The organism is Amycolatopsis regifaucium, from assembly GCF_001613935.1.
GTDB lineage: Bacteria > Actinomycetota > Actinomycetes > Mycobacteriales > Pseudonocardiaceae > Amycolatopsis > Amycolatopsis regifaucium.
Window position 1 is genome coordinate 170390 of sequence record NZ_LQCI01000003.1, and the last position, 110653, is coordinate 281042.

Consider the following 110653-nt stretch of genomic DNA (forward strand, 5'->3'; position numbering starts at 1 on the left):
CAAGCCCTGTCCGGAGCCGGTGATCACGACGGCCTTGCCGCTCAAAAGACTCATGAAAACAGTCTGCCGTCACTCAGCCGGGTGAGATCGGCGTCTCTCCGTCGAACCCCTTGCCGGGGCAGATGAGGTTAGGCTAACCTCATCCATGTCCGCTTCGTGGTGGGAGCGGCAGTCAGTTCGGGAACGGACGAAGCCCCGCAGCCGGGTTACCCCCGGAGGCGGGGCTTCGTTCATGCCGGAGGTTCATGGTCGATGACCTCGCCGGTCTGGTCAAGGCCGTATCGGCACGCGGGCGAGTTCGATCCCGAACTCCTTCCGGTAGACGTCCAGGATCTCCGGATCACTCGAAAGCCTGGTCTCCTCGCGGACGCCGTGGGTCGTGACGATGAGCTTGTCGCCCGCCAGCGTGACCCGGCCGTGTTCGCCCGGCAGCGAACAGGTCGGTCCATCGGTGAAATGCGAATCAGGCGACGTCTCCTGCCAAAACGCCGTGGGGACGAACTCGTCCAGTGCGCGCGGCCGCTGTTCGATCCGGTACTGGGGCTTGCCGTCCCGGAGGACGTCGATGTCGCCGAACGGTGCGTCGAGGATCAGGAACTCGCCCTCCGGGTCGGCCTGCGCTTCGGTGGCGGTCAGCCGCAGCGGGAACCGGCTGAACCGGCCGAACCCGACGTCGGCCAGCCATGGTTCGTCCAGCTCGACGCTGATCGCCGCGTGGTCGAACGGCGGCCCCAGGGTGCCGTCCGGCCGGAACACCTTCGCCGACTTCAGGGCGACGTCGAAACCCAGTTCCCGCAGCAACGCGGCGAAGAGGCCGTTCAGCTCGTAACAGAAACCGCCGCGACGCCGCCGGACGATCTTGTCGAACAGCGCGTCGGTGTCCAGGACGATCGGCTCACCGAGGTGGATGCTCAGGTTCTCGAACGGCACCACCGCGAGGTGGCGTTCCTGCAGCATCCGCAGCGCGGCGACGTCCGCGGTGGCGGGACGGTCGAGACCGAGGCGATCGAGATATGCGGCGACGTCCATGTGGTCACCTTCGCACCTCGACTTCACTGGAGGTCAAGTTTCCGCCGAATGACGAAAAACGGGGCCCTCCCGGAAGGGAGAGCCCCGTTTTCGTGGTGCGTGCTCAGCCGAGCAGCAGGCCGTTGCCGCCGGCGACGGCGTTGTCGAACCGCTTGGAGATCTCAGCCCAGTTGAAGATGTTCCACAGTGCCTCGACGTACTTCGGCTTCACGTTCTTGTAGTCCAGGTAGAACGCGTGCTCCCAGACGTCGACCAGCAGGATCGGCGTGGTCGGCAGGACCAGGTTGTTGTGGTGGTCGCGCAGCTGCTGGGTGATCAGCGTCTTGCCGATCGGGTCCCAGGAGAGCGCGGCCCAGCCGTTGCCCTGGATCGTGGTGGCGACCGCGGTGAACTGCGCCTTGAACTTGTCGAAGGAGCCGAACGCCTCGTCGATCGCCGCCGCCAGCTCGCCGGTCGGCTTGTCGCCGCCTTCCGGGGACAGGATCTTCCACCACACGACGTGGTTGGCGTGTCCGGCGAGGTGGAAGGCCAGCGTGGTCTGCAGGCCGACGATGTCGCCGAAGTTACCGGCGTCACGGGCTTCGGCGATCTTGTCGAGCGTGTCGTTCGCGCCCTTGACGTAGGTCGCGTGGTGCTTGCTGTGGTGCAGCTCGTTGATCTCGCCCGAGATGTGCGGTGCGAGGGCCGCGTAGTCGTAGTCGAGTTCGGGCAGCTCGTAGCGGGCCATTGGCCCTCCTTCTGTCTTCGACCTGAGTTTCCACTGACGAACTTAGTCGTCTACACCCGTTTGCGGCGACCGGGGGCGCCGCGTTTCTCCCCAGGTGGAACGACTCGTCCTTAGCGGCTGTACCCGATAGGGCGGCCGCTTGAAACCCACCTTGCTAGCTCCAGTTAGGTGGAGGTCAATGAGGTGTGACGGCGATCATTGGAGGAGTGCCGAAGTTTTCTCGGTCAGGCCGCCCGATAAGCGTCCAGTTCGCTCGCCAGTTCGTCGAACACCGCGATGTTGCACTCGAAGGCCACGATCGCCTCCTCGATCAGCCGCGCGCGCTCGTCCTCGCTCCACGGCGCCGAATTCAGCTGTTCGCGGTAGTCGTCCCGGAACCTGGGGGCGCTGCCCAGCTGGTCGAAGTGGTAGAACAGCGAACCCGCCTCGGTCACCCCGTACTTGCGCTCCAGCAGCCGACGGATGATTTGGCCGCCCGCGATGTCGCCGAGGTAGCGGGTGTAGTGGTGGGCCACGAATCCGCCGGACCAGTGCGACGCCTCGGCCACGCGCCGCGCGTACCGCTCGGTCGAGGCCAGCGGGCGGACGGTCTCGCGCCAGTCCGGGCCGACGAGGTGTTCGAGGTCGCGTTCGAGGCTCGGCAGCCGCCGCAGTTCCTCGAAGACGAACTTGCCTGCCACCGGATCCTTCGCCAGCTTGTCGGCGGCCTGTTCGATGGCCTGGTAGATGAAGTAGTACTGGATCGCCAGCCGGGTGTACCCCTCGAGCGACAGTTCACCGCCGAGCAGCGCGTTCATGTACGCGGAGTGGTTGGCCCGCTCGTGGGCGGGCAAGGTGGAGGCGCGCAGGGTCGCGGAGAACGGCCCGGATTCGACGTCGGTGGTCACCGGCATGGACAGAGCCTCCAAGCATCGATCTGACATGCTGTCAGAAAGAGCGTAAGGCACAACTACGGGTTAGGCACCCTAATTTTCGGGTTTTTCCCGGTCATCCCGCATTCCCACCGCTCTGAGCACGAAGCGGACGGCTCCTTCGATGGCGTCGTCCAGCCGTTCGGGTGGTACGTCGACGACCTGACGGCTGCCCAGCGCGGCGGTGATCATCGGGATCAAGAGCTCGGGGTCCTCCTCCGGCACCCCCTCGGCGAGGATCTCCCGCAACTGGCCGGTGATGGGGTCGGCGTGCGCGCTGATCCGCCGGTACGCGGCAGGCGCCAGCGCCGAAGCGAGCGCCGTCCCCGGTGGCAGGTGGTACTCGGCCAGCACCCGTAGTTGCAGCCGGACGAACGTCGAGAGCTTCTCGACCGGGGTGTCGGCGGTCGCGACGGCCGCCTTCAGCCTTTCGACGTACCGTGTCGCCTCGTCCTCGACGAAGGCGACCAGCAGGCTTTCCTTGTCGGGGAAGTGGTTGTACATCGCCGTGCGGCCGAGGCCCGCTTCGGCGGCGACACCCGCGAGCGTGATCGCGTCGAACCCGCGCTCGTACAGCTGCCCGCGCAGGACGTCGAACACCCTGCTGCGGACCTCGCGCCGGTGTTCCTCCAGCGACCGGCCGATGATCTTGGGCAAGAGCCACCTCCCTGGGTGACCACCTTAGGCGCCGGTCAGGCCTCGAGCGACCAGGTGTGCACCGGCGTCTCGGTCGCCGACAGCTCCAGGTACCGGCCCAGCATCCGGTGCAGCGCGGTTTCCCGCTCGGCGCCGCGCTCCTCCGCGCGCAGGACGTACTCCCGCTGCCAGGCCGCGCCGGTCCGCCTGGTCAGGCACCGCTGCTCGATGACGCCCAGATAGCGCTCTCTTGCCTCGTCGGAGACATCCGAGCGGCGTAATCCCTCGTGTGCCAGCGGAAGCAGGACCCGCAGGACCAGCTCGTCCGGCGGGATCCAGCCGATACCCGGCCAGTACAGCTGCGCGTCGAAACCTCGGCGCGCCCCGGCGTACATGTTCTCCTCCGCCGCCTGGAACGACATCTGCGTCCACACTGGACGGTCGGCTTCGGCCAGTGCCCGCTGCGCGCCGTAGAAGAAGGCGGCGTTCGCGACCATGTCGATGACCGTCGGACCGGACGGCAGCACCCGGTTCTCCACCCGCAGATGCGGCAGGCCGTCGACGACGTCGTAGACCGGCCGGTTCCAGCGCCAGACGGTGCCGTTGTGCATCCGCAGTTCGGTGAGTTTCGGGGCCTGCCCGGAGTCGAGCGCTTCGACCGGGTCCTCGCTGTCGGTCTCGGGCAGCAAGCCGGGAAAGTACCGGACGTTCTCTTCGAACAGGTCGAAGATCGACGTGATCCACCGCTCGCCGAACCACACCCTCGGCCGCACGCCCTGGTTCTTCAGCTCCTCCGGCCGGGTGTCCGTCGCCTGCAGGAACAGCGGGATGCGTGTCTCGTGCCAGAGGGTCTTGCCGAGCAGGAACGGCGAGTTCGCGCCGACCGCGATCTGCACGCCCGCCAGCGCCTGCGCCGCGTTCCAATGCGCCGCGAACTCCTCCGGCGCGACCTGCAGATGCAGCTGGACCGAGGTGCAGGCGGCTTCGGGCAAGATCGACTCGGAGTAGCTGCGCAGGCGCTCCGGCTGCCTGCCGGGCAGCGGCGCCCCCTCCATCGAGAGCACGGTGCGCTCGCCGCGCGCGGCGAAGATCCGGTCGTTGAGCAGCGAATACCTGGCGTTGTTGGTGAGCCACTTCTGGTCGAAATGCTCATGCCGAAGGGTGGGGAGGATGCCGATCATCGCCAGCGAGGCGCCGGACTCCTCGGCCTTGCGCGCGGCGGCGCCCAGATACGCGCGGAGATCGTCCTCCAGCTGCAGCGCGGACTCGCCGGCCAGCGGCCGGGGCGGCACGTTGAGTTCCAGGTTGTGCTGGCCGAGTTCGGTGGTGAAGGAGGGGTCGTTCAGCGCTTCGAGCACCGTCGTGTTCGTCATCGACGGGCGCAGTTCGGCATCGACGAGATTGAGCTCCACTTCGAGCCCGATGTTCTTGCGCGGGAACGAAAAGCTCCCGTCGGTGAGCATGCGGGCGAGGGTGTCGAGGCAGCGCTGGACCTTCCGGCGGTACCGTCCGCGGTCCTGCGGCTTGAACGGGTCCGCCGAAAGATCCTTACCCATGTTCGTCGAGCTCCTCTTGGCCAAGATCCGCGGGGTTCCAGGCGGGACTGCCAGGCGGGCCAACGGTTTCACGGCTCGTAGTCGCCCGGCTAGCGGCCAAACTGGTGCTCTCTGTCACTAGGGGTTAACTTACAGCAAAAAGCAGCCGTTCGTACCAGCGAACGCCGGACGATCGGACCAGTTCGGCTCGCAGCCGGTGCGATGACACACTTTCCCGGTGGCTGACCTGATCACCATCGACGACCCCGGTGACCCCCGGCTCGACGATTTCCGCGACTTGTCCACAGCCGATCGGCGACCCGATAGGCCAGGTGGGCGTGGCTTCGTAATCGCCGAAGGCACCGTCGTGGTGGAGCGGCTGCTGAAATCCCGGTATCCGGTCCGGGCCTTGCTCGGCGTGGAGCGGCGGTTCCGGGAATTGGCCACCGAACTCGACGGTGTCGACGCCCCTGGCTACGTGACCTCGGCGGAGACGATGGCCGACGTCGTCGGCTTCCACCTGAACCGCGGGATCCTGGCCGTCGCGGACCGGCCCGTTCCACCGCCGACGGTCGAGGACGTCATCGACGGCGCCCGCGTGCTCGCGGTGCTGGAAGGCGTCGGTGACCACGAGAATCTGGGCTCGCTGTTCCGCAACGCGGCCGCGCTGGGCGTAGACGGGGTCCTGCTCGGGGCAGGCTGCTCGGACCCGCTGTACCGGCGCAGCGTCCGCGTTTCGATGGGGCACGTCCTGCGCGTCCCGTTCGCCACGTTCGGATCTTGGCCGGCTGACCTGGAGCTGCTGCGGGAACGCGGGTTCCGTATCGCGGCCCTCACTCCTCGTGTGGATTCCGTTTCGCTGCGCCAGTTACGGGACCAAACGCCGGAGAAGGTCGCGCTGATGCTGGGGGCGGAAGGCCCCGGGCTGACCGACGCGGCCATCGCCGCCGCCGACGTCGCGGTGCGGATCCCGATGCCGGAGGGCGTCGATTCGCTGAATGTCGCCACGGCGGGCGCGATCGCGTTCTACGAGACGCGTCCACCGCTATCGTGAGCACCCGAGCGAGCATAGGGAGAACCCATGGAATTGCGGATCCGTGAGGGACGCGCGGTGCTGGCCGGGCCGGGCGGCGAGAGCGCGCGTGAGGTGGACCCGCACTCCCTCGCGATCGGTTCGGACCTCGCTCAGGCACTGCACGAATGGGCGCGCGTCGCGTCCGCCGTCAGCACCACCGCCCACCCCGGCGATACCGGCGCCGAAGCCGCTTCCGTGGTCTCCCAGCGAGGCCGCCAGCTCGCACAGCGGCTCGCCGCCGCGATGGGCACCTCGGTCCGCTTCGTCGACCCCGTCTCCGGCGACGGTGTCGTCGTCGACCCACCCGCTCCCGCCCCTCGCAGCGAACTCGCGCGGCGGCTCTTCGGCACGCCGGACCCCGCCGGGGAACCGACACCGTGGCTGACCGGCCTGACCGTTTCCGCGTTCGTCGCGGCCGTGGTCGTGGTGGCGATGCTGGCGCTGGCGAACACCCTCGCGCGGGAGACCAACGGCTGGCTCGCGCTGATCGCCTCCGCCGTCGTGACCGGCGGGATCACGCCTTCGCTGTGGCTCGCGCGGCGGGTGCCGATCGTGCGGTGGGCGTCCTTCGGTGCCGCCGCGGGGATCGTGATCGCGTGGATCGGTGTGTTGATCGTCGTCTTCTAGAGGGCGCTGGTGAGGGGTGGGCTGGGTGGGTCGTGAGTGGCGATTCGGGTTCTAGCCGAGGGTGTTTAGGTGCCTACGGGTGAGTCCGTAGCGGCCGGTCCGTGAAGGCCTCCTTGGGGACTTGTATTTGGTCACCCGCTGGTGTGGGTTGCCGGTCGGCACGAGCTTGATCAACGGAAGATCAGGGACGTTGAGTGTCCCGGATGTTCCGTTGATCAAGGTGTGAGGGGCGGAGGGACTCAGAGTTCCTGCAGGAGTCCTCCACACCTTTCCCAGTACATGAAGGCCCCCTTCACTGCGCCTAGCGCAAGGAAGGGGGCCATCATGTACTTCACGCGAGCAAGACCGCAGGTGACGAGTAGGTACCTAAGAGAGGGCATGGTGAGGACCCGACGGCGGCGTGGCGGAGGGTGTTGCGCGCCCCGTTTCGCAGCGGTCCATGCCCAGTGATCAACGTGACCGGTGAGTGCGGACCGCTCAGATCATTCAGGCGGCTGTGTCTCGCGCTGCCGGAGACCTCCGAACGGCTCAGCCACGGCGAGCCGACATGGTTCCGTGCGCGGCAAGAAGACATTCGTCGTGTACGCCGACCGCCATCACGACGACAAGCCGGCCTTCTGGTGTCCGGCCCCGCCCGGGGCGCAGGAGGAACTGGTGGGCGCCGAGCCGGAGCGGTTCTTCCGGCCGCCGTACATCGCACAGGTCCCCGGACGCACGTAATGGCCCCTCCACCGGAAGGGGCCATTACGTGCGAAGTCAACCTCGTTGGGATCGGACGCCCAGTAAGACGTCTTCCCAGGATGGAACGATGGGATGGTTCTTCTTCCCCTTCGCCCGCGGAGCCGGTTCGGCCACTTCCTCCGGCTCGTCAGCCGGAAGTGGTGACTCGACGTCTTCCTCGGGCTCCGCGATGGGCGCGTCGATCACCTTCGCGACCGGCTCTTCGGGGGCCGAATCCAGGGTGGGCTGGATGATCGCGTCCCTGCCGGGATCCAGCGCCCGCACCGTGCGCGGGGCACGGTAGGCGTTGGGGTTGAGCAGGACTTCGGCGTTCTCGTCGAGCGCCTGCACGGTGCCGCCGTGCGCGCCGGGCGAGAATGACCAGTGCGCGCGGTTGTCCGAGCGGCCGGCCTTCCAGCTCAGCACGACGACCCACTTGCCGTCGTCGCCGCGCCAGGAGTCCCAGGTCGCCTGGCTGTAGTCGTGGCCGCGGAGACCGAACGAGTGCGCCATGACCTCGCCGAGCGTCTGCACGTCGGGGCCGTCTTCGCGGATCGGGTGCGCGCGCTGGGCCAGCTCCGCCGTCCGCGAGCGCTCGAGCAGGACCGGGTACGCGAACCGCTCCACGCGCTGCACGGAGACGCCGGCGCTGCTCGCGACCTGCTCCACGGACTCACCGGCCCGGATTCGTGCCTGGATCTCGCGTGGCCGCATTTGGCTCTCCAACTCGATCTCGATCTGGCCGAGGCGGGTGATGTCACCCCTCGCCGCCGCACGCAGCCTTTCGTCCGCGGGGAGCAGGAAACGCGTGCGGCTCGCCGGGTCCTCGCACACGATGGACTTACCGTCCTCGTGTAGCCCGACCACCCGTAGCGCTCGCATTCTCGCCTCCCCTGCTCTTCACCTTTGTGGGTGTCCACGGTAATCCGGCGCGTCGGCTTGACGTGTGAGGCGCGCCGATGTCATGTGTCCTGCTCACTATTTTGTTCATGGCAGCAAGTGCATTCTGCTGGAGCAAGCCGCGGTCCGCCGCGTGACGCGCTGGACACGCACAGTCACGATCGGGGGAATCTACGGCAGGCGCACCCGGACGACCAGCCCGCCGCCCCGGCCGCCGGGTTCCGCGCCCGCGGTTCCGCCGTGCGCCTGAGCGATGGACCGGACGATCGACAGCCCCAGCCCGGCGTTGCGCGAGTCGCCGGTCCGGTCGCCCGAAAGCCGCCGGAACGGTTCGAACAGCGCGGGCACGGCGTCCAGCGGCACCTGCGGACCGGTGTTGCGCACCACCAGCGCCGGGTCGCCGCCGAGGTCGACATGGACACAGCCGCCCTCGCGGTTGTAGGTGATGGCGTTGTGCGCGAGGTTCGTGACCAGCCGCTCCAGCAGTACGGGATCCCCGGACACCGTCCGCGGTCGCAGCCGCGACTCCATGGTGACGCCCGCCTCTTCGGCCATGTTCGAAGCCGAGCGGAGCACCGTCGCCACGATCTCGTCCAGCCGGACGGGGGCGCGCGTGGCCAGGCCGCGATCACTGCGCGCGAGGACGAGCAGGCCCTCGATCATCCGTTCGCTGCGTTCGTTGGTGTAGATGAGGTGCTCGCCCAGTTTCCGGAGTTCCGGGCTGACGTCGGGATCGGCCATCGCCACTTCGACCAGCGTGCGCTGCACCGCGAGCGGGGTGCGCAGTTCGTGGGAGGCGTTCGCGACGAAGCGTTTCTGGCTGTCGAACGACACGGCGAGCCGGTCGAGCATGCCGTCGAAGGTGTCGGCGAGTTCCTTGAGTTCGTCGTCGGGGCCGTCGAGGTCGATCCGCCGGTCGAGGTTCTCCGCCTCGAGTTTCCGCGCGGTCGACGTGATCGCGTGCAGCGGCCGCAGCACGCGGCTCGCCATCAGCCAGCCGAGCAACACCGCGAGCGCGCCCGCGATCGCCAGCGCCACCAATGATTGCCACAACAGTGTCGAAAGGACATCCGAGCGGTACTCGCCGAGTGAGGTCGCCACCAGTTGCGTGGCCTGGGCGCGCTCCACGGGAAGGATGGTCGTCGTGTCCAGGGGGTACGCGCGCTGGACCGCGATGCCCGCGGCGTCGGTCGCGAACGAGGCCGCGTCCGGCAGCGACGAGCTCACCAGCAGGTAGTTGACGATCAGCAGCGCGAGTCCGACGAGCAGGAAGGCGCCACCGTAGAGCGCCGTCAGCTTGGTGCGGACCGACAACCGGAGCGGTTTCACGACCCGAACCGGTAGCCGGCGCCGGGCACGGTCTCGATCAGCGGCGGCTCACCGAGTTTGCGCCGCAACGTCATCATCGCCACCCGGACGGCGTTCGTGAACGGATCCGCGTGCTCGTCCCACGCCTTCTCCAGCAGGTCCTCCGCGCTGACCACCGCGCCTTCGGCGCGCATGAGCACCTCCAGTACCGCGAATTCCTTGGGGGACAAGGGAAGGAACCGGCCATCGCGGGACGCTTGGTGGCGGGGCAGGTCGAGGACGACGCCGCCGCGTTCGAGCACCGGCGGCAGCGCCGGCCGCGCGCGTCGCGACAACGCCTGCACCCGCGCGACGAGTTCGGCGAACGCGAACGGTTTCGTCAGGTAGTCGTCGGCGCCGAGGCCCAGCCCGGCGACCCGATCGTTGACGTCGGCGGCGGCCGTCAGCATGAGGACCCGCGCCTCGCCGCCGGTTTCGAGCACCGCGGCGCAGACCTCGTCCCCGTGCACGACCGGCAGGTCTCGGTCGAGCACGACGACGTCGTAACCGTGCACCCCCACCCGGTCCAGGGCCTGTTCGCCGTCGTAGCAGACGTCGACGGCCATGGAGAACCGTCGCAGGCCCTCGGCGATCGTGTCCGCCAACAGCCGCTCGTCTTCCACCACCAGCACTCTCACCGGGCCAGTCTGCCCCGGGTGGGGGTAAGCGCGGCATAAGCGACTTCGCTTACCGCCCCGGAATCACCCTCTCCGTAGAAATCGGTGCGTCAAGACGACCGAAGGAGCAGCGATGCGGAAACGACCGATGGCGGCACTGATCGCCGGAGCGGTCCTCGCGCTGGTGGCAGGCTGCGGTGGCGGCGGGGACGGCGGCGACAAGGTCGCCTCGATCTCGTCGCCGCCCGCCGCCGGTGCCGGTGACGGGCAGCAGGCCGACAACGTGTCCGACGAGGACAAGAGGCGGAACTTCGCGAAGTGCATGCGTGAGCACGGGATCAACATGCCGGAGCCCAAGCGGGACGCCAACGGCCAGGACACGATCACCTTCGAGGCGGGCGACACCCCGCCCGACGAGAAGAAGATGAAGGCCGCGGACGAGGCATGCCGCAAGCTGCTGCCGAACGGCGGCGAGATCAAGCCGCCGACGCCGGAAGAGCTCGACAAGATGCGCAAGGAAGCGAAGTGCATGCGCGACCACGGCATCGACTTCCCGGATCCCGAACCGGCGGGCAAGGGCGGCGCGGCCATCGCGCTGGGCGACGCGTCCGGTGACCCCAAGAAGTTCGAAGAAGCGGCGAAGGCCTGCGGTCTCGGCATGACCATGAGGGCGGCCCCGGCGAAATGAGCGGACACGAAGGACCCGGCGGCGTGCGTCGTTCGCGGCGGGCGCGCTGGTACGTCATCACGGCGGCTCTCGTCGTCGTGGTCGGGACGGTCTCGGTGGTCGTGATGACCAGGGTGACGTCGGAAGCCGGGCAGGTCGCGAAGGCGCCGCCCCCGGTGGAGACCGCGAAGGTCGAAAAGACCGACCTGCGGGAGGAGGAAGAGGCGAACGGGACACTGGGCTACGGCGCGGAAGAGTCCCTCTCCGGCCGGAAACCGGGCACCATCACGTCTCTTCCGGCCGCGGGCACGGTGCTCTCGAGGGGCAAGGCGGTGTACGGCGTCGACGCGAAACCGGTGCCGTTGTTCTACGGCACCTTGCCGTTCTTCCGCGATCTCGCGGACGGCGCGACGGACGGCCCGGACGTCAGGCAGCTGGAAGAGAACCTGAAGGCGCTCGGGTTCGGCGGCTTCGGCACGCCCGACAAGAAGTTCACGTCGGCCACCGCCGCCGCGCTCAAGAAATGGCAGAAGTCGCTGGGCGTCGAGCAGACCGGCACCTTCGGCCAGGGTGACGCCGTCCTCGCGCCGGGCGAGATCCGGGTTTCGCAGGTCGCCGCGCAGCTCGGCGGCCCGAGCGGCGGCGAACTGCTGAAGTACACCGGCACGGAACGGGTCGTCGAGGTCAAGCTCGACGCCGCCAAACAGGCCATCGCCAAGGAAGGGGACAAGGTCGGGATCGACATCACCGGCGGCAAGTCCACGACCGGCGTGGTCACCGAGGTCGGCAAGGTCGCGGAGTCCGGAAAGGACGGTTCCGGTCAGGACGACGGCAAGCCGAAGATCAAGGTGAAGATCAAACTGGACGATCCGGCCGCGGCGGGGTCGCTCGATTCGACGCCGGTCTCGGTGCGGTTCACCAAGGAAGTCCACAGTGGAGTGTTGGCGGTCCCGGTCGGGGCGCTGCTCGCGCTCGCCGAGGGCGGATACGCCGTCGAGGTCGACGAAGGCGGCAAACGGCGGCTTGTCGCGGTGAAGACCGGGTTGTTCTCCGGCGGCCGCGTCGAGATCACCGGAACCGGTCTCGCCGCCGGGACGCGGGTGGTGACGACGTCATGACCCCGGTGCTGGCCGTGCGCAACGCCTCGCGCACCTATCCCGGTGAGGTGCGCGCGCTGCACGAGGTGACACTGTCCATCGAGGACAGGGAGATGGTCGCGATCGTCGGCCCGTCCGGTTCGGGCAAGTCGACGTTGCTGCAGCTGATGGGCACGCTCGACCGGCCGACCAGCGGTGTCATCGAACTCCGCGGGCACGACGTCGCGAAACTGCCCGACCGCAAGCTCTCGGCGTTGCGGTCGCGGTGGATCGGCTTCGTGTTCCAGCAGTTCTTCCTCAGCGAGGGAGTGAGCGCTGTCGACAACGTCGCGACGGGACTGCTGTACGCGGGGGTGCCGCGGCGGAAACGGCACGAGCGGGCGCTGGCGGCGCTCGACCGGGTCGGCCTCGCGCACCGGGCGGGCCATTTCCCGAACGAGCTCTCGGGCGGCGAGCGGCAACGGGTGGCGATCGCGCGGGCGGTGGTCAACTCGCCGTCGATCCTGCTGGCCGACGAGCCGACCGGGAACCTCGACACGGGCAACGGCGCGGCGATCCTCAACCTGCTCGCCACGTTGAGTTCACAGGGGACGACCGTCGTGATCATCACGCACGACCGGGAGATCGCGGCGGGTGTCCCGCGGCGGATCGAGTTGCGGGACGGCCGGATCCGGCTCGACACCGGAACGGGGGTGCCGGTGTGAGCGCACCCGTCCTCGACAAGACGCCGGATCCGGCCCGGCTCGGCCCGCGTGACGTGCTGGCCCTCGGCGCGCACGGGATGCGGACGCGGCCGATGCGCGCGGTGCTGTCCGCGCTCGGCATCGGGATCGGGATCGCCGCGATGGTGGCGGTGCTCGCGATCCCGGCGTCGGGCGCGAAGGCGTTGCAAGACCAGCTGGCCGCGCTCGGCACCAACCTGCTTTCGGCCGGGCCGGGCAAGACGATGTTCGGCGGCGACGCGACCTTGCCGGACAGCGCGGTGCCGATGGCGAAACGGATCGCTCCGGTGACGGCGGCGTCCGCGATCGGGACCACCGACGGGACAGTGCGGCGCACGGACAAGATCGCCAAGGACGAGACCTCCGGCCTCGGCGTCTACGCGGCGACACCGGATCTCCTCGACGTCGTCGGCGGAACGGTCCGCGCCGGGCAGTTCCTCCGGGACGCCACCCGCGACTATCCGGTCGTCGTACTCGGTTCGGTCGCCGCCGCCCGGCTCGGGATCGACCACCTCGACCAGGCGAAGCCGCCGCAGGTGTTCATCAACGGGCACTGGTTCACCGTCGGCGGGATCTTGGGCCCGCAACCGCTCGCGCCGGAGATCGAACGGTCGGCTCTGGTCGGCTGGGACGTCGCGAAGCGGCTCCTCGGCTTCAAGGGGCACCCGAGCACGGTGTACGTCCGCGCGAAGGACTCGCAGGTCGAGAACGTCCGCTCGGTGCTCGCGCAGACGATGAACCCGCAGGCGCCCAACGAGGTCGAGGTGCGTCGTCCGTCGGAGGCGCTGGAGGCGCGGAAGCTGACGGAGAACACCTACAGCGCGTTGTTCCTCGGCCTCGGCGGGGTGGCGCTGCTGGTCGGCGGCGTCGGGGTCGCCAACACGATGGTGATCTCGGTGCTGGAACGACGCCGGGAGATTGGCCTCCGCCGGGCGCTCGGGGCGACGAAACGGCAGGTCAGAGGGCAGTTCCTGGCCGAGTCGGTGCTGCTGTCCGGCTTCGGCGGGCTAGCCGGGGTGCTGGTCGGTGTGCTGGTGACGTCCGTGTACGCGCTGAGCCAAGGCTGGCCGGCGGTGCTGCCCGTCGGCGCCCTGCTCGGCGGGGTCGGGGTCTCGGCACTGGTCGGTGCGGTCGCCGGTGCCTATCCGGCGATGCGTGCGGCGCGGCTCCCGCCCACCCAAGCCCTCGCCTAGAACGCGTTTCGTCCTCTGGATGCGGTAGTTCGCGCTGCCGACTACCGCATCCAGAGGACTACTCGCGGGGAAGCGGTGGGTAATCTCGCCAGGTGCTGGTGGGATTGTCGGGGCGGAGACTCGTGGGGGCGCTGATCGCGCTCGAAGTCGTCGTGGTCGCCGTCCTGTTCACACTGAAGGTGTTCGACGGACAGGACCTCGAGGTCTACGTCGGCGGCGCCCGATCGCTCCTCGACGCCGGCGACCCGTACGGCACCTGGGTGCAGACCCACGGCGGCTGGCTGCCCTTCACCTACACGCCGTTCGCGGCAGCGGTGTTCCTACCCGGCACGCTGCTGTCCGCCGCGGTGGCGACGAGGCTGCTCGGGCTCGCGTCGATCATCGCGGGCGGGATCGTCGTGTACCTCTTCGTCGCGACGCTCAACGGCTCGCTCAAAGACCGCGCCGACGTCCGCGGCCGCGCCGTCGCCGTACTGGCGGCGATCGGGGCGCAGGCGGCGGGCGGGTTCATGGAGCCGGTCCGCTCGACGCTCGGTTTCGGCCAGATCAACACCTTGCTGATGCTGATGGTCGTGCTCGACGCCCTGCTGCCGGGACGCGCCCGCACCAAGGGACTCCTCATCGGTGTCGCCGCCGCGATCAAGCTGACCCCGGCCGTGTTCATCCTGTTCTTCTTGTTCCGCAAGGACTTCCGCTCGGCCGCGCGGGTCGTCGCCGGATTCGCCGGTGCCGGGCTGCTGATGTGGCTGATCGCGCCGAGGGCGTCGGTGAAGTTCTGGACGAACATCCTCTTCGACACCAGCCGCATCGGCGATCGCGGTTACGTCGGGAACCAGTCGCTGCGCGGAATGCTCGCGCGGTTCGGGCTCGGGTCGGCGGAGGACGTCGTCTGGGTACTGGCGGCGTTCGTGGTGGTCGCGCTGACCGCGTTCGTGATCGCTCGGGCCGCGGAACCGGTGTCCGCGCTGACCGCTTGCGCGATCGGCGGGCTGCTGGTGTCGCCGGTGACCTGGACGCACCACTGGGTCTGGTGCGTGCCGCTCCTCGTGCTGCTGGTCTGGACCCGATCGATCGTTTCGTACGCACTCGCGGTCGTGACGGTGGCGCTGTTCGTCGTCGCGCCGATGTGGCTCGCGCCGCGGCCGGCCGGGAGCTTCGGCTGGTGGCTGGCGACGGAATCCTACGTGCTGTACGGCCTTCTTCTGCTACTGGTGCTGAAATCCGTGAAGGCCTCCTTCCCTACCTTGAGAGTAGGGAAGGAGGCCTTCACGGACAGCTAGCTCAGCCCAGGCGCTCGACGACGTACTCGATGCTCTGGGTCAGCTTCGTGATGTCGTCGGGGTCGATGGCCGGGAACAGGCCGACGCGCAGCTGGTTGCGGCCCAGCTTCCGGTACGGCTCGGTGTCGACGATCCCGTTGGCGCGCAGCACCTTCGCCACCGCGGCGGCGTCCACCTCGTCGGTGAAGTCGATGGTGCCGACGACCTGCGAACGCAGCGACGGGTCGCTGACGAACGGCGTCGTGTAGCTGGTCTTCTCGGCCCATTCGTACAGCCGGGTCGACGAGTCGCGCGTGCGCGCGGTCGTCCACTCGAGACCGCCGTTCGAGTTCATCCACTCGATCTGGTCGGCCAGCAGGAACAGCGTCGACACCGCCGGGGTGTTGTACGTCTGGTCCTTGCGGGAGTTGTCGAGCGCGGTGGTCAGCGACAGGAACTCCGGGATCCAGCGGTCGCTCGCGCCGATCTCGCCGATGCGCTCGACCGCGGCGGGCGAGGCCAGCGCGATCCAGAGACCACCGTCGGAGGCGAAGGACTTCTGGGGCGCGAAGTAGTAGACGTCGAAGTCCTCGGCCTTGACCGGCAGGCCGCCCGCGCCGGAGGTGGCGTCGATCGCGACGAGCGCGCCTTCGCTGCCCTCAGGGCGGCGGACCGGCACCGCGACCCCCGTGGAGGTCTCGTTGTGGGCCCAGCCGACCAGGTCGGCACCGGCCTCGTAGGCGATCTCGGGCGCGCTGCCCGGGTCGGCCTTGACGACGATCGGGTCGGCGAGGAACGGGGCGCCCTTGGTCACCGTGGCGAACTTCGACGAGAACTCGCCGTAGGTGAAGTGCTGCGCACGCTCGCGCACGAGACCGAACGCCGCGGCGTCCCAGAATGCGGTCGTCCCGCCGTTGCCGAGGACCACTTCGTAGCCTTCGGGCAGGGAGAACAATTCGGACAGACCCGCACGCACGCGGCCGACGAGGGACTTCACCGGCTTCTGGCGGTGCGAGGTGCCGAGGTAGGTGGCACCGGATTTCGCCAGGTTGGCCAGCTGCTCGTCGCGGACCTTGGACGGTCCGCAGCCGAAGCGGCCATCGGCAGGCTTCAGGTCCGCGGGGAGGGTCAACTCAGGTGCGTCGGTCATGTGCCCAGTCTCTCAGGTCGGGACGGACCTGCTGACAGTTGGTGTCGCGTGTCCGGCATGTGGGAGCGACGAACTCGTTTCCGCCCCGTCCCGCCGCCGGGTAGCTTCTCGCCTCATGGCGACAGTGCATGAGCGTTTCCCCCTGCCTCCCGAAGCGTTGTGGCAGGCCCTTCCGAACGGGGTCACGGCGGTCAAGGGGAAGAACCCCTACTACGACGCGGCCGCCGGCTACGTCACCTTCTCCACCAGCATGGGCCTGTTCAGCTACGGGCAGACCGTCACGGTGAAGGTCGAGCGGACGTCCGAGGGCTCCGGGCTGGCGATCCAGACGAGCTTGAAGTTCGGTTTCGTCGACTGGGGTGAGGGCAAGCGCATCGCCCGCAAGTTCATCGCCGCCGTCGGAGCCGCCGTTGGGCACACTCCGGCCGTCTGATGCCCGATCCGTGGGGCCCGCGATGGGGCTTTCTGTTCCTGTACTTCCTCGCGTTCGCCGGTCACTGGATCTTCCGCGACTGGGACGACACGGCCACCATCGGCGCGATCGTCGGTTTCGTGGCGACGCTCGTGCTCGTCTTCGTCCCAGGCCTGCCGCACTGGGTGCACGGCGACCTCCCGGGCGAAACGTCCTCACCGAGGTTCCGCCAATGGTGGTCGGCGCTGCGGTTCACGATCCGGCGCCGTGAAGGCGTTCTCGACGTCGTGCTCGGCCCCTGGTCGTGGATCACCGCCACGCTGGAACCCGGCGCGGACACCGCTCGCGGCTGGGCCGTCCTCGACGGGCACCCGGCGAAGTTCGTCATCGAGAACTGCCCTGGCGAACTCGCCGAGTCGCTGCGCGAACACCGCCGGATGTGGGTCGTCGGCGACGCTCACTACGGCGATGTCCTGGTGTGTGGCGACGGCGGCCGTGAGTTCACGACCGCCGCCATCCGGTTTCGCTAGCGCCAGCCTTCGGGGTCGACGCCGCCCGGGATGGGCGCGGCCGGGTCGAACGGCGTGCGCGAGAAGATGAACGTCACGAGGTCGAGGTGGTTCGGCTTGCCGTCCGAATCCCGCCCGACCTTCAGCGTTTCGCCGGCGTAGTACCCGTCGAGGCCGATCCAGACGTCGTCACCGAGCGGGGTGAACCGCGACGCGCGGCCGGGGCCGTCGGTCGGCGCGAGCGAGAACAGGCCGTCCGGGAGCAGCCGCAGGTGGTACGGCGTCGGCCCCCAGTGCCACAGCCCGGTCAGCTCCAGCAGCTTCGGGTCCACAGTGGACGGCTGCCATTCCGCGGGCATCGCCGGTTCGTGCTGTTCGGTCAGCGTCATCAGGTCGAGGCACAGCTGCGTGATGCCGACACCGGCCGTCGAGTTCGTCAGCACCAGCGCGCCGATCCCGGCGTCGGCGTCGATCAACGAGCAGGCGAGGAAGCCCGGCATCGACCCGGTGTGCCCGGCCAGCCGCCTGCCCTGCGTGCGGACCAGCATGACGCCGAGGCCGAACCCGGTCGTCCAGGTGTCGGCGTCGTCCACGGTGACCATTTCGCGCATCTCCGCGACGGTCTCTTCGCTCAGCACACCGCCGGTATGGCCGCCGAGGAACGCCGTCCAGCGGGCGAGGTCGGTGACCGTAGACCACAGCTGGCCGGCGGGGGCCATCGCGCCCGCGTCCGGTGAGGGTTCCGGCATCAGGACGTCGGCGAAGGGGTGCACGGCGAACCCGCTCGCGTGCGCGCCTTCGGGGTGCGGAGCGGTCCGGTTCATGCCGAGCGGGCCGAGGATCTCGGCGCGGACGACGTCGAGCCACGACTTCCCGCGGTGCCGGGCCACCAGCTCGCCGAGCACGCCGTACCCGACGTTGCTGTAGTGGAACCGGCTGCCGGGACGGTGCCGCGTCGCGCCGTCTTCGAGGCTCGCGACCAGCGCGTTCCAGTCGGCGCCCACCGTGCGCTCCCACCAGGAACCGGGCGATTCCGCGGTCAGGCCCGAGGTGTGCGAGAGCAGCTGCGCGATGGTCGCCGCGCCGAACGCGGTACCGGGGAGGTGCTGTTCGAGCGGGTCGTTGAGGTCGAGCTTGCCTTCGTCTCGAAGGCGCATGACGGCCGTCGCGACGAGTGTCTTCGTGATCGACCCGAGCCGGTACTGCGTGTCGTTGTCCGGTGTCTCGCCGTCGACGCGGCCACGCGCTCCTGACCAGGCGATTTCACCGTCGCGGACGACGGCGGCGACGAGGGAAGGGGCGCGGCACGAGGATTGCTCGTGCGCGAGGCGGCGAAGCAGCGCCAGTTCGGTCGTGGCAAGCATGGGCTGCATTCTGCCTACCCGAGCAGGCCCAGCCGCATCGCGGTGGTCACGGCGGCCGTCCGGTCCGAAACGTCCAGTTTCCCGAACACCCGCAACAGGTGGGTCTTGACCGTCGCCTCGCTGATGTGGAGCGCCCGCCCGATGTCGGCGTTCGTGTCACCCTGCGCGACCAGCCGCAGGACCTCGATCTCACGCGCCGACAACGGCGACGACGTCGGATTGCGAACCCGGTTCACCAGCTTCCCGGCTACCGAAGGCGCCAGGACCGTCTCGCCGCGCGACGCCGCCCGGATCGCTCCGGCGAGCTCCGTGCGCGAGGCGTCTTTCAGCAGGTAGCCGGAGGCGCCCGCTTCGACCGCGCGCAGGATGTCCGCGTCCGTCTCGTACGTGGTGAGCACGACGACCCGCTGTTCCGGGCGGTCGGCGAGGATCTTCCGGGTCGCTCCGACGCCGTCGAGACCGGGCATGCGCAGGTCCATCAGGATCACGTCCGGCTGCTTGACCCGGCTCAGCGCCACGGCTTCGTCGCCGGAGCCCGCTTCGCCGATGACGCTCAGATCCGGTTCGGCCTCCAGCATGCCGCGCAGGCCTTCTCGCACCACCGGGTGATCGTCGACCAGCATGATCGTGATCACGCGGGCACCTCCAGTTCCAGCGTCGTCCCCGCCCCGGGGCCGCTCTCCACCTTCACCCTGCCACCGACCTGATTTGCCCTCGTCCGCATCCCCGCCAGACCGAAGCCGCCGGTGGGCTCGGCGGGGTCGAACCCAATGCCGTCGTCGGTCACCCCGAGCCGCACACCTCCGTCCATAGCGGACAGACGAAGCGAAACCCGGGTGGCGCGGGAATGCTTGCGGATATTGCTCAACGCCTCCTGCGCCCCTCGCAGCACGACGACCTCGGTGGCCATCGGCAGCGACGGCAACGGACCCTTGATCGCGATCGCCGCTTCGATCCCGGCCTCCTCGGTCAGCCGCTCGACCTGACGGCGCAAGGCTTCCTCCAGCGAAGCGGCGGCGAGTGCCGACGGCACCTGTGCCGCGACCATCGCCCGCGCCTCCGCCAGGTTCTCCCGCGCCGTCCGCGCGGCCAGTTCCAGATGGCGCCGGGCCGCCTTCGGATCGGTGTCCATTTCGGACTCGATGGCCTGGGTGAGCGTGACGATGCTGGTGAAGCCCTGCGCGAGCGTGTCGTGGATCTCGCGGGCCATCCGCTCGCGTTCGGCGGCCATGCCCGCCTCTCGCGAGAGCCGGGAAACCTCCGCCTGGCTGGCTTCCAGCTGTTCGATCAGCGCGGCGCGGGCCTTGCTCTGGTCGATGATCTGGCTCGTGTAGCGCCCGGCCAGCAGGCTGAAGACGATCAAGATCGCGGTCATCGGCAGCAGGATGCGCAAGGACGGCTGATCGAACCCGCCCCGGATGATCGAGGCCGCCGGGCCCATCAGCACCGCGGCCGTGGTGAGGATCGACGCCGTCTTCGTCGTCAGCGTCATGTACAGCACCGGGCAGATGAGGAACAGGATGAAACTCGAGGTGGTGCTGGCGAGGCTGGCGCCTGCCAGGAAGAGCATCATGACCCCGACGAACAGCCACGGCGTGTACTCGTAGTCCGGGCCTTTGATGAGGCGGCGTCCCCGGACCAGGTAGGTGACGCCGACCCCGGTCAGGCACAGGATCGCGACCGTTTTGTCCGTGGTCGTCCCGCCTTCCAGGAGCACCAAGGCCGTCGTGGCCGCGAAGGTGATCCCGAAAAGGACCTCCCAGAGCCAGAAGAACCGCTCCCAGGCGTTCATTTGCCTTCGTTCGACCAGCGGAACGTCAATTTCGCCAGCAGCAGTCCCGCCACACACCACGCCCCCAGTACCAGAGCCACCATCGGAAGTTCCCATGTTCCTGCCATTTCCTGTGTCGCCGCCTCGGCCGGCAGGAACACCGAGCGGAAGCCCTGGCAGATCCACTTCACCGGGAAGAACGAAGCGATGTCGACCATAACCTTCGGCAGATCGGTGATCGGCGTGACGAACACCCCGGAGATGAACTGCAGCGCGATGTAGATCAGGTTGGTCACCGCGACCGCGCCGCTGACCGATCTGGTCACCGAGCTGAGTGCGATGCCCAAGAGCGTGCAGCTGGTGATGCCGAGCAGGAAGACCCACAGCGCGGTCAGCAGCTTCGCCGGTTCGGTCGGCAGTTCCAGATCGAAGAGCAGGCTGCCGACGATCGACATCAGCACGACCTGCGCGACGCTCGAAACACCGACGAGGATGATCTTGCCGATGAAGTAGGACGCGGCGGGCATCGGCGTCCCGCGCAGCCGCTTGAGCGCTCCGGCTTCGCGGTCGGCGGCGAGCCCGATGCCGATACTGGTGAACGACGTCGAGACGATGCCCGAACCGATCATGCCCGCGGCCAGCACCTGGCCGGTGGTGATCGCCATGCCCGGCATCGAGGTGTTGAGCATCGAGCCGAGCAGGATCATCAACAGGGACGGGAAGGCGAAGGTGAAGATCACCTGTTCCCGGATGCGGAAGAACTGACGGAGTTCGGCGGCGCCCCGGATGAGGCCGAGCGAGACGGTGCCGGGGAGTTTGCCCGGGTGGGTCAGCGTGGTCATCGGGCTTCTCCGATCAGGTCGAGGTAGGTCTCTTCGAGTGTGGGCCGGTGGACGGTCAGCTCCGACGGCTCGCGGCCGTCGGCGGACAGCTCGCGGATGAGCTTGGCCGGGTAATGGGTGCGCTCCTGGTGACTGCCGCGTTCGTCGGCCCAGCGGACAGTGGCCTCCGCGGTCGAACGGCCGCCCAGCGTCTGCGGTGTCCCCTCGGCGACGATCCGGCCGCGCGCGATCACCGCGACGCGGTCGGCGAGTGCCTCGGCCTCGTCGAGGTAGTGGGTGGTGAGCAGGATCGTGGTGCCTTCGTAGGCGAGGCTCTGGATCAGGGCCCAGAACTGACGCCGGGCTTCGGGATCGAACCCGGTCGTGGGCTCGTCGAGGAACACCAGCTCGGGGCGCCCGATGATCCCCAGCGCGACGTCCACCCGGCGCCGCTGTCCGCCCGAAAGGTTCTTGACCCGGGCGCCCGCCTTCTCGGCGAGTCCGACCTTCTCGATGACTTCGTCGGCGTCGCGCGGATTCGGGTAGTAGCGGGCGAAGTGCCGGATGGTCTCGGCGACGGTGAGCTCGGCGGCGTCGTTGGCCGTCTGCAGCACGATCCCGAGCTTCGCGCGCCAAGCCCGGCCGGCCGTGCCGGGATCCTCGCCGAGGACGTCGACCTCGCCGGAGGTCCGCTTACGGTGTCCCTCGAGGATTTCGACCGTCGTCGTCTTGCCGGCGCCGTTGGGGCCGAGCAACGCGAACACCTCGCCCTGCTCGATGTCGAGATCGATGCCTTCGACGGCCAGGTGACCCGGGTACTCCTTGCGCAACCCGCGCACCTTCACTGCGGTTTTCATACGTTGATGGTGCTTCGGCGACCCCCTTCGCCGGGACGTCCGCAGGACTGAACCCGGCTGTCCACCGTTCGATGGACACCGGTGTCGTCCCCGACCCGCTGTCACCCCCGCATTTCGTCCTCTAAATGCGGTAGTTGCGTGTGCAAGTACCGCATTTAGAGGACGAAATGCGGGGTTGTGCACAGGGATGAGGCGTTGTGGACAGGTGCCGAGAAGATGATCTTGAAAGCCGGGTGGTGACGTCGACGGATGTCATCGTCGGTTCGTGTCAAGAAACCACTACGCGACGGCCTGCGAGTTCTCCGGCCCCTTTCGCGGCAGCCATGCCGTCAGCGAAGGAGACCTCACCCGTGCCCAGCTCCGTTCGGGGCCTTACAACCGGCTCTTCCAGGACGTCTATGTCCCGATAGGGATCCCTCCGGATCATGAGCTGCGGTGCAAGGGCGCGCTCCTCGTCGCGCCCGAAGGCGCGGTGCTGACCGGGTGCTCGGCCGCGACGGTGCGCGGATTCCCGTTCTCACTCGAAAGCGATCCCGTGGAGTTCGTCGTGCCCGAACAGAAAGGCTTCCACAGCCTGAGCGGAACGCGTCTCCGCCGGACCAGGCTTCTCGGCCAGGATTTCGAGCCGTGGCGAGACGGCCTGATCGCCACCCCGCTGCGCATGACGCTGGACATCCTCACCGACACGCGGCTCCGCCGGTCGTTTCCCCGCGTCGTCGGGTTGCTGGACGTCTTGCTCCACGCGGGATTCGTCGAGCGCGACGAGCTGGAGGCGTACCTGGCACCTCGTCGTGACAACGGCATCGTCCGGGCACGTGAGGCCTTGGCGTTCTCGGACGGGCGAGCGGAGTCCATCCCCGAGTCGGAGGTCAGAGTATGGCTGAGACGCAACGACATAGCGGCGGAGCCTCAGGTGGAGGTCTATCGCGGAACACAGTTCCTCGGCAGGCTCGATCTGGCGGTCCGTGAGGCCAAACTCGCCATCGAGTACGACGGTGCGTGGCATCTCGAAGGCGACCAGCCGCGTCTGGACGCGCACCGGCGGGCGTTGATCGAAGCGGAGGGCTGGGAGTTCGTCGTCATCGCCAAGGAGGAGCTCTACGCCGATCCGCGGGCGATGGTCCGCCGGGTGCGGGCGGCCCTTGACTACCGCATTTAGAGGACTAAATGCGGGAGTTAGCGGGGCTTAGGAGGGTGCGTATGGAGGTTTCGAGAGAGGGCAGGAGAGCGGCCGGATCGGCGGAGGTGAGCATCCGGTTCGCGAAGCCGTCCGACAGGGCCAGTACGGCGTCGGCCAGGTCGCTCGCCGGCAGATCATCGCGGACATCACCGGCCGCCTGAGCCGCCGAGAGGTACTGGGTCGTGATTTCCTGTAGTTCGTCGTAGCCGGTGCGGATGAATTCGGCCCACGACGGCAGGACGGCGCCGCGGGCGGTGAAGGTGTTGATCACGATCACCTCGGCCCGGCGCTGCTCGTCGAGGGGCATCGCCTCGGTCAGCAGCCGCAGCAACAGGTCCAGCAGATTCCCCGACTGATCGAGGGTCTTCCAGCGCTGTTCCAGGAATTCGCTCGTCAGGTCCAGGGCGAAGCGGAGCAGTTCTTCCTTGGTGGAGAAGTATTTCTGCACCGCACCCGCGGAGACGCCGGCTTCCGTGGCGACTGAGCGAACGCTGACGGCCTCGACGCCTTCGCGCGCGACGATGCGCAAGAGGGCACCGGCGATCTCTCGGCGGCGCTCGGCTCGGTCCACGATCTTCGGCACTGGCGCATCCTACTTTCGGAGGACTCCTTGCCCGGCTGACGTCTTTAGAATACGTTCGTATCTTAACGGGGGTAGGGATGGATGAAGCAGTACGGAAACGGCGCGCGGAGGAGAATCGGCTCGCGGCCGCGTTGACCAAGGGGCCGGCGGAGGTTCTCGATTTCCTCCTGCCGTTGTGGGTGGGGAGTCAGCTCGGCGCGTCGGCCGCCGAGGTCGGCGCGCTCACCGCGCTGGAGACGCTGGTGTCGTTCGTGGTCCGGCCGATCGCGGGCTCGCTCGCGGACCGGTACGACCGCGGCCGTGTCGCGGCCGCCGGTGTCGTCCTCTATGGACTGTCCTTTGTGGTCTACGCGGTGACGCCGGGAATCGGGCTCGCCTATCTCGCGGCGGTGCTCGGCGGCGCGGGTGGCGCGTTGTTCTGGGTCGCGTTGCGAGCCCGCGTGGGGGAGGGGCTCGCGGCGGACGACGGCGCGTTCAGCAAGCTGTTCGCGGCCGAGGGCGGCGGTACGTGGATCGCGTTCGTGGTCGCGCTCAGCGCGATCGCCTGGATCGACTACCGGGGCGTCTTCTGGCTCGGCGCGGCGGCGTGCGTGGTGGCGGCGGTGGTGCTGCTGAACGCGAAATCCGCGCCGGTGCGCGAGGAAAGCGCACCACGGTTTCTGCAGCTGGGCAGGCGGATGCGCCCGATGCTCGCGCTCGTCGCGTTGACCGCGATGGCCGAGGCCGGGGTCGCCCTGCTGCTTCTGATGCACCTGCAACGCGGCCACCAGTTGCAACTCGGCGAGATCACGGCCGTGTTCATCCCGGGGTTCATCGTGTACAGCTTCCTGCCGGACTACCTGCACGGCTTCGTCCGCAAGGTCGGCCGGACCAGGGTGCTCTCGCTGGCGATGGCGGCGAGCGCGCTCTTCGCCGCCGGATTGTCCTTCGCGCCCAGTCCGGTGGCGCTGGCGGTCATGTGGATCCTGTCCGCGGCGGCGTTCGCGGCGGCCATCCCGGTGGAGCAGGCGGTGGTCGCCGAGGCGGCCGGGCTGAGCCTCGGCCGCGCCATGGGAATCTACGAAAGCGCGGCACTACTGGGAGCGACGATCGGGACCTTCCTGGCGGGCCAGCTCTACGGCTCGGACGCCGGTTGGCGGATAGCTTGCTTCGGCGCGGCGGCTCTTTTGCTCTTCGGATCGCTCGTGGTTCGACGCGCGGTCCGCCGGGTCGGAGTCGCGGAGTTTCCCGTGGAACCAGCGAAAACGCCGTCACAAAAGGAAAAGCCGGCTGTCGGCATGGCCGGAGAGAGTCCGCAAGCGGCCGAATCGGTGAAGGCCGATGCGAACAAGCGCGCGAACCCGCTGCGGAACTGGGCGGCGCACGCGGTGCTCTACGTCCTCGCGCAGACGGCACTGGCGATGGCCGGGTACAGCTGGCCCGTCGAGGCGGTGTTCGGCGGGGCCCACACCGCCGAGTGGTACTGGAACTCGAGCGGTCACTGGCTGTTGAACCTCGGCCGGATCTGGACTTTCGTCTTCGTGATCGACACCGTGTGGTCGCTGGGCCGCGTGGCGTTGAAGAAACGAGCTTATTGACATGTTGTCTAACATGACACTATGTCTCATACGTGGGTGACGGCCAGCGACGGTGTCCGCCTCTCGGTCCGGGTGACCGGTGTCGACGACGCGCCCACGGTGGTGCTCGTCCACGGTTACCCGGACAACGGCTCCATGTGGGACGGCGTCGCCGCCGTACTCGAACGCCGGTACCGGGTGGTCGTCTACGACGTCCGCGGCGCGGGCCGGTCGGACAAGCCTTCGGGACGTGCGTCCTACAAATTGGACCAGCTGTCCAGTGACCTCGCTGCGGTCATCGACGAAGTTCGACCCAAGGGCAAGGTCCACCTCCTCGCGCACGACTGGGGCTCCATCCAGACCTGGCACGCCGTCACCGGTGACCGGTTGCGTGGACGGCTCGCGTCGTTCACGTCGATCTCCGGGCCGAGCCTCGATCACGCGGGAGCGTGGTTCCGCGCGCAGGTGCGCCCTAGTCCCAAGCGGCTCAAGAACGCGCTCGCGCAGGGGATGCACTCGACGTACATCCTCGGCTTCCAGATCCCCCTGATCCCGCAGTTGCTGTGGCGCACCGGGGCGATGGGCGCGCTGATCGGCCGGATGGATCCGGCGGCCGGAAAACCGTCCACTTCGGACGGCCTGTACGGCCTCAATCTCTACCGCGCCAACATGTTCACCCGGCTCTCGCGGCCGCGGCCTCGGCAGGCCGAGATCCCGGTGCAGGTGCTCGCGCCCACCGGTGACAAGTTCGTCACCACGCCGCTGCAGACCGAGATCGAGCCCTGGGTCCCCGACCTCCGGGTCCGCCGGATCGTCGGCACGCACTGGGTGCCTCGCGAGAAGCCGGAGGTGATCGCTTCGGCCACGGCCGAGCTGATCGACCACGTCGAAGGCGGCGCGGAGAGCCGCGCGCTCAAGCAGGCCCGCTCGACCGGGTTCGCGCACAAGCTCGTCGTGGTCACCGGCGCGGGCAGCGGGATCGGCCGCGCGACGGCGCTCGCGTTCGCGGACAAGGGCGCCGACCTCGTCATCACCGACATCAACGGCTCGGCCGCCGCGGACACCGCGAAACTCCTGCAGGGCAAGGGCGTCACCGTCGGCGAGTACACAGTGGACTCCTCCGACGCGGAAGCGGTCGAGAAATTCGCCCAGCGGGTGAAGGAAGAGTTCGGGGTGCCGGACATCGTCGTGAACAACGCGGGCATCGGCCTGTCCGGCCCGTTCCTCGACACGACGGTCAAGGACTGGGAACGCCTCATCGACGTGAACCTCTGGGGCGTCATCCACGGCTGCCGCGTCTTCGCCGAGCAGATGCGGGATCGCGCCGAAGGCGGCCAGATCGTCAACGTCGCCTCGGCCGCGGCGTACCTGCCCTCGAAGATCCTTTCCGCTTACGCCACCACGAAATCCGCCGTGCTGACGTTGAGCGTGTGCCTGCGCGCGGAACTCGCGGCCGAGAACATCGGCGTCACCGCGATCTGCCCCGGCATCGTGAACACCAACATCACCAACACCACGCGGTTCGTCGGCGTCGACGACATCGAACAGAAGCGGCGCCAGAAGTCGAGCAGCAAGCTGTACGCGAAACGCGGGTTCGGCCCGGAGAAGGTCGCGCGCGACATCCTGCGCGCGGTCGAAAAGGACAAGGCGATCCAGCCGTCGACCCCGGAGGCCAAGGCCGCGCTCGTCCTCTCCCGGCTCACTCCCGGACTACTGCGGACCGCGGCGAAACTGGACGTCACGCCGTGACCTCGGCCCGACGACCTCGCCGGATGTCGCCGCGGGCGCGCCGCGAGGACCTGATCCGCGCCGCGCTGGACCTGTTCGGCTCGCGCGCGCCCGAACTCGTCACCGTCGACGACATCATCGCCCGCGCCGAGGTCTCGCGGCCGTTGTTCTACCGGTATTTTTCGAGTCTGCGGGAACTGCAGGTCGAGGCGCTGAAGACGGTCACCGAAGGGCTCATCGACGGTCTCGCCGGACTCGAGGAAGGCCCGCCCGAGGCGCGGTTGCGCGCCGCGGTCCGCGGGCTGATCGACGTCGCCGACCACTACCGCGCCGGCTATGTCGCCCTGCTGCGAAGTGGTTCGGTGATCGCGACGTCGGAGACGGACGCGGCGATCGACGAGGTCCGCCACCGTGCCGTCGAGCTGATCCTCGACGCGCTGGGAGTGTCGGAGCCCTCGCCTATGCTGCTGCTGACCTTGCGCTGCTGGACCGCCGTGGTCGAGGGCGCTCTGCTGAGCTGGTTGCAGGAGCGCGCGGTGGCGCGGGAAGCGCTCGACGGCTGGCTGGTCGATCAGCTCACGGCCATGCTCGCGACGACCGCGAACCACGAGCCCTCGGTCCCGCAGCTGCAATGAAGGGGCCTTTCATAGCAAAATTTGCTATGAAAGGCCCCTTCATTGCACGCGCTACTGGGAGTGCTTCGTGACCAGGTCCCAGCCTTCGACCTCTTCCGGCTGACGCGGCTCCGGGCCGACGTACTTGGCCGAGGGACGCACGAGGCGGCCGGTCTTCTTCTGCTCCAGGATGTGCGCGGCCCAGCCGGCGGTACGGGCCGAGCTGAACATCGCGGGCATCATGTGCGGCGGCACCTGGGCGAAGTCCAGGATCACGGCCGCCCAGAACTCCACGTTGGTCTCGATCGGGTGATCCGGGCGGCGTTCGCGCAGTTCCTTCAGCGCGACCTGCTCCAGCTCCGCGGCCGCCTCGTAGCGCGACGCGCCGAGCTCCTGGCAGGTGCGGCGCAGCACGCGCGCCCGCGGGTCCTCGGCGCGGTACACGCGATGCCCGAAGCCCATCATGCGTTCCTTGCGGTCCAGGATGCCCTTGACCAGGCCGACCGCGTCACCGGTCTTCTCGACCTCTTCGATCATCGGCAGCACTCGCGCCGGCGCGCCGCCGTGCAGCGGGCCCGACATGGCGCCGATCGCGCCCGACAGCGCCGCGGCGACGTCGGCGCCGGTGGAGGCGATGACGCGGGCGGTGAAGGTCGAAGCGTTGAGACCGTGTTCGGCGGCCGAGACCCAATAGGCGTCGATGGCCTTGACGTGGGCCGGGTCGGGCTCGCCGCGCCAGCGGACCATGAACCGCTCGGTGATCGACTTCGCTTCGTCGACGCGGGTCTGCGGAACGGCGGGCTGTCCGATGCCGCGGGCGGACTGGGCGACGTAGGAAAGCGCCATCACGGACGCGCGGGCCAGCTGGTCGCGCGCCTCCTCGTCGCTGATGTCGAGCAGCGGCCGGTAGCCCCAGATGGGGGCGAGCATGGCGAGCGCGGCCTGGACGTCGACCCGGACGTCGCCGGTGTGCACCGGCAGCGGGAACGGCTCGGCGGGCGGTAGCCCGTGGCCGAATCGACCGTCGACGAGAAGGCCCCAGACGTCACCGAAGGTCACCTTGCCGGCGAGGTCCTCGATGTCGACACCGCGATAGCGCAGCGCGCCACCGTCACGGTCGGGCTCGGCGATTTCGGTCCGGAAGGCGACCACGCCTTCGAGACCCGGTCGGAAACCGTCGTCGACCTGGTCGGACGGCTGTTTGGTGCTGATCGTGGAGGTACTCACTGTGGTGAAACCTTTCGATGCGCATTCCCCGGCTTTGTGTTTCACGCGTGGACGGGATACACGCAGCGAAGGCGCGCCTCATCGCACGGATGGACAAACCTTGCTCCACGTCGGGGCCTGGGGCAATCGTAAGATGTGGTGGTTTCGGTCACGATTACGAGAACGATTCAGTGAAAACCGCCTTCGTACGCGAAGAGTTACGGCTTCGTTCACTTTCCGTGTACCGGCGAGCAGGTAAATCCTGTGTTTCGAGAACCGGCGCCACGCGGTTTCCGGTGATAGACCTTTGTCATGCACTTGAGCCCCCAGGAGCGGGACAAACTGCTCATCCACGTCGCGGCGGATGTAGCTCGCAAACGCCTGGAACGCGGGGTGCTCTTGAATTATCCCGAGGCGGTGGCGCTGATCACCGACCATGTCTTGGAAGGCGCTCGCGACGGCCGGACGGTCAGCGAACTCGCCGCCAGCGGGCGGTCGGTGCTCAGCCGGGCCCAAGTGCTCGGCGGGGTGCCGGAAATGGTCGATTCGGTGCAGGTCGAAGCCACTTTCCCGGACGGTACGAAGCTCGTCACCGTGCACGACCCGATCGTCTAGAAGGGGGACGGGTGCGCCCAGGAGAGATCATCACCGGTGCCGGATCGGTCGAGCTGAATCCCGGCAGGCCGCGGATCCGGCTGCTCGTGCGGAACCTCGGCGACCGGCCGGTCCAGGTCGGCTCGCACTTCCATTTCGCGGCGGTCAATCCGGGACTCGAATTCGATCGCGAAGCCGCGCGCGGTCAGCGTCTCGACGTCCCCGCGGGGACGTCCGTGCGGTTCGAACCGGGCGTCGAACGCGAAGTCGACCTCGTCCCGCTGGCCGGGAACCGCCGGGTGCCCGGATTGCGCGAGGAGTCCTGATGCCGTCGATCGATCGCGAGCGCTACGCCGAACTCTTCGGCCCGACGGCGGGCGACCGGATCCGCCTGGCGGACACCGATCTGCTCATCGAGGTCACCGAGGACCGCGGCATGGGGCCGTCGGGCAGCGGCGACGAGGTGCTGTTCGGCGGTGGCAAGGTCATCCGCGAATCGATGGGCCAGGGCATGGCGACCCGGGCCGAAGGCGCGCCGGATCTGATCATCACCGGCGCGGTGATCCTCGACCACTGGGGAGTCGTCAAGGCCGACGTCGGCGTCCGCGACGGCCGGATCGTCGGGATCGGGAAGGCGGGCAACCCGGACACGATGGACGGTGTCGACCCGGCCCTGGTCATCGGCCCGTCGACGGAAGTACTGGCAGGCAACGGGAAGATCCTGACCGCGGGCGGGATCGACTGCCACGTCCACTTCATCTGCCCGCAGCTGACCGACACCGCGCTCGCGTCCGGGCTGACCACGCTCGTCGGCGGCGGAACCGGTCCGGTCGAAGGCAGCAAGGCGACCACCGTGACCCCCGGCGCGTGGAACCTCGGCCGGATGCTGCAGGCGATGGACGGCCAGCCGGTCAACGTCCTGTTGCTGGGCAAGGGGAACACCGTCCGCCACGACGCGCTGCGCGAACAACTCGCGGCGGGCGCGGGCGGGTTCAAACTGCACGAGGACTGGGGTACCACGCCGGCCGCGATCGACGCCTGCCTCACCGTCGCCGACGAATCCGGTGTCCAGGTGGCGATCCACACCGACACGCTGAACGAGGCCGGGTTCCTGGAGTCCACTGTGGACGCGATCCGTGGCCGGTCGATCAACGCGTACCACACCGAAGGCGCGGGCGGCGGGCACGCGCCGGACATCATCCAGGTCGCCGGACTGGCCAACATCCTGCCGTCGTCGACGAATCCGACGCGGCCGCACACCGCGAACACCCTCGACGAGCACCTCGACATGCTCGTCGTCTGTCACCACCTGAACCCGTCCGTGCCCGAGGACCTCGCGTTCGCGGAAAGCCGGATCCGGCCGACGACCATCGCGGCCGAGGACGTGCTGCACGACCTCGGCGCGATCTCCATGATGAGTTCGGATTCGCAGGCGATGGGCCGGATCGGTGAGGTGATCATCCGGACCTGGCAGACCGCGCACGTGATGAAACGACGGCGTGGCGCCCTGCCGGGCGACGGCGCGGCCGACAATCTGCGTGCTCGTCGCTATGTCGCCAAATACACGATCAACCCGGCGATCGCGCACGGGATGGAGTGCGAGATCGGCTCGGTGGAGATCGGGAAACTCGCCGATCTCGTGCTGTGGGAACCGAAGTTCTTCGGTGTCCGGCCGCATGTCGTGCTCAAGGGCGGGTTTCCGGCATGGGCGGCGATGGGTGACGCGAACGCGTCCATCCCGACCCCGCAGCCGGTACTCGCGCGGCCGATGTTCGGCGCGGCGCCTTCGGTCGCGGCCGCGAGCAGTTTCCATTTCGTGGCACCGGAAGCTCTGGAAAGCGGGGTCGCGGAGCGGTTCGGCATCGCGCGGAAGCTGGTGCCGATCTCGGACACCCGCTCCCGCGGCAAGGCCGACATGGTGCTCAACGACGCCACGCCGGACATCCGGGTGGAGCCGGACAGTTTCGCCGTGCACGTCGACGGCGAGCTGATCGAACCGCGGCCGGTGACGGAACTGCCGATGGCGCAAAGGTACTTCTTGTTCTGATGGACCTCTCCGCGATCATTCTCGCCGACTCCCGGTTTCCCGGTGGCGGCCACGTCCATTCCGGCGGTCTCGAAGAAGCCGTCGCCCGGAAGCTGATCGAGCAGGAACGCGATCTGCCCGGGTTCCTCTCCGGCCGGTTGCGGACGGCGGGTTCGCTGGCCGCGGTGTTCGCCGCGGCGTCGGCGCACGCCGCCGCTCGAGGTGTCCGGAATGGACACTGGCGACGGCTCGATCTCGAACTCGACGCCCGGACGCCGTCGCTCGCGCAGCGGGAGGCTTCCCGCGCGCAGGGGCGAGGGACGGCGCGGGCGGGTAAGGCCGCGTGGCCATCTCCGGTGCTTTCCCAGCTGTTGAAGGAAACTCCGCGACCGCATCATCCGGTGATCGTCGGGGTGCCGTTCGACGCGGCGATGGCGGTGGCCTATCTCGCGATCAGTGGACCGGCGAGCGCGGCCGTCCGGCTGCTGGGCCTCGACCCCTTCGCCGTCAACGCCGTCGTGGCGAGGCTTTCCGCTGAAGTCCGGGAGGTTTCCCTGCGCGCCGCCGAGGTCGCGGGAAACGATCCGGCCGATCTTCCGGCGCCCGGGTCCCCGGCGCTCGATCTGTTCGCCGAGGCACACGCCCGGCATCACCAGGAAGAGGTGCGTCTCTTTGCCAGCTGACAGTGACATCGAGAAGCGTGGTCACGGACACGGTCACGTCCACCCGGTCAACTTCGACCCCACAGCCGCGGAACCCGATCATCACGAGCAGGCGCCGACCACGGGCCGCGCGTACCGGATCGGCATCGGCGGGCCGGTGGGCAGTGGGAAGACCGCGCTCACCGCGGCGCTGTGCCGGGCGCTCGGCGACGAGGTGAACCTCGCCGTCGTCACCAACGACATCTACACCACCGAGGACGCGGACTTCCTGCGCAAGGCGGGCGTGCTCGACCCGGAACGGATCGAGGCCGTGCAGACCGGCGCGTGCCCGCATACCGCGATCCGCGACGACATCACCGCGAACCTCGACGCCGTCGAGCGCCTGGAGGAGCGCTTCCCCGGACTGGATCTGGTGATCATCGAAAGCGGTGGGGACAACCTGACGGCGGTGTTCAGCCGCGGGCTCGCCGACAGCCAGGTCTTCGTGGTCGACGTAGCGGGCGGTGACAAGGTGCCGCGCAAGGGCGGGCCGGGGGTCACGACAGCGGATCTGTTGGTGATCAACAAGATCGACATCGCGCATCTGGTCGGCGCGGACATGGACGTGATGACCTCGGACGCGCACCGGATGCGCGGCGAGCTACCGGTGATCACACAGTCCCTCGTGGACACTCCCAACGCGCCCGACGTCGCCGCCTGGGTCCGTTCACTGCTCCCGGTCCGCGCGGGGTGAAGGCGCACGCACGGCTGGCCGCCTGTTTCGAGGGCGGCCGGACCGTTCTGCGTGAGCTGCGCTCGATGGCGCCGCTCACGCTCCTTCCCAAACGAGGTACCGGAGCGACGGCGATCGTGCACCTGGTCAACTCGGCGACCTCACCCTTGGGCGGCGACGAACTTAAGCTGACCATCCGCGTCGGACCGGGTGCTTCGCTACGGATTTCCGGGGTGGCCGCGACGATCGCGCTCCCGGGTCTGCACGGGGAGGGGAGTTCGTCCCTTGTGGACATCGAGGTGGGCGAGGGCGGTTCGCTGGAGTACTTGCCGGAGCCGACCGTCGTGACGGCCCGGGCACGGCACTCGGCGGTGTTCAAGGCGTCCTTGGCTTCCGGTGCCTACCTGCACACGCGGGAGGTGCTCGTCCTCGGCCGGGCAGGGGAGCGACCGGGTTCGCTGGTGACCACGCAGCACGTGACACGGGACGAGTGTCCGGTGCTGCGGCAGACGCTGGAGATCGGTGATTCCACTTTGGACTCCAGTCTCGCGCATCTGGCCGGACGGCGGGTGCTGGCCACCGATCTGGTCGTCGGCGGTCCGGAACTGTCCGCGGCTTCCGGAGACTGGTGGTCGCGGACCCCGCTCGCCGCCGGTGGCATCCTCACCACCTCACTGGCCCCGGACGCCGTGACCGCGCTCAAGCCGCTCGAAAATCCGTGAAGGCCTCCTTCCCTACCCTGAAGGTAGGGAAGGAGGCCTTCACGGACCGACTCCCCGTCAGAACTTCGTGCCCAGCCAGGCCATCGCGACCGGGCCGCCCGCCGAGACGCCGCCGATGTGTTCCAGCAGCGGGAGTTCCTGCCAGGTGACGTCGGCGCCGAGTGCGCGGTAGCGGTCACGCAGCCCCTTGCCGACCGAAAGCGGGATCAGCTCGTCCAGCGACGCGTGGTACAGGTAGACCGGCGCGCCGGGCTTGGTCTTGCCCGCCAGATTCTCCCCGAGCCGGGCCTGCCAGCGCGGGTCGGACGAAACGTTCGGCACGGTCGTGAAGTCGTTGAGCCGCGCGAAAGGCGCCGCCGCGCCGAGTTCGACGGTGCACGCTTCCTTGACCTTCGCGACGGCCTTCTCACCCTTCGCGTTGAGCACGTCGTCGAACGGCAGTTCCGGATACGCCGTCGCGTAGCCGACAGCGGCGCCGAGGACCAGGCCGAACGCCGGACCGCCGTCGTTGAACTTCAGTACCGCGTCCAGATCCGCCGGGACCCCGCCTTCCGCGACCCCGACCAGGTTGACATCGGGTGCGTAGGACGGCTGCAGTTCACCCGCGAACGCCGCGGCCTGGCCACCTTGCGAGTAGCCGAAAACGCCGACCGGACCGGTCTTCGACAGTCCCGCGTCGGGAACCCTGGCGGCCGCGCGGGCGGCGTCGAGGACGGCCCGGCCTTCGGACTGGCCGACGGCGTAGGTGTGCGTGCCCGGTGTGCCGAGGCCTTCGTAGTCGGTCACGACGACCGCCCAGCCACGCGAAAGTGCTTGGCTCATCAGGAGGACTTCGTTCTCGGACCCGTTCGTCAGCCGGGTCGACGGCGCGCAGCGGTCGCCGAGGCCATGGGTGCCGACCGCGTAGGTGACCAGCGGGCGAGGCCCGTTCGTCCACGGAGTGTGCGGGACCAGCAGGATGCCCGAGACCGTGTTCGGCCGCCCTGTCGCCGAGGTGGAGCGGTAGAGGAGTTTCCAGGCCTTCGCCGGGGCGGTGGCGATGACCGACTTGTATTCGACCAGGTCCCCCGGCGCGCTCGGCGCGGCTTGCGCGGCCGGGGCGCCGATGAGGGCGGCGGTGAGAGCTGCGACCAGAACTGTCCGAAGCACCGTTGCCTCCAGTTTGGTAATTAAGATTTTCGCAATGTAGGCGGTGTTGGTAGCATCTGGCAATCCCTATTACCGAATCGAGGGAGGCCGAGTGGCCCGCACGTACGGCGGGGTCGCACCCGAGCAGCGGCGCGCCGAACGGCGTGAACGCCTGCTGTCCGCGGCCCTGGACCTGTTCACCTCGACGGGCTACCAGCAGGCGAAGATCACCGAATTGTGCGCGCGCGCCGGCGTCTCGACGCGGAACTTCTACGAGGAGTTCGAGAGCAAGGAGCAGGTACTGCTGACCCTGCACGAGCGCATCAACGCCCTCGCGCTGGAGCACGTCACCGGCGTCCTGGACCGGCTGGAGGACGCGGACGCGGTCACCCGGATCGGGACGCTGCTCGACGTCTTCGTCAGCACGGTGACGTCGGATCCGCGCATGCCGCGGCTGAACTACGTCGAAGCGGTCGGGGTCAGCGCCGCTTTGGAGGCGCAGCACCAGGAATGGGTCGATCGGTGGGCCGCGTTCATCGAAGCCGAAGCCCGGCACGCCGCCCTGCACGGCGTCGCGCCGGACCGCGACTACCACCTGACGGCCGTCGCGCTCGTCGGCGCGGCGACCGGGCTCCTGCGTGAGTGGCAGGCGCATACGCCGCCGTTACCCGTCGCCGCCGTCGCCGCCGAACTCCGGGCTCTGATGCTGGCCGCCATCACCCGGCCGGCCTGACGACGCCCGCGTTTCGTCCTCTGAATGCGGTACATGCACACGCAACTACCGCATTCAGAGGACGAAATGCGGCGGTTTGGGTACGGGCTGGCGCATTCAGAGGACGAAACGCGGCGGTTTGGGTACGGACTGGCGCATTCAGAGGACGAAACGCGGCGGTGGGAGGGCGTTAGGAGGCGGCGGAAGCCCGCCGGAAGGTGTTGTGCAGGACGGCCAGCAGCGCGTCACGGACCGACAGCCGCTGCCGCGCGTCGAAGGTGATCAACGGGACGTCGTCGCTCACCGCGAGCGCCCACCGCACGTCTTCGAGGTCGTGCTTGAGCGAACCGTCGAACACGTTCACCCCGACCACGAACGGCAACCCGGCCTTCTCGAAGTAATCGACGGCCGGATAGCAGTCGTCGAGCCGCCGGGTGTCCACGATGACGAGCGCGCCCAGCGCGCCGAGCACGAGGTCGTGCCACATGAACCCGAACCGGTCCTGACCCGGGGTGCCGAAGAGGTACAGCTTCACCTCTTCGTCGATGGTGATGCAGCCGAAGTCCAGCGCCACCGTCGTGGTGGTCTTCGACGGCACGTCTCCGCCCGCGTCGTCGACCGCCGCCCCGGTCGAGGTCATCGCGGCCTCGGTGGTCAGCGGTTTGATCTCCGAGATCGCCCCGACGGTGGTCGTCTTGCCGACCCCGAACCCGCCGGCGATGACGATCTTGACCGGGGTCGGCGGCTTGGCCGACACCGGTTCAGCGAATTGCTTCGAGTCCACGAATGACCCTTTCGATCATGCCGAGGTCCTGGGTGAGGGCTCCGGTCGGCCGTCGGAGTACGACGTAGCCGAGCGCGGCGAGATCCGCCACGAGCACCCTGGCCACGCCGATGTGCAGGCCGAGCATCGCCGCCACTTCGGCGACGGACTTCGTTTCCCGGCACAGGGAAACGATCTCGCGTCGCTCGAAGGTCAGCCTCGACTGCGAAGCCGCCCCGAGCCTGCTCGTGAGCACCTGAGCCTCGATTTCGAGCGTGCCGTCCACCGGCTGTGCGCGGCCGGCGGTGAGCAGATACGGGCGCAGCAGCGAAATGTCCCGCTCGCCACCCCGGGGGCGAGGTACCTGATCGTCGCTCATTCCCTTGTCCCCTCGTCCTTTCAGCTGCCGACGCTCTTCTTGAGTTCCTCGATCAGCGCGGGGGTGAGCACCTCGGTGGCGCGGTTGGCGAACATCGCCATCTCGTAGGCGATCGTGCCGAGGCTGGCCTGCTTGGTGGCCAGCACGCCGAGCGAGCAGCCGATGCTGATCGTGCAGACCAGCAGGTAGCCCTGCTCCAGTTCGATGATGATCTTGTCGGGTGAACCGAGCGGGTGGCTCTCGGAGACACCGTGCGCCAGGCCGAGCATCGCCGAGCAGATCGCGGCCAGCCGGTCGGCGTTGGCACGCTCCAGCTCGGACGACATCGCGATCAGCAGGCCGTCGGCCGAGACGGCGATCGCGCCCATCGCGCTCGCCGTGTTCTGCGCGAAGCGCGTCACCAACCAGTTGAAGTTCCGGGCTTCGACGCTGACTCCGGTCGTCATTTCTTGCTCTTCTCTCTCTGATCCATCGCCGGGTTGACGGCTTTCTCCAACCCGTCACTGAAGGCGTCGAACGCGGCACGCTCGGCCTCGGGGTCACGCATGCCCTTGGGCTTGGTGGTGTTCAGTGCCGCCCGCGCGGTCTGGTGGCGCGCGGCCGGTCCCTTCGCCAGGCCCGGCGCCAGCTGGGCACCGGGAACCCGCCGGGTGAGACCGCCGCGCGAAGCGGCGGGCACCGGCGTCGGGGTCGGCATCGGGTTGCCCGCCGGTGGCGGCACAGTATTCAAAGAAGTACCAGTGTTCGACGAAGTACCAGTGTTCGACGAAGAAGTCCCGGTGGCCTTCGCCAGGCCTGCCTCGAAACCGTCGAAGGCCGCTTTGGCCGCCTCAGGATCATGCCTGGACTTCTGCCGCGACGGTGCTTCGGGGGCACCGGGAAGCTGCGCGCCCTTGACCCGCCGCCGCAGTCCGCCGCGGGTCTCCCCGGAATCGGCGGTGAGTGTCGGCGCGGGCGCCTGGTGCACGGGCGCGGGTATCGGCGTGGGTTCCGGCTCCGGCATCGGCTCCGCGATCTCCCCGTCGGTCTTGCGGAACCACCGGAAGTCCTTGGGGGGCCGGCCGTCGCGCGGGATCATCCCGGCGATCGCCAGTGTCGGCAGCTCCCGGGCGGACGCCTTCTCCCGCGGCTGGGACTGAAGCTGCTGAGGGGTGGGCTCGTCGACCGGTTCCGCCGTCGGCCAAGCAGGAGGCGGAACGCTCTTCCGCACTGGTGCCCGGTAGGTCAGCAGATTCGGCGGGACGGTGATCCGCGCCGTGATGCCCTCGCCCGCCTCGGTCTCGGTCAGCTCGACCTTGAGCCCGTGCCGCCGCGCGAGGCGGCCGACCACGAACAGGCCGAGCACACTGGTCGGGGCCAGTTCGAGCCGCTCGCGTTCGACCAGCCGCCGGTTCTCCTCGGCGAGCCGTTCTTCGGTCATACCGATGCCCTGGTCCACGATCACGATCAGGCAGGAGCCGTCGGGGAGCACCTTGGTGCCGACGTCCACAAAGGACTCCGGCGGGGAGAACGAGGTCGCGTTCTCCAGCAGTTCGGCGAAGATGAGCACCAGATCCGAACCGAACGGCGACGACAGCAGGACGTCGCCCACCGAGCCGAGCCGGACCCGCTGGTAGTCCTCGATCTCCGCCAGCGCCGAACGCAGCGCCGTCGACAGCTCGATCGGACCGGAGATCCTCGCCTCGTCGCGGTTTCCCGAAACGACGAGGAGGTTGTCCGCGTTGCGGCGTAGACGCGTGGAGAGGTGGTCGAGCCGGTAGAGGCTCGCCAGCAGGGCGACGTCCTGCTCGTTGCGCTCCAGTTCGTCGACCAGTGCCAGCTGCCTGCCCACCAGGTTCTGCGTCCGCTTCGCGACGTTCGCGAACATGAGGCCGACGTTGCGCCGCGTGACGGCCTGCCGTTCCACCAGTTCGGCCGCGGTGGCCTGGACCCGGTTGAACGCCTCGGCGAGTTTCCCGAGTTCGTCCTGAGAGGACACGTCGATGGTGGCGAGCCGAGGCGCGAGTTCTTCCGCCTGCTCGGTGTCGGTGACGCGGACCAGTTCGGTACTCGCGAGGTCGGCGACCGACGTCGCCGCCGTGGTCAGTTTCCGCAGCGGATCCGCGATCGACCGGCTGACCGCGATCGCGAGACCACCGACGAGCAGGAACAGCACACCGGCACCGATACCGATCGTCCACGCCAGGTTCTGCGCGGCGTCGGCTCGCGCGGTCGCGGCGTCGGCGATGCCGGCGGTGACCTCGTCCTGGACGAGCCGTCGCTGGTTGGACTGGGCTTCGACGGCACCGAGGATGTCCGGCAGCATCGCCTGCACGGCCTGCGGCGTCTTGGCCTGCGGAAGCTTGGCTTCCAGTGCGTCGACCCGGCGGCCCGTCTCACCCTGGTCGACCGCGACCACGTCGGTGGCCTGCGTGACGTCGGCCTGCTGCACGAACCGTTCGAGGAACAGCGACGCCTGCTGTTTCGCGTCGTCCAGCACCGGCTCCCCGGATTCGGGGGTGGCCAGCACGATGATCAGCGCCATACCGCGCAACGAGTTCTCCTCGTTCGCGCGCAGCAGCGCGTCGAGCGCCGTCAGCTGGCGGGTGCCCTCCGCGTCACTGGTCTGCTGCGGCACCAGGCGAAGCGCGTTGATGACCGCGTCGATCACCGCGTGGTACGTCCGCGCCACGCTGTCCAGTGAGGCGCCGCGCCGGAGCGCGTTGGCGCGGATCTCGTCCAGCGAACCGATCCGGACCAGCGCGGCGGCGAGTTCTTCCGGCGCGTCGGCACTCAGCTGCGCCCGGACCTGGTTCACCGTGTCGGCGACGACACCCTGCTGCCGCACCATCGCCGCGCTGCCCGCCGACGTCGACGCGATGTAGTGCGCCGTCAGCAACCGTTCCCGCTGCAGTTCCCACGCCAGCGCGCCCAGTGCGCGGGCCTGCGCCGCGACGTCGGCCGTGGTGCGCGCGGACCGAGCGTCGTCGATTTCCTCGGCGACGTAAGGCACCGACACCAGGACCACCGCGGTCAGCGGCAACATCAGGAGCAGGTTGAGCTTGCCCCGGATGCCGAGTCTGCCGAGTAACCCGGAGCGCGGCTTGCGCTCCGGCCGCGTTTTCCCGTGCCTCATGGTCACCTTTCTCTTCAACTCCGCCCGAGATGTCCGCGGTGCTGCTCCCGGACGAGGTCTTCGATGGACGCGCGCAGCGCGAGGAACTCCGGCGCGCGTTTGACCGAGAGGTCGCGCTCACCGGGTAGATCGACCACGATATCGGCGGCGACCCGGCCCGGATCGGACGCCAGCACCACGACCCGCCGCCCGAGGAACACGGCCTCTTCGACATCGTGGGTCACCATCAGCACCGTCGTCCGAGTGTCGGTCCAGATCCGGCGGATCAGGACCTGCATGTCCTCTTTCGTCTGGACGTCCAGCGCGCCGAAAGGTTCATCGAGCAACAGCACGTCGGGCTCGCACGCCAGCGCCCGCGCGATCGCCACCCGCTGCTTCTGCCCGCCGGAAAGCTGCTTGGGCAATGACTTCCGCAGCCCGGCGAGCCCGGTCTCTTCGAGATACCAGTCCACCCGGCGGGCGCGTTCGCTCTTGTCGAGACTCAGCAGCTCGAGTCCGAACGCGACGTTGCTCTCCACCGTCCGCCACGGGTACAGCGCCCCGTGTTGGAACACCAGCCCGCGATCCGGGCCCGGCCCGGTCACCGCGTCGCCGTCGAGGGTGATCAGTCCCTCGGACGGTTCGGTCAGCCCGGCGATCAGCGAGAGCAGGGTCGACTTGCCGGATCCGCTCGCGCCGACGACGCAGACGAAGTCGCCGCGAGCGATGTCGAGGTCGATCCCGTCGAGTGCCCGGGTGGTCTTGCCGCGGACGGTGTAGTCCTTGGCGATGCCCTTGAGTTCCAGTGTCACGCCGCCCACTTCCCGACCCGCGTCCGCAGCCGCCGGAGCGCGATATCGATGACCAGGCCGAGCAGGCCGATCACGATCAGCAGCGCGAAGATCCGGTCGGTCTGGGTGAACCGCTGCGCGCGCATGATCCGCAGGCCCAGTCCGGCGGTGGCGTTGATCAGCTCGGCGACCACCACGAAGTTCCACGCGGCCGCGGCGTTGACGCGGGTCGCGTCGATCATGCCGGGCAGCGCGTGCGGGACGATCACCTTGCGCAGCACCTCACCGCGTCGTGCCCCGAGTGTGTAGGACACGTCGATCAGCGAACGCGGTACCCCGCGGACGGCGTCGGCCGTCATCAGCGTGTTGAAGAAGACCGTCCCGAGGAACAGGACGGCGACCTTCGACGGCTCACCGAGGCCGAGCCAAATCATCAGCAGCGGGATGAACGCGCTCGCCGGGAGATAGCGCAGCATCGCGATGACCGGTTCGAACAGGGCCAGCCCGGCGTTGAAGGTCCCCATCACGATGCCGAGCGGCACCGATACGAGCACCGCGAGCCCGAAGCCGAGCAGCACCCGCTGGGTGGTCGCCCAGAGGTCGCTGAACAGTTCCCCCGACTCGATCATCTTCAGCCCGGCTTCGAGCACCGCGACCGGCGTCGGCAGGAACGTCGGGTTGACGACGCCCAGCGCGTTCAGCGTCACCCAGATCAGCAGCGGGATCGCGAAGGAGGCCACCGCCAGCGTCCACCGCCACCGCGAGGAGATCGGGCTCCGGAGGGAGAACAGCGGGGAGGCGTTCGGGTTGAGGCCCGCCCGGCGGGGCAGCGGCGACCAGTCCGGCCGCGCGCCCCCTCGCCGTCGATCCTCCTGCGCTTCGGCGAGCCGCTGCTCGTCGTCGAGGCGACGCGCTTCGGCCTCTTCGGCGGCGTCCGTCCGCTGAACGGACGAACGCGCCGAGCCCGTGGTGCTCACGGCACCGACTTGACGTACTGGTCGTCGAACAGCCCGTCGATGTTCGGCCGGGCCGGGGCCAGCCCGGTGGAGACCATGAAGTCGGCGATCTTGCCGGCCTGGAAGTTCAGATGCGCGGGCGTGACACCCGGGGTGAACGCGTCGAGGTTCTGCTGCTTGGTGAAGATCGTGGTGCCGGCGTCGTAGGTCCTGTACTCGTCCGTCGACACTGCTCCGCGCTTCGCCATGATCTGGACGGCCTCGGCCTTGTTCTGCTTGATCCAGTCGATCGTCTGGAACCAGGTGGTCACCAGCGCCTGGACCTCCTTCTTGCGTTCCTTCGACATCTTCTCGGAGACGACAAGGTGGTCCGGGATGGCGCCGGGGAACTCGGCGGACGTCGCGATCGCGCGGCTGCCGGGGCGTTCGAGCGCCTTCGAGGTGAAGGGGGCGAACGCGGCGACGGCGTCGACCTGCCCGCCGACGAACGCGGCCGCGGCGGCGTCGGTCAACAGCGGGACCAGTTCGACGTCCTTCTCGGTCAGCTTCGCCTCCTGCAACGCGAGCAGCAGGAGGTAGTGGTCGACCGTACCCTGCTCGACGGCGACCTTCTTGCCCTTGAGGTCGGCGACGCCGGTGATCCCCTCGCGGGCGATGATCTTGTCGTTGCCCGTGGAGTTGTCGTTGACCAGGACGACCGACAGCTTCGCGCCACCGCTGACCGAGGCGAGCGTGTCGTTGAGGGTCTGGCTGTTGGCGTCGATCGCGCCGGAGGAAAGCGCGTTGATGCTTTCGGTGTAACTGTCGAACCACTTCAGGTCGACGTGCACGCCGTTCTTCTCGAAAAGACCTTTTTCCTGGGCCACCGCCCACGGGAACCAGCCCGGCCAAGCGCTGTAACCGATGGTGACCTTGGCGCCGGAAGCGGCGGTGCCGCTGTCCGAACAAGCCGAAAGGGCTGTTACGCCTGCCAGCGAAATGGCGCACAGCAACGCCGTCATGAGACGGCGGGAACGGGAAATCACAACGCACTCCTGGGGAAGGGGAGTAACACGGCCTGAAAAGTTCCGGTGGCTCGAGCGCGGGGGTGATCGACCGGCGTCGAACTCCCTGGCGGAAGTGCGGCCGGCAATAAGCGGACGGAGCAGCCGCACACCCGGCCGTCCCACCCTGTACCTCTAACACTCTGGATAGAGGTGATCACCCCGTTGCCCTCGGCGGCGATCCTATCGAGCGGCGCAAGGTCTACCTAGTGTGATCATCGGCTCTTTGCTCCATTTGCTGTCACATTCCGCTGAATCCGGCCCGTTTCGCGCCAAGGGGCAAAGTCCGGACCGGTGGGCAACCCCGGACGTGGCGGTCCGCGTCCACCAGGTGGCCGGTGAATCCGAGCCGGTCGATCAGGAGGGAGCAGAAGATGAAATTTCGTTCGGCCGCGGTGTGCGCCGCCGGTGTCGCGCTGGTGTCCACGATGGTCGGAGCGGGACCGGCGAACGCGACCAGGCCGTCCAGTCTCGTCATCGGTCCGGGCAGCGTCGTCGCAGGTGGGACGGTGACCGCGGATATCTACTGCCTGCGCCCGTCGGGTGCAGGGGAGCTCGCGACGACCCTCGTCGCGGACGGTCTCGCGGCGCCGATTCCCTTGCGGGTAGTGGGAGATGGCGGCACCGGCGGGATCGGTGTCGCGTTGCGCGGCGACGGTCCCGTGGGGACGGTGCCTGGCCGGTACACGGCGTCGTACGACTGCTGGGGCTGGATTGTTCGCGCGGAGTTCACTGTCACGAACTGACAACGCGACCTGGGAGAAGCGAAGGCCGCCGCCCGGTTTCCGGCGGCGGCCTTCGTCGCGTCTCATGGACGGGCCGACGGCATCGTGGGCATCGGCAGGTCGACCGGCCCGCTGTCCGGCACATGTCGTGGCAGGTCGCGTCGAGCGTGCGGCACAGCGAGCAGATGGCTCCGGACTGCTTCGCGCAGTCGGCGATGTCGGGCAGTTCGAACTCGTCCTGGCACACCGTGCGGATATGTGTCGCGCGGAGTTCCTCCGGCGCTAATTTCTGTCGAATGACAGAATTAGAACGGGCTGGATAGGTCCTCCCCTTCGTGGCGATGGCGACGGCCGGGACGAGCGCGATCGCGACGACCAAGGCGAGCAGTGGACTGAATGCGCCGAAATAGGCGACGATGGAAATGGTGGACGCGACGATAATCGAGCCGAATCCGACCGAATTGATCTTCGGCGAATAAGCGCGGTTGAATTCGATGTACCTCGATGAGAGGCCGAGTGGTTTCACGATGACGAGAGCCGCGCGGACCGCGCCTATCCAGGCGATTGCCAGGAAGGCGAAGCGCCGGATTCCATCAGAGCGAGCGCGATCCCGCAGTTCCTCAGGATTTACCAGACCCGGCCAGGGTGACGGTGCGATACCCCGGAAAAGAAGTCGGCGAACGACAATGATCCCGAATAGGGGCCGAGCGCCGGCTTGACCGCCAAGCAGAGCGGCGGCGCGCTGCTCGCCTTCCTCGGCCTGGCCGGGAAGGCGCACGCGCCCTCGGTCCCGGCGAACGAGGAGAACTCCGTGTCAGTAGGTCCATGTCGACGCCGTACTTCGCGCGCGTGTGCGCGACGGTGGTGGGCAGGGTGCCGGTCATGAACCTGCCTCCGTGGTGATGGGGGACGGAGAGCGGGCCGAAAGTAGAACCGGCCTTTATCGATCAGGGACGGGCAGGTGACCACGGGGTTACGGCTTGCGGTCCAGCGGTTGCGCACTGATAGCCACGCCCGGGTGGCGCGCGTCACCGTTCAGTGGGTTTCGCCGTCGCGTCCGAGGCAATACCGTCGGCGGCAAAGCCGAAGTCACAGATGCCCCGACCGGGTACGGAGGTTTGGCGGATGATGCCGGAGATCAAGGATGGCGTGGACGACGACGCCGTCGTGCGCCTGCCCGGAATGCGAGTGGCCTACGAAGGCGGCGCCTTCGACGAGTCCGCGCTCGCGGAGACATGGTTCGCGCAGCTGCAGGACTGGCTGAACCAGGCCGTCTCCGCGGGAGTCGCCGAACCGAACGCGATGGTGCTCGCCACGACCGACCCGGAGGGCAGGCCGTCCTCCCGGACCGTCCTGTGCAAGGGCCTCGACGAACGCGGCGTCGTTTTCTACACGAACTACACGTCGACGAAGAGCCATGACCTGACCGCGACGCGCTACGCGTCGGTCACCTTCCCGTGGTACCCCCTGCAGCGTCAGGTCCACGTACGCGGCGAGGTGGAGAAGGTCAACGTCGCCGAGACCACCGAGTACTGGAGGTCGCGGCCGCGGGGTTCGCAGCTCGGGGCCTGGGCTTCGCCGCAGTCCCGCGTCGTCGACGGCCGCCGTGCCCTCGACACCGCGCTTCACGGCATCGAGCGCCGCTTCGCCGACGTCGAGAACATCCCGGTCCCGCCGCACTGGGGCGGGTGGCGCATCCGGCCCGACATCGTCGAGTTCTGGCAGGGCCGCGAAGACCGCATGCACGACAGGCTCCGCTACGTCCGGACTGACGACGGCTGGCAGATCGAGCGCGTGGCGCCGTAACTCAAAGCGCGTGAAGGCCCCCTTCCCTCGGCTGAGCCGAAGGGAAGGGGGCCTTCACGCGTTAGCTGGTGACTTAAATCGCGCGCGATCGGTTAGTTAGCGCGGCTAAGCTGTCGGGTTGTGAGTGACGACGTGGGGGTTGAGCAGCGCAAGGGTGTCCGCAAGCTGTTCGGGTCGATCGTCGTGGACACCCGGCCGCTCAAAATCCCCGCGTTCCGCCGCCTCTGGCTGTCCACCGCGGTCACCGCCGTCGGCTCCCAGCTCACCGCGGTCGCGGTCCCCAAACAGGTCTTCGACCTCACCGGTTCCTCGGCCTATGTCGGACTGACCGGCCTCGTCGCCCTGGTCCCGCTGCTCGTTTTCGGCCTCTGGGGCGGCGCCATCGCGGACGCCGTCGACCGGCGCAAGCTCCTCATCGTCACCAACGTCGGGGTCACCGTCACTTCGGCGGTCCTGTGGCTCCAGGCGTTCCTGAACATCGGCTCGGTCTGGCTGGTGCTCGCCCTGCTGGCGGTCAACCAGGCGTTCTTCGCGATCAACATGCCGACCCGCAGTGCCGTGGTCGCTCGCCTGGTGCCGGACAATCTGATCGCTCCCGCGACCGCGCTGAGCAGCACGATGGCCACCTTCGGCGCGGTCTTCGGCCCGCTCCTCGCGGGTTCGCTGATCCCGATCCTCGGCCTTTCGACGCTCTACCTGATCGACGTCGCCGCACTGACCTTGACCCTCATCGCGGTCTGGAAACTGCCGCCGATCCCGCCGCTCGGCGAGATCGCGCGCCGCGCCGGGCTCCGCGACATCATCGACGGTTTCCGCTACCTGGCGACGCAGAAGATCCTGCTCGCCTCGTTCCTCCTCGACATCATCGCGATGGTGGCCGGGATGCCGCGCGCGCTGATCCCGGAGATGGCCGAGCGCACCTTCGGCGACCCGCCCGGCGGCGGCCCGGCACTGGGCTGGCTGTACGCCGCGCTCCCGGCGGGCGCGATGCTGATCGGGCTCTTCTCCGGCTGGCTGACCAGGATCCGTAAGCAGGGCCTCGGCGTCATCATCTCGGTCTGTGTCTGGGGCGCCGCCATCGTCGGCTTCGGCCTCGCGCAGTCGCTGTGGCTGGCCGTCTTCTTCATGGCGCTCGCCGGAGCGGCCGACATGGTCAGCGCGATCTACCGCATGTCGATCCTCCAGATCGCCACCACCGACGAGATGCGCGGACGGCTGCAGGGCGTGTTCACCGTCGTCGTCGCGGGCGGGCCGAGGATCGCCGACCTCACCCACGGCTGGGCCGCCGCCGGTGTCGGCACGGCCGCGGCGGCTTCGGGCGGCGGGATGCTGGTCATCGTGCTGGTCATCGCGGCGGCGTTGCTGATCCCGTCGTTCTGGCGGTACCGGGCCCCGGTGGACTGAGCTGTTCGGGCTATCGTCGGATCCATGCGTATTTCACGGGCGATCGTCCTGTTCGCCGCTGTCATCGCGACCGTCACCGCCTGCTCGTCCGGGGACCAGAAGTCGGACAACGCGGCCAAGCCGTCGAGCCAGGCTCCCGCTCCGTCGCACTCCGCCGCGCCGAGTTCGTCGGCCGCGCCCACCGGCGGCGCCGGTTCGAAGGAGCCGTGCGCGCTGCTGCCCGCCGAGGCCGTCGGAAAGGCCGTCTCGCTCGAAGGGGTCACTTCGGCGCCGGGACCGGTGCAGGACAACGCCGCCAACGGCGGCAAGGCCAAGAGTTGTGTCTACTCGGCCGCGGGCAAGCAGGTCGGCGCGCTCGCGGTGACCCGCTTCGAGGGCAACAAGATCAAGCCCGCCGAGATGGTCGCCGCGCTGAAGAAGGCGAAGCCGGGCGCCAAGGACGTCGCCGGTGTCGGCGAGGGCGCCGTCTACTACACCGACGAGAACAAGACCGCGACGCTGGCGGCCGCCGAACTCGTGAACGACGTTCCGGTGCTGGTCAACTACACCGGGCCGACGAAGATGACGCAGGAGATGATGGTCCCGCTGGTGAAGACCGCGGTCGACGCCAACTGAGCGATTTACCCAAAAGCCTCTTTCGCCAACCCGTGACGAAGAACTGACCAAAGCGGACTGTCGGCCACAGACGTGATACGGCACACTCTTGCCGCATGGCGGACACGACGACAACAGAACAGGCCGGTCCATCCGGTCAGCCGAGCCTCAAACGGGTCATGGGTTCCAAGCTCCTGCTGTTCTTCGTGGTGGGGGACATCATCGGAACGGGCGTCTACGCCCTCACCGGTCAGGTGGCCGGTCGGGTCGGCGGCGCGCTGTGGTTGCCGTTCCTGATCGCGTTCGTGGTCGCTTTCATGACCGCGTTCAGCTATCTGGAACTGGTCGGGAAGTACCCGCAGGCGGCGGGGGCCGCGCTCTACACGCACAAGGCGTTCAAGATCCGCTTCCTCACCTTCATGGTGGCGTTCGCGGTGATGTGCTCGGGGATCACCTCGGCATCGTCGGCGGCGAAGGCCTTCGGTGACACCTACCTGAAGGAATTCATCACCGCGCCGATGCCGTGGGTGGCGATCCTGTTCGTGATCGGCCTCGCGCTGATCAACTTCCGCGGGGTCTCCGAGTCGGTGAAGACCAACGTGGTGCTGACCTGCATCGAGATCGGCGGCCTGCTGATCATCATCGGCGTCGGCGTGTGGGCGGTGCTCAACGGCAACGGGGACGCCTCGCGGCTGGTCGAGTTCGACACCGAGAACCAGACCATGCTGGTGGCGATCACTTCGGCGACGTCGCTGGCGTTCTTCGCGATGGTCGGCTTCGAGGACTCGGTGAACATGGCCGAGGAGTGCAAGGACCCGATCCGGATCTTCCCGAAGGCGATGCTGTGGGGCATGGTCATCGCCGCGACCATCTACATCATGGTCTCCGTGACCTCTTCGCTGCTGGTCCCCGCGGACGATCTGGCGGCGGCCAAGAGCAGCGCGCTGCTGAAGGTGCTCGACGTCGGGGCACCCGGCTTCCCGCGCGAGGTCTTCTCCGCGATCGGTCTCTTCGCGGTGATCAACTCGGCGCTGATCAACATGCTGATGGCCAGCCGCCTGCTCTACGGCATGGCGAACCAGCGGATCATCCCGAAGCAGCTGGGCACCGTGCATCCGTTCCGCCGCAGCCCGTGGGTGGCGATCGTGTTCACCAGCCTGATCGCGATCGGCCTGGTCTCCTTTGTGGACATCGGCGTGCTCGGCGGCACGACGGCGTTGCTGCTGCTCGCCGTCTTCGCCATCGTCAATGTCGCGGTCCTGGTGCTGCGCAAGGAAAAGTCGGCGCACAAGCATTTCCGCGCGCCGACGATCATCCCGGTGCTCGCCGCGATCTTCTGCGTCTACCTGGTGACGCCGTTGTCCGGACGGCCCGCCCGCGACTACAAGGTCGCCGCGATCCTGCTCGGCGTCGGCATCGTGCTCTGGGGCATCAACTGGCTCATCATGCGGGCCACGCACAAGGAAGAGGACCGGCAGCTCGCCGAGCCGCCGGTCGGCTGACCACTCCTATCCCCGGCTGAGCGACTGATACTCCACCGGGCTGTGTGCCGAGAACACGGTGACCTCGTCAGCGTGTTCTCGGCTCAGCTCGCGCAGCCGCTCCACGTTCTCCAGCCGGGGCTTGCGCAGCGTCTGCACCATGTTCTGGAACGCGGTCATCCCCGGCGGGCAGTGCGGTTTCACCGGATCAAGCTGTCCGTGGAAGAAGTAGGCGTCACCCGCGTGCAGCAGCCAGCCGTCGCCGGTGTCGACCGCGACTCCCGTGTGGCCCCTGGTGTGCCCCGCGAGCGGGACGAGCAGGATCTCCGGCGGCAGGCCCTTGAGTTCGCGGACGGCCTGGAAACCGAACCACTCGTCACCGGCCTCGTCGTACTTGCTCCACAGTGGACGGTGGGCGAACTGGTTGGCGCGGAAGCGCAGTTTCTCGCTCGCGTTGCCGGGGGCGGTCGCCGCGTCGTGCTCCGCGGTGCGGACATGCACGACGGCGTTCGGGAAGTCCGCGAGCCCGCCCGCGTGGTCGACGTCGAGGTGGGTGCAGATGATGTGCCGCACGTCCTCCGGTTTGTGGCCGAGCGCTTCGACGTGATGGGCGGCCGTCTCCTCCTCGACCGGCTTCGCACCGACCATCAGGGTGAACGGCGTGCCGAGCCAGTCGCCCGGCCGGGCGACGCCCTGGCGGCCGAAACCGGTGTCCACCAGCACGAGCCCGTCGCCGGTCTCGATGAGCAGGCAGTGCGCCACCATTTCCGCGCGGCGCAGCAATCCCGGCTGGCCGTCGAGCAGTTTCCCTCCCGGTGCGCGCATCGTGCCGCAGTTCAGGTGGTGGACCTTCATATCCTGCTCCTCTGGCTGAGCCGCTCGAATGCGGTGGCGTCGTGCGCGGCGAAGACCGTCACCTCGTCACCGTTGTTACTCACAAGTTCGCGCAGCCGGCGCTGGTTGTCCAGTCGTGCCGTCTTCTCCGTCTGCGTGTGCGACTCGAAGAGCCCCAATACGAAGGGGATATGCGGGTTTCGTTCCAGCTCGCCGCCGTGGAAGACGGCGTCCCCGGCGTTGAGCAGCCAGCCGTCGCCGGTGTCGACCGCGACCCCGGCGTGCCCGCGGGTGTGCCCGGCGAGCGGGATGATCAGGACGTCCGGGACACCCTCGAGTTCGCGAACGGCGTCGAAGCCGAACCACGGGTCGCCGTCGGCGCGGTAGGACTTCCACTTCGGACCGTGGCTGAACTGGACCTTCCGGTAGCGGCTCGCCTCCTTGCGGTCGATCGGCTTCTCCAGCGCCTGGAGTTCGCGCGCGTGGACGTGGACCCGCGCTTGCGGGAAGTCGACGAGCCCGCCCGCGTGATCGAGGTCGAGGTGGGTGAGCACGATGTCGCGCACGTCGGCCGGGTCGAAGCCGAGCTTGCGGATCTGGGTGGTGGCGCTGAGGTCGTCGTCACCGACCGGGTGCACCATGCGGACGAAACCGGCGCCGAGCCATTCCGCCGGGCGGGTGACGGTCGGCGTCCCGACGCCGGTCTCGACCAGCACCAGTCCGGTTTCGGTCTCCAGCAGGAGACAGTGACAGATCAGTTCCGCGCGGCGGAGAAGCCCCGGCCTGCCGTCGACGAGCTTGCCGCCGATGGGCCGCAGGGTTCCGCAGTTGAGGTGGTGGACACGCATCAGGGCAGCTCCCGTTCGAGGGTGGAGCGGAGGTGAGGGGCGATCGCGCGCAGCGGCGCGGTGTCGTGCAATGTCTTGGCCAGCAGCAAGCCGCCCTCGATGGTGGCGAGGACGACGGTCGCCAGGTGGTCCGCCTTGTCGGTCTTCAGCGCTCCGGCGATGATCGTGTGCCAGGAGATGTAGCCGTCGGCGCAGGCCTGGCGGATCACCTCGCTCTCGCCCGACGCGTCGAGCGCGACCGTCGCGAGTGGACACCCGCGCTGGAAATCCGACTCCTCCAGTGAAGTCGCCAGCGCGTCGACGACATTCTCGACGGCGGTGACGACGTCGGGGGAGTTCGCCACGATCGTGCGCAAGGTGTCGCAGAGGCGTTCGGCGGACTGACTGATGGCCTCGGCGGCGAGCTGCTCCTTGCCGCCGGGGAAGTGGAAGTAGAGCGATCCCTTGGGCGCGCCGCCGGCGGCGACGAGCTGATTGAGCCCGGTGGCGTGGTAACCCTGCTGGTGGAAGAGTTCGGCGGCGGAATCGAGCATGCGCTGCCGGGTGTCGGTGCGGCGGACCATGCGACCGACTGTAGCTCAAACTATGACGACCGGTCTAGTAAGAAAGATTTACACAAATATCCATGACTGAGGGGTCTTTGTGTAAACTGGAGAGCAAGTCGATCGTTCCGCGGGAGTGGCCATGGTGAGCTCAGCCGATCTGCTCCCGGTGGCGCGGGCGGCGCAGGTTTTGGACATTTCGCGAGAGCGCGTGCGTGAACTCGTGCACGCCGGCAGGTTGGACGCGATCCGCATCGGCCGCGAACTGCTGGTCGACGCCCGGTCGGTCGAGCATCGCAGGAGCGTGGTGAAACCGTCCGCCGGTCGTCCGCTGTCCGCGCGGATGGCATGGGGGTTGTTGTGGTCGCTGAGTGGCCACGAGCCTTCGTGGGTCTCACCGGCAGAGCGGGTGCGGCTCAAGCGTTACGCGTGTGAGCGCGAGCCGGTGCACTGGCCGCGCCTGCTCTCCGGCCGCGCGCGCGTGTACCCGGTGCGTATGTTGGCCGGACCGCTGGCGCGGTTGCGGGAAGACGCGCACGCCGTCGTCAGCGGGCCCGTCGCCGCCGGGCACTACGGCGCGGACTTGATGGCGGGCGACGCGGACGAGGAGTTCTATGTGGATGCTGCTCGGTTCGATGAGCTCGTGCGGTCACGGCGGTTTCGGCTGGACACCGCGGAGCCGAACGCGGTGATCCGGGTACCGGCTCTGTCCGGCGTCCAGCGTCCGCCGGGATCGGACGGCCACGCGATTCCCGCGGCCGTCGCCGCGGATCTGCTTGATTCCGGCGATGAGCGTTCTGTCCTTGCGGCACAACAACTTCTCACTCGTTTGGGCGAGCTGTATAAGTTCGGTGGATGATCGACTCTTCGGCTCGCCCCGGTCTGGGAACGCTGGCCTTGCCGTCGCTTCAGGGCGGCGGTGACCGCGTCGTGTGGCCCGCGATGTTCGACCTCGCCGACCGGCTACCCCCACCCTGGGTGATGATCGGCGGGCAGATGGTCATCCTGCACGGTCTGCTGGCAGGACGATCGACTCCCCGCGTCACCAAGGACATCGATCTGCTCTTCGACATTCGCTTCACGGTCGACGCGGTTTCGTCGTGCTCACCAGGTTCTCGAGGGTTTGGGTTACGACGTGGACGGCATCAGCGCAGACGGTAAGGCGCATCGCTATGTCCACGCCGGGACCGGCATGATGGTCGATCTCCTCGCGCCGGACAAACTCGGTGCTCGTGCCGCCCCGAAGCTACGGACCCCAGTGGGAAGTATTGTGCCGATCCCCGGCGGTAAGACCGCGCTGGACAATGCGCGACCGCTCATCGCGACCTTTGGCGGCAGGACAGCGACGCTGTACCTGCCGGGACTGGCTGCCGCCTTGGTGGTCAAGGTGAAGGCCCTGATCGATGAGCCGTCCCGGCCGGGCGTGCCCAGCCGTCACATCTCCGACATCGCGTTCCTGACCTCGCTGATCGACGATCCGGACGCGCTCTTTCCCGGGGATCCACCGCACACACCTCGCTTCGGGTGTCTGGTCGATTGCCTCGACGATCCTCGGCATCCGAGTTGGCTTGCTCTGGGCTCTCCGCACGCCGAGGACGGGTTCAACGCCTGGGAGATTCTGCGTGAGACCAGGTCGAACCCCTAGACTCCGACGGCGGACTCCGTGCCGCCGAACCGCTGCCGCAGGTCACGCTTGAGCAGCTTCCCCGAAGCGTTCTTCGGTAACTCCACGACGAAATGCACCGATTTCGGCACCTTGTGCGCCGCCAGCGACTTCTTCGCGAACTCGATCAGTTCCGCTTCCCCGACCTGCTCCTTCGCCACGACCACCGCGGTGATCGCCTCGATCCAGCGTTCGTGCGGCAGGCCGACGACGGCGACCTCGGCGACGGCGGGATGCGCGTACAGCGCGTCCTCGACCTCGCGTGACGCGACGAGCACACCACCGGTGTTGACGACGTCCTTGATCCGGTCGACGACGAACAGATAACCTTCTTTGTCCTGACGCACCAGATCGCCGGAGTGGAACCAGCCGCCCGCGAAAGCCTCCACCGATTCCTCGGGCTTGCCCCAATAGCCGGTGCACAGCTGCGGAGAGCGGTAGACGACCTCGCCGAGTTCGCCCGCCGGGACGTCGTTCAGCTCGGTGTCCACCACGCGCGTTTCCACGAACAGGACCGCGCGGCCGACGGAATCCGGTCGCGCGTCGTGCTCTTCGGGACGCAGGACCGTCGCGAGTGGACCGATTTCCGACTGGCCGAAGCAGTTGTAGAACCCGACTCCCGGCAGCCGCGCGCGCAGTTTCTCCAGCACCGGCACGGGCATGATCGACGCACCGTAGTAGGCCTTGGTGAGGCTGCTCAGCTCCGCGTCCGCCCAACGTGGGTCATTCGCGAGTCCCACCCAGACGGTCGGCGGGAAGAACAGCGAAGTCACGCTCTGGCGCGGGATCCGCGTGAGGATGTCGCCGAGATCGGGGGACTCGACGAGGTGGTTCGTCGCGCCGACGGCGAGGCCGGGCATGAGGAACACGTGCAGCTGCGCCGAGTGGTACAGCGGCAGCGCGTGGAGTGGCACGTCGCGGTCGCTCAGGTCGAGCGCGGCGATGCAGGAGGAGTACTCGTGCACCAGCGCGCGGTGGGTGAGCATCGCGCCCTTCGGCCGTGAGGTCGTCCCGGAGGTGTAAAGCAGCTGCACGAGATCTTCATCGGCGACGCCGGATTCCTCATGCGGGACAATACTTTCGTCGAGTGCCCAGCTCAGTGTGTCCAGTGTGGACACATGTTCGGACTCGACGTGCTCCGCCAGTGCCGGATCGACGAAGGCGACGGCGGGTTCGGACTGGGTGAGCAGGTACAGGAGTTCCGCGCCGCGCGCGTTGAAGTTCACCGGCACGTGCACCAGTCCGGCCCGCGCGCAACCGAGGTACAGCAACAGATACGCGTCGGAGTTCTTGCCGAAGGCCGCGACGCGGTCACCGTGGACGAGCCCGCGGTCGAGCAGCTTCGCCGCGACCCGGCCGGCCGCGCGGTCGAGTTCGGCGTAGGTCCACACGCGATCGGCGAACGTGAGCGCGACCCTGTCCGGGACGCGCCGCGCGCTGCGCTCCAGGACGCGGCCGACGGTGCTGGGGTAGCCGGGAACGGTCATCGCGGCGGTCTCCTTCGTCCGGGCGTGGCATTTCCACAGTACTTTCCCGGCCACGTTTCTCGGCACCTTTCCCGGTGACGCTTTCCCGACGGTCGCCGGTAACCTCGTCCGCATGGCCAATCCCACCGGAGAGCAGTTCGAGATCACCCGCGGCAACGCCCGCGCCGTCGTCACCGAGATCGGTGCCGGGTTGCGCGCGTTCGAGGTCGGCGGGGTGCCATACGTCGAGGCGTTCGCCGAGGACGAGAAGCCGCCGAAGGGCGCGGGGCAGGTGCTGTTGCCTTGGCCGAACCGCACCAAGGGTGGCCAGTGGGTCTACCAGGGCGAGAAGCAGCAGCTCGCGATCACCGAAGCGGCGCGCGGCAACGCGATCCACGGCCTGACCCGGCACGAGGAGTGGGAGCTGCTCGAACACGCCGAATCGTCGATCACCCTGGCCATCGACGTCCCGGCGCGGGAAGGCTGGCCGGTGCCGCTGCGCGCGACGATCACCTACGAGATCTCACCGCGCGAACTGGTCGTGACGCACGAGATCCGCAACGAAGGCGAGAGCCCGATCGGTGTCGGGCTCGGCACGCACCCCTACTTCCGCATCGGTGACGTGCCCACCGACGAGCTGACCCTGACGCTGCCCGCGAGCCGTGTCCGGCCGTACCTCGGCGACGAGCAGATGCCGTACGCCGACGAGCAGGACGTCGAGGGCACCGAGTACGACTTCCGGTCGGGCAAGGTGCTCGCGGGCGTCGACCTGGACACGGCGTTCGGCGGGCTGAGCGTCGCCGAGGACGGCAACCACCACCACGTCCTCTCGCACGGGGACCAGGAACTGCTCGTCTGGACCGGGCCGGACTTCCGCTGGGCGCAGGTGTTCACCCCGGACGACCTGGTCGGCCGCGGCCGCGCGGTGGCGATCGAGCCGATGACCTGCCCCGCCGACGCGCTCAACACCGGCACCGACCTGATCGAGCTCGAGCCCGCCACGTCGTGGACCGGCAGCTGGGGCATCCGGGTCCGCTGATGACCTCGCCGCCGCCGCTCCGGCTGGGGCCCGTGGACGCGGGCGAAGTGCTCACGTTGCAGCGCGCGGCCTACGTGCCGGAGGCGAGGGCACACGGCGACCTGGACCTCCCGCCGCTGCTGGAGACCTTCGAGCAGACCAAGGACGCTCTGGGCGATCCCGCGTGTTTCGCCTGGGGGATCAGGGAAGCCGGACGGCTGGTGGCGAGCGTCCGGATCGTCGTGGACGGCGAAGCGGGTCTCGTCGGCAGGCTCATCGTGGCCCCGGACAGGCAGGGACACGGGCTCGGCAGCTCGTTGCTGCTCGCCGCCGAAGCGGCCACGCCGCCGACGGTGACCGTGTTCCGCCTGTTCACCGGAGACCGGAGCGTCGGCCCGCTGCGGATGTACGCGAAGCTCGGCTACGTCGAGACGCACCGGACGCCCGAGGCGCACTACGAGCTGGTCCATTTCGAAAAGCCCCGCGTGCGCTCGACGGGACCAGTTCGTTAGCGTGTCAAAGTATGCCGAACAAAGCACTGGTCAAGGCCATCGTCGGTGGTTACGTCGTCCCCGTCGACGGTGAACCGATAGACGGCGGCACGGTCCTCATCGAGAACGGGAAGATCGCCGCGGTCGGCACCGACGCCGACGTCGACGTCCCCGACGACGCCGAATTGATCGACGCGGCGGGCGCCTGGGTGCTGCCCGGGTTCATCGACGCGCACGCCCACCTCGGCGTCCACGAGGACGGCGAAGGCTGGTCGGGCAACGACACCAACGAGATGACCGACCCCAACGGCGCGCGGTTCCGGGCGGTCGACGGGATCGACCCGTACGAGCCAGGCTTCGACGACGCGCTCGCGGGCGGCGTCACCAGCGTCGTCATCAAGCCCGGCTCCGGGAACCCCATCGGCGGGCAGACGATCGGCCTCAAGACCTGGGGCCGGACCGTGCTCGACATGATCTTCGCCGAGGAAGTCAGCGTGAAGAGCGCGCTCGGCGAGAACCCGAAACGGGTCTACGGCGAGAAGAAGCAGACGCCGTCGACCAGGCTCGGCGTCGCGTCGATCATCCGCGACGCGTTCACCGCCGCGCGCAACTACGCCGCCCAGCGCGACCACGCCGCCGGTGAGGGCAAGCCGTTCGACGTCGACCTGACCAAGGAGACCCTGGCCAAGGTGCTCGACGGCGAGCTGTTCTGGGACCAGCACGTCCACCGCGCCGACGACATGGTCACCGCGATCCGGCTGGCCGACGAGTTCGGCTACAAGCTGGTGATCAACCACGGCACCGAAGGGCACCTGATCGCGGATGTGCTCGCCGAGCGGGACGTGCCGGTGATCCTCGGTCCGCTGTTCACCACGAAGTCCAAAGTGGAGCTGCGCAACCGCACGCTGCGCGCGCCCGGCATCCTCGCCAGGGCGGGCGTCCGGATCGCGATCACCACGGACCACCCGGTCGTGCCGATCAACTTCCTGGTCTACCAGGCGGCGCTGTCGGTGAAGGACGGGTTGGACCCGGAGACGGCGCTGAAGGCGCTGACCGTGAACCCGGCCGCCATGCTGAACCTCGACGACAAGGTCGGCTCGCTGAAGCCTGGCCTCGACGCCGACGTCGTCCTCTGGTCGGGTGATCCGCTGGACGTGATGAACCGCGCCATGCGGGTGTTCGTCCGCGGGCGCGAGGTCTACCACTTCGACGAGGCGACCGGGGTGGGTGTCACCGAGGAGCGCCGGTACCGGGAAGGCTGATTTCGGGCCTTGCCAGGGGAAACCCAGTTGTGCTGTCATGTGTTACACACGGGGAGGATGTGTAACACATGAAGCGCTGGGTTCTTGTCCTGGTGATCGGGATCGGTTTCTTGGTCGTCACGTTGCTGTTCTCGCGCAAGGATCCGAACCTGATCAAATGTGGCGGCAGGATCATGTCGCCCGGTGACGTCTGTGAGACCACCAAGAACGGCCGCACTACCGGCGAGGACACCTACGCCGAGATGAAGGCCGCCGCGGAGTCCCGTGCGGAGACGTTCCGCGAACACGGGCTCTGGATGGCAGGGGTCGGGGTCGCGCTGACCGGTTTGGGCGCGACGATGCTGGTCCGGGGGAAGCGGCGTGCGGCGCGGGCCGGTGTGACGGCGCCGCAAGGTGGACAGCCCCTGTCGCAAGCTCAGCCGCAATGGCAACAGCAGTGGCAGGGGCAGCCTCAGCCGGGATTCCCGCCTCAGCAGCAGTACCAGCGACAGCCGCAGCCCGTTCAGCAGTATCCGCAGCAGGGCGGCTGGCCGCGGCAACCACCGCCACAGCAACCGCAGCAGTTCGGTCCGACAGGGCACTGAGCCGTTACGTCAGAAGCCGGTCGAGATCCAGTTTCACCGGAAACGGCTCGGTGGCGGCGAATTCGCCGGTCGTGGCCGGAGCGTCCTGGTAGCCGAGTTCGCCCGCCTGGTGGCAGGCGACCAGTGAGACCGGCTCGCTGAGGTCGACGATCCAGTAGTGCGGGATCCCCGCGTCGGCGTATTCGCCGTGTTTGGTCACGTAGTCGGTGCGCTTCGAGCCCGGGGACACGATCTCGACCACGACGACGACGTCGTCCGCGTGATACATCGTGTCTTCCTCGTCGATCCGCTCGCCTGCTTCGCGAAGAGCGATGATCAGATCCGGTCGCCTGGCGAAACCCGGCTCGCCGGACGGCACCAGGCCCAGATCGACGTCGATGTCCTGGACGAATTCGAGATGATCGGGCAGCTGGGCTTCCAGTTGCCTCGCCAAGGCGTAGAGCGCCTTGTTGTGTCTCCTCTTGGGACTCGGCGACATGACGAGGCGGCCTTCCACGAGCTCGGTGAATCCGGAATCGGGCTCACCGAGCGCCGCGTAGTCCGCGACCGACAGCAGGTGATCCGGGATGGCCCACCCTGGTTCACCGTGCGACCCGGCCGTGGAGTCGGGAAGGGCTGTCACAGCGTCTCCTCACGTCTTCCACAGTGTCTCACGATCACCACGTGACCATCGGTGACCTTATCGGCGCGGAGAGTCAGCTCTTGCGTAGCTCACGCGCGATCACCATCCGCTGGATCTGGTTCGTGCCCTCGAAGATCTGCGGCACCTTCGCCTCCCGCATGTACCGCTCCACCGGGAAGTCCTTGGTGTAGCCCGCGCCGCCGAGCACCTGCACCGCGTCGGTGGTCACCTTCATCGCGCCGTCGGTCGCGACGAGCTTCGCGATCGACGCCTGCCGCTGGAACGGCAGTCCGCGGTCGCGGCGGCGCGCGGCGTCGAGGTACATCGCGCGCGAAGTCTCGACGGTCGCGGCCATGTCGGCCAGCAGGAACTCCAGCCCCTGGAATTCGATGATCGGCCGCCCGAACTGGGTGCGGCCCTTCGCGTACTCGAGTGCCTCGTCCAGCGCGGCCTGCGCGAGCCCGACGGCGCACGCGGCGATGCCCAGCCGTCCGGAACTGAGCGACGAGAGCGCGATCTTCAGGCCTTGGCCCTCTTCGCCGATTCGCCGGTCGACGTCGACGGTGGCGTCCTCGAACATCAGCTGCGCGGTGGTCGACCCGGTGAGGCCCATTTTCCGCTCGGGCGGCGCGGACGAGAGGCCCGTGGTCGACGCGTCGACGAGCAGGCAGGAGATGCCCTGCCCGCCGTCGTCGCTCGTGCGCACCATGGTCGTGTAGAAGTCGGCCTCGCCCGCGTGGGTGATCCACGCCTTCGTGCCGTTCACGACGTACTGGTCGCCGTCGAGCCGCGCGCGGGTCGAGAGAGCGGCCGCGTCGGAGCCGGCGTGGGTCTCCGACAGCGCGTACGCGCCCAGCAGGTCACCCTCCAGCATGTCGGGCAGCCAGCGGTCGCGCTGCGCGTCGGTGCCGTGGTGTGCCAGCGCGAAGCAGGACATCGTGTGCACGGAAAGCCCGACACCGACCGACATCCACGCGGCCGCGATCTCCTCGAGCACCTGCAGGTAGACCTCGTACGGCAGGTCGCCGCCGCCCCAGCGCTCCGAGTACGGCAGGCCGAGCAGCCCGGCCTGTCCGAGCAGCCGGAACTGCTCACGCGGGAAATGCGCGGTCTCCTCGTACTTGCTCGCGATCGGCGCCAGTTCCTCCCGCGCGATCTCCTTGGCCAGGTCGAGCAGGTCCTGGGCCTCGGTGCTGGGCAGCAGACGGTCCGCCGGCATGGCTCCTCCGAGCTGAACTGTACTCAAAACAGTACTGTGGGCTGATTCAGAGTACAGTAGAAGCCGCTGGGAGTACATCGTCCGCGTAAGGGATAGTGATCGGATGACCCCGCGCCGCCAGCCAACCGCGCGTCAGCGAGCACTGCTCTCGGAACTGGAGACGATCTTCCTCGCCGAGGGGTTCTCGCAGTTCACACTGGACGACCTCGCCGCCAGGCTGCGCTGCTCGAAGTCGACCCTCTACGCGCTCGCCCCGAGCAAGGAGCAGCTCGCGGTCAAGGTCGTCGCCCTCTTTTTCAAGGGCGCCGCCGAACTGCTGGAGGAGCGGATCGCCGGTATCGACGACGCGCGCAAGATCCTCGGCGAGTACCTCGCCGGCATCTCCGAATACCTCAATCGCGCCTCGGCCGCCTTCATGACCGACATCGCCGAATTCGCCCCGGCACGCGACGCGTATCAGCTCAACAGTCGCGCCGCGGCCCAGCGGATCCGGTCGTTCATCGATCGCGGCGTCACCGACGGTGTTTTTCGCGAGGTGCACGCGCGGCTGATCGCGGAAATGGCGGGATTGATCATCGAGGGAATCCAGACCGGGGTGCTCGGTCAGCGCGCCGGAGTGACGGACGCGGAGGCCTTCACCGCTTTGTCTGAACTCCTTCAGAGTGGAATCGCGACGCGTCAGCGTCTCCGTTGAGGGTGGCGGCGGGGGCATGGATGGAGGCCTTGAACCCAAAATGTCCTGAAATGACAATTCTGGTGGGATGAGTGCCGCCTCGGCTAGCATCGCGCCCGTGATCGTCGTAGGTGGAGAGGCGCTGGTCGACCTCGTTCCCGGTGAACCGTTGGATTCCACTGTGGACGGTGGGCTGCGCGCGCTGCTGCCGCGGATGGGCGGTGGTCCGTACAACGTCGCGCTCGCCGCCGGCCGGCTCGGCGTACCGGCCGGCTTCTTCTCGCGGGTGTCGAACGACCGGTTCGGCGTCGCGCTGGTGGACCGGTTGCGCGCTTCCGGCGTCGACACCACCTTGCTGCAGCGGGGAAACGAGCCGACGACGCTCGCCGTGGTCGCGCTCGACGAAAAGGGTTCCGCTCAGTACACCTTCTATACCGAAGGCACCGCGGACAGGCTGGTCGGCGATCCCGGCCCGCTGCCGGAGAATGTGACCGCGCTCTCGCTCGGCACCCTCGGCATGGTCCTGGAACCGGGTGCGAGCACGTACGAAACCGTGTTGCGCCGCGAATCCGCCCGCGGCGTCCTGACCGTCCTCGACCCGAACATCCGTGAGGCGTTGATCACGGATCCGGCGGCGTACCGGGCGCGGTTCGAGTCCTGGCTGCCGCATATCCGGCTGCTCAAGATCTCCGACGATGACACGGAATGGCTCGCCGAAGGCGCCGATCCGGTCGACGCGGCAAAGGTCTGGACCTCTTGCGGCGTCGATGCCGTGGTGCTCACCCGGGGCGCGCAGGGGCTGTCCGTCATCACACAGGCGGGGGAAATCGCGCGGGTCCCGTCACGCCGAGTCGCCGTCGTGGACACGATCGGTGCGGGCGACACCGTGCACGGCGCCCTGCTGGCGTGGCTGTACTCGAACCAGGTGCGCGACTTGTCCACACTCGACGCCGACGGCTGGCGTTCGGCGCTCGAATTCGCGGCCAAAGCGGCGTCGATCACGGTCTCGCGGAGTGGTGCGGAACCGCCGACGACCGGAGATATGGCATCCGCCGTGTGAACCTGGTCCCAAACGGGCTGTTGTGAGCAACTCACCCGCTGCGCGGTGACCCCATTCTCGACTAGCGTGGAGGGGAATTCATACCCCAGCGGGGCGGTGTGCAGCGAGGCCGTGGGTCACGCGCGTGAAAGAGGGCGTACCTGTGGAACCTACAGGCGCCGCCGGCCCGTGCTGAACGTGAGAGGGACTTACATGTCCGACGCGACGACGGCTGCGGGGCAGTCCGGCGAAACCGCGACGCTGCGCCTGCCCAATGGCGAGCACGAGTTCAAGGTGATCCACCCGGTCGAGGGTGCGCCTGGGATCGAGCTGGGGAAGCTGCTGGCGACGACGGGGTACATCACCCACGACCCGGGATTCGTGAACACCGGCGCCGCGTCCTCGGCCATCACCTACATCGACGGTGACGCCGGCATCCTGCGCTACCGCGGGTACCCGATCGAGCAGCTGGCCGAGAAGTCGACCTTCATCGAGGTCTCCTACCTGCTCATTTACGGCGAGCTGCCCACCGAGACGCAGCTGGCCGAGTTCACCGGGAAGATCCAGCGCCACACCCTGCTGCACGAAGACCTCAAGGCCTTCTTCAGCGGCTTCCCGCGCGACGCGCACCCGATGCCGGTGCTCTCCAGCGCGGTATCGGCGCTGTCGACCTTCTACCAGGACTCGCTCAACCCGTTCGACGAAGCGAACGTCGAGCTGTCCACCATCCGCCTGCTGGCCAAGGTCCCGACTCTGGCCGCGTACGCGTACAAGAAGTCCGTCGGCCAGCCGCTGCTTTACCCGGACAACTCGCTCGGCCTGGTCGAGAACTTCCTGCGCATGACCTTCGGCTTCCCGGCCGAGCCTTACGAGGTCGACCCGGACGTCGCCAAGGCGCTCGACCTGCTGTTCATCCTGCACGCCGACCACGAGCAGAACTGCTCGACCTCGACCGTGCGCCTCGTCGGCTCCTCCGAGGCGAACCTGTTCGCCTCCATCTCGGCCGGCATCAACGCGCTCTTCGGGCCGCTGCACGGTGGCGCCAACAGCGCGGTGCTGGACATGCTCGAGGGCATCCAGGCCGAGGGCGGCGACGTCGCGAACTTCGTCACCCGCGTGAAGAACAAGGAAAAGGGTGTCCGCCTGATGGGCTTCGGGCACCGGGTCTACAAGAACTACGACCCGCGCGCGAAGATCATCAAGAACACCGCGGACGACATCCTCTCCAAGCTCAAGGGCGGCGACCAGCTGCTCGACATCGCGAAGAAGCTGGAAGAGACCGCGCTCTCGGACGACTACTTCATCGAGCGGAAGCTGTACCCGAACGTCGACTTCTACACCGGTCTGATCTACCGGGCGCTCGGCTTCCCGACGAAGTACTTCACCGTGCTGTTCGCGCTCGGCCGCCTGCCGGGCTGGATCGCGCACTGGCGCGAGATGATCCAAGACCCGGCCACCAAGATCGGCCGCCCGCGGCAGATCTACACCGGCTACGCGTCGCGGGACTACGCGCCCATTTCGGAGCGCTGATCCCGCCTCCGGCAAGCGCAATGAAGGGGCCTTTCATCGCAAATTTCGCGATGAAAGGCCCCTTCATTGCATCCGGAGGTGCGAGGAACGCAGCCCGCGCCTAGGGTTTCCGGGGTGACCAGAGAAGCCCCCGTAGTGCTGTGGTTCCGCCGCGACCTCCGCCTCGGCGACCACGCGGCCCTGCTGGAAGCCTCGAAGCACAGCAAGCACGTCCTCGCGCTGTACGTCCTCGACGACGCGCTCCTCAAGCCCTCCGGTGCCCCGCGTGTCGCGTTCCTGCACGGCTGCCTGAAGGCGCTCGACGAGCAGCTCGGCGGACGGCTCATGCTCGTCGAGGGCGACCCGGTCAAGGAGGTCGTCAAGGCCGCGCGCGAGATCGGCGCCTCCGCCGTGCACGTCAGCGCGGACACCGGCCCGTACGGCCGTCGCCGGGACGCCGAAGTCGCGAAAGCGTTGGCAGAGCACGACATCGCGTGGACGGAGACGGGATCCTCCTACGCGATCACGCCCGGCCGGGTCGTCAAACCCGACGGCGATCCCTATCGCGTGTTCAGCCCGTTCCATCGCGCCTGGACGCGCCACGGCTGGCCGCCGCCCGCGGACACCGGAAAGTCCATAGTGGACTGGGTGGCGCCGCCGCGTTCGGTGAAGCTCCCGAAAACGCCGTCCCTGAAGGGAATGGAGCTGCCGGAGCCGGGCGAGAGGGCCGCGCTGGAGCGCTGGCACGAGTTCCTCGACGACGGCATCGAAACCTACGACGAAGACCGCGACCGCCCGGATCGTCCCGGTACGACAAGGCTTTCGCCTTATCTGCGCTGGGGATGCGTCCACCCGCGCACCCTGCTCGCCGACATCGCCGGAAACGAAGGGGCCGGCGCGACTTCACTGCGTGGCGAGTTCGCCTGGCGCGAGTTCCACGCCGACGTGCTGTGGCACCGCCCCGAAACCGCGCGGAAGAACTACGACTCCCGATTCGACGCCATCGAGTACGAGCAGGACGACGACGCCTTCGAGCGATGGTGCGCGGGGCGAACCGGCTTCCCGATCGTCGATGCCGGGATGCGGCAGCTGCTCGCCGAGGGCTGGATGCACAACCGCGTCCGGATGATCGTGGCGAGTTTCCTGGTCAAGGACCTGCATCTGCCGTGGTGGCTCGGCGCACGGCATTTCATGAAGCATCTGGTCGACGGCGATCTCGCGTCGAACCAGCTGAACTGGCAGTGGGTCGCCGGGAGCGGAACCGACGCCGCGCCGTACTTCCGGGTCTTCAACCCGACGACGCAGGGGGAGAAGTTCGACCCCTCCGGCGACTACGTCCGCCGTTACGTCCCTGAACTCCGCTCCGTGCGAGGGAAAGCCGTACACAAACCTGCCGACGTGCCCGGATACCCCGCGCCCATGGTCGACCACGCCCACGAACGCCAGGTCGCCCTCGAACGCTACGGCGCGATCAAAGGTACGTGAAGGCCCCCTTCATGTACTTAGGCGCAAGGAAGGGGGCCTTCATGTACTTGGGTCAGCCGCGAAGCGCCTCGGTCAGCTTGATCCGGCTGCCGACCCGCAGGACGCTGTTCTGGTAGATCCGCGCGCCCAGCCAGGTGAACAGGGCGATGGCGCCCACGGTCAGCCCCAGCGACAGCGCGACTTCCCACACCTCGACGGTCCCGGCCGCGATCCGCGCCGGCATCAGCACGGGGGAAAGCAGCGGCACCAGGGAAAGGATCTTCGTTCCCGTCCCGTCCGGCGCCTGCGCCAGCAGATTGAACCCGACGATGAACCCGAGGATCAGCACGATGTTGACCGGGCCGATGACCGACTGCGTGTCCTCCTGGCGGGAGACCAGCGAGCCCATCGCGCCGTACACCGTGGCGTACAGAAGGAAGCCGAGCAGGTACCAGACCACGCCCCACAGCAGCGCGCTCGTCGCGACGCCGGACAGCGTCAGCACGTTGGTCGCCGAAGCGACGATCAACCCGGCGCCGCCGATGATCACCAGCTGGGTCAGCCCGACCAGGCCGAGCCCGATCACCTTGCCCAGCAGCAGATGCCACGGCCGGACGGTGGACAGCAGGATCTCCACGACCCGGCTGGACTTCTCTTCGACCACGCCCTGTGCGACCAGCGTCCCGTAGGTCACGATGCTCATGTACAGCAGCACGGCCACGATCAGCCCGATCACCATCCGCTGCGACTTCTCGGGGTCCGGCGGTTTGATCGAGTCGACCTCGACCTGGGTCTGGTGGACCGTTTGCATCACTTCTTCCGGCGTCCGCTGGGCCTCGGAAAGGATGCCGTTCAGCACTTCCTGCTGGGACACGCCGTTCAGCACGGCACGCAGTTCGGTGCCCAGCTCGGATTTGACGAGCACCTTGAGGTCGGTGGCGTTGCCGGACAGCAGCGCGTCGAGATCGCCGTTCTCGACCTGCGACCGGCCCTGCGCCGGGTCGGCGACGGTGACGGTCTCGATCTTCTCGCCGAGTGCCGCGCCCGCGGTCTGGAGCTGTTGCGCGATCCCGGCGGTCTGACCGGTGAGCCCGACCTTGCTCTTGTCCTCGTTGCTGATCAACGTGGACTGGAGCAGGACGTAACCCATCAGCATGACCAGCAGCACGGCGGTGCCGATCACGAAGGACCTGGTGCGCAGGCGGGTGTTCAGCTCACGTTTGGCGATGAGCCGGACCGCGCGCCACGAAGAGACGGTGTTCATGCGGAAACTCCTTGTGCGGCAGGCCGTTCGGCGGCGGGCTTCTCGGCGACGGCGTCGCGGAACAGCTCGGTCAGCGAACGCCTGCGCTTGCTGAACTCGGTGACCGGGCCGGTCGCCAGCGCCGCGGCGAGCACGGCCTGATCGTCGGCGTGGTCTTCGAGTTCGAGGACCGTCGTCGGCCCGTTCTGCTCGACCACTCGCGTGCCGGGGACGGCCGACGCCCAGCCGGGTGCGGCGTTCGGCGCGGTGACGACGAGGCCGTTGCCCGCGCCTGCCGTCAGGTCCGCGACGGTGCCGGAGGCGACCATCCGTCCACTTCGGATGATGCCGACCCGGTCGCACAACCGCTCGACCAGATCCAGCTGGTGACTGGAGAACACCACCGGCACGCCGGTCGCGGCCTTCTCGCGCAACACCCCGCTCATCACGTCCACGGCCAGCGGGTCGAGTCCGGAGAACGGTTCGTCGAGCACCAGCACCTTCGGGTCGTGCACCAGCGCGGCCGCCAGCTGCACGCGCTGCTGGTTGCCGAGGCTCAGTTTCTGCACCTCGTCCTTGCGGCGTTCGCCGAGACCGAGCCGGGAGATCCAGTTCTCCGCGCTGCGGTGGGCGTCGTTGGCCGACATCCCGTGCAGTTCCGCGAGATAGACCAGCTGCTCCAGCACCTTCATCTTCGGGTACAACCCGCGTTCTTCCGGCATGTACCCGATGTGGGTGCGGGTCTCGTGCGTGATCGGCGTGCCACCGAACCGCACCTGCCCGGAATCGGCGGCCAGCACGCCGAGCACGATCCGCATCGTGGTGGTCTTGCCCGCCCCGTTACTGCCGACGAACCCGAACAGTTCGCCGGGCTGGACCTCGAAGCTCACCTGATCCAGCGCGACCTTCGCGCCGTAGCTCTTGGAGATCCGGTCGATCTCCAGTTTCCCCTCGCTCATTTCCACTTCCCCTCCTCGAAATACCGCACCAGCGCCGTGAAACCCCGGTGGACGCCGGAGATCGTGCGGTTTCGCTGGATCACTCCATCCAGCTTGACGTTGCTCACCACCGAAGTGGCCCGGTACACCAGGACGGCCCGTCCCACGCCGGTGACGATTCCGCCGGTCACCAGCGCGACGGCGACCACCCCGATGGACACCTTGTAACGCTTCTTGCCCCCGGTCATCCCGGAGCCACCCCCTCGTCGAAGTCTTCGGGATCGTCGTCCGGCAGCTTCCAGGCGAGCCAGAGTGCCGGCAGCGACGTTCCGAAGACGAGCAACGCCGCCGTCATCGCGGCCAGCAGGGAACCGGCATCCGGTTGCGCCGCCGCGTAAAGCCCATAGCCGAGGTCCACCAGCATGAGGAGGCAGATCCCTTGGAAGGCGCTGTAGTGCGCCCTGTCCCGTAGAAGCAGTTCACGCTCGTCGAGGTCACCCGCCGCGGAACCGGGTCTGCCGACGGCCTTGCGCAGTACCGCGGCGGTGCCGACGCAGAGGCAAAGTCCGGGCCCCATCAGGCCGACGGCGAACCACAGGGTCGGTTCGCGGAGCAAAGCCGCCCCGGCGATCACGACGAGATGGCCGATCGCCGCGGAAACGGCGAGGCGACGGCGGTCAGACCGCGTCCGGGTGACGGTCACGCCAGGCCCCCTTCGTCTTCGGCGAAGTCTTCGGGATCGTCGTCCGGCAGTGTCCAGCCGAGGACGACGCCGGACAGCGTGGTGCCGGTGACCAGCAGCGCGCAGGTCATCATCGCGCCGCGGGCGCCCCCGTTGTCGGTGCCGGCGACGATCAGGCCGTAGAGCACCGAGATGAACATCAGCACCACCAGCACCTGGTAGCTGACGAAGGTGACGCGGTGGCGCCATTCCCGCTCGCGCTCGTCGAGCCGCAAGGAGAAGCCGCCGCTCATCTTGCCGGTGAGGATCCGCAGCAGGTAGTGGGCGAGACCGGCGATCACCGCGCCACCGAACCAGGCCAGGACGAAGTACAGTTCCGGTTGCCGGTGGAACAGTGTCGCGCCGACGATCAGGATCAGGTCGCCGGCCACCACGAGCACGCTCAAGGTCCGGCGGCGTTTGCGCGTCCGCCAGGCGGGCAGCCGCCGGGCGCGTTTGCGTTCCACTTCCTCCCAGCGTTCCTGCTGTCGTTCCCAGTAGGCCGCGAGGCGGCCTCGCTGGTCGCTCATGTTCCCCCCTCCCGGTAGACCTGAGTGGACAGTGGCGTGAACGGTTCGCGGCTGAACACGGCCTCGACCGGGAGGTCGAAGACCGCGCAGATGCGGAACGCCAGGTCCAGACTCGGGTAGTGATCTCCCCGTTCGAGCGCGCCGATGGTCTGCGGGTTGACTTCGACCGCCGCCGCGAGGGCGGCCCTGCTCAGCCCGCGCTCCGCCCGGAGCACCGGGAGCCGGTTGTAGATCGGCAGCTCTTTGCCGCGTCTGACCGGGCTCATAGAACATACTGTTGCAAAAACCCAACGACTCGTCAAGCCAAGGGCACACCTTGCCCGCATTTAGAGGACGAAACGCGGGGTCAGGAGAGGCCGGCGAGCGACTTGTCGACGAGTTCCCGGACGTGCGGCCGGACGGCGTCGGCGTCCGCGGTGATCAGGCCGAGCCGGGTGCGGCGCTCCAGGACGTCCTCGACGTCGAGCGCGCCCTCGTGCCGCACGGCCCAGACGACCTCGGCCGCGCTGATCTCGGTACCGGCGGACAGCGGCAGGCCCAGCTCCGGGTCGACCTCGCCGAGTGCCGCGATCCGGGGTGCTTCGGTCCCGTACTTCGCGACCAGCCGGGCGGGTGCGTCCACAGTGGACAAGCGACTGCGCGGGGCCGCGCCGAGCAGAGGGAGCCGGGACGTGGTCGACGGTCCGGCATGGAGTCCGGACCGCTTCAACGCGGCGTCGACGGCGTCCTCGGCCATCTTCCGGTACGTCGTCAGCTTTCCGCCGACGACGGTGAGCACGCCGTCGGCACCGGTCACCACCGCGTGTTTGCGCGACAGATCCGCACTCCTTCGACGGGCTCTCAGCGGGAGGGAGTGCTTCGAGCCGAGCCCGCCGTCGCCTTCGACCAGCGGTCGCAGCCCGGCGAAGGAGCCGTCGACGTCGTCGCGGGTCAGCGGGCGGGTGAACGCCGTCGACGCCACTTCGAGCAGGAAGTCCACATCGGACTCCGGCACCGAAGGTATGCGCGGGATCGGGCCGTCGATCGGTTCGTCGGTGACGCCGACGAAGACGCGCCCGTCCGGTTGCGGCAGCAGGAAGACGAACCGGTTGTTCTCGCCGGGGACGGGCACGTTGACCGACGTCGCGCCGATCCGGGCGGCCCCCGAGGCCAGAATGAGGTGTGAACCGCGGGACGGCCGCAGCCGCACCGACTCCGCCAGCTCGCCCGCCCAGACGCCGGTCGCGTTGATCACCTGACCGGCGTGGATCTCCAGTTCTCCTCCGGTGAGCCGGTCACGGGCCAGGACCGAACCCGCGTCGAGCCGGAGCGCCTCGACCCTCGTCAGGATTTTCGCGCCGCGTGACGCCGCCGTGCGGGCCAGGCTCACCACGAGCCGCGCGTCGTCGGTCAGCGCGCCGTCGTAGGCGAGCAGCGCGCCGCGCAGGCCCTGTGGTGACAGACCGGGGGCGAGGGCCAGCGCCTCCGCCGCGGGGATGGACCTCGGCCGGGGCAGCACCGACGCGGGAGTTCCGGCCGCGCGGCGGAGCCCGTCCCCGGCGACCAGGCCGGTCATGATGAACGCCTGCTGACCGCGGGAGGTCTTGCGGTACATGGGGAACAGCTGCGGGATCGCCCTGGTGAGATGCGGTGCCGTGCGGGTCATCAAGATCCCGCGTTCGACGGCGCTTTCGTGTGCCAGCGCCAGGTCACCCTTGGCGAGGTAGCGAAGCCCGCCGTGGACGAGCTTGCTCGACCAGCGCGAAGTCCCGTAAGCCAGGTCGTACGCCTCGACGAGGGCCACCGAAAGCCCGCGCGCGGCCGCGTCCAGCGCGATCCCCGCGCCGGTGACACCGCCGCCGACCACCGCGAGGTCGACCCGCTCACCACCGGCCAGTGCCGCGAGTTCCCGCTCACGGCGGCGGGCGTTGAGCGAGCCCGGGGTCACGGCCGAAGCGCCGCGTCGAGCACCTGTGTGAATTCCGTCATCAGGTGGTTCTCGTCGACGTCCGCTGTCGCGGGGCGCAGCGAGAAGGCGAAGGACTGGATGAGCAGCAACAGGGTGCGCGCCTGCGCGGCCAGGTCGCCCTTGCGGATCGAACCGTCGTCATGGCCGGACTTGAGCAGGTGCAGGATCACGCCCTCGGCGAAGCGCTGGGTCTTGCCGAGCCGCTCGACGATGTAGGGCAGGACGAGTTCGGGGTCGAGGTCGAGCAGCGTACGGAACAGCGGGTCGCCCGAAAGCGCGGCGACGGCGGCCGCCGAACTGTGCACCAGCCGTTCGCGGAAGTTGGCCGGTTCGGCGCCCGGTTCGGCGGCGCCCTGCAGCAGGCCGCCGAACTCGCGGGTCATGAGGGTGGCGAGCACGCTGCGCACGTCCGGGAACCGGCGGTAGACGGTCATCCGGCTGACCTTCGCGGTCCGCGCGATCTCGGCGAGCGTGGTCCGCCTCACGCCGACGGCGAGCACGCACTTCTTCGCCGCGTCGAGCAGAACGTCGTCGGACACGCGTGTCGAGGCTTGGCGGGAACGGGTGTCCGCCAGTGCCGAAACGCCTGTTTCCGCAGGTGAGTGACGCTTTACGTCCATATGTAACACTGTAGTCGTGACGGAGCCTATTGACCACCGGTTAAGACGAGCGTGGACGCCTGAGGCCGGTGACGCGGCCCACCTTCCGGCGAAGGCACTCCGATGGCTCGTCCAGCGTATCGGCCCGCTGGGCCCGGCGGCGCCGTTCGCGGGGATTTCAGCCCTGTCCGTGCCGGATTCGGCGCTGGGCGAACAACCGAAACAGGACATCGAGGACGTCGTCGGCGCCGAGCACGTGCTGCTGGCGCCGGGGGAACGGCTCGCGCGGGCGAGTGGCCTGTCCTATCTGGACCTGGTGCGGCGCCGGGGGTTCGGTGATTTTCCGGTGCCGGACGCCGTCGTCCTGCCGGGAGATCCCGCCGAAGTCCAGTCGGTACTGGAAATCTGCGCCCGGCACGACGTCGGTGTCGTCCCGTTCGGCGGCGGGACCTCGGTGGTCGGCGGGGTTTCGGCGCTGCGCGGGGACAAGGGCGCGGTGCTCGCCCTCGACCTCACCAGACTCGACGACCTGGTCTCCATCGACCCGGTTTCGCGGATCGCGGTCCTGCGGGCGGGTGTCACCGGCCCAGCGGCCGATCGGCTGCTCGCCGCGCACGGCTTCACCCTCGGACACGTGCCCCAGTCCTACGAACGCGCCACCATCGGCGGGTTCGCCGCGACCCGGTCCGCCGGGCAGGCATCTTCGGGTTATGGCCGGTTCGAAGACATGGTCGCGGGCGTCCGGCTCGCCACCCCGCGTGGCGAATGGAAACTCGGTGTCGCGCCGGCGTCGGCGGCCGGGCCCGACCTGCGGCACCTCGCGGTCGGCAGCGAAGGTGCGCTCGGCGTGATCACCGAGGTCGCTCTCCGCGTCCGCCCGGTGCCGGAAGTGCGTCGCTATGAGGGTTATGTCCTCGACGGCTGGGAGAACGGCACCGCCGCGATGCGCGAACTCGCCCAGCGGCACGTGCTCGCGGACGTCACCCGGTTGTCCGATGTGGACGAAAGCGAGGTCTCGCTGGCGCTCAACGACGGCTGGAAGACCAAGGCGCTGCGCCGGTATCTCCGTGCGCGCGGGATCTCGGCCCCGTGCCTGCTGATCGTCGGCTGGGAAGGCGCGTCGAAACGCGAGGTCGCCCGGCGGCGTCAGGACACCACCCGGGTGCTGGAGCCGTTCGGTGCCGTCCGCATCGGAGCGGCGCTCGGCGAATCCTGGCGCCGTGGCCGGTTCTCCGGCCCCCGGCAGCGAGATGCCCTGCTGGACAACGGCGTCTGCGTGGAAACCTTGGAGACGGCCGCGTACTGGGCCGAACTGAGCGAGCTGCGGGACGCCGTGCGCGCCGCGCTCACCGCCACGCTCGGCCGGGCGATCATCATGTGCCACGTCTCCCACGCCTACGAAACGGGCGCGTCGCTCTACTTCACCGTGCTCACCGCACGAGACGGCACCGACCCGATCGGGCAGTGGCGGCGCGCCAAGGCGGCGGCGTCGGAGGCGATCACCGGGATCGGCACCATTTCGCACCATCACGCCGTGGGCGTCGACCACGCGCCCTATCTGGCGGCGGAAATCGGCGAGCTCGGGGTCGAGGTGTTGCGGGCGGCGAAGAAGGCCGTCGACCCCTCCGGAATCCTCAATCCCGGGAAGCTTCTCTGAGCAGCGTCCCGGCGTCGACCAGCGTGCAATCCAGGCCGTGCGTCTCGGCGGGGATGCCCCGCAGCGCGGTGGCCCGGCGCTGTTCGAGGTCGGCGACGCGGATGTGCCTGCCGTCCACGAGGATCGGCAGGCGGAGGTCCGCGGCGCCGACGTAGGCCACCACGTCGTCGAGCACCGTGCCGTCGTCGAGGGTGATGGCCGGCGCGGTCAGCCGCACCAGGTTGTAGCGCTGCCCGTTGCCCTCGCAACGGTCGAGAACGGCGAGTTGATCGGGCGTCGCGAACCACACGGAATGCTCTTCGACGACACCCGGGGCCGCGGCGAGGGTGGCGGGCCGCTGCCCGTCACGGAACCGCAGCCCGGACGCCCAGACCGCGGCGAGGTCGCTGCAGCGCGCGTGGCAGACGACGACGGGCCCGGTCAGGCCCATGTTCTCCCGCAGCCAGGTGATCTTGGCCGGACACGCGTTCGAGCCGTAGGCGAGCACGGCCTGCCGTTCGCGCCAGCCCTCCGGCGCGGTGTCGAGGCTGTGCCCCGCGCCGTCGAAGTGGACGAACGAATGCCCGGGGCGCGCTCCCGGATACGGGTCGGCGGGGAAATCGGCGTCGGTGAAGAGTTTCACCACGTCACCACGCTACGGAGGACGTCCCCGTGGTGCATGCGTTCGAAGGCCTTCTCGACGCCGTCGAGCGGGATCCGCTCGGTGACGAACTTGTCGAGCGGAAGCCTGCCCTGGAGATAGAGGTCGATCAGCATCGGGAAATCGCGTGAGGGCAGGCAATCGCCGTACCACGACGATTTGAGCGAACCGCCCCGGGAAAAGAAGTCGATCAGCGGCAGATCGAGGCGCATGTCCGGGGTCGGGACGCCGACGAGCACGACGGTACCGGCCAGGTCGCGGCCGTAGAAGGCCTGCCGCCAGGTCTCCGGCCTGCCGACCGCGTCGATCACCACGTCCGCGCCGAAGCCGTCGGTGAACCCCTGGAGCGCTTCGACGACCTGGTCTTCGTCGAGTCCCTTGCTGTTCAGCGTGTGCGTGGCACCAAACTCCTTGGCCCAAGCCAGTTTCCGGTCGTCGGTGTCGACGGCGACGATGGTCTTCGCCCCGGCCAGGTTCGCTCCGGCGATGGCGGCGTCACCGACCCCGCCGCAGCCGATGACCGCGACGGAATCACCGCGGCCCACCGCGCCGGTGTTGAGTGCCGCGCCGAGTCCGGCCATCACCCCGCAGCCGAGCAGTCCGGCGACGGCGGGTTCGGCGGCGGGGTCGACCTTCGTGCATTGTCCACTGTGGACAAGGGTCTTTTCGAGGAAGGCGCCGACACCGAGCGCGGGCGACAGGGCGGTGCCGTCGGCCAGTGTCATCGGCCGGGCGGCGTTGAACGTCGAGAAGCAGTACCAGGGCCTGCCCCGGCGGCAGGCCCGGCAGGTGCCGCAGACCGCGCGCCAGTTCAGGATCACGTAGTCGCCGGGTGCGATGTCCTGGACGCCCTCGCCGACCCGCTCCACGAAACCCGCGGCCTCGTGGCCGAGCAGGAACGGGAATTCGTCGTTGATCCCGCCCTCGCGATAGTGCAGGTCGGTATGACAGACACCGCATGCCTTGACCGAGACGACGGCCTCACCGGGCCCGGGATCGGGCACGATCACGGACTCCAGCGAAACCGGTTCACCCTTGGCGCGGGAAACGACGCCCTGGACCTCGTACGGCATGCCCACCTCCGAGTAGTCGACTTCGAAGCTTGCCACGTGACAGGCCCCGGTCGCGACATCCGCTCGGGTGGGGAACGATTCAGTGCGGCGTGATGAGGTAGACGACCCCGCCCGGTCCGCCGGAGATGCCCCCATTCGTGTTGTACCGCTTGGTGCGCTGCCAGATCGTCTCGAACTGGTGTCGCTTGTAGACATGCCGGACCCGGTCGTTGCTGCTCGCGGCCGGATCGTTCGCGATCACGTCACCGTCCTTGGTGAAGCCGACGACGACCATGATGTGCCCGGCGGTGCCGTAACCAGCGCCGTCGAGTTCCTCGGCTTTGAACGACTGTGACGTGATCACCGGAATGCCGCGCGCGATGTAGTTTTCGAGCTCGTTCAGGGAGTGCAAACGGGTGATGTGCCCACGCAGTCCGAGTGAAGCGGCGTACGCGGTGTTGAACGGCCAGTTGCCGGTTCCGTCGTAGGCGTAGTCGAAGGTGTAGCGGGCCGCGTATGCGATGGTCGGGTCGACGTAACCCGCCGGGATCCACGACAGGTCCTCGCGCTTGGGCCGTTTGCCCCAGTACTCGGCGACCATTTCGGTGGATGTCGGGCTGCACCAGTTCTCCCCGCCACCGCCGTATTCGGGAAACTGTCCTTTGTGGAGGTTCTGGGCGTATGCGGGCACCTTGAGCTCGATCCCGGTGGCGCGGCCCGGTCTCGTCGCCTTGACCTCGAACCGGTCCGGGACAAGCGACGTCATCGCGCCGACCGAGGTCACCGACGGGGTGGCGCGTGACCCGGCCTCGCGATACAGGCTGATCCGCAGCTGGTACGACCGGAGCGCGACGCCCGCCTTCATGACCAGTGTGTCCACGTCGACCGCCGCGTTGGCGTCGCTCTGGCCGTCGACGCTGGTGCGCTTGATGTCGGTGTCGCCGCTCGCCCAGCGGCCCATGACGTACCAGCTGGTTTCGGTGCCGGCCGCGGTGCGGCCCTTCGCCTCGATCTTGAGCCAGGTCTTGGCCGGTGTCTTCGCGTTCCACGAGGCGACCAGCTGCGACGCGTCGAAGCCCTGTGTGTGACTCCTCGACGTCCATTGGCCGTACTCGTAGGTCTTCGTGGTGCCGAGCACGGGTTCGGTGTGCTCGACGGTGCCGATCGGGCGGCCGATGCGCAGCGCGCCGTGTTCGAGGTCGAGCCCTGCCAATCTGCCGTCACGGAATCCGTGGTGACCGGACCATTCGTGGTAGTCGATCGACTCGTCGTCGTCCGGGCGGCCCGGGCTCGCGTCCGCCGTCTGCGCCGTCACCACGGTCATCGTCGCGATCGTCAGCAGTGTGAGCAGCCCTCGTACGCGCATCCCGGCTCCATCCCTCGTGTCCGCCCAGTAAGCAAGGGATTTTCGCCGGTCATGCGGAGTATGTAAACACTCGTCCACCAGACGTCGGCATTTCGTCCTCTAAATGCGGTACTCGCGTGTTCAACTACCGCATTCAGAGGACTGAACGCATGGTCGGGGGAGCGCGGTGTGTCAGGCGAGCGGGTTCGGCAGCAGGAGTTCCGTGTTCCGGTCCTGAGCCGTACCGACAGCGCCCAGTGAAGCGTGGATGTCGTTGTACGAGAACTCCCGGTACAACGAGGCAAGCGCTTGCGTCGAGGTGTCGGTGTACTCCGCCGCGTAGGGCGCTTCGGCCTCGATCAGGGTGGTGAACAGCGACAACGTGCCATCGGCGTTGTCGGCGACCTCGATGATCCGCGCGTGCTGCGGGAAGTCGATATGCGACGCGGTGTTGATCTCCCAGAAGCCCTGCTTCGCCGTCTTGCCGGGATGCGCGGTGATCTTGTTGCGGTGCGTGTGCCCGTTGACCCACGCCAGCACGTTCGGGAACCGGTTCAGCAGCGAGACGAACGTGTCGCCGCCCAGCCGCGGCTCCAGCGGATGCCGCGCGTCCGGTAGCACGTTGCCCATCGTGTCGCTGGTGTGGTGGCTGAACAGGATGAACAGCTCGTCCGTCACGTTCTGCGTGACCTTGCGCCCGAAGAAGTCGTAGTACGTCGAACTGTTGCGCTTGAGCGTGTTCTCCACCCAGGTGAACTGCCCGAGCCCGATCGAGCCGTCGGCCAGCCCGGCCAGCGTCGTGGTGTCGAGGCTGATGCCGACCACGCCCGGCGCGATGCGGAAGGTGTAGTACACGTTCCGGCCGTCGGCGTTGTTGTCGCTGAATCCGTGGCCGACCGGACCGGGGCCGGTGTTGGCGGCGTCGAGGTGATGCCGCACGAACTCCGCGGTACTGAACGGCCGCCGTCGTGCGTCCGGGGTGATCTCGCGGATCGTGCCCGAACCACCGAACAGCTCCGTGATCGGCACGCCGGAGCCGGAGCCGATCGCGTTGGCGAGTTTCCGCGACGTCGTCTCGTCCTTGCCGATCACCTTGAAGCGACCGGTGTACCAGGCGTCCATCCCCGGCAGGTCCGGCACCGTGCCGACGATGCTGTCGTCGTGGTTGCCGAAGGTGCAGAACCACGGGACGTCGAGACCGGGCGAGGTGAAGGTGTTCGACGCCGCGCCGAGCAGGCCGGGCAGCTGCGGGAAGCCCTTTTTCGTGTACTCGTCGTCCAAGGCCTTGCCGGGGTTCCAGTAGTGCGAAGACCCGGACGTCTGGACGCCTTCGTGCCGGTTCGGGTCACCCGAGGTCGGGTTCACCGTGCCGCCGTTGAGCACCTTGAGGAACCATTCGAGTTCGATCAGTTCGTGGTTGTCGGTGTTGTCGCCGGTGGTCACCATGAAGTCGATCGCCCTGCCGGTGAACGGGCCCGCCTTCAGGCTGTTCACCCGTTCGACGAGCGCCGTCGTCGCGACCGGGCCGAGCGTCTCCTGCGGCCGGTGCGCCGAACCGATGAACGGGTGCAGGTACTCGAACCGCGCCGGGCTCTCGGCGTCGGTGAAGTGCAGGTCGGTGAACTGCGCGAACGAGGCCACCGCGCGGCGGCGGTCGTCGCGGCCGGACTTCGGGGCGGCGAGATCGCCGCGGACCACGAGCGGCCAGCCGGGGCCCGCGGTCAGCCGGGTGTAGCCGGGGCCGCTTTTCAGCGGTGCCGCGGCGGATTCGAGTGTGGTGCCCGCGGTGCGCACCGCGCGGCCGGTGGTGAGCGCCAGTGCGCGGTCGAGGGCGTTGGCGGTCGGCGTGCACAGCAGGAGGCCGACGCCGGCGGCGCCCGCCGCGGTGAAGGTGCGCCTGGAGATGTCGGACATGGCGGTGCCCCCAGTCGTCGCGGGTGGTTGTCGTGGACGGACGATGCCGGACGACGTTAGCCGCGGGGTGAACGCCAGAAAAGGGCAATGCGAAAATTTGTCACGTTCGGCCGAATACCAAAGCATTCCCGGCCGGGCTCGTTACGCTGGTCGCTTGGCGAGCGAGGAGGTGGCCCGGTGGGAGCTTCGGCCTGGTCGGTCCGTGGCCGGTTCGACGGCGACCCGGAAGCGGCGCTGGACGCGATGAAGGCACGCGTCTTCGAGGAGGGTGATTACCTCTGGGAAGAGGACGAACTCGGCCGCCCGGATTCGCTCGAGGAGCTGTACGAGGTCGAGAGCGTCCAGGAGTCCGGGACTCATTCCGTGCTCGACGTCCACGAGTTCATCAGCGCCACGGGTGAAGACGACTTCGGCACGATTCGGCCCTTGACCGACGCTGAACTCCTCATCGCCTTCGGTACCGAGGAGCCCTCCGTCGCCACCTTCGACGAACTCGACAAGGCGGGACGGCTGCCTTGCGAACGCCGTCCGCGCTGGAGTGCGAACTGCGCGCTGCTCTACGAGAACGACGTCGCCGTCGAACTCGCGATCTGGGGCGTTTCGGGCGACTGAAGGATTCCCGGTGTAACGCGTTTCGTCCTCTCAATGCGGTAGTTGCGCGCGCAAGTACCGCATTGAGAGGACGAAACGCGGGTCGTGGCTCATCGTCGGCGCCGGAGCCGGGCTTCCAGGCCGTCGAGGATCACCTCGACGCCGAGTTCGAACAGGTCCTCGCTGCTCTGGTTCGCGAAAGCCGGACCGAGCCTGCTCACGTGGGGGTAGGCCGCGAGCCGTTCGAGGAAGCCTTCGTCGGGTTTCCGGGCGGGGAGGGTTTCCACCGAGGCGAGTACGTGTGCCGTGAGCAGCCGCGAGATCCCCGCCGTGTCCGCCTCGGAGAAGCCGGCGTCCAGCAGGATGCGCGCGGTGGTTTCGAGGTGGCCCAGCCGATGCGGCCCGGTCGGCGGCCGTTCCCGCAGCAGCGTGGCCGCGTCGCGGTGGCTCAGCAGCAGGGCGCGGAACTGGCGGAGCCCGCTCGCGAGCTGGTCACGCCATGACAGCGTCCGGTCGATCTCGAAGACGTCGGCGCAGATCGCCTCGGCGACGAGGTCCAGCAGTTCGGCCTTGTCCTTCACATGCCAGTACAGCGTCGGTGAGCTGACGCCGAGTTTCGCGGCAAGCCTCCGGGTGCTCAAGTCCGCGAGACCGGTTTCGTGGAGCAGCTCGACGGCGGCTTCGGTGATTTTGCTCTTCTCCAGCGAGCCTTTACGTGCCACCCGCCGACTCTATCAGTGATAGATTTGTCTCTATCACTGATAGAGAATGGGGGAAGTGATGCTCTGGACACCGAAGATCCGCCTGGTCACCGTGCTCCTGTCGATCGTGTTCGTGCTCGGGACGGCGCTGCAGAATCACGTCATCATCGATCTGGACCTGATCGAGCGGAGCATGCGGCTCAAGGGTGCGCCGACCGAGGACGCGCCCGCCTATCTGAGCGCGTTGCGGTCGGTGGGGAACGTCTTCATCCTCGGCAACGCGCTCGGCCTGCTCGTCTGGTTCCGCCGGCGTTGGCTGTTCTGGCCAGTGCTCGCGGTCAACGTCGGCCAGGCGTGTGGCGTGTTCGTCGTGCCGTTCGAGGTGCACCGCGCGGCGTTCGAGGAGTACGGCTGGCCGGGGGTTCTGCCGTCCGTGGTCACCGACGGCGGAGCGGTGTTCCTGTCGATCGCGCTGATCGTCGCCTACGTCCGATCGCGGTGGTTCACGCGGACAGGCGACCCAATTCGGTTTTGACGGCCTCGATCGCCGTCTTCGTCTCGGTGGCCGGATCGGCGCCGTCGCGGGCGATCCGGCCCAGCGCGCCGACGAGCGCGGTGTTCGCCGTCGGCGTCCACAGTGGACCAGCGGCGCGGCCGTTCTCCTTGACCAGGCGGGCGGCGTCGTCCACCTGGCCGAGTTTGTCGAGGACGCTGAGCCGCGCGGGCAGGTGGAAGCCGAACTTCGTGGCGAACTCCTGCTGGAAATCGGTCCGTTCCAGCCACAGCCACTTGACGAAGTCCTTGGCGGCGTTGGGGTTCAGGCTCTTCGAGTGCACCATCGCGCTCAGGCCGCTGACCGGGACCGAAGCCGCGCCCGCCGCGTCGAGCCGGGGAAAGGGCAGAACGCCGACGTCGTCCTTCATGGTGTCCTGGATCTTCGGCAGGTTCGCCAGCCAGGTCCACTGCATCGCGGCGAGGCCGTCGATGAACGGGATCGGATCCGCCCAGTCCACCGGGGCGCCCAGCAACAGCGAACCGTTGAGGTCGCGCAGTTTCCCGAACACGGTCGCGGCGCGCGGATCGTCGAAGCCGACGGACTTGCCGTCCTTGACGAAATCGAGACCCGCGGCCCACAGCAACGGTCCGGCGAGAGCGGCCGCGCCCGCGTCGTTGCCGGCGAAGAGGCCCTTGACGCCGTCCTTGGACAGCTTCCGCGCCGCGTCGACGAGTTCGTCGAGCGTCTGCGGCGGCCGCACGCCGGCTTCCTGCAGGAAACTCTTGCGGTAGAAGAGAACTTGGATGTCGAGCGCCTGCGGGATGCCGTACGTCTTGCCGTCCACGGTCTGGGCCGCGAGCACCGAAGGAGTGAAATCGCCGCGCACGGGAGCGAGAACGTCGTCAAGCGGGACGAGGAGATTCTGCCGGACGCGGTCGAGGGTGACCTGGCCTTCGAAGATGTCCGGCACCGGGCCGGCCTGCAGCGCCGCGGCGAGTTTCGTTTCGTAGTCGTCGGGATTCCACTGCACCGCGACCTTGGACTTCTGGTACGCGGCCGCGTATCGCGTGACGGCTTCCTGTACCCCGGGTTCGGGATAGGGGTGGTACCACTGCGAAAGGCTCACCGGCTTCGGCTTCGGCCGGGTCGCGGCGGCGGAGAAGGCCGTCGAGGGCGGCGGCTTTCCCGATTGGACGGTGTTGGACTCGCACGCGGAGAGCGCGGTGGCCCCCGCCAGCGCCAGGAACGCGCGCCTGCTTGTCTTACGCACCAATGAAACCCTTCGCCCAAGGCCGTGAAGCGCATCTTGGGGGACAGCGTCCCTCAAGATGCGCTTCACGGAAGGGCAGGCGCGCGGGAGATTAACCCGTTAGAGCTGACTGATGTCGAGCTTTCCTTCGGAGTGGAAGGCCCGCAGCCGCTTCTTGTCGAACTTGCCGACACTGGTCTTGGGGACTTCGTCCACAAAGGTCCAGTTCTCCGGAAGCTGCCACTTCGCGACCTTGTCGGCCAGGAAGGCGCGCAGTTCTTCGGCCGTGACGTGCTGGCCTTCCTTGACCACGACGGCGACCAGCGGACGCTCGTCCCACTTCTCGTCGGGGATGCCGACGACGGCGGCTTCGGCGACCGCCGGATGCGCCATCACCTGGTTCTCCAGGTCCACCGACGAAATCCACTCGCCGCCGGATTTGATGACGTCCTTCGCGCGGTCGGTCAGCGTGAGGTAGCCGTCCGGGCTGATCTTGCCGACGTCGCCGGTTCGCAGCCAGCCGTCGTGGAACTTCTCCGGGTCGGGCTCCTCGTCGCTCGTGCCGCTGTAGTACGACGCCGCGATCCACGGACCCTGTACTTCGAGCTCGCCGACGCTTTCGTTGTCCCACGGCAGTTCTTCACCGTTGTCGCCGATCAGCCTGGCGCTGACGGACGCCGGGAACCGGCCCTGCGTGTAGCGGTATTCCCAGGCCTTCTCGCCGGTCGCGGCCGCCGGGGGACGCGCGACGCTGCCCAGCGGCGACGTCTCGGTCATGCCCCAGGCGTGCAGGATCGGCACGTTGTAGCGGTCTTCGAACGCGTGCATCAGCGACGGCGGCGCGGCCGAACCGCCGACCACGACCTCGCGCAGATGCGAGATGTCCTGGGGGTTCGCGTCGAGGTGCGAGAGCAGGCCCTGCCAGATGGTGGGGACGGCGCCGGCGAAGGTCGGCTTCTCCGCGTCGAGCATCTGCGCGATGGGGGCGGGCTGGAGGAACCTGTCCGGCATCAGCAGCGAAGCGCCGACCATCATCGCAGCGTACGGCATGCCCCACGCCATCGCGTGGAACATCGGGACGATGGCGAGGGCCTTGTCGTGCTGGGCCAGCCGCATGCTGTCGGACATGGTGACCTGCATCGAGTGCAGCCAGATCGACCGGTGGGAGTACGCGACGCCCTTCGGGTCACCCGTGGTGCCCGAGGTGTAACACATCGCGGCGGCCGATCGCTCGTCCACCTCGGGCCACTCGAAGGTATCGGGCTGGCCGGCCAGCAGCTCACTGTAGGAGTGCACCTGGACGCCTTCGGGCGCCGGAAGGGCGGAGGGGTCGCCGTTGGCCACGATGACGTGACGCACCGTCTTCAGCTCGGGGAGCTGCTTGGCCAGCAGCGGGACCAGCGTGCCGTCGACGATGACGACCTGGTCCTCCGCGTGGTTGGCGACGAAGACCAGTTGCTCGGGGAACAGCCGGATGTTCAGCGTGTGCAGCACCGCACCCATGGCGGGAATGGCCAGGTAGGCGGCCATGTGCTCGGCGTTGTTCCACATGAAGGTGCCGACCCGCTGGTCACCGGTGATGCCCAGGCTCCGGAGGGCGTTGGCGAGCCGCGCGGCGTGCTTGCCGAGCTCACCGTAGGTCTCGCGACGGGCTTCTGAACCGGTCCAGGTGATCACCTCGCTCTCGGAGTGCACCGTCGCGCCGTGGCGGAGCAGCCTGGCCAACGACAGCTGTCCGTCCTGCATCGTGCTCAACATCGTGTACTCCCGTGCTGCTGCTCGTTCTCCGGTGAACTGGGGTTGCGCCGACTCTAATCCGGGTGGGGTGAACTGGTCAGTAACATCGCGGGCAACTGTTCGGTCACAGTGTCGCGCTAACGGGTGGCCGCCGGTTCGGCTCAAGATCGTCAATAATTCGTCTTTTTCTTACCGTTAAACGAAAAATGACTAACAGTGCGAAGTGTCGGTATCGCTCATAAGGGTGATGAACGCCATCGAATCGCCGCCCGAATGGCGTGTTTCCGCAGGCTGGGGCGGGTTGCCCAGGGCGTGGTCGAAGGGTAATAAGTGCGTGTCGGTTTCACGGCCACGGAACGGGTGGCGTTTACTGGGGCCGTGGTACAGAGACGGCTGGCCAGCGCTTGCGGCTGCAAGCACGGGTAAATGGCCGTCGGCCGCGAAAGCGGAGACCTGAGATGAAAGGACTACTACGTTGGCTCTGCCCACGTTGACTCCGGAGCAGCGCGCCGATGCCCTCGCCAAGGCGGCTGAGGCTCGCAAGGCGCGCTCCGAGCTGCTTGCGTCGATCAAGTCCGGCAAGGAGAGCATCGACAAGGTGCTCAAGCAGGCCAAGGAGAACAAGACCATCGGCAAGACGAAGGTCACGCAGCTGCTGAAGGCCGTGCCCGGCCTGGGCGCGGTGAAGGTCGCCGCCCTGCTGGAGCAGGCCGGAATCGACCCGGACCGGCGCGCCGCCGGTCTGGGCGAGCGGCAGCGTGAAGCCCTCCTCGAGGCGCTGAAGTAACGCTTCTGCCCAGGTCAAGGGCTGGCCAAGGGAGGGTGTTGTCCGAGAGGCTGTTGCCCGGGCAACACTTTCCCCTGGTCTCAGCCGGAGCCTGGGAGTCTGGTGGGGTGACGACCAGTACCGCACCGGCGACCCCGGCAGACCTGGCCGCCCGCTACGAGCGGGGCGACTTCCTCCTGGCCACCGCGCGGCACGCGCTCCTCGCGAGCGGGGCCGCGGCCACCGCGACCGAAACCGATCCGGCGCGGCTGTCCCGGGCACTGCCCGGACTGTTCGCCGAGTCGGGTGCCACGATCGCGGTCGGTGTGCTGCCCTTCGACACCAGCGCGGGCACGTCGACGCCGGGTCATGTGGTCCTGCCACGCGCGGTCCGCCGCGCGTCGTCCGACCAGGCCGCCGTACCGCCGCGTACGGCGCTTCCTCAGCCGGTGAAGGTCACCCCGGTGCCTGAACCGGAGGCGCATCTGGCCGCCGTCCGCGCGGCCGTCTCGGCGCTGAGCGAACGCGACCTGCGCAAGGTAGTGCTGGCCCGTGCGCTCGATCTCGACTTCGCCGGGACCGTCCCGGTCACCGACGTCGTCCGGAACCTGACGAACGGCAACCCCCGGCACACCACCTACGCCGTGCAGTTGCCCGGCGGGCGCACGCTCGTCGGCGCCACCCCCGAACTGCTGGTGTCCCGCACCGGGGGCGCCGTCCTGTCACGGCCTCATGCCGGGTCGATGCCCCGGTCGGCGGACCCGGCGATCGACAAGGCCAATGGTGAGGCGCTTCTGGCATCCGAAAAGGACCACGTCGAACACGCCGTGGTGGTGGAATCCGTCGTCGAGATCCTGCGGCCGTTCTGTCGCACGCTCGACGTCCGTGGCCCCGAGCTGGTCTCGACGCCGGCGATCTGGCATCTCTCGACGACCGTCACCGGTGAGCTGGCCGACCAGGACGTCACCTCCCTGGATCTCGCCGCCGCACTGCATCCGACGCCCGCCGTCTGCGGCACCCCGACCGACGTGGCCCGCTCGCTGGTGGGGGAGCTGGAGCCGTTCGATCGCGCGTACTACGCGGGCGCCGTCGGCTGGGTCGACGCGGCCGGAGACGGCGAATGGGCCGTCGGGATCCGGTGCGCGGAGATCGCCGACACCTCCATGCGGCTGTACGCCGGTGGCGGCATCGTGCCCGCCTCCGACCCCCGGACCGAACTGGACGAGACGTCGGCGAAGTTCCGCACCCTGCTGGCCGCGATGGGCCTGGAGGTCTAAGCCGCGTTTCGTCCTCTAAATGCGGTAGTTGCGCGTGCAAGTACCGTGTTTAGAGGACGAAACGCGAAGTCAGAGGGGCGCGAAGTCCTCGCTCACCGCGATCTCGTCGGAGGTCAGGAGCGCGACGGCGGCCCGGTAGCCCTCCGCCGCCTTCAGGTCCACGAGCCGCGTCCGCGCCGGGTCGAGGGCCGCGTCGCCCGAGGAGACCAGCCGAGCCTCCTCGTCGTACCCGGAGAACGTGATGCTCTGCAGCGGGATCTTCAGGCCCTTACCGGTGGCCTTCATGACGGCTTCCTTGCGCGTCCAATAGGTGAAGAACGCCGTCGTCCGCTGCTCGGCGAGCAGACCGGACACCGCCGCCTGCTCGGCCGGGCTCAGCGCGTACTCGATGAGCGAATCGTCGGCCCGCCTGGTCGCGGTCTCGACGTCGAGACCGACGGGGGTCCCGGCGGTGGCCGCGACGCCGATGAGGTCGCCGGAATGCGAGATCGACAGCATCAGCGGCGCGCCGGGCACCCTGGGGCGGCCGTGCGGTTTGCCGCAGTCGTCGCAGGTCGCGTCGAAGCCGACGTCCTCGACGGCCAGACCGAGCCGCTCGGCGGTGACGGTCTTCGCCAGCACACGGCCGGTCAGGAACCGGCGTTTGTCGATGTCCTGGCGATAGTTGTCGTACCGGCCCTGTTCGAGCCTGTCGAGCAGCTTCAGGAACCGGGGTTCAGCGGGCAGGGGCGCCGACCAGCGGACCGCACATTCGATCACGTCTCCTTCTTACCCGATTCCGCACCGGCTTCACTCGAATGCTCATCGAGGAGCGTCGCTTCGTCGAAGGGCGACTGGCCGTTCAGGGTCCGGTCCAGCTGCTCGCGGTCGATCTCTTTGGTCCAGGTGCCGATGAGCACGGTCGCGACGGCGTTGCCCGCGAAGTTCGTCAGCGCGCGGGCCTCGGACATGAACCGGTCGATGCCGACGATGAACCCGACACCGTCGACCAGTTCCGGCCGGTGTGAGGACAGCCCGCCCGCCAGCGTCGCGAGCCCGGCGCCGGTGACCCCGGCGGCGCCCTTCGACGCGATGATCATGAACACCAGCAGGGAGATCTGTTCGCCGATGGTCAGCGGTTTGTCGAGTGCGTCGGCGATGAAGATGGACGCCATCGTCAGGTAGATCGCGGTGCCGTCGAGGTTGAACGAGTACCCGGTCGGCACGGTGATCCCGACGACCGGTTTGGAGACACCGGCGTGCTCCATCTTCGCGATCAGCCTCGGCAGCGCCGATTCCGACGACGACGTCGACAGGATCAGCAGGAACTCGCGGCCGAGGTACTTCAGCAGCTTGAAGATGTTGACCCTGGCCAGCAGGCCGACGAGCAGGCCGAGCACCACGAACACGAACAGCGCGCAGGTGATGTAGAAGCCGAGCATGATCACCGCGAGGCTCTGCAGTGCCTTCCAGCCGGTTTCGCCGACGACGGCGGCGATCGCGCCGAACGCGCCGATCGGGGCGGCCCACATGATCATCGCGAGGATCCGGAACACGAGCCGCTGGATGTGCTCGATGCCGCGGCGGATCGGCTCGCCCTTCGTGCCCAGTTTCTGCAGCGCGAACCCGGCGAGCAGCGCGACCAGCAGCGTCTGCAGCACCTCGCCCTCGGTGAAGGCCGAAACCAGCGTCTTCGGGATGATGCCGAGCAGGAAGTCGACCGTGCCCTCGCTCTTGGCGATCTGGCCCTGGCCCTTTTCGGCGATCTCCGGGGTCAGGTGCATTCCGGCGCCGGGCTGCAGCAGGTTGCCGACGACCAGGCCGATGACCAGCGCGACCGTCGACATCACCAGGAAGTAGCCGATCGCGAGCCCGCCGACGCGGCCGACCTTCGCGGCCTTCGCCACCGAGCCGACGCCGAGCGCGATCGTGCAGAAGATGATCGGCGAGATCATCATCTTGATGAGGTTCACGAAGCCGGTGCCGAGCGGCTTCAGTTCCTTGCCCACCTGCGGGAACAGGATGCCGACCGCGATGCCGAGGAGCACGGCCGCGATGACGGCGAGGTAGAGGTAATGAGTGCGATCCCGCTTCGCCGCGGATGCTGCCGTGCTCATGGATGCCCTTCGACGAGGTGGGGACCGGTTGCGAAAACTTATGACAACTCCTCGGCGAACGACAACCGAAGCGGTAGGCTGAACTAAGCGAGCGCTTAGTCACTGTCGAACAGGAGCGGGCTGACCATGGATTTCTCTCTGAGCGTCGAGGAACGTGAGGTGCGTGACTGGGTACGCACGTTCGTCCAGCGCGAGCTGATGCCACGTGAGCAGGAGGTGCTGCGCCGCGAACGCGCCGGTCAGCCCGGCCTCACCGCCGACGAGCTCCGCGAGCTGCAGCTGAAGGCCAAGGAGTCCGGGTTCTGGGGCGTGCAGACGCCCGAGGAGTACGGCGGCATGGGCCTGTCCGCGGTGATGACCGCGTTGCTGGAGGCCGAACTCGGCCGCACGTTCGTCCCGTTCCGCTTCGGTGGCACGGCGGACAACATCCTCTACTACGCCAACGACGAGCAGAAGGAGCGCTACCTGCTCCCGACGATCGCGGGCGAGCGCAAATCGTGCTTCGCGATCACCGAACCCGGCGCGGGCTCGGACGCGAAGGCCATCCGGACTTCCGCCCGCAAGGACGGCACCGACTGGGTCATCAACGGCGAGAAGACCTTCATCACCGGCGGTAACGAGGCCGACTTCGTGATGGTCTTCGCGATCACCGACCCGGAGAAGGGCGCGAACGGCGGCGTCACCTGCTTCCTCGTCGACCGTGACGCGGGCTGGAAGTCCGAGTACATCGACACCATGGGCGAATGGGGTCCGGCGTCACTGGTCTTCGAGGACGTCCGCGTGCCGGAGACGCAGATCCTCGGTGAACTCGGCCACGGTTTCGACCTGGCCATGCAGTGGATCGGCGCCGGCCGCTACCTGCTGCCCGCCCGCGCCATCGGTTCGTGCGAGCGGCTGATCTCGATGGCCATCGAGCACGCCAACACGCGGGAGACGTTCGGGCAGAAGATCGCCGAGCGCCAGGCGATCCAGTGGATGATCGCGGACTCCGGCGTCGAGCTGGAGGCGCTGCGCTGGCTGGTGCTGCACGCCGCCTGGCAGGTCGACCAGAAGCTGGATTCCCGGCACGCGCAGTCGATGGCGAAGCTCTACGGCGGGGTGAAGGCGAACGAGATCGTCGACCGCGTCCTGCAGATCCACGGCGGAATGGGCTACACGCGGGAACTGCCGGTCGAGCGGTGGTACCGCGAACTGCGGCTGCTGCGGATCTACGAGGGCACCGACGAGATCCAGCGCCGCACCATCGCGCGCAACCTGCTGAAGGGGCACGTCAAGGTCGGCGGCACCCTGGGCTGAGACGGGGGCGCCCGCCAAGTGCAATGAAGGGGCCTTTCATCGCAAAATTTGCGATGAAAGGCCCCTTCATTGCGTCGGCCTCTACTCCTCGTCGTCGTCCTTCTGGTTCCGCATCGCGATCGGGACCCCGGCCAGGTCCTCTTCGTTGCAGAGAAGTTTCACGTCGTAATACGGCGAACCCTGGCGGTCGTCGTAGTCGAGATGGATGGCCAGTACATCGACCGGTTCCCCGAGCCACTCCTGAGCCTGGCGTAGCCATGTCGCGCACCGTTCGAGCGCCGTGGGCAGGTCGTCGTCGCGGAAGCCCACCGGGCGGTAGGGGACGTCCTGCACCTGATCACGGGGGTTCGAAGGCACCGGCAACGCCGGCGAGAGACCCGAGTCGTCCAGTTCGAGTTGGATCGTTTGCTCAGTCACCCTTCGAGCGTCCCCCAGACAAGCCGTCTGAGCAAGGCGTACCGGCCAGGAGTCGCCGTCAAATGGGTACTCGCCACACTCTTGAGACCACTTCACGGCAGTTTTGCAGGTGGACGGACCCCAGCGGGACGGCGCAGCCGAGCGCCCGCAGCGCCAGTTCCGCGTAGTGCGAGGCCAGCTGGTCCAGGCTGAGCGGCCCGTGCGGCGAGTACCAGCGCGCGACGCCGCTGCACATCTCCACCAGCGCGAGCCGGGTGACCGAGGGCTGGCCGGTGTGGAAGACGCCTGCCGCGACACCGTCTTCGATGGCGTCCGCCCACAGCCGTTCGTAGGCGTCGCGCAGCCCCACCACCTCGGCCCTGGCGCCGGGGGTGAGCGCGTGGACCTCGTTGTCCACCACGCGGGTGTCATCCGGCTGGATGGCGTGCGCGAGGACGTGCAGCGCCACCAGGGATCCGAGCCGCGACACGGGATCGGCCAGTCCGGCGGTCGCGCGCTCCGCCGCGTCGAGCAGCCGCCGCAGCGACTCGTTCATGATGGCCACCAGCAGATCCTCTTTGGTGCCCATGTAGTGGTAGAGGCTGGCGGAGGACAGTTCGGCCTCCTGGGCGAGGTCCCGGATGCCGGTCCCGTGGAAACCCTTGGTGGCGAACAGTTTCACCGCCGCCTGGCGGACCCTTTCGCGGGTGCTCACCGCCATGAGCCGGTGGTCCTGTCCCAGGATCCGGCCCGCGGGTCGGCCACCTTCTTCAGCTCGCCCTTGGCGACCCGTTCCGACGGGGTCATCGGCAACTCCTTCGGGAAGGCCCAGAAGCGGGGAACCTTGAAGTAGGCCAGTTTCGCCGAGCAGAACTCCGCCAGTTCGGCTGGTTCGCACTCGTGTCCCTCGTTTTCGTCGAGGACGATGTACGCCTTGACCTCCTCGCCGCGGATCTCGTCCGGTACCGCGACGACGGCGGCGAGCTTGACCGCCGGATGCAGCTGCAGGGCCCGTTCGACCTCGTCGGCGGAGATGTTCTCGCCGCTGCGCCGGATCATGTCCTTGGTGCGGCCCACGTAGTACACACGACCCTCGACGTCCATGGTGGCGAGGTCGCCGGTGTGGAACCAGCCGTCTTCGAACGCGCGTGCGGTGGCACCGGGGTCGTCGTGATAGCCGTGCATCAGGCCGACCCCTCGGATCAGAAGCTCGCCGGTTTCGCCGCGCGGCAGGGGTTTGCCGTCCGCGCCGGCGATCATCACCTCGCGGGTGGGCGCGGGCCTGCCGAGGCAGCCGGTGCCGATCGTCTCCTCGTGATCCGCCGGGTACATCCGGATGTCCCCGCCGGTTTCGGTCATGCCGAAGGCTTCGTACCATGGCGTGTTCCAGCGCGCTTCGAGCGCGGCGTGCAGGTCGCGCGGGATGGCCGACGCGCAGATCGCGCGGACCTGGTGCGCGGTGTCCAGGTCGCTTTCCGGCTGCCGCAGCAGGAGCGTCGGCATCAGGCCGAGGCAGTAGAACCAGGTGACGCCGTGTTCGCGGACCTTCTCCCAGAACGTGGACGGGTGGAAGCGGTCGAGCACCACCAGTGTCGCGCCGCCCGCGAGCCCCAGCGCGACGTTCCACTGTGGATCGATGTAGTGGAACGGTTGCGCGGTCAGGATGACGTCGTCCGCGCCGACCATGGGGAAGTCCGTGGCCAGGCTGATGGCCAGGGTCGTCCAGTACCGGTTCGGCAGGACGCAACCCTTGGGGGCGCCCGTGGTTCCCGAGGTGTACTGGATGTTGACCGGCCGCTCGCCTTCGCTCGCGAAGACCGGGGTGTCGCCGGAACCGGTGAGTTCGCCGGGGGTGAGCACCCGTTCCAGCGAGGTCTCCGGCGCGATCTTGTTCAGCAGCTCCAGGAACTCCTCCCCGGCGACGGCGAACCTGGCGCCGGAATGCCGGAGCACGTGGGCGCCGTCGAATTCGCGGTACCCGGTGTTGACCGGGACGAGGACGCCGCCGATCTTGGCCAGCGCCAGCCACAGCAGCGGGAACTCCGGCTGGTTCCGCAGCATCACGGCGACCCGGTCACCCGGCTCGACGCCGAGGTCCAGCAGCGCGCGGGCGAACTCCGTGCTGCGCCTGTCGACGTCGGCGAAGGTGAAGCGTTCGCCGGTCGAGTCGAAGATCCACGCGGTCTTGTCGGGCCACAGTGCCGCGGCGCGGGTGGTCAGTCCGAGAAGGGTGTCGATCCCGGCGAGCGAGGTCATGTGCGGCTCCGGAAGGCCTCGGCCGAGGCGGCGACCTCGGCGGAGTGTTCGGTGATCAGCGCGTGGCTGACTTCGAGTTCGAGCGCGGCGTCGAGCGAGCTGTCGATGCCGGAATCGAGGGCGCGTTTGGCCATGGTGGCCGCGGCGGCCGGATGGGCGGCGATGCGGCCCGCCCAGTCGAGGGCGGTGTCCATCAGGTCGTCGGCGGGCAGGGCGGCGTTGACCAGGCCGAGTTCGTGCGCCTTGGCGCCGCTCACCCGCTCACCCAGCAGCAGGAGTTCCTTGGCCTTCAACGGACCGACCAGCAGTGGCAGCAGCCGTGACGCCGCCCCGGTGACGCTCAAGCCAAGGGAGACCTCGGGGAAGGCGAAGACCGCGTCCTCGGCGGCGAGGATCAGGTCGCAGCCCATCGCGAACTCGGCCCCCGCGCCGATCGCGTAGCCGTGGACCGCGGCGATGACGGGCTGGCGGAGTCCGCGAAGGCGGCGTGTGACGTCCTGTAGCCGGTCGAGTCGCGGGCGTGAATCACCCTCAGGGGTGGGCTCTTTGAGGTCGTGCCCGGCGCAGAACGCCCGCCCGCGACCGGCGAGCACCATCGCCCGCGCGTCCGACTTGGCGACCGCGTCGAGTGCCTCGAGCAGGTCGTCCACCAGTTCGGCGACCACCGCGTTGAGTCGTTCGGGGCGGTTCAGCCAAATGATCGCGATGCCATCGTCGAGTGCGTAGTCCACGGTGCTCATGAAGCCGAGCCTAGACGAGACGATCGATCGATCGATAGGGTCGGATTCATGCGGGTCGACACGGTCTACGAGAACGCCCGGTTTCTCACCGGAACCGGGGAATCCGTAGCACTAGCGGTGCTGAATGGGCGTATTGTCGCCTTGGATGACGATGCTGTCGCGCTTTCCGCAAAGCGTCGCGTCGATCTCGGCGGCTCCGTCGTGGTGCCCGGGTTCCACGACGCGCACAACCACATGGCCTGGTTCGGGATGGCGCTCGACGACGTCCCGCTCTCGCATTGCCGCGGCGTGGACGAGGTGTACGACGCCGTCGCGCGGCGCGCCGCCGAAACGCCGCCGGGCGGTTGGATCATCGGCAGCGGCTACGACCAGAACAAGCTCGTGGGCGGGCATCCGACGAGGCAGGGGCTCGATCGCGCGGCGCCGGGGCACCTCGTGCGGCTCAAGCACACGTCCGGGCATATGACCGTGGTCAGCTCGGCGGTACTGGAACGGCTGGATCTGGCGAACGTGCCGGTGGGCGGCGACGTCGTCCGCGACGAGGACGGCTCGCCGACCGGGCTGCTGCGGGAGCAGGCCCAGTTGCTGCTGCGGCCGCTGACCTATCCGACGCCGGTGGAGACCGTCGTGCGCGGCCTGGACCGGGCGAGCGAGCGGTACCTCGCCGAGGGGATCACGAGCGTCCAGGAGGCCGGGATCGGCGGAGGCCTGGTGGGGGAGACCCCCGCCGAACTCGCCGCCTACCAGCTGGCACGCGACCGCGGCGTGCTGCGGGTGCGGAGCACGGTGATGGTCGCGGCGAGCGTGCTCCACGACCTTGATTCGGGTGCGGGCTTCGGTCTCGATCTGGGGATGCGCACCGGTTTCGGCGATGAATGGCTGCGGATCGGCGCGATGAAGCTGTTCGCCGACGGTTCGCTGATCGGCCGCACCTGCGCGATGCACGAGCCGTTCGCCGGTGAGCCGGACAACGTCGGCTACTTCCAGGTGCCCGAAGACGAGATCGCGCGGACGATCGGCGCCGCGCACCGGGCGGGCTGGCAGATCGCGACGCACGCCATCGGCGACCGCGCGATCACGGTCGTGCTCGACGCCTACGAAGCCGCGCTGAAGGCGGATCCGCGGCCCGATCACCGGCACCGCATCGAGCACTGCGCGGTGCTGCGGCCCGAAGAGCTGAAGCGGCTGGCCTCGCTGCGGTTGATCGCCTCGCCGCAGGGCCGGTTCGTCAACGAGATCGGTGACGGGATGCGGGCCGCGCTCGGCCCCGACCGCGAGCCGTGGTGCTACCGGCTCAAAAGCCTGCTCGACGCGGGATGCGTGCTCCCCGCCAGCTCGGACCGTCCGGTCGTGGAAGGCGCGCCGCTGCTCGCGCTCGCCGACATGGTGCGGCGGAAGACGGCGTCCGGGGTGGTGCTGGGTCCCGATGAGCGGCTCACCCCCGCGGAGGCGTTGCGTGCCTACACCTACGGTTCCGCGTACGCCGCTTTCGCCGAGAAGGACCTGGGGACGCTGGAGCCGGGCAAACTCGCGGACTTCGCCGTGCTCTCGGCCGACCCGACCGACGAGTCCACTTTGGATTCGATCCACGTCGTCGCCACCGCCGTCGGTGGCGACATCGTCTACGAACGGAGCTGAAACGGATGCCGGTACGGGACGCCGTCGCGGACGACATCGAGGAGATCTGCGCGCTCATCGAGGAGCACGCGGTCTACGAGGACAAACACGATCTGAAGCTCGACCGCCAGGAGATGGCCGGGTTCCTCTTCGGGCCCGATCCGAAGGCATGGGTGCTGCTCGCCACCCCGCCGGACGAACCGGGCAAGGTCGCGGGCTTCGCCTTCTGCAGCTGGACCTTCTCCACCTGGGAGGCCAAACCGGGGATCTGGCTCGACGACCTGTTCGTCCGTCCGGAGCACCGCCGCTTCGGCCTCGGGCGGGAGCTGCTCAACGAGCTGAGCGCCCGCACGCCGGGCCGGGTCGAATGGGACATGCAGGAGGGCAACGAGAAGGGCGAGGCGTTCTACGCCCAGCTCGGCGCGGAGCAGGTCCCGGGCTGGATCCGGTACCGCTGGCGGCCGCACGCGAAGTGAGCCAAGCCGTAAACTCCACGGTATGGGTGAAGGGGCAAGCCGCAGGTCGTCGTCCGTTGAGGACTACGTCCGGGTGATCTACGGGCTGGTGGAACGCGGTGAGGCCGTCACCAACACGTCGCTGGCCGGACGGCTGGAGGTCAGCCCGTCGTCCGCGTCCGGCATGGTCACCAAGCTGTCCCAGCTGGGGCTGGTCGCGCACGTCCCGTACCGCGGGATCGAACTCACCACCGAAGGCAGGCTGCTCGCCCGCTCGGTGCTCCGCCGCCATCGGCTGATCGAGACCTACCTGGTCTCCGAACTCGGCTACACCTGGGACGAGGTGCACGCCGAGGCCGACGCGCTCGAACACGCGGTGTCGGACAGGCTCGTCGAGCGGATCGCGGCGAAACTCGGCAACCCGGTCCGCGACCCGCACGGCGACCCCATCCCCGCCCCCGACGGCAGCGTCGAGGAGCTGCCGATGCGCATCCTCGACGACCTCCCGTCCGGCGCGGTCGGTGAGATCGTCCGCGTCTGGGACACCGATCCGGAACTCCTGCGCTACCTCACCGAGCACGCCATCGCCCTCGGCGAGCGGATCGAGGTCGTCGAGCGCCAGCCCTTCGGCGGCCCGATGGTGGTCAAGGTCGGTTCGCCGCCGGACGCGGCGACGCACGCCATCGGCAAGGAGATCGCGCAGGCGCTGTCGGTCGAGCTGCGCTGAATCGCGCCCCGTGTCCACTGTGGACACATTTCGGCCGGCTCGGGTGGTGGGAATTTTCCCTACGTCCCTGCATAATTCGCGCCTCGGCACATCACCCGCCTGCGGGCCGGATAGGTGATCGAAGGCCCTTCCGATCATGTGTTCACCCGCCTAGGCTGCGCTATTCCGGGTGGCTAGCGAGCGTACGAAGGCGATGACAATGACCGGTCAGCGGACACACACCATCGACCGGGGGGTGGCGGAAGGACGTGAACTCAGGCGGCTGCTGGAGAACGGGCCGTTCGCGGACGCCCTCAGAGCGGCGATCAGGGCGAGGGGTCTCGGTCTCGACCGGATCCGGTACCGGCTGCGCGGGCGGGGGTGCTCGGTCAGCCTCGCCACACTGAGTCACTGGCAGTCCGGGCGTTGCCGCCCCGAACGGCCGGAATCCCTGCTGGTACTCAAGAATCTCGAGGAGGTACTCGGGGTGCCGTCGGACTCCCTGTCCCGGCTTCTCGGGCCACCGCGGCCATCACGCTCGCCGCGGGGGCGCGCGGCCCGGTGTACGGTGCCCGGCGAGAGCCTGGTGATGCAGCGAGGCCGGGAGACGCGGACGTAGAGGAGAGCCGGTGCGGGCGGTCGTCTTCGAAGAGTTCGGGGTGCTGCCCGAGGTACGCGAGGTGCCAAATCCGTCCGTGCCGCCTGGCGGGGTGGTGATCGCCCTCGACGCGACCGGGGTGTGCCGCAGCGACTGGCACTCTTGGCAGGGGCACGACGCGTCGGTGAAGCTGCCGCACGTCGCCGGGCACGAACTCGCCGGCCGGATCGCGTCGCTCGGCGAGGACGTCCGTGGCTGGTCGGTCGGGGACCGGGTGACCGTCCCGTTCGTCTGCGCCTGCGGCACCTGTGCCCAGTGCGCGGCCGGTGACCAGCAGATCTGCGACCGCGAGTTCCAGCCGGGCGCGACCCACTGGGGCTCGTTCGCGGAGTACGTCGCCATCGAGAACGCCGAGGTCAACCTCGTGGCGCTGCCGGATTCGCTGTCCGCCGCCGAGGCGGCCGCGCTGGGGTGCCGGTTCGGGACGGCGTTCCGCGCGGTGCTGCGCCAAGGCGGCGTCCGGCCGGGCCAGTGGGTCGCGGTCTACGGCTGCGGCGGGGTCGGCGTCTCGGCGATCCTGCTCGCCGTCGCGGTCGGCGCTTCGGTGGTCGCCGTCGACCCGTCACCGCAGGCCAGGGCGCTGGCGTCGCGGATGGGTGCGGCCGTGACCGTGGACGCGTCCGAGTTCGAAGGCCACGAAGCCGTCGCCGCGCACGTCCGCGACCTGACCGGCGGCGGTGCGCATGTCTCGCTCGACTGTCTCGGCTCGCCGACCACCTGCGCGGCGTCGATCGGCAGCCTGCGGAAACGCGGAAGGCACGTCCAGGCCGGGTTGATGCCGCCGGCGCAGGGTGTCGCGCCGATCCCGATGCACCGGGTGATCGGCGGGGAGCTGGAAATCGTCGGCATCCACGGGCTGCAAGCGCACGAGTACCCCGAGATGCTGCGGGTGGTGGAGACCGCCGGGATCGATCTCGCCGGGATGATCGGCAAGCGGGTCGGCCTCGACGACGTCCCCGCGGTGCTGGCGGCGATGAACGACCCGGTCCGCGCTCAGGCCGGGGTGACCGTGGTCGAATTCGGTGATTCGCTGTGACAGTCACGCACACTTCGTCTCGGTCGCGCTTCTTCGTGCGGGTACCGAGGTGGTTCGCCGCGGCCGGGGTCATGGTCCGGGGCCACCGGATCATCGGCGCGCGGCCTGGCAAACTCGACCTGTGGACGCGCTGATCCCTCGCCCGCGCGCCGAAGTCGCGCCCGGTGCCGTGCATATCCCCGACTGGCTCGACCTCGACGCGCAACGCCGGTTGGTCGAAGCCTGTCGCGGCTGGCGTGGTTACCGGCAGACGCGGCTGCCGAACGGCGGCGTGATGTCCGTGCGGACGGTCTGTCTCGGCTGGCACTGGCACCCGTACCGGTACTCCAAGGTGACTGACGACGGCTCCCCGGTCCTTCCGTTTCCCGGCTGGCTGGGTGACCTGGGCAGACGTGCTGTCTCTGACGCCTACGGAGTCTCGTCGTATGAGCCGGACATCGCTTTGGTGAACTTCTACGACTCAGCCGCGAAGATGGGGATGCATCAGGACAAGGACGAGGCGTCGCTGGAGCCCGTCGTGTCGCTGAGCCTGGGGGACGCTTGCGTTTTCCGGTTCGGGAACACGTCCGATCGCGGGCGGCCCTACACGGACGTCGATCTGCGGTCGGGTGACCTGTTCGTGTTCGGCGGGGAGTCGCGGCTGGCCTTCCACGGGGTGCCGAAGGTGTTGCCCGGGACCGCCGATCCGGAACTGGGGCTGGTGGGGCGGTTGAACCTCACTTTGCGGGTCTCGGGCCTCGTGAGTGGTGAAGAGGGTTAGAACCGTCACTGCCCTTCACGAGCCGGAAGCGGATCCGCTGCCCAGGGCGCACCTGCGCGGCCACATCCAGGTCCGCCTCCTCGACCACCGCGATCACCGGATAGCCCCCGGTCACCGGATGGTCGGCCAGGAACAGGATCGGCTGTCCTGAAGGAGGAACCTGCAACGCGCCGGGCACGGCGGCCTCTGGCGGCAGCTCGCCGTCACGCGCCCGCGAAAGGTCGGGACCTTCCAGGCGTACGCCCACGCGATCGACGTCAGCGGTGGCCACGAACACGGAAGTGAGCAAAGTGGACAGTGCGCCGGGTACGAACCAAGACACCCGGGGCCCGACGGTCACCCGCAGCACCGGCTCCTCCGCCAACAAAGCACAGGGCGCGAGGTCGACCCCGGGATGAGGCGAAACCCGGTGCCCCACCGGCAAGGTCATCCCGGCGGACAGCACGGGCGGGCCCACTTTGCCGAGGGTGTCGGTCGCCCGGGAACCCAGCACCGGAGCGACGTCGACACCGCCCCGCACGGCGACATAGCAACGCAAACCCTGAGAAGCCATCCCGAGAACGAGTTCGTCGCCAGGGCCGACCGGGATCGGCGAGTTCGAGCCGAATGCCCGGCCGCCGACGGTGATCGGGCAGGGCGCGCCGGTGACGGCGACGGTCGTGGGCGCGGAGAAGCGCAGCACGAGACCGCCCAGGACACACTCCAATGCCGCGTTGTCTTCGGGGTTCCCGACCAGCCGGTTGGCCAGCCGCAGCGAGCCCCGGTCGGCGGCACCGGACCGGCCGACGCCGATCGCGGCCAGCCCCGGGCGCCCGAGGTCCTGAACGGTGGCGAAGATGCCGGTGCGGACGACGTCGATCTTCGCGGTCATGAACTGAACCGGATCCGCGTGCCCGGCGCCAGCAGGTTCGGCGGCTCACGGTCGACGTCCCACACCGGCAGGATGGTCCGCCCGATCAGCCGCCAGCCGCCGGGCGAGGCGTGCGGGTACACCGCCGTGTACTCGCCCGCGATCGCGACCGATCCGGCGGGCACCCTGGTGCGCGGGCTCGACCGGCGCGGCAGGTGCAGCGCGGGGTCGAGGCCGGTCAGGTAGGCGAAACCCGGCGCGAAGCCACAGAACGCCGAGACATAGGTGCCGTCTTCATGCCGCCGGACGACAGCTTCGGCCGACATCCCCGCGGCCGCCGCCACCTCCGCCAGGTCCGGACCGTCGTAGCGCACGGGCACGACGATCTCGGCGGTCTCGCGAGGCGATACGTCCACAGTGGACCGATCGAGGATCGCGCCGGCGAGGCGGTCGTGGTGCGTCCGGCCCGGGTCGAACCGGACCAGGAGCGTCCGCGCGGCCGGGACCAGTTCCACGACCCCGTCCGGCGGATCCTGCTCCAGTGACGCGTGCAGCCCGAGCACCTCCGACGGATCGTCGAAGTCGACCATGGCCGCACGCGACCCGTAGGGCAGCACTCGCATCACGCGGCCTCGAGGAACGGTCCGATGTGGACGCCGGACGCGCTCAGCCCCGCGCGGATCCGTCGCGCCAGCTCGACGGCGCCGGGAGTGTCACCGTGCACGCACAGGGAATGCGGCTGGAGCGTCAGCTCGCTTCCGTCGTCGGCGATGACCTTGCCGGTGGTCGCCATCGCGACCGCCCGCATCGTCACCTCGTCGGCGTCGTGGAGGACAGCGCCCGGCAGTTTCCGTGACACCAGAAGCCCTTCCGGTGTGTACGCGCGGTCCGCGAAGGCCTCGGCGTACGCGGGGAACCCGGCTTTTTCGGCCTGTTCGGCCATTTCCGAGTCCGGCGGGCACAGCAGCGCGAGCGCGGGGAAGAACCGGCGGATGCCTTCGACCACCGCGGCCGCCTGCTCCGGATCCACGGAAGCGGTGTTGTACAACGCCCCGTGCGGTTTGACGTACCGCACCCGCGTCCCCGCCGCCCGCGCGAACGCATCGAGCGCGCCGATCTGGTAGAGCACGTCGTCGGCCAGGTCGGCGGGGGCGACGTCCATCGCCCGCCGCCCGAACCCGGCCAGATCGCGGTAGGCGACGTGGGCGCCGATGACGACGCCGCGCTCCGCCGCGCGTTCGCAGACGCGCCGCATCACCGAAGGGTCACCGGCGTGGAAGCCGCACGCGACGTTCGCGCTGGTGACGACGTCGAGCATGGCGTCGTCGTCGCCCATCTTCCAGGCGCCGAAACCCTCGCCCAGGTCACTGTTGAGATCCATCACGCCACCCTGAACTCACTGTCGAGCTTGTCGGTCACGAACATGTAGCCCGGCGCGTGCGTGATCGCGAACGGCGGCCGCGAGGCCATCAGCGCCGCTTGCGGGGTCACGCCGCACGCCCAGAACACCGGCACGTCACCGGGTCGCGCGTCGACCGGATCGCCGAAATCGGGTTCGCCGAGGTCGGCGATGCCGAGCGCGCCGGGGTCACCGACGTGCACGGGCGCGCCGTGCACGGACGGCATCGCGCGGGTGATCCGCACGGCGTCGTCGACGCGGTCTTCGGGGATCTGCCGCATGGAGACCACCATCGGACCGTACAGCCGCCCGGCCGGGACGCACTCGCGGTTCGTCACGTACATCGCCACGTTGCGGCCCTGGTCGACGTGCCGCAGCGGGATCCCTTCCGCGGCCAGCGCCGATTCGAAGGTGAAACTGCAGCCGATCGAGAACGCGACCATGTCACTGCGCCACAGCCCGCTCGCGTCCGAGACCTCGCCGGACAGCGCGCCGTTCTGCCACACACGGTAACGCGGCAGGTCGGTGCGCAGATCCGCGCCGGGCGCCAGGCGCGTCGACGGGTCGCCGGGATCGCTGACGTCGAGCACCGGGCAGGGCCGCGGGTTCCGCTGGCAGAACAACAGGACGTCGTAGGCCCAGTCCTCGGGCACGGCGATCAGGTTGGTCTGCGTGAACCCGTTCGCCCAGCCGGTGGTCGGGCGGGCGGTACCGGCGCGGAACAGGGCGCGAACCTCGCCGGGGGTCATCGTCGCCGGTTCGTCGAAGGTGGTCATCGCGGTGCCTCCTCTTCCGATTGTCGTCACAGAAGTTCGCGGCCGCGAGTCTCGGGCAGGCCGAGCAGCGCCAGTACGGCGATGCCGTAGCCGACCGCGCCGAACACCATCGCGCCGCCGGCGCCGAGGAAACCGACCACGGCGGGGAAGGTCGCGCCGATGGCCCGGCCGAGGTTGTAGGTGAAGCCCTGTCCGGTCCCGCGCAGCGCCGAAGGGTACAGCTCGGCGAGGAACGCGCCGAACCCGCTGAAGATCGCGGACATCGAGAACCCGAGCGGGAAACCGAGGAACAGCACGAGGGTGTTCGCGCCCGCCGGGATCTGCGTGTAGGCGATGATGAGACCCGCCGACAGCACGGAGAACAGCAGGAAGGTCTTCTTGCGCCCCAGGAGATCCGTGAGATAACCGCCGGTGACGTAGCCGATGAACGCGCCGGAGATCAGGAACGCCAGATAGCCGCCGGTGCCGATGACGGTCAGGCCGCGCGTGGTCTTCAGGTAGCTCGGGAGCCAGGTCGCGAGGGTGTAGTACCCGCCCTGGACACCGGTGGCGAGCAGTGCGGCGAAGAACGTCGTGCGCAGCAGGTCCGGCTTGAAGATGCCCGCCAGCGAACCGCGTTCCTTCTTGGTGGCCCTGGCGGCTTCCGCGACCGGCGCGTCCTGGACGTTGCGGCGGACCCACAGCACCAGCAGCGCGGGGATGACGCCGGTCCAGAACATGACGCGCCACGCGACGTCCGGGCTCCAGATGCTGAAGACGACGGTGTAGACGACCACCGACAGTGCCCAGCCGACGGCCCAGGCGCTCTGCACGAAGGCGACCGTGCGGCCGCGGTAGCGGGCCTGCGAGTACTCCGCCACCAGCGCGGCACCGGCCGCCCACTCTCCGCCGAAGCCGAGTCCCTGCAGGGCGCGGAAGATCAGGAGCGTCTCGAAGTTCGGCGCGAACCCGCAGAGCACGGTGAAGACCGTGTACATCGCGATGGTGATCTGGAGCGTGCGGACGCGGCCGATGCGGTCGGCCAGTACGCCGGCGCCGATGCCACCGATCGCCGAGACCACCAGCGTCGTCGTGCCGAGCAGACCGGCCTCGCCGCCGGAGAGGCCGTAATAGGCGGTGATCGCGGCCAGGCCCAGCGGAAGCGTCTGGTAGTCGAACGAATCGAGCCCGTACCCGCCGAACGCGCCGACGAAGGCCCGGCGGCCTCGCGAACCGAGCGTGCGGAACCAGGCGAAGGGGCGTGTGTCTTCGGTAGTGGCTGTCGCGTCCATCGGCACCTCCAGTGGGTGAAGCCCATCGTGGCACGGGTCACATGAGTAGCCACTGTAGGTATTGTTCAACAATTCCACAAGAGGATCCTTGGCTCGCTCTCTTGTGTGTAGGTAGGATCGGTCACGTGACGATCGCGGAGGGTGGTCCTGCCTCGGTGCAAGGACTCGAAGCGGATCGCGGCATGATCAGCCGCACCAGTACCGCCGAGCGGGTCGCGGGCGTCCTGCGCACGCGGATCGCGGAAGGGTTCTTCCTGCCGGGGGGGCGGCTGTCGGAGCACGACATCGGCTCGGCGCTCGGCGTCTCGCGGAACACGCTGCGCGAGGCGTTCCGGCTGCTCACGCATGAGCGGCTCTTGACCCATGAACTCAACCGCGGCGTTTTCGTGCGGGTGTTGTCCGTCGAAGACGTCGTCGACCTCTACAAGGTGCGCAAGGTCGTCGAGTGCTCGGCTGTCCGGGCGGTGACGGAGAAGCCGCCGACGTTCGCGAAGCTCGCGCGCATGGTCGAGGACGGCAGGCTCGCCGAGCGAAGCGAGCGCTGGCAGGATCTCGGCACCGCGAACATCCGGTTCCATTCGGCGATCGCGGAACTCGGTGGCAGCGAACGGATCGACGAGCTGATGCGCGGCATCTTCGCCGAGCTGCGGCTGGTGTTCCACATGATGGCCGACCCGCGGCGCTTCCACGAGCCGTACCTCAAGCGCAACGCGGAGATCCTCGAAAGGATCGAGGCAGGCGACGGCCCCGGCGCCGAAGCGCTCCTCGCGCAGTACCTCACCGACGCCGAAAACCAGCTCGTCGAGGCCTACGCGGAACGTACCTGAACGCGTTTAGTCCTCTAAACGCGGCAGTTCGCACCACGAACCACCGCACTGAGAGGACCAAACGTGGTGGTTCGGGTGCGAACTAACGCATTTAGAGGACGAAATGCGTCGGTGGGGCGGGGTCAGGGCGTGGTCCACTTCTGGTTGGCGGCGCCGGAACAGGTCCAGAGCTGAAGCCGGGTCCCGTTCGCCGACGAGTTCCCGGTGGCGTCGAGACACTTGTTCGCCTGCGGGTTGACGATGTCCCTCGCTCCGCTGACAGTCCATTTCTGCGCGCCGGAACCGTTGCAGTCCCAAAGTTGTACCGGCGCGCCGTCGGCGGTCGAGCCGCCGGAGACGTCCATGCACTTGCCCAGCGCGCGGATCGTGCCGTCGCCACCGACGGTCCAGTTCTGGGCGGCGTTGCCGTTGCAGTCGGTGATCTGTATCGGCGTTCCGTTGGCGGTGTTCGCGCCCGCGACGTCGACGCATTTGCCGCCGATACCGGTGATCCGTCCGGTGTTCCCGGCGGTGCCGCTCGAATTGACGCGCACGTAGTCGACGACGAGCCGCTGCGGGAAGACGGTGCTGGAGTTCGGGTCACCCGGCCAGTACCCGCCGACCGCGAGGTTCAAGATCAGGTAGAAGGGGTGGTCGAAGACCCAGCGGTTTCCGTTGAGGTCGGCAGGAGTCCTTGTCTGGTGAAGGTTTCCGTCCACGTACCACTTGATCTGGTTCGGTGCCCAGTCCACGGCGTAGGTGTGGAAGTCGTCGGAGAAGTTCGGACCGTTGTAGCCCGCACCGATCCCGCCCGCGCCGGAGTACCCGGGGCCGTGGATGGTGCCGTGCACCGTGTTCGGTTCGAAGCCGACGTTCTCCATGATGTCGATCTCGCCGCTGTTGGGCCAGCCCACGTTGCCGATGTCGGCGCCGAGCATCCAGAACGCCGGCCACATCCCCTGTCCACGCGGCAGTTTCATCCGCGCTTCGAACCGGCCGTACGTCTGCGTGAACTGACCCTGAGTGGACAGTCGGGCCGAGGTGTACTCACAGCGGCCGTACCAGCAGTTGTAGTTGCCGGGGTTCTCCTTCTTCGCGGTGATGACCAGGTTGCCCTGGCCGTCGAGCGCCGCGTTGTTCGTCCCGGACGTGTACCACTGGCGCTCGTGGTTGTTCACGTTGTCGCCGGTCTCGAAGTGCCACTTCGAGGTGTCGATCCCGGCGCCCGCGGGGCCGTTGAAGTCGTCGGTGAAGGTGGCGGCCAAGACCGCGGCCTCGGAAGCCGGAGCCTGGGCCGTGGCCGGAAGTGAACCGAGGAGGACGCCGACAGCGAGGAGCGCTGTCCAGCGGATTCGCGATGAGATGGACATCGTTGTCGCCTCTCTGACCGTTGGGGACCCCGCGCGGCAGCGAACGCGGGAGAACGGAAAGCGCGTGGCAGAACTACTTTGTTGTGCCTGACAACAAAGTATGCATGGTCTCTACTACTGCGACAAGACGTATTTTTCGAGCTCGAATTAAGGTCAGGCGGCCGTCCCGCGCTTCGATCCGGCCGTCCGCGGGTCCGCGCCCTGCTCCAGGAGAGCGGCGACCGGCAGCGTGGCGGCTCCTATGGCGACGGCGTCCGGTCCGAGCCGGCCGAGTTCGATCTCGGTCTGGTCGAACACGTGCTTCAGCGCGTGCTCGCCCGCCACGCGCCGGATTTCGGGCAGGTGCCCCTCGCCGAGCGCGAGCCCGGCCCAGCCGCCCAGCACGATCCGCTCCGGGTTGAACAGGTTGATCAGGTTGCCGATCCCGGCGCCGAGGTACCCCGCGGTCTCCTCCAGCACCTTGGCCGCGGTTTTGGACTTGCCGGCCGACTCCAGCAGAGCGGCGAACTGCGACTGCTCGTCCTCGCCCGCGGCGGCTTTTCCGCCCCGTGCCTTGCGATAGCGCGCGAGGACACCTTCCGCGCCGACGTAGGACTCCAGGCAGCCCCGCGATCCGCAGCGGCATTCCTGTCCGCCGTAGACGATCGTCGTATGGCCCCATTCGCCCGCACTGCTGGTGGAACCGCGGTAGGTGGTGCCGTCGGTGACCACGGCCGCGCCGACCCCCGATCCGATCAGGACGATCACCGCGTGCCGGGCACCGCGGCCGGCGCCGAACCACATTTCGCCCTGTCCCTGGGTTTTCGCGCCGTTGTCGACGAACAACGGCAGCTCGATCCCCTGCGCGCGCAGCAGCTCGGTCAGCGGGACCTCTTCCCAGCCGATGGTGGGCGCGTGCACACGGAGTGCCTCGCCCTGTTCGACGGTGCCGGGAACGCCGACCCCGACACCGAGCACGGTCGCCTCGTCGATACCCGATTCCGTGATCACTTCCCGGAGCCCGGACGCCACCTGGGCGACGGCCGCCGCCGCGTCGGGCCGCGGTGAGGCGAAGGGATGTTCGACGCTGGTGATGCGGTTCATGGTGAGGTCGAACAGTTCGACCTTCACCCCCGTCTCGCCGATGTCGACACCGGCGACGTGGCCGTACGCGGGGTCGACGCGGAGCAGGACGCGCGGCCTGCCGCCGTCGGACTCGACCAATCCGGCTTCGACGATGAGGCGTTCTTCGCCGAGTTCGGCGGTCACGTTGCTGACGGTCGCGGCGCTCAAACCGGTCAGACCGCTCAATTCGTGACGGCTGAGCGGGCCGTCGAAGTAGAGTTTCGACAGCAGGAGGGAACGGTTGTGCCGCCGCAGGTCACGGACGGTGGTGCGCTTGGCAGGCATGCGGGTACCCATCTTGTGGCGGCGAAGCTTCCAGGATGCCCCACGACCTTAGCCTCTGCCATGTATTAACTGGTGAAATAAGGCGGCGGACCCACCCGATCGAAGGTGTTTCCCGGCCGGGCACCCGGCGGTAGGGCCTGCCCCACCGCCGGAGCGGCGGCTCAATCCATTCTCCGCGCTACCGCCCGAGCCCTAGCGTCAGCACCGGAAAATCCTGCCGGCACTGGGAAAGTGTGAGGAATCGGCGATGACCGTCCGACTGGGGCACCGCGACCGACCGGGAACCGAACCGAGGAAGCCCTGGTGGCGACGGCCCTGGCTGGCGCCGCTGGCCGTCGTCGTAGTGGTGTTCCTGGCGTTCTCGTTGCCGCCGTATCTGGCGATGGATCCCTCGCTGTCACGCGTGCCGCGGCCACCGGACTTCACGTCGCACTACTGGTTCCTGGTGGGACACGTCCTGTTCGGCACGATCGCGATGATCGGGGCGCTGATCCAGATCTGGCCGTGGTTCCGCGCCGAATACCCGGCGGTGCACCGCAAGGTCGGCCGGGTCTACGTGTTCGCCGGGGTGCTCCCGGCGGGGTTGATGGCGTTGACGATCGGGGCGCTGAGCCCGTTCGGCCCGGCGACCCGGGTGGCGAACGTGCTGATGGCGGTGCTGTGGCTGGGCTGCACGTTCGCCGGCTGGCGCGCGGCGCGGGAACGGCGGTTCGGTGAGCACCGCCGGTGGATGATCCGCAGTTTCGCGCTCACCATGTCGATCATCGTCAGCCGGGTGATCGGGCCGATCGCGATGATCGTGCTGGAACCGCGGATCGCGACCACGTTCGGCGGCAGCGAACTCGCCTATCAGCAGTCGATCGCCGCGATCACGGCCTGGTCGAGCGGAACGCTGGTCCTGCTCGTCACGCAGTGGTACCTCGACCGCCGTCCGGCGAAGAGGAAGCCAGCGATCGCGCGATGATGGTCCGCTGGACCTCGGAAGCGCCTTCGTAGATCCGCGGCGCGCGGACCTCGCGGTAGAGGTGTTCGAGCAGATGCCCTCGCCGCAGCGCCCGCGCGCCGTGGATCTGCACGGCCGAGTCGACGACGTACTGGGCTGTCTCGGTGGCGAACAGCTTCGCCATCGCGGCCCGCCCGGCGAGGTTCCGCTCGCCCGCGTCATAGGCGGCGGCCGCCGCGTAGACGAGCAGCCGGGACGCCTCGGTCCTGGTGGCCATTTCGGCGAGGGTGTGCGCCACGGTCTGCTGCTTGAGCAGCGGCCCGCCGAACGCGATCCGGGTCTGGGCGTGGGCGACGGCGGCGTCGAGCGCGGCCCGCGCCATGCCGACGGCGAACGCGCCGACACTGGGCCGGAACAGGTCCAGTGTCCGCATCGCGACGCCGAAGCCGCGGTCCTGTTCGCCGAGTAGTTCGTCCCGCTCGACCCGGACACCGTCGAAGACGAGGGTGCCGATGGGATGCGGGCTGACGAGATCGAGATGCTCGCCGGAGAGCCCGGCGCGATCGGCGGGCACGACGAACGCGGAGACGCCGCGTGAGCCCGCTTCCGGTGTGGTGCGGGCGAAAACACTGTAGAAATCGGCCTCGGGGGCGTTGGAGATCCACATCTTCTCGCCGGTCAGGCGCCAGCCGTCGCCGTCGGGTTCGGCGGACAGCTCCAAGGCCGCCGCGTCCGAACCCGCGTTCGGTTCGGTCAGCGCGAAGGCGGCGACGGCGTCACCCGCGGCCACCGCCGGCACCCATTTCGAGACTTGCGAGTCCTGCCCCGACTGCAGCACCGGATAGGTGCCCAAGCCCTGCAGGGCCAACGCGGTCTCGGCTTCGGTGCTCTGGCTCGCGAGGGATTCCCGCAGGATGCAGAGATCCGTCGCGGCGGCCTCCCGGCTCGGGCTGCCGCCGTCGACGCCGGGAAACAACCGGGAAAGCAGGCCGAGGGCACCCATTTCCTTGAGCAGCGGCCGGTTCACCGCGCCTTCGGTGCCGGATTCGGCCAGCGGACGGAGTTTCTCGGCGCCCAGCCGCCGCACCTCGTCGGCGAAAGCCTGTTGCCGCGGATTCAACGCGAAGGCGGTCATCGATCACTCCCAGGTCGCCAGCGGGCGTGTGCCGTACCGGTTTCTCCAGACCGCAACAGTTCCAGCCGTGGTTTCGGTCCGTCGGTCCGGCCGCCCTGTGGTTTCCGGCTGCCCGCCGCGTACTGCTTCGGCCACGGCATCGGATAGTCCTGCTCCGCGGCGGCGTGCAATGTCCACTGTGGATCGTAGAGATGAGTCCGGCCGAGTGCGCACAGATCCGCGCGGCCGGCCAGGATGAGCGAGTTGACGTCGTCGTAGGACGAGATCGCACCGACGGCGATCACCGCGATGGCGTACTCGCGACCGATCTCGTTGCGGATCCGGTCGGCGTAAGGCGTCTGATAACTGCGGCCGTACTGGGGTTTCTCCTCGCTGACGACCTGGCCGGTCGAGACGTCGATCCCGGCCGCGCCGTGCTCGGCGAACGCGCGCGCGATCTCGACGGCGTCGTCGACGTCGATTCCGCCTTCGTGCCAGTCGGTCGCGGAGATGCGCACTGTCATCGGCCGCTCGGCGGGCCACGCCGCGCGGACCGCGTCGAAGACTTCGAGCGGGAAGCGCAGCCGGTTCTCCAGCGAGCCGCCGTATTCGTCGGTGCGCCGATTGGTGAGCGGGGACAGGAAGGACGAAAGCAGGTAGCCGTGCGCGCAGTGGAGTTCGAGCAGGTCGAAACCGGCGCGCGCGGCGGCGCGGGCGGAGTTCGCGAACTGATCGCGGATCTCCGTCAGCTCGGGTTTCGTGAGTTCGCGCGGGGTCTGATTCGCTTCGCTGTACGGGATCGCGGACGGGGCGCAGACCTCCCAGTTGCCCTCCGGCAGCGGCTGGTCGATCCCCTCCCACATCAGTTTCGTCGAGCCCTTGCGGCCCGAATGGCCCAGCTGGACCCCGATCCGCGCGGGCGTGTTCCCGTGCACGAATTCGGTGATCCTGGCCCACGCCCGCTCTTGTTCCTCGGTGTACAGACCGCCGCAACCGGGGGTGATGCGGCCGGTTTCGGAGACGCAGACCATCTCGGTCATCACCAGTCCGGCGCCGCCGAGTGCCTTGCTTCCCAGATGCACCAGGTGGAAGTCGGTCGGTACGCCGTCTTCGGCGGAGTACATGTCCATCGGCGAGACGACCACGCGGTTCGGCAGTTCGAGGTTTCCGATCCGGAACGGCTGGAACATCGGCGGCCGGACGTCGGTGGCATGAGTGGACGCGAACCAGGTGTCCAGCTCGGTGGCGAACTCGGGATCGCGCAACCTGAGGTTGTCGTAGGTGACGCGGCGGCTGCGGGTCAGGATGTTGAACGCGAACTGCGGCGGATCCTGATGCGTGTACTGGCCGAGGTTTTCGAACCACTCCAGGCTCGCCTGCGCGGCGCGCTGGGTCGAGGTGACGACGGGGCGGCGCTCGGCCTCGTACGCGCTCAGCGCGCTGCCGGTGTCGGGCTGTTCGTGCAGGCAGGCGGCGAGCGCGAGCGCGTCCTCCATGGCGAGTTTCGTGCCGGAACCGATGGAGAAGTGCGCGGTGTGCGCGGCGTCGCCGAGCAGCACGACGTTCTCGTGCCGCCAGCTCGCGCAGCGCACGGTGGCGAACGCGGTCCACTTCGAGTTGTTGGCGAACACCTGGTGCCCGTCGAGGACGTCCGCGCACAGCTCGCGGATGAGAGCGATCGACTTCTCGTCGCTTTCGCCCGGCGCGAGCGAGGTCGCGGCGATCCCGCCGAACGCGCGCTGCCAGACGTCCTCGTGCAGTTCGAGGATGAACGTGCTCTCGGTGTCGCTGTAGGGATAGCCGTGGATCTGCATGATCCCGTGCGGGGTTTCCAGCACGTGGAACTTGAACGCGTCGAAGACCAGATCCGTGCCCAGCCAGATGTACTTGCAGCGGCGGGTCTGGATGTCCGGCCGGAAGCTTCCGGCGAGGGCGGCGCGGGTCGGCGAGTTGACGCCGTCCGCCGCGACGACGAGGTCGTACTCCGCGCTCGCCTCGGCCGCGCTCGGCGCCTGGGTGCCGAACCGCACGTCCACGCCGAGTTCGGCACAGCGCTCCTGGAGGATGCCGAGCAGCCGTTTGCGGCTCATCGCGGCGAACCCGTGCCCACCGGAGGTGTGCACCGTGCCGCGGAAATGGACGTCGATGTCGTCCCAGCGCGCGAACTCGCGCCGCATGGCGGCGTGGACGGCCGGATCGGCGTGCTCGATGCCGCCGAGGGTCTCGTCGGAGAACACCACCCCGAACCCGAAGGTGTCGTCGGGCGCGTTGCGCTCCCAGACGGTGATCTCGTGATCGGGATGGAGCTGTTTCGCCAGCGTGGCGAAGTAGAGCCCCGCCGGGCCGCCGCCTAACACCGCGATACGCACGTCGTTCAGAGTATGTCGCGGTATGTACGACCGTCAACGATGCGGGATATGCTGACCGGTATGGAGCGCATCAATCCGCCTGAACTCGGCCGCCCTTCCGGCTTCTCGCACGCCGTCACGGCGAGCGGGCGGTTCGTCTTCCTCGCCGGTCAGACGGCGTTGGACGAGGACAACCGCATCGTCGGCGACGGCGTGGTCGAACAGTTCGAACGCGCGCTGACCAACCTGCTGACCGCGCTGCGCGCGGCGGGCGGGCAGCCGTCGGACCTGTGCAGCGTGACCATCTACATCGTCGACATGGACGACTACCGCGCCCACGCGCGCGAGATCGGCGCGGTGTGGAAGCGGCTGGCCGGAACCGAATATCCCGCGATGGCGGGGATCGGCGTCAGCCGGCTTTGGGACGTCGAGGCGCTGGTGGAGGTGCAGGGGTTCGCGGTGGTCGCGTAGGTTTCCCAGTACATGATGGCCTCCTTCCTTGCGCTAGGCGCAAGGAAGGAGGCCATCATGTACTTCAAGGCTTGACCACGTCGGGAAGCGTGCGCGAGACGTGCGCGGCCGCGGCCTCGCCCAGGCGCGAGTGCAGCGTGAAGAAGAGGTCCGCCGCCCGGATCCCGGCCCAGCCGGACGGGAGCAGCTCGGCTGGCAGGCCAGGGTCGAGGTAGGGCAGCCGCCGCCAGTCGGTCAAGACCCGGACGTAGTCGGCGAACGCTTCGGCCTCGTCCGTGGTCTTGCGCCGCTGCCACCGGCGCAGCGCTGGCGTGTGCTCGGCGAGGAAAGCGGTGTAGAGCGCCTCGAGCTGGTCGAGGTCCCACCATTCGCGGATCTTGTCCCGCACGTCACCGAACGCGAGATGCTCGGCGTGGAAGAGATCGGCGTAACCCTCCAGTTCGAGCCGTCGCAGCATGTCGGAGGTCGCGTCGCGCAGGTGCGCGGGCGCGATCCAGACGCCGGACGACGCGGTCCCGAAACCGAGCCGGGCGAGCTGCGTGCGAAGAACGTGCCTTTTGTGCCGTTCGGCCTCCGGGACGGAGAACACCGCGAGCAGCCAGCCGTCACCGGGGGTGGCGCGTTCGCGGCGGAAGATCCGCTCGTCGCCTTCGCGAAGGATCGCCAGCGCGGTCTCGGAAAGTTCGTACCCGGCCGCCCCGTTCCGGCGGACCGCGGAAAGGATCCCGCGGCGCTTCAACCGGGAGATCGACGACCGGACGGCGGGCTCCTCGACGTCCACAACGGCCAGCAGATCGATCAGGGACCGGACCGAAAGCCAGCCGCCTTCGCCGCGCGAGTACAGGCCGTACACGGTCACGATGAGCTGGCGCGGTTGCGCCGTTCGCCCCGCGCCGTCGACTTCGGTTGCCTCCGACACGGCCGTCACCCGGTCACCATAACAACGAGCCACCCGCTTCCGGCCCCTCGGCGTTTCGGCCGTGACCGAAGTGTTCCGCACTTAACGTCACGGTATGGAGAATCCGCTGATCGAAGCCCCCGTCCCGCCCGTGCCCCGTGACGTCGAGCCGGGAGGTGTCCGGTGGTTGCGGGCGAACGTGGCCCGGTTCAGCCGCCCGGAGGACCACTCGCGGCGGCGGGCGTTCGTGCTCGCGGATTTGGCGCCGATGGGGTCCTTGCGGGACAAGGCCTTCGCGCTCACCCGGGAGCTACGGCACGAAACGGCCGACCGGATCGTGTGGACGGTCCCGGTCGCCGTATTGGCGGCCGAGCTCGACCTGCCGGACGTTTCCCGCGACATCGCAACGGTTTCCGCCTGCTATCACCCGCACACCGAACCCGGCGCCGACGCGGACGAGGCCGTGGCGCGGCTGATCGAGGTCTGCGGCGGCGACGTCGACGAGCGGACGGCCGCGCGGATCGGGTTGCTGGTGCAGGCCTGCGACGCCACGGCGAAGCTCCTCACCAAGGCGTTGACCGCGCACCGGCCCGGCGAGGACGCCGCGAGTCTGCTCGATCGTGTCCTGCGGGAGGATCCGCCGGTCCGGATCACCCGAAGGTGGGTCGGCGGCGAAGTCGTCGAGGTGGATCTCTCGGATCGGCCGTTCGGAGCAGGGCCGAAGTGCTGCCCGGGGCAGACGCAGGCGCTCGCGGTGGCCACGGGCATTCTCGATGCCCTCTTGTGCTAATACTTACCCCGGTCATCTGGAACTGGGGAGTTTTCCATGCTGTATTTCAACGGTCTATTCGGCGTTCTCACGCTCGGCCTGTGGATTTTCTGCATCGTCGACGTGATCACCACCGACGAGGGCTCGTGCCGCAACATGCCCAAGGGGATGTGGCTCCTGCTGGTGCTGCTGATCCCGCTGATCGGCTCGATCGTCTGGCTGGTCGCCGGCCGTCCGCAGCATGCCGCCCGCGCCCCGCGCGGCCGCTACGAACGTGAGTCCCCGGCGTTCCCGGAATACGACCGGCCTGGCCGCTTCGCCGCGACGAGCCCCGAGGACGACGAAGAGTTCCTGCGCAAGTGCCGTGAGCGCGCCGAAGCGCAGCGCCGCAAGGCCCGCGAGAACGGCTCTGAGTAGCCTCGGTGGAGAGATCGACTCTGGAGGAAAGAATGTCCGACACGCTCGACTGGAACAAGAACATCATCAAGGAGTTCCGCGAGAACGAGGGAAAGGTGGGCGGCCCGTTCGAGGGTGGCTCCCTGCTGCTACTCACCACTATCGGCGCGAAGAGCGGCGAGCCGCGGACATCGCCGCTCGCGTACGCGGAGGAAGACGGCAAGTACGTCGTCGCCGCGTCGTACGCCGGGGCCGACAAGAACCCGGCCTGGTACCACAACATCCTGGCGAACCCGAAGGTCACCGTCGAGGTAGGCACGGAGAAGTTCGAGGCGACAGCCACCGTCGTCCTCGAAGACCGCGCCGAGCGCGACAGGCTCTACGCCAAGATGGTCAGCCTCATGCCGGGCTTCGCCGACTACGAGAAGAAGACCGACCGGGTCATCCCGATCGTCACGCTCTCCCGCTGACCTCCCGCTGACCTCCCGCATTTAGTCCTCTGAATGCGGTAGTTGCCCACGCTGACTACCGCATTCAGAGGACGAAACGCGGGGCGTCAGTCAGCGGGCGGCGCTGGGGGCTTCGACGGCTTCCGGGCGCTTGAGTTCGGCCTCGGCCGCCCGCAGTGCCTTGCGCTCCTGGCTGCGCGCGATCAGCTTCTTGCCGACGAGGATCATCGGCTGCTCGACCCAGCGGTGGATCAGGTCCGCGATCGCGAGCCCGACCGCGAACACGGTCAGCGCGCTGATCATCCGATGCTGGCCCAGCGGCGGGATCGCCTCGACCACCACGAA

Annotated in this window: 118 protein-coding genes and 1 pseudogene (2 of these 119 cut by a window edge); 55 read left to right on the plus strand and 64 right to left on the minus strand. The window is 68.4% G+C overall.

Annotated features, from left to right (window positions below):
• From AVL48_RS04575 to AVL48_RS04600, 6 genes are all read right to left on the minus strand, one after another.
• Positions 1 to 54, minus strand: partial view of an SDR family NAD(P)-dependent oxidoreductase gene (locus AVL48_RS04575; RefSeq protein ID WP_061984933.1) — the beginning only. Its footprint begins 786 nt before the window's first position; 54 of the gene's 840 nt are visible here — the first part of the coding sequence; it begins with the start codon at positions 52 to 54; its stop codon lies beyond the left edge, outside the window.
• Positions 55 to 270: 216 nt separating this feature from the next.
• Positions 271 to 1029: an arylamine N-acetyltransferase family protein gene (locus AVL48_RS04580; RefSeq protein ID WP_061984931.1), complete on the minus strand. Its 759-nt coding sequence runs from the start codon at positions 1027 to 1029 to the stop codon at positions 271 to 273.
• Between the two features lie 103 nt (positions 1030 to 1132).
• On the minus strand, positions 1133 to 1756 hold the full coding sequence (locus tag AVL48_RS04585; RefSeq protein ID WP_061984929.1) for a superoxide dismutase: 624 nt from the start codon (positions 1754 to 1756) through the stop codon (positions 1133 to 1135).
• 224 nt (positions 1757 to 1980) lie between these two features.
• Entirely contained in the window at positions 1981 to 2649 is a 669-nt protein-coding gene (locus AVL48_RS04590; protein WP_061984927.1) for a biliverdin-producing heme oxygenase, read from the minus strand.
• A gap of 72 nt (positions 2650 to 2721) precedes the next feature.
• Entirely contained in the window at positions 2722 to 3324 is a 603-nt protein-coding gene (locus tag AVL48_RS04595) for a TetR/AcrR family transcriptional regulator (RefSeq protein ID WP_061984925.1), read from the minus strand.
• A 35-nt stretch (positions 3325 to 3359) separates the two neighbouring features.
• Positions 3360 to 4859 (minus strand): glutamate-cysteine ligase family protein, encoded by a 1500-nt coding sequence (locus tag AVL48_RS04600; RefSeq protein ID WP_061984923.1) that lies wholly within the window; start codon positions 4857 to 4859, stop codon positions 3360 to 3362.
• Positions 4860 to 5076: 217 nt separating this feature from the next.
• On the opposite strand from AVL48_RS04600, the gene AVL48_RS04605 reads away from it, so the two are divergent.
• From AVL48_RS04605 to AVL48_RS04615, 3 genes and pseudogenes are all read left to right on the plus strand, one after another.
• Positions 5077 to 5892, plus strand: a complete 816-nt coding sequence (locus AVL48_RS04605) for a TrmH family RNA methyltransferase (protein WP_061984921.1) — start codon at positions 5077 to 5079, stop codon at positions 5890 to 5892.
• A 27-nt stretch (positions 5893 to 5919) separates the two neighbouring features.
• Positions 5920 to 6540 (plus strand): DUF2537 domain-containing protein, encoded by a 621-nt coding sequence (locus AVL48_RS04610; protein ID WP_061984920.1) that lies wholly within the window; start codon positions 5920 to 5922, stop codon positions 6538 to 6540.
• Between the two features lie 455 nt (positions 6541 to 6995).
• Positions 6996 to 7236 (plus strand): annotated as a pseudogene (locus tag AVL48_RS04615) (MmcQ/YjbR family DNA-binding protein); the annotation flags it as partial.
• Positions 7237 to 7296: 60 nt separating this feature from the next.
• Here the strand turns inward: AVL48_RS04615 and sepH are convergent.
• The 3 genes from sepH to AVL48_RS04630 all read right to left on the minus strand — a co-directional run bounded on the left by sepH (position 7297) and on the right by AVL48_RS04630 (position 10145).
• Complete coding sequence (gene sepH, locus AVL48_RS04620) at positions 7297 to 8142, minus strand: septation protein SepH (protein ID WP_061984579.1); 846 nt, start codon at positions 8140 to 8142, stop codon at positions 7297 to 7299.
• Positions 8143 to 8331: 189 nt separating this feature from the next.
• Positions 8332 to 9489, minus strand: a complete 1158-nt coding sequence (locus tag AVL48_RS04625; RefSeq protein ID WP_061984580.1) for an ATP-binding protein — start codon at positions 9487 to 9489, stop codon at positions 8332 to 8334.
• Positions 9486 to 10145, minus strand: coding sequence for a response regulator transcription factor (locus tag AVL48_RS04630; protein WP_061984582.1), 660 nt, complete (start codon positions 10143 to 10145; stop codon positions 9486 to 9488). The genes AVL48_RS04625 and AVL48_RS04630 overlap by 4 nt, the downstream gene beginning before the upstream one ends.
• A gap of 112 nt (positions 10146 to 10257) precedes the next feature.
• On the opposite strand from AVL48_RS04630, the gene AVL48_RS04635 reads away from it, so the two are divergent.
• The 5 genes from AVL48_RS04635 to AVL48_RS04655 all read left to right on the plus strand — a co-directional run bounded on the left by AVL48_RS04635 (position 10258) and on the right by AVL48_RS04655 (position 15083).
• Positions 10258 to 10812 carry a hypothetical protein gene (locus AVL48_RS04635; RefSeq protein ID WP_061984584.1) on the plus strand — a complete coding sequence of 185 codons (555 nt, stop codon included), beginning with the start codon at positions 10258 to 10260 and terminating at the stop codon, positions 10810 to 10812.
• Complete coding sequence (locus AVL48_RS04640) at positions 10809 to 11909, plus strand: peptidoglycan-binding protein (RefSeq protein ID WP_061984586.1); 1101 nt, start codon at positions 10809 to 10811, stop codon at positions 11907 to 11909. Before AVL48_RS04635 ends, AVL48_RS04640 begins: the two co-directional genes overlap by 4 nt.
• Positions 11906 to 12592, plus strand: coding sequence for an ABC transporter ATP-binding protein (locus AVL48_RS04645; protein ID WP_061984588.1), 687 nt, complete (start codon positions 11906 to 11908; stop codon positions 12590 to 12592). Before AVL48_RS04640 ends, AVL48_RS04645 begins: the two co-directional genes overlap by 4 nt.
• Positions 12589 to 13803, plus strand: a complete 1215-nt coding sequence (locus AVL48_RS04650) for an ABC transporter permease (protein ID WP_061984591.1) — start codon at positions 12589 to 12591, stop codon at positions 13801 to 13803. The genes AVL48_RS04645 and AVL48_RS04650 overlap by 4 nt, the downstream gene beginning before the upstream one ends.
• Before the next feature lie 92 nt (positions 13804 to 13895).
• Entirely contained in the window at positions 13896 to 15083 is a 1188-nt protein-coding gene (locus tag AVL48_RS04655) for a glycosyltransferase 87 family protein (protein WP_061984592.1), read from the plus strand.
• Between the two features lies 1 nt (position 15084).
• Here the strand turns inward: AVL48_RS04655 and serC are convergent, their stop codons facing one another.
• On the minus strand, positions 15085 to 16212 hold the full coding sequence (serC, locus tag AVL48_RS04660; protein WP_061984594.1) for a phosphoserine transaminase: 1128 nt from the start codon (positions 16210 to 16212) through the stop codon (positions 15085 to 15087).
• A 115-nt stretch (positions 16213 to 16327) separates the two neighbouring features.
• On the opposite strand from serC, the gene AVL48_RS04665 reads away from it, so the two are divergent.
• Positions 16328 to 16645: a hypothetical protein gene (locus tag AVL48_RS04665; protein WP_061984596.1), complete on the plus strand. Its 318-nt coding sequence runs from the start codon at positions 16328 to 16330 to the stop codon at positions 16643 to 16645.
• Positions 16645 to 17154 (plus strand): hypothetical protein, encoded by a 510-nt coding sequence (locus AVL48_RS04670; protein ID WP_061984597.1) that lies wholly within the window; start codon positions 16645 to 16647, stop codon positions 17152 to 17154. Before AVL48_RS04665 ends, AVL48_RS04670 begins: the two co-directional genes overlap by 1 nt.
• Here the strand turns inward: AVL48_RS04670 and AVL48_RS04675 are convergent.
• Genes AVL48_RS04675 through AVL48_RS04695 form a run of 5 tightly spaced genes read right to left on the minus strand, consistent with a single transcriptional unit; the run spans position 17151 to position 21946 of the window.
• On the minus strand, positions 17151 to 18497 hold the full coding sequence (locus AVL48_RS04675) for a serine hydrolase domain-containing protein (protein ID WP_061984599.1): 1347 nt from the start codon (positions 18495 to 18497) through the stop codon (positions 17151 to 17153). The genes AVL48_RS04670 and AVL48_RS04675 overlap by 4 nt on opposite strands.
• Before the next feature lie 14 nt (positions 18498 to 18511).
• Positions 18512 to 19132, minus strand: a complete 621-nt coding sequence (locus AVL48_RS04680) for a response regulator (protein ID WP_061984601.1) — start codon at positions 19130 to 19132, stop codon at positions 18512 to 18514.
• Positions 19129 to 20289, minus strand: coding sequence for a sensor histidine kinase (locus AVL48_RS04685; protein ID WP_061984603.1), 1161 nt, complete (start codon positions 20287 to 20289; stop codon positions 19129 to 19131). Before AVL48_RS04685 ends, AVL48_RS04680 begins: the two co-directional genes overlap by 4 nt.
• Positions 20286 to 21110, minus strand: a complete 825-nt coding sequence (locus AVL48_RS04690) for an ABC transporter permease (protein WP_061984605.1) — start codon at positions 21108 to 21110, stop codon at positions 20286 to 20288. Before AVL48_RS04690 ends, AVL48_RS04685 begins: the two co-directional genes overlap by 4 nt.
• Positions 21107 to 21946: an ABC transporter ATP-binding protein gene (locus AVL48_RS04695; RefSeq protein ID WP_143104894.1), complete on the minus strand. Its 840-nt coding sequence runs from the start codon at positions 21944 to 21946 to the stop codon at positions 21107 to 21109. Before AVL48_RS04695 ends, AVL48_RS04690 begins: the two co-directional genes overlap by 4 nt.
• Before the next feature lie 265 nt (positions 21947 to 22211).
• On the opposite strand from AVL48_RS04695, the gene AVL48_RS04700 reads away from it, so the two are divergent.
• Entirely contained in the window at positions 22212 to 23105 is an 894-nt protein-coding gene (locus AVL48_RS04700) for an endonuclease domain-containing protein (protein ID WP_061984609.1), read from the plus strand.
• Positions 23106 to 23109: 4 nt separating this feature from the next.
• Here the strand turns inward: AVL48_RS04700 and AVL48_RS04705 are convergent, their stop codons facing one another.
• On the minus strand, positions 23110 to 23709 hold the full coding sequence (locus tag AVL48_RS04705; RefSeq protein ID WP_061984611.1) for a TetR/AcrR family transcriptional regulator: 600 nt from the start codon (positions 23707 to 23709) through the stop codon (positions 23110 to 23112).
• 77 nt (positions 23710 to 23786) lie between these two features.
• Between AVL48_RS04705 and AVL48_RS04710 the strand changes: the two genes are divergently transcribed.
• Genes AVL48_RS04710 through AVL48_RS04720 form a run of 3 tightly spaced genes read left to right on the plus strand, consistent with a single transcriptional unit; the run spans position 23787 to position 27628 of the window.
• On the plus strand, positions 23787 to 25286 hold the full coding sequence (locus tag AVL48_RS04710) for an MFS transporter (RefSeq protein WP_061984612.1): 1500 nt from the start codon (positions 23787 to 23789) through the stop codon (positions 25284 to 25286).
• Positions 25287 to 25322: 36 nt separating this feature from the next.
• Positions 25323 to 27014 carry an SDR family oxidoreductase gene (locus tag AVL48_RS04715; protein ID WP_061984616.1) on the plus strand — a complete coding sequence of 564 codons (1692 nt, stop codon included), beginning with the start codon at positions 25323 to 25325 and terminating at the stop codon, positions 27012 to 27014.
• 23 nt (positions 27015 to 27037) lie between these two features.
• Complete coding sequence (locus AVL48_RS04720; RefSeq protein ID WP_061984618.1) at positions 27038 to 27628, plus strand: TetR/AcrR family transcriptional regulator; 591 nt, start codon at positions 27038 to 27040, stop codon at positions 27626 to 27628.
• A 51-nt stretch (positions 27629 to 27679) separates the two neighbouring features.
• Here AVL48_RS04720 and AVL48_RS04725 read toward each other — a convergent pair whose 3' ends face one another.
• The gene (locus AVL48_RS04725) at positions 27680 to 28834 is read right to left on the minus strand and encodes a citrate synthase 2 (RefSeq protein ID WP_061984620.1); all 1155 of its coding nucleotides are present in this window, start codon (positions 28832 to 28834) and stop codon (positions 27680 to 27682) included.
• Between the two features lie 291 nt (positions 28835 to 29125).
• Between AVL48_RS04725 and AVL48_RS04730 the strand changes: the two genes are divergently transcribed.
• From AVL48_RS04730 to AVL48_RS04755, 6 genes are read left to right on the plus strand one after another with little or no spacing between them, the layout of a single operon-like run.
• Positions 29126 to 29428 (plus strand): urease subunit gamma, encoded by a 303-nt coding sequence (locus AVL48_RS04730; RefSeq protein WP_061984622.1) that lies wholly within the window; start codon positions 29126 to 29128, stop codon positions 29426 to 29428.
• An 11-nt stretch (positions 29429 to 29439) separates the two neighbouring features.
• Positions 29440 to 29733 (plus strand): urease subunit beta, encoded by a 294-nt coding sequence (locus tag AVL48_RS04735; protein ID WP_061984624.1) that lies wholly within the window; start codon positions 29440 to 29442, stop codon positions 29731 to 29733.
• On the plus strand, positions 29733 to 31454 hold the full coding sequence (locus AVL48_RS04740) for an urease subunit alpha (protein WP_061984626.1): 1722 nt from the start codon (positions 29733 to 29735) through the stop codon (positions 31452 to 31454). Before AVL48_RS04735 ends, AVL48_RS04740 begins: the two co-directional genes overlap by 1 nt.
• Positions 31454 to 32116, plus strand: coding sequence for an urease accessory protein UreF (locus AVL48_RS04745; protein ID WP_061984628.1), 663 nt, complete (start codon positions 31454 to 31456; stop codon positions 32114 to 32116). Before AVL48_RS04740 ends, AVL48_RS04745 begins: the two co-directional genes overlap by 1 nt.
• 7 nt (positions 32117 to 32123) lie before the next feature.
• Entirely contained in the window at positions 32124 to 32828 is a 705-nt protein-coding gene (gene ureG, locus AVL48_RS04750) for an urease accessory protein UreG (RefSeq protein ID WP_061984880.1), read from the plus strand.
• Positions 32825 to 33529, plus strand: coding sequence for an urease accessory protein UreD (locus AVL48_RS04755; protein WP_061984630.1), 705 nt, complete (start codon positions 32825 to 32827; stop codon positions 33527 to 33529). Before ureG ends, AVL48_RS04755 begins: the two co-directional genes overlap by 4 nt.
• A gap of 57 nt (positions 33530 to 33586) precedes the next feature.
• On the opposite strand, the gene AVL48_RS04760 is transcribed toward AVL48_RS04755, so the two are convergent.
• Positions 33587 to 34678: a lipase family protein gene (locus AVL48_RS04760; RefSeq protein WP_061984632.1), complete on the minus strand. Its 1092-nt coding sequence runs from the start codon at positions 34676 to 34678 to the stop codon at positions 33587 to 33589.
• 91 nt (positions 34679 to 34769) lie between these two features.
• Here AVL48_RS04760 and AVL48_RS04765 point away from each other — a divergent pair, with 91 nt between their 5' ends.
• Positions 34770 to 35390, plus strand: a complete 621-nt coding sequence (locus AVL48_RS04765; RefSeq protein WP_061984634.1) for a TetR/AcrR family transcriptional regulator — start codon at positions 34770 to 34772, stop codon at positions 35388 to 35390.
• A 169-nt stretch (positions 35391 to 35559) separates the two neighbouring features.
• Here AVL48_RS04765 and AVL48_RS04770 read toward each other — a convergent pair whose 3' ends face one another.
• The 7 genes from AVL48_RS04770 to AVL48_RS04800 are packed head-to-tail and all read right to left on the minus strand — an operon-like array spanning position 35560 to position 42377.
• Positions 35560 to 36153, minus strand: coding sequence for a GTP-binding protein (locus tag AVL48_RS04770; protein WP_061984636.1), 594 nt, complete (start codon positions 36151 to 36153; stop codon positions 35560 to 35562).
• A complete protein-coding gene (locus tag AVL48_RS04775) occupies positions 36131 to 36511 on the minus strand; it encodes a DUF742 domain-containing protein (RefSeq protein ID WP_061984638.1) in 381 nt (126 codons plus the stop codon). Before AVL48_RS04775 ends, AVL48_RS04770 begins: the two co-directional genes overlap by 23 nt.
• 20 nt (positions 36512 to 36531) lie before the next feature.
• Positions 36532 to 36957 (minus strand): roadblock/LC7 domain-containing protein, encoded by a 426-nt coding sequence (locus AVL48_RS04780; RefSeq protein WP_005156032.1) that lies wholly within the window; start codon positions 36955 to 36957, stop codon positions 36532 to 36534.
• The gene (locus tag AVL48_RS04785; RefSeq protein WP_061984640.1) at positions 36954 to 39626 is read right to left on the minus strand and encodes a sensor histidine kinase; all 2673 of its coding nucleotides are present in this window, start codon (positions 39624 to 39626) and stop codon (positions 36954 to 36956) included. The genes AVL48_RS04780 and AVL48_RS04785 overlap by 4 nt, the downstream gene beginning before the upstream one ends.
• Before the next feature lie 14 nt (positions 39627 to 39640).
• Entirely contained in the window at positions 39641 to 40417 is a 777-nt protein-coding gene (locus AVL48_RS04790) for an ABC transporter ATP-binding protein (protein ID WP_061984882.1), read from the minus strand.
• Positions 40414 to 41373 carry an ABC transporter permease gene (locus AVL48_RS04795; RefSeq protein ID WP_061984642.1) on the minus strand — a complete coding sequence of 320 codons (960 nt, stop codon included), beginning with the start codon at positions 41371 to 41373 and terminating at the stop codon, positions 40414 to 40416. Before AVL48_RS04795 ends, AVL48_RS04790 begins: the two co-directional genes overlap by 4 nt.
• Positions 41370 to 42377: an ABC transporter substrate-binding protein gene (locus AVL48_RS04800; protein ID WP_082857544.1), complete on the minus strand. Its 1008-nt coding sequence runs from the start codon at positions 42375 to 42377 to the stop codon at positions 41370 to 41372. The genes AVL48_RS04795 and AVL48_RS04800 overlap by 4 nt, the downstream gene beginning before the upstream one ends.
• Positions 42378 to 42769: 392 nt before the next feature.
• Between AVL48_RS04800 and AVL48_RS04805 the strand changes: the two genes are divergently transcribed.
• Positions 42770 to 43141, plus strand: coding sequence for a hypothetical protein (locus AVL48_RS04805; protein ID WP_061984646.1), 372 nt, complete (start codon positions 42770 to 42772; stop codon positions 43139 to 43141).
• Here AVL48_RS04805 and AVL48_RS38080 read toward each other — a convergent pair.
• A complete protein-coding gene (locus tag AVL48_RS38080; protein ID WP_177242346.1) occupies positions 43131 to 43898 on the minus strand; it encodes a hypothetical protein in 768 nt (255 codons plus the stop codon). The genes AVL48_RS04805 and AVL48_RS38080 overlap by 11 nt on opposite strands.
• Positions 43899 to 44245: 347 nt before the next feature.
• Here AVL48_RS38080 and pdxH point away from each other — a divergent pair, with 347 nt between their 5' ends.
• The 4 genes from pdxH (at position 44246) to AVL48_RS04825 (ending at position 48426) form a co-directional block, all read left to right on the plus strand.
• A complete protein-coding gene (gene pdxH / locus AVL48_RS04810; RefSeq protein WP_061984648.1) occupies positions 44246 to 44926 on the plus strand; it encodes a pyridoxamine 5'-phosphate oxidase in 681 nt (226 codons plus the stop codon).
• Between the two features lie 120 nt (positions 44927 to 45046).
• A complete protein-coding gene (locus tag AVL48_RS04815) occupies positions 45047 to 46330 on the plus strand; it encodes an MFS transporter (protein WP_061984650.1) in 1284 nt (427 codons plus the stop codon).
• 24 nt (positions 46331 to 46354) lie between these two features.
• Positions 46355 to 46945, plus strand: coding sequence for a DUF3558 domain-containing protein (locus AVL48_RS04820; RefSeq protein ID WP_061984652.1), 591 nt, complete (start codon positions 46355 to 46357; stop codon positions 46943 to 46945).
• Positions 46946 to 47040: 95 nt separating this feature from the next.
• A complete protein-coding gene (locus AVL48_RS04825) occupies positions 47041 to 48426 on the plus strand; it encodes an APC family permease (protein ID WP_061984654.1) in 1386 nt (461 codons plus the stop codon).
• Positions 48427 to 48432: 6 nt separating this feature from the next.
• Here AVL48_RS04825 and AVL48_RS04830 read toward each other — a convergent pair whose 3' ends face one another.
• Genes AVL48_RS04830 through AVL48_RS04840 form a run of 3 tightly spaced genes read right to left on the minus strand, consistent with a single transcriptional unit; the run spans position 48433 to position 50650 of the window.
• Positions 48433 to 49260 (minus strand): MBL fold metallo-hydrolase, encoded by an 828-nt coding sequence (locus tag AVL48_RS04830; RefSeq protein ID WP_061984656.1) that lies wholly within the window; start codon positions 49258 to 49260, stop codon positions 48433 to 48435.
• A complete protein-coding gene (locus AVL48_RS04835; protein WP_061984658.1) occupies positions 49257 to 50087 on the minus strand; it encodes an MBL fold metallo-hydrolase in 831 nt (276 codons plus the stop codon). Before AVL48_RS04835 ends, AVL48_RS04830 begins: the two co-directional genes overlap by 4 nt.
• The gene (locus AVL48_RS04840) at positions 50087 to 50650 is read right to left on the minus strand and encodes a TetR/AcrR family transcriptional regulator (protein ID WP_061984660.1); all 564 of its coding nucleotides are present in this window, start codon (positions 50648 to 50650) and stop codon (positions 50087 to 50089) included. Before AVL48_RS04840 ends, AVL48_RS04835 begins: the two co-directional genes overlap by 1 nt.
• Positions 50651 to 50771: 121 nt before the next feature.
• Between AVL48_RS04840 and AVL48_RS04845 the strand changes: the two genes are divergently transcribed.
• The 3 genes from AVL48_RS04845 to AVL48_RS04850 are packed head-to-tail and all read left to right on the plus strand — an operon-like array spanning position 50772 to position 52274.
• The gene (locus AVL48_RS04845) at positions 50772 to 51488 is read left to right on the plus strand and encodes a helix-turn-helix domain-containing protein (protein WP_061984662.1); all 717 of its coding nucleotides are present in this window, start codon (positions 50772 to 50774) and stop codon (positions 51486 to 51488) included.
• On the plus strand, positions 51485 to 51790 hold the full coding sequence (locus AVL48_RS38895) for a hypothetical protein (RefSeq protein ID WP_143104895.1): 306 nt from the start codon (positions 51485 to 51487) through the stop codon (positions 51788 to 51790). Before AVL48_RS04845 ends, AVL48_RS38895 begins: the two co-directional genes overlap by 4 nt.
• Positions 51765 to 52274: a hypothetical protein gene (locus AVL48_RS04850; RefSeq protein WP_074975766.1), complete on the plus strand. Its 510-nt coding sequence runs from the start codon at positions 51765 to 51767 to the stop codon at positions 52272 to 52274. Before AVL48_RS38895 ends, AVL48_RS04850 begins: the two co-directional genes overlap by 26 nt.
• On the opposite strand, the gene AVL48_RS04855 is transcribed toward AVL48_RS04850, so the two are convergent.
• Positions 52271 to 53779, minus strand: a complete 1509-nt coding sequence (locus AVL48_RS04855) for a fatty acyl-CoA synthetase (RefSeq protein WP_061984884.1) — start codon at positions 53777 to 53779, stop codon at positions 52271 to 52273. The two genes, AVL48_RS04850 and AVL48_RS04855, sit on opposite strands and share 4 nt — an antisense overlap.
• A gap of 112 nt (positions 53780 to 53891) precedes the next feature.
• Here AVL48_RS04855 and AVL48_RS04860 point away from each other — a divergent pair, with 112 nt between their 5' ends.
• From AVL48_RS04860 to AVL48_RS04875, 4 genes are all read left to right on the plus strand, one after another.
• Positions 53892 to 54797: an aldose 1-epimerase family protein gene (locus AVL48_RS04860; RefSeq protein ID WP_061984666.1), complete on the plus strand. Its 906-nt coding sequence runs from the start codon at positions 53892 to 53894 to the stop codon at positions 54795 to 54797.
• The gene (locus AVL48_RS04865; RefSeq protein ID WP_061984886.1) at positions 54797 to 55288 is read left to right on the plus strand and encodes a GNAT family N-acetyltransferase; all 492 of its coding nucleotides are present in this window, start codon (positions 54797 to 54799) and stop codon (positions 55286 to 55288) included. The genes AVL48_RS04860 and AVL48_RS04865 overlap by 1 nt, the downstream gene beginning before the upstream one ends.
• 11 nt (positions 55289 to 55299) lie before the next feature.
• The gene (locus tag AVL48_RS04870) at positions 55300 to 56529 is read left to right on the plus strand and encodes an amidohydrolase (RefSeq protein ID WP_061984668.1); all 1230 of its coding nucleotides are present in this window, start codon (positions 55300 to 55302) and stop codon (positions 56527 to 56529) included.
• A gap of 68 nt (positions 56530 to 56597) precedes the next feature.
• Complete coding sequence (locus tag AVL48_RS04875) at positions 56598 to 57113, plus strand: hypothetical protein (protein ID WP_061984670.1); 516 nt, start codon at positions 56598 to 56600, stop codon at positions 57111 to 57113.
• Positions 57114 to 57117: 4 nt separating this feature from the next.
• On the opposite strand, the gene AVL48_RS04880 is transcribed toward AVL48_RS04875, so the two are convergent.
• The gene (locus AVL48_RS04880; RefSeq protein WP_082857545.1) at positions 57118 to 57735 is read right to left on the minus strand and encodes a Uma2 family endonuclease; all 618 of its coding nucleotides are present in this window, start codon (positions 57733 to 57735) and stop codon (positions 57118 to 57120) included.
• 73 nt (positions 57736 to 57808) lie between these two features.
• Positions 57809 to 58954, minus strand: a complete 1146-nt coding sequence (locus AVL48_RS04885) for an acyl-CoA dehydrogenase family protein (protein ID WP_061984672.1) — start codon at positions 58952 to 58954, stop codon at positions 57809 to 57811.
• Positions 58955 to 59057: 103 nt separating this feature from the next.
• Here AVL48_RS04885 and AVL48_RS04890 point away from each other — a divergent pair, with 103 nt between their 5' ends.
• The 4 genes from AVL48_RS04890 (at position 59058) to AVL48_RS04905 (ending at position 63660) form a co-directional block, all read left to right on the plus strand.
• A complete protein-coding gene (locus AVL48_RS04890; RefSeq protein ID WP_061984674.1) occupies positions 59058 to 59648 on the plus strand; it encodes a TetR/AcrR family transcriptional regulator in 591 nt (196 codons plus the stop codon).
• A gap of 97 nt (positions 59649 to 59745) precedes the next feature.
• Positions 59746 to 60687: a carbohydrate kinase family protein gene (locus AVL48_RS04895; RefSeq protein WP_061984675.1), complete on the plus strand. Its 942-nt coding sequence runs from the start codon at positions 59746 to 59748 to the stop codon at positions 60685 to 60687.
• 192 nt (positions 60688 to 60879) lie between these two features.
• Positions 60880 to 62196: a citrate synthase gene (locus AVL48_RS04900; RefSeq protein ID WP_061984677.1), complete on the plus strand. Its 1317-nt coding sequence runs from the start codon at positions 60880 to 60882 to the stop codon at positions 62194 to 62196.
• Between the two features lie 114 nt (positions 62197 to 62310).
• Complete coding sequence (locus tag AVL48_RS04905; protein WP_061984679.1) at positions 62311 to 63660, plus strand: cryptochrome/photolyase family protein; 1350 nt, start codon at positions 62311 to 62313, stop codon at positions 63658 to 63660.
• A 52-nt stretch (positions 63661 to 63712) separates the two neighbouring features.
• Here AVL48_RS04905 and AVL48_RS04910 read toward each other — a convergent pair whose 3' ends face one another.
• The 8 genes from AVL48_RS04910 to AVL48_RS04945 all read right to left on the minus strand — a co-directional run bounded on the left by AVL48_RS04910 (position 63713) and on the right by AVL48_RS04945 (position 69558).
• Positions 63713 to 64903, minus strand: a complete 1191-nt coding sequence (locus AVL48_RS04910) for an ABC transporter permease (protein WP_061984681.1) — start codon at positions 64901 to 64903, stop codon at positions 63713 to 63715.
• A complete protein-coding gene (locus tag AVL48_RS04915; protein WP_061984683.1) occupies positions 64900 to 65841 on the minus strand; it encodes an ABC transporter ATP-binding protein in 942 nt (313 codons plus the stop codon). Before AVL48_RS04915 ends, AVL48_RS04910 begins: the two co-directional genes overlap by 4 nt.
• Positions 65838 to 66068 (minus strand): hypothetical protein, encoded by a 231-nt coding sequence (locus tag AVL48_RS04920; RefSeq protein WP_061984685.1) that lies wholly within the window; start codon positions 66066 to 66068, stop codon positions 65838 to 65840. The genes AVL48_RS04915 and AVL48_RS04920 overlap by 4 nt, the downstream gene beginning before the upstream one ends.
• Positions 66065 to 66523, minus strand: a complete 459-nt coding sequence (locus AVL48_RS04925) for a hypothetical protein (RefSeq protein WP_061984687.1) — start codon at positions 66521 to 66523, stop codon at positions 66065 to 66067. Before AVL48_RS04925 ends, AVL48_RS04920 begins: the two co-directional genes overlap by 4 nt.
• A complete protein-coding gene (locus tag AVL48_RS04930; RefSeq protein WP_061984689.1) occupies positions 66520 to 67071 on the minus strand; it encodes a hypothetical protein in 552 nt (183 codons plus the stop codon). The genes AVL48_RS04925 and AVL48_RS04930 overlap by 4 nt, the downstream gene beginning before the upstream one ends.
• The gene (locus AVL48_RS04935) at positions 67068 to 67337 is read right to left on the minus strand and encodes a helix-turn-helix transcriptional regulator (RefSeq protein ID WP_034308595.1); all 270 of its coding nucleotides are present in this window, start codon (positions 67335 to 67337) and stop codon (positions 67068 to 67070) included. Before AVL48_RS04935 ends, AVL48_RS04930 begins: the two co-directional genes overlap by 4 nt.
• Positions 67338 to 67417: 80 nt before the next feature.
• Positions 67418 to 68998 carry a glycerol-3-phosphate dehydrogenase/oxidase gene (locus tag AVL48_RS04940; RefSeq protein WP_061984691.1) on the minus strand — a complete coding sequence of 527 codons (1581 nt, stop codon included), beginning with the start codon at positions 68996 to 68998 and terminating at the stop codon, positions 67418 to 67420.
• Positions 68995 to 69558: a TetR/AcrR family transcriptional regulator gene (locus AVL48_RS04945; RefSeq protein ID WP_061984693.1), complete on the minus strand. Its 564-nt coding sequence runs from the start codon at positions 69556 to 69558 to the stop codon at positions 68995 to 68997. The genes AVL48_RS04940 and AVL48_RS04945 overlap by 4 nt, the downstream gene beginning before the upstream one ends.
• A 97-nt stretch (positions 69559 to 69655) precedes the next feature.
• Here AVL48_RS04945 and AVL48_RS04950 point away from each other — a divergent pair, with 97 nt between their 5' ends.
• Positions 69656 to 71275, plus strand: a complete 1620-nt coding sequence (locus AVL48_RS04950; RefSeq protein ID WP_177242347.1) for an FAD-binding oxidoreductase — start codon at positions 69656 to 69658, stop codon at positions 71273 to 71275.
• Here AVL48_RS04950 and AVL48_RS04955 read toward each other — a convergent pair.
• The 4 genes from AVL48_RS04955 to AVL48_RS04970 all read right to left on the minus strand — a co-directional run bounded on the left by AVL48_RS04955 (position 71253) and on the right by AVL48_RS04970 (position 76226).
• Positions 71253 to 71900: a gamma-glutamylcyclotransferase family protein gene (locus AVL48_RS04955; protein WP_061984696.1), complete on the minus strand. Its 648-nt coding sequence runs from the start codon at positions 71898 to 71900 to the stop codon at positions 71253 to 71255. The two genes, AVL48_RS04950 and AVL48_RS04955, sit on opposite strands and share 23 nt — an antisense overlap.
• Complete coding sequence (locus AVL48_RS04960) at positions 71894 to 72988, minus strand: S-(hydroxymethyl)mycothiol dehydrogenase (RefSeq protein ID WP_061984890.1); 1095 nt, start codon at positions 72986 to 72988, stop codon at positions 71894 to 71896. The genes AVL48_RS04955 and AVL48_RS04960 overlap by 7 nt, the downstream gene beginning before the upstream one ends.
• Before the next feature lie 79 nt (positions 72989 to 73067).
• Positions 73068 to 74333, minus strand: coding sequence for a C39 family peptidase (locus AVL48_RS04965; RefSeq protein WP_061984698.1), 1266 nt, complete (start codon positions 74331 to 74333; stop codon positions 73068 to 73070).
• Between the two features lie 171 nt (positions 74334 to 74504).
• Entirely contained in the window at positions 74505 to 76226 is a 1722-nt protein-coding gene (locus AVL48_RS04970) for a TIGR03767 family metallophosphoesterase (protein WP_061984700.1), read from the minus strand.
• 177 nt (positions 76227 to 76403) lie between these two features.
• Here AVL48_RS04970 and AVL48_RS04975 point away from each other — a divergent pair, with 177 nt between their 5' ends.
• Positions 76404 to 76838, plus strand: a complete 435-nt coding sequence (locus tag AVL48_RS04975) for a hypothetical protein (RefSeq protein ID WP_061984702.1) — start codon at positions 76404 to 76406, stop codon at positions 76836 to 76838.
• Positions 76839 to 76927: 89 nt separating this feature from the next.
• Here AVL48_RS04975 and AVL48_RS04980 read toward each other — a convergent pair whose 3' ends face one another.
• Entirely contained in the window at positions 76928 to 77539 is a 612-nt protein-coding gene (locus tag AVL48_RS04980) for a TetR/AcrR family transcriptional regulator C-terminal domain-containing protein (RefSeq protein ID WP_061984704.1), read from the minus strand.
• 58 nt (positions 77540 to 77597) lie between these two features.
• Between AVL48_RS04980 and AVL48_RS04985 the strand changes: the two genes are divergently transcribed.
• Complete coding sequence (locus AVL48_RS04985; protein WP_061984706.1) at positions 77598 to 78053, plus strand: hypothetical protein; 456 nt, start codon at positions 77598 to 77600, stop codon at positions 78051 to 78053.
• On the opposite strand, the gene AVL48_RS04990 is transcribed toward AVL48_RS04985, so the two are convergent.
• Together AVL48_RS04990 and AVL48_RS04995 are read right to left on the minus strand one after the other, a co-directional pair.
• Entirely contained in the window at positions 78022 to 79284 is a 1263-nt protein-coding gene (locus AVL48_RS04990; RefSeq protein ID WP_061984708.1) for an ABC transporter substrate-binding protein, read from the minus strand. The two genes, AVL48_RS04985 and AVL48_RS04990, sit on opposite strands and share 32 nt — an antisense overlap.
• A gap of 99 nt (positions 79285 to 79383) precedes the next feature.
• Positions 79384 to 81021, minus strand: coding sequence for a long-chain fatty acid--CoA ligase (locus AVL48_RS04995; RefSeq protein WP_061984710.1), 1638 nt, complete (start codon positions 81019 to 81021; stop codon positions 79384 to 79386).
• Positions 81022 to 81475: 454 nt separating this feature from the next.
• Here AVL48_RS04995 and mihF point away from each other — a divergent pair, with 454 nt between their 5' ends.
• Together mihF and AVL48_RS05005 are read left to right on the plus strand one after the other, a co-directional pair.
• The gene (gene mihF, locus AVL48_RS05000) at positions 81476 to 81787 is read left to right on the plus strand and encodes an integration host factor, actinobacterial type (protein WP_005155963.1); all 312 of its coding nucleotides are present in this window, start codon (positions 81476 to 81478) and stop codon (positions 81785 to 81787) included.
• A 107-nt stretch (positions 81788 to 81894) separates the two neighbouring features.
• Complete coding sequence (locus tag AVL48_RS05005; protein ID WP_061984711.1) at positions 81895 to 83043, plus strand: isochorismate synthase; 1149 nt, start codon at positions 81895 to 81897, stop codon at positions 83041 to 83043.
• Positions 83044 to 83112: 69 nt separating this feature from the next.
• On the opposite strand, the gene AVL48_RS05010 is transcribed toward AVL48_RS05005, so the two are convergent.
• Both AVL48_RS05010 and AVL48_RS05015 read right to left on the minus strand, forming a co-directional pair.
• Entirely contained in the window at positions 83113 to 83802 is a 690-nt protein-coding gene (locus AVL48_RS05010) for a 4'-phosphopantetheinyl transferase family protein (protein WP_061984713.1), read from the minus strand.
• Positions 83799 to 85139, minus strand: a complete 1341-nt coding sequence (locus AVL48_RS05015; protein WP_061984715.1) for a cation:dicarboxylate symporter family transporter — start codon at positions 85137 to 85139, stop codon at positions 83799 to 83801. Before AVL48_RS05015 ends, AVL48_RS05010 begins: the two co-directional genes overlap by 4 nt.
• A 126-nt stretch (positions 85140 to 85265) precedes the next feature.
• Here AVL48_RS05015 and AVL48_RS05020 point away from each other — a divergent pair, with 126 nt between their 5' ends.
• On the plus strand, positions 85266 to 86435 hold the full coding sequence (locus tag AVL48_RS05020) for an acyl-CoA dehydrogenase family protein (RefSeq protein WP_061984718.1): 1170 nt from the start codon (positions 85266 to 85268) through the stop codon (positions 86433 to 86435).
• An 81-nt stretch (positions 86436 to 86516) separates the two neighbouring features.
• On the opposite strand, the gene AVL48_RS05025 is transcribed toward AVL48_RS05020, so the two are convergent.
• Genes AVL48_RS05025 through AVL48_RS05040 form a run of 4 tightly spaced genes read right to left on the minus strand, consistent with a single transcriptional unit; the run spans position 86517 to position 89827 of the window.
• Positions 86517 to 86852, minus strand: a complete 336-nt coding sequence (locus tag AVL48_RS05025) for a hypothetical protein (RefSeq protein ID WP_061984721.1) — start codon at positions 86850 to 86852, stop codon at positions 86517 to 86519.
• Between the two features lie 58 nt (positions 86853 to 86910).
• Positions 86911 to 87552, minus strand: a complete 642-nt coding sequence (locus AVL48_RS05030) for a TetR/AcrR family transcriptional regulator (RefSeq protein WP_143104897.1) — start codon at positions 87550 to 87552, stop codon at positions 86911 to 86913.
• Positions 87543 to 89087, minus strand: a complete 1545-nt coding sequence (locus AVL48_RS05035; protein WP_061984723.1) for an AMP-binding protein — start codon at positions 89085 to 89087, stop codon at positions 87543 to 87545. Before AVL48_RS05035 ends, AVL48_RS05030 begins: the two co-directional genes overlap by 10 nt.
• On the minus strand, positions 89084 to 89827 hold the full coding sequence (locus AVL48_RS05040; RefSeq protein WP_061984724.1) for an enoyl-CoA hydratase/isomerase family protein: 744 nt from the start codon (positions 89825 to 89827) through the stop codon (positions 89084 to 89086). Before AVL48_RS05040 ends, AVL48_RS05035 begins: the two co-directional genes overlap by 4 nt.
• Positions 89828 to 89875: 48 nt before the next feature.
• On the opposite strand from AVL48_RS05040, the gene AVL48_RS05045 reads away from it, so the two are divergent.
• The 6 genes from AVL48_RS05045 to AVL48_RS05070 all read left to right on the plus strand — a co-directional run bounded on the left by AVL48_RS05045 (position 89876) and on the right by AVL48_RS05070 (position 95059).
• Complete coding sequence (locus AVL48_RS05045) at positions 89876 to 91465, plus strand: amidohydrolase (protein WP_061984726.1); 1590 nt, start codon at positions 89876 to 89878, stop codon at positions 91463 to 91465.
• 5 nt (positions 91466 to 91470) lie between these two features.
• Positions 91471 to 91920 carry a GNAT family N-acetyltransferase gene (locus AVL48_RS05050; protein ID WP_061984728.1) on the plus strand — a complete coding sequence of 150 codons (450 nt, stop codon included), beginning with the start codon at positions 91471 to 91473 and terminating at the stop codon, positions 91918 to 91920.
• 22 nt (positions 91921 to 91942) lie between these two features.
• On the plus strand, positions 91943 to 92626 hold the full coding sequence (locus tag AVL48_RS05055; protein WP_061984730.1) for a metal-dependent transcriptional regulator: 684 nt from the start codon (positions 91943 to 91945) through the stop codon (positions 92624 to 92626).
• Between the two features lie 193 nt (positions 92627 to 92819).
• Positions 92820 to 93224 (plus strand): hypothetical protein, encoded by a 405-nt coding sequence (locus tag AVL48_RS05060; protein ID WP_061984732.1) that lies wholly within the window; start codon positions 92820 to 92822, stop codon positions 93222 to 93224.
• Positions 93225 to 93234: 10 nt separating this feature from the next.
• On the plus strand, positions 93235 to 94299 hold the full coding sequence (locus AVL48_RS05065) for a zinc-dependent alcohol dehydrogenase family protein (RefSeq protein WP_061984734.1): 1065 nt from the start codon (positions 93235 to 93237) through the stop codon (positions 94297 to 94299).
• 121 nt (positions 94300 to 94420) lie between these two features.
• Positions 94421 to 95059 (plus strand): alpha-ketoglutarate-dependent dioxygenase AlkB family protein, encoded by a 639-nt coding sequence (locus AVL48_RS05070; protein ID WP_061984736.1) that lies wholly within the window; start codon positions 94421 to 94423, stop codon positions 95057 to 95059.
• Here the strand turns inward: AVL48_RS05070 and AVL48_RS05075 are convergent.
• From AVL48_RS05075 to AVL48_RS05095, 5 genes are read right to left on the minus strand one after another with little or no spacing between them, the layout of a single operon-like run.
• Positions 95016 to 95930 carry a 5-oxoprolinase subunit C family protein gene (locus tag AVL48_RS05075; protein WP_061984738.1) on the minus strand — a complete coding sequence of 305 codons (915 nt, stop codon included), beginning with the start codon at positions 95928 to 95930 and terminating at the stop codon, positions 95016 to 95018. The genes AVL48_RS05070 and AVL48_RS05075 overlap by 44 nt on opposite strands.
• Positions 95927 to 96532: a 5-oxoprolinase subunit B family protein gene (locus AVL48_RS05080; protein WP_061984740.1), complete on the minus strand. Its 606-nt coding sequence runs from the start codon at positions 96530 to 96532 to the stop codon at positions 95927 to 95929. Before AVL48_RS05080 ends, AVL48_RS05075 begins: the two co-directional genes overlap by 4 nt.
• Entirely contained in the window at positions 96532 to 97290 is a 759-nt protein-coding gene (locus tag AVL48_RS05085) for a LamB/YcsF family protein (protein WP_061984742.1), read from the minus strand. Before AVL48_RS05085 ends, AVL48_RS05080 begins: the two co-directional genes overlap by 1 nt.
• Complete coding sequence (locus AVL48_RS05090) at positions 97290 to 98084, minus strand: putative hydro-lyase (protein ID WP_061984744.1); 795 nt, start codon at positions 98082 to 98084, stop codon at positions 97290 to 97292. Before AVL48_RS05090 ends, AVL48_RS05085 begins: the two co-directional genes overlap by 1 nt.
• A gap of 26 nt (positions 98085 to 98110) precedes the next feature.
• On the minus strand, positions 98111 to 99355 hold the full coding sequence (locus AVL48_RS05095; protein WP_061984746.1) for an MFS transporter: 1245 nt from the start codon (positions 99353 to 99355) through the stop codon (positions 98111 to 98113).
• Between the two features lie 182 nt (positions 99356 to 99537).
• Here AVL48_RS05095 and AVL48_RS05100 point away from each other — a divergent pair, with 182 nt between their 5' ends.
• Positions 99538 to 100182 (plus strand): GntR family transcriptional regulator, encoded by a 645-nt coding sequence (locus AVL48_RS05100; protein ID WP_061984897.1) that lies wholly within the window; start codon positions 99538 to 99540, stop codon positions 100180 to 100182.
• A gap of 122 nt (positions 100183 to 100304) precedes the next feature.
• Here the strand turns inward: AVL48_RS05100 and AVL48_RS05105 are convergent, their stop codons facing one another.
• Positions 100305 to 101531: a glycoside hydrolase family 16 protein gene (locus AVL48_RS05105; protein WP_061984748.1), complete on the minus strand. Its 1227-nt coding sequence runs from the start codon at positions 101529 to 101531 to the stop codon at positions 100305 to 100307.
• Positions 101532 to 101684: 153 nt separating this feature from the next.
• Positions 101685 to 102932: an ROK family transcriptional regulator gene (locus AVL48_RS05110; protein WP_082857547.1), complete on the minus strand. Its 1248-nt coding sequence runs from the start codon at positions 102930 to 102932 to the stop codon at positions 101685 to 101687.
• Positions 102933 to 103167: 235 nt separating this feature from the next.
• Between AVL48_RS05110 and AVL48_RS05115 the strand changes: the two genes are divergently transcribed.
• Positions 103168 to 103884 (plus strand): DUF2306 domain-containing protein, encoded by a 717-nt coding sequence (locus tag AVL48_RS05115; RefSeq protein WP_082857548.1) that lies wholly within the window; start codon positions 103168 to 103170, stop codon positions 103882 to 103884.
• Here AVL48_RS05115 and AVL48_RS05120 read toward each other — a convergent pair.
• Both AVL48_RS05120 and AVL48_RS05125 read right to left on the minus strand, forming a co-directional pair.
• Positions 103826 to 104998 carry an acyl-CoA dehydrogenase family protein gene (locus tag AVL48_RS05120; protein ID WP_061984750.1) on the minus strand — a complete coding sequence of 391 codons (1173 nt, stop codon included), beginning with the start codon at positions 104996 to 104998 and terminating at the stop codon, positions 103826 to 103828. The two genes, AVL48_RS05115 and AVL48_RS05120, sit on opposite strands and share 59 nt — an antisense overlap.
• Positions 104995 to 107346, minus strand: coding sequence for a bifunctional salicylyl-CoA 5-hydroxylase/oxidoreductase (locus tag AVL48_RS05125; RefSeq protein ID WP_061984752.1), 2352 nt, complete (start codon positions 107344 to 107346; stop codon positions 104995 to 104997). The genes AVL48_RS05120 and AVL48_RS05125 overlap by 4 nt, the downstream gene beginning before the upstream one ends.
• Before the next feature lie 48 nt (positions 107347 to 107394).
• Here AVL48_RS05125 and AVL48_RS05130 point away from each other — a divergent pair, with 48 nt between their 5' ends.
• On the plus strand, positions 107395 to 107796 hold the full coding sequence (locus tag AVL48_RS05130) for a RidA family protein (protein ID WP_061984754.1): 402 nt from the start codon (positions 107395 to 107397) through the stop codon (positions 107794 to 107796).
• 64 nt (positions 107797 to 107860) lie between these two features.
• Here the strand turns inward: AVL48_RS05130 and AVL48_RS05135 are convergent, their stop codons facing one another.
• Complete coding sequence (locus AVL48_RS05135; RefSeq protein ID WP_061984756.1) at positions 107861 to 108724, minus strand: PaaX family transcriptional regulator; 864 nt, start codon at positions 108722 to 108724, stop codon at positions 107861 to 107863.
• Positions 108725 to 108809: 85 nt separating this feature from the next.
• Here AVL48_RS05135 and AVL48_RS05140 point away from each other — a divergent pair, with 85 nt between their 5' ends.
• The 3 genes from AVL48_RS05140 to AVL48_RS05150 are packed head-to-tail and all read left to right on the plus strand — an operon-like array spanning position 108810 to position 110329.
• Positions 108810 to 109484, plus strand: a complete 675-nt coding sequence (locus AVL48_RS05140; protein ID WP_061984758.1) for a cytochrome P450 family protein — start codon at positions 108810 to 108812, stop codon at positions 109482 to 109484.
• Positions 109485 to 109520: 36 nt separating this feature from the next.
• Entirely contained in the window at positions 109521 to 109880 is a 360-nt protein-coding gene (locus AVL48_RS05145; RefSeq protein ID WP_061984760.1) for a PLDc N-terminal domain-containing protein, read from the plus strand.
• 32 nt (positions 109881 to 109912) lie between these two features.
• Positions 109913 to 110329, plus strand: coding sequence for a nitroreductase family deazaflavin-dependent oxidoreductase (locus tag AVL48_RS05150; RefSeq protein ID WP_061984762.1), 417 nt, complete (start codon positions 109913 to 109915; stop codon positions 110327 to 110329).
• Between the two features lie 90 nt (positions 110330 to 110419).
• On the opposite strand, the gene AVL48_RS05155 is transcribed toward AVL48_RS05150, so the two are convergent.
• Positions 110420 to 110653, minus strand: the 3' portion of a protein-coding gene (locus tag AVL48_RS05155; RefSeq protein ID WP_061984764.1) for an acyltransferase family protein. Its footprint extends 945 nt past the window's final position; 234 of the gene's 1179 nt are visible here — the last part of the coding sequence; its start codon lies beyond the right edge, outside the window — the gene reads right to left on this strand; it ends in the stop codon at positions 110420 to 110422.

Coding starts and splice junctions, on each gene's coding strand:
- AVL48_RS04580 (WP_061984931.1), bottom strand. CDS start 1,029: ATGGACGTCGCCGCATATCTCGATCGCCTCGGTCTCGACCGTCCCGCC.
- AVL48_RS04585 (WP_061984929.1), bottom strand. CDS start 1,756: ATGGCCCGCTACGAGCTGCCCGAACTCGACTACGACTACGCGGCCCTC.
- AVL48_RS04590 (WP_061984927.1), bottom strand. CDS start 2,649: ATGCCGGTGACCACCGACGTCGAATCCGGGCCGTTCTCCGCGACCCTG.
- AVL48_RS04600 (WP_061984923.1), bottom strand. CDS start 4,859: ATGGGTAAGGATCTTTCGGCGGACCCGTTCAAGCCGCAGGACCGCGGA.
- AVL48_RS04610 (WP_061984920.1), top strand. CDS start 5,920: ATGGAATTGCGGATCCGTGAGGGACGCGCGGTGCTGGCCGGGCCGGGC.
- sepH (WP_061984579.1), bottom strand. CDS start 8,142: ATGCGAGCGCTACGGGTGGTCGGGCTACACGAGGACGGTAAGTCCATC.
- AVL48_RS04635 (WP_061984584.1), top strand. CDS start 10,258: ATGCGGAAACGACCGATGGCGGCACTGATCGCCGGAGCGGTCCTCGCG.
- AVL48_RS04640 (WP_061984586.1), top strand. CDS start 10,809: ATGAGCGGACACGAAGGACCCGGCGGCGTGCGTCGTTCGCGGCGGGCG.
- AVL48_RS04645 (WP_061984588.1), top strand. CDS start 11,906: ATGACCCCGGTGCTGGCCGTGCGCAACGCCTCGCGCACCTATCCCGGT.
- serC (WP_061984594.1), bottom strand. CDS start 16,212: ATGACCGACGCACCTGAGTTGACCCTCCCCGCGGACCTGAAGCCTGCC.
- AVL48_RS04665 (WP_061984596.1), top strand. CDS start 16,328: ATGGCGACAGTGCATGAGCGTTTCCCCCTGCCTCCCGAAGCGTTGTGG.
- AVL48_RS04670 (WP_061984597.1), top strand. CDS start 16,645: ATGCCCGATCCGTGGGGCCCGCGATGGGGCTTTCTGTTCCTGTACTTC.
- AVL48_RS04675 (WP_061984599.1), bottom strand. CDS start 18,497: ATGCTTGCCACGACCGAACTGGCGCTGCTTCGCCGCCTCGCGCACGAG.
- AVL48_RS04685 (WP_061984603.1), bottom strand. CDS start 20,289: ATGAACGCCTGGGAGCGGTTCTTCTGGCTCTGGGAGGTCCTTTTCGGG.
- AVL48_RS04690 (WP_061984605.1), bottom strand. CDS start 21,110: ATGACCACGCTGACCCACCCGGGCAAACTCCCCGGCACCGTCTCGCTC.
- AVL48_RS04695 (WP_143104894.1), bottom strand. CDS start 21,946: ATGAAAACCGCAGTGAAGGTGCGCGGGTTGCGCAAGGAGTACCCGGGT.
- AVL48_RS04710 (WP_061984612.1), top strand. CDS start 23,787: ATGGATGAAGCAGTACGGAAACGGCGCGCGGAGGAGAATCGGCTCGCG.
- AVL48_RS04720 (WP_061984618.1), top strand. CDS start 27,038: ATGTCGCCGCGGGCGCGCCGCGAGGACCTGATCCGCGCCGCGCTGGAC.
- AVL48_RS04730 (WP_061984622.1), top strand. CDS start 29,126: ATGCACTTGAGCCCCCAGGAGCGGGACAAACTGCTCATCCACGTCGCG.
- AVL48_RS04740 (WP_061984626.1), top strand. CDS start 29,733: ATGCCGTCGATCGATCGCGAGCGCTACGCCGAACTCTTCGGCCCGACG.
- AVL48_RS04745 (WP_061984628.1), top strand. CDS start 31,454: ATGGACCTCTCCGCGATCATTCTCGCCGACTCCCGGTTTCCCGGTGGC.
- AVL48_RS04775 (WP_061984638.1), bottom strand. CDS start 36,511: ATGAGCGACGATCAGGTACCTCGCCCCCGGGGTGGCGAGCGGGACATT.
- AVL48_RS04780 (WP_005156032.1), bottom strand. CDS start 36,957: ATGACGACCGGAGTCAGCGTCGAAGCCCGGAACTTCAACTGGTTGGTG.
- AVL48_RS04785 (WP_061984640.1), bottom strand. CDS start 39,626: ATGAGGCACGGGAAAACGCGGCCGGAGCGCAAGCCGCGCTCCGGGTTA.
- AVL48_RS04805 (WP_061984646.1), top strand. CDS start 42,770: ATGAAATTTCGTTCGGCCGCGGTGTGCGCCGCCGGTGTCGCGCTGGTG.
- pdxH (WP_061984648.1), top strand. CDS start 44,246: ATGATGCCGGAGATCAAGGATGGCGTGGACGACGACGCCGTCGTGCGC.
- AVL48_RS04820 (WP_061984652.1), top strand. CDS start 46,355: ATGCGTATTTCACGGGCGATCGTCCTGTTCGCCGCTGTCATCGCGACC.
- AVL48_RS04825 (WP_061984654.1), top strand. CDS start 47,041: ATGGCGGACACGACGACAACAGAACAGGCCGGTCCATCCGGTCAGCCG.
- AVL48_RS04830 (WP_061984656.1), bottom strand. CDS start 49,260: ATGAAGGTCCACCACCTGAACTGCGGCACGATGCGCGCACCGGGAGGG.
- AVL48_RS04835 (WP_061984658.1), bottom strand. CDS start 50,087: ATGCGTGTCCACCACCTCAACTGCGGAACCCTGCGGCCCATCGGCGGC.
- AVL48_RS04840 (WP_061984660.1), bottom strand. CDS start 50,650: ATGGTCCGCCGCACCGACACCCGGCAGCGCATGCTCGATTCCGCCGCC.
- AVL48_RS04845 (WP_061984662.1), top strand. CDS start 50,772: ATGGTGAGCTCAGCCGATCTGCTCCCGGTGGCGCGGGCGGCGCAGGTT.
- AVL48_RS38895 (WP_143104895.1), top strand. CDS start 51,485: ATGATCGACTCTTCGGCTCGCCCCGGTCTGGGAACGCTGGCCTTGCCG.
- AVL48_RS04855 (WP_061984884.1), bottom strand. CDS start 53,779: ATGACCGTTCCCGGCTACCCCAGCACCGTCGGCCGCGTCCTGGAGCGC.
- AVL48_RS04860 (WP_061984666.1), top strand. CDS start 53,892: ATGGCCAATCCCACCGGAGAGCAGTTCGAGATCACCCGCGGCAACGCC.
- AVL48_RS04865 (WP_061984886.1), top strand. CDS start 54,797: ATGACCTCGCCGCCGCCGCTCCGGCTGGGGCCCGTGGACGCGGGCGAA.
- AVL48_RS04870 (WP_061984668.1), top strand. CDS start 55,300: ATGCCGAACAAAGCACTGGTCAAGGCCATCGTCGGTGGTTACGTCGTC.
- AVL48_RS04875 (WP_061984670.1), top strand. CDS start 56,598: ATGAAGCGCTGGGTTCTTGTCCTGGTGATCGGGATCGGTTTCTTGGTC.
- AVL48_RS04885 (WP_061984672.1), bottom strand. CDS start 58,954: ATGCCGGCGGACCGTCTGCTGCCCAGCACCGAGGCCCAGGACCTGCTC.
- AVL48_RS04890 (WP_061984674.1), top strand. CDS start 59,058: ATGACCCCGCGCCGCCAGCCAACCGCGCGTCAGCGAGCACTGCTCTCG.
- AVL48_RS04900 (WP_061984677.1), top strand. CDS start 60,880: ATGTCCGACGCGACGACGGCTGCGGGGCAGTCCGGCGAAACCGCGACG.
- AVL48_RS04910 (WP_061984681.1), bottom strand. CDS start 64,903: ATGAACACCGTCTCTTCGTGGCGCGCGGTCCGGCTCATCGCCAAACGT.
- AVL48_RS04915 (WP_061984683.1), bottom strand. CDS start 65,841: ATGAGCGAGGGGAAACTGGAGATCGACCGGATCTCCAAGAGCTACGGC.
- AVL48_RS04920 (WP_061984685.1), bottom strand. CDS start 66,068: ATGACCGGGGGCAAGAAGCGTTACAAGGTGTCCATCGGGGTGGTCGCC.
- AVL48_RS04930 (WP_061984689.1), bottom strand. CDS start 67,071: ATGAGCGACCAGCGAGGCCGCCTCGCGGCCTACTGGGAACGACAGCAG.
- AVL48_RS04935 (WP_034308595.1), bottom strand. CDS start 67,337: ATGAGCCCGGTCAGACGCGGCAAAGAGCTGCCGATCTACAACCGGCTC.
- AVL48_RS04960 (WP_061984890.1), bottom strand. CDS start 72,988: ATGCCGTACGAGGTCCAGGGCGTCGTTTCCCGCGCCAAGGGTGAACCG.
- AVL48_RS04965 (WP_061984698.1), bottom strand. CDS start 74,333: ATGCGCGTACGAGGGCTGCTCACACTGCTGACGATCGCGACGATGACC.
- AVL48_RS04970 (WP_061984700.1), bottom strand. CDS start 76,226: ATGTCCGACATCTCCAGGCGCACCTTCACCGCGGCGGGCGCCGCCGGC.
- AVL48_RS04985 (WP_061984706.1), top strand. CDS start 77,598: ATGCTCTGGACACCGAAGATCCGCCTGGTCACCGTGCTCCTGTCGATC.
- AVL48_RS04995 (WP_061984710.1), bottom strand. CDS start 81,021: ATGTTGAGCACGATGCAGGACGGACAGCTGTCGTTGGCCAGGCTGCTC.
- AVL48_RS05015 (WP_061984715.1), bottom strand. CDS start 85,139: ATGAGCACGGCAGCATCCGCGGCGAAGCGGGATCGCACTCATTACCTC.
- AVL48_RS05020 (WP_061984718.1), top strand. CDS start 85,266: ATGGATTTCTCTCTGAGCGTCGAGGAACGTGAGGTGCGTGACTGGGTA.
- AVL48_RS05030 (WP_143104897.1), bottom strand. CDS start 87,552: ATGGCGGTGAGCACCCGCGAAAGGGTCCGCCAGGCGGCGGTGAAACTG.
- AVL48_RS05035 (WP_061984723.1), bottom strand. CDS start 89,087: ATGACCTCGCTCGCCGGGATCGACACCCTTCTCGGACTGACCACCCGC.
- AVL48_RS05040 (WP_061984724.1), bottom strand. CDS start 89,827: ATGAGCACCGTGGACTACGCACTCGACGATGGCATCGCGATCATTTGG.
- AVL48_RS05045 (WP_061984726.1), top strand. CDS start 89,876: ATGCGGGTCGACACGGTCTACGAGAACGCCCGGTTTCTCACCGGAACC.
- AVL48_RS05050 (WP_061984728.1), top strand. CDS start 91,471: ATGCCGGTACGGGACGCCGTCGCGGACGACATCGAGGAGATCTGCGCG.
- AVL48_RS05055 (WP_061984730.1), top strand. CDS start 91,943: ATGGGTGAAGGGGCAAGCCGCAGGTCGTCGTCCGTTGAGGACTACGTC.
- AVL48_RS05060 (WP_061984732.1), top strand. CDS start 92,820: ATGACAATGACCGGTCAGCGGACACACACCATCGACCGGGGGGTGGCG.
- AVL48_RS05075 (WP_061984738.1), bottom strand. CDS start 95,930: ATGACCGCGAAGATCGACGTCGTCCGCACCGGCATCTTCGCCACCGTT.
- AVL48_RS05080 (WP_061984740.1), bottom strand. CDS start 96,532: ATGCGAGTGCTGCCCTACGGGTCGCGTGCGGCCATGGTCGACTTCGAC.
- AVL48_RS05085 (WP_061984742.1), bottom strand. CDS start 97,290: ATGGATCTCAACAGTGACCTGGGCGAGGGTTTCGGCGCCTGGAAGATG.
- AVL48_RS05090 (WP_061984744.1), bottom strand. CDS start 98,084: ATGACCACCTTCGACGAACCGGCGACGATGACCCCCGGCGAGGTTCGC.
- AVL48_RS05095 (WP_061984746.1), bottom strand. CDS start 99,355: ATGGACGCGACAGCCACTACCGAAGACACACGCCCCTTCGCCTGGTTC.
- AVL48_RS05100 (WP_061984897.1), top strand. CDS start 99,538: ATGATCAGCCGCACCAGTACCGCCGAGCGGGTCGCGGGCGTCCTGCGC.
- AVL48_RS05105 (WP_061984748.1), bottom strand. CDS start 101,531: ATGTCCATCTCATCGCGAATCCGCTGGACAGCGCTCCTCGCTGTCGGC.
- AVL48_RS05110 (WP_082857547.1), bottom strand. CDS start 102,932: ATGGGTACCCGCATGCCTGCCAAGCGCACCACCGTCCGTGACCTGCGG.
- AVL48_RS05115 (WP_082857548.1), top strand. CDS start 103,168: ATGACCGTCCGACTGGGGCACCGCGACCGACCGGGAACCGAACCGAGG.
- AVL48_RS05120 (WP_061984750.1), bottom strand. CDS start 104,998: ATGACCGCCTTCGCGTTGAATCCGCGGCAACAGGCTTTCGCCGACGAG.
- AVL48_RS05130 (WP_061984754.1), top strand. CDS start 107,395: ATGCTGACCGGTATGGAGCGCATCAATCCGCCTGAACTCGGCCGCCCT.
- AVL48_RS05140 (WP_061984758.1), top strand. CDS start 108,810: ATGGAGAATCCGCTGATCGAAGCCCCCGTCCCGCCCGTGCCCCGTGAC.
- AVL48_RS05145 (WP_061984760.1), top strand. CDS start 109,521: ATGCTGTATTTCAACGGTCTATTCGGCGTTCTCACGCTCGGCCTGTGG.
- AVL48_RS05150 (WP_061984762.1), top strand. CDS start 109,913: ATGTCCGACACGCTCGACTGGAACAAGAACATCATCAAGGAGTTCCGC.